The organism is Pseudonocardia yunnanensis, from assembly GCF_039534065.1.
Classification (GTDB): Bacteria; Actinomycetota; Actinomycetes; order Mycobacteriales; family Pseudonocardiaceae; genus Pseudonocardia; species Pseudonocardia yunnanensis.
On the sequence record NZ_BAAAUS010000002.1, the window covers coordinates 1 to 115,343 of the forward strand.

General features: G+C 69.2%; 101 protein-coding genes and 1 pseudogene. 35 read left to right on the forward strand and 67 right to left on the reverse strand.

What is annotated here, in order from left to right; translation table 11 throughout:
• Positions 1 to 152: 152 nt before the first annotated feature.
• Positions 153 to 1,022, reverse strand: a complete 870-nt coding sequence (locus ABD743_RS03590; protein WP_344718806.1) for an alpha/beta fold hydrolase — start codon at positions 1,020 to 1,022, stop codon at positions 153 to 155.
• A gap of 178 nt (positions 1,023 to 1,200) precedes the next feature.
• Between ABD743_RS03590 and ABD743_RS03595 the strand changes: the two genes are divergently transcribed.
• The 13 genes from ABD743_RS03595 to ABD743_RS03655 all read left to right on the forward strand — a co-directional run bounded on the left by ABD743_RS03595 (position 1,201) and on the right by ABD743_RS03655 (position 12,063).
• The gene (locus ABD743_RS03595) at positions 1,201 to 1,674 is read left to right on the forward strand and encodes a GNAT family N-acetyltransferase (RefSeq protein ID WP_344718808.1); all 474 of its coding nucleotides are present in this window, start codon (positions 1,201 to 1,203) and stop codon (positions 1,672 to 1,674) included.
• Between the two features lie 102 nt (positions 1,675 to 1,776).
• A complete protein-coding gene (locus ABD743_RS03600; protein ID WP_344718810.1) occupies positions 1,777 to 2,523 on the forward strand; it encodes a GntR family transcriptional regulator in 747 nt (248 codons plus the stop codon).
• Between the two features lie 129 nt (positions 2,524 to 2,652).
• Complete coding sequence (locus tag ABD743_RS03605) at positions 2,653 to 3,642, forward strand: phosphate/phosphite/phosphonate ABC transporter substrate-binding protein (RefSeq protein ID WP_344718812.1); 990 nt, start codon at positions 2,653 to 2,655, stop codon at positions 3,640 to 3,642.
• 86 nt (positions 3,643 to 3,728) lie between these two features.
• On the forward strand, positions 3,729 to 4,565 hold the full coding sequence (gene phnC, locus ABD743_RS03610; protein ID WP_344718814.1) for a phosphonate ABC transporter ATP-binding protein: 837 nt from the start codon (positions 3,729 to 3,731) through the stop codon (positions 4,563 to 4,565).
• Positions 4,562 to 5,380 (forward strand): phosphonate ABC transporter, permease protein PhnE, encoded by an 819-nt coding sequence (gene phnE, locus ABD743_RS03615; RefSeq protein ID WP_344718816.1) that lies wholly within the window; start codon positions 4,562 to 4,564, stop codon positions 5,378 to 5,380. The genes phnC and phnE overlap by 4 nt, the downstream gene beginning before the upstream one ends.
• Entirely contained in the window at positions 5,377 to 5,832 is a 456-nt protein-coding gene (locus ABD743_RS03620; protein WP_344718818.1) for a phosphonate C-P lyase system protein PhnG, read from the forward strand. Before phnE ends, ABD743_RS03620 begins: the two co-directional genes overlap by 4 nt.
• A complete protein-coding gene (gene phnH / locus ABD743_RS03625) occupies positions 5,829 to 6,518 on the forward strand; it encodes a phosphonate C-P lyase system protein PhnH (RefSeq protein WP_344718820.1) in 690 nt (229 codons plus the stop codon). Before ABD743_RS03620 ends, phnH begins: the two co-directional genes overlap by 4 nt.
• A gap of 1 nt (position 6,519) precedes the next feature.
• Positions 6,520 to 7,575: a carbon-phosphorus lyase complex subunit PhnI gene (locus tag ABD743_RS03630; RefSeq protein ID WP_344718822.1), complete on the forward strand. Its 1,056-nt coding sequence runs from the start codon at positions 6,520 to 6,522 to the stop codon at positions 7,573 to 7,575.
• Positions 7,572 to 8,471, forward strand: coding sequence for an alpha-D-ribose 1-methylphosphonate 5-phosphate C-P-lyase PhnJ (locus ABD743_RS03635; protein ID WP_344718824.1), 900 nt, complete (start codon positions 7,572 to 7,574; stop codon positions 8,469 to 8,471). Before ABD743_RS03630 ends, ABD743_RS03635 begins: the two co-directional genes overlap by 4 nt.
• A complete protein-coding gene (locus ABD743_RS03640; RefSeq protein WP_344718826.1) occupies positions 8,468 to 9,325 on the forward strand; it encodes an ATP-binding cassette domain-containing protein in 858 nt (285 codons plus the stop codon). Before ABD743_RS03635 ends, ABD743_RS03640 begins: the two co-directional genes overlap by 4 nt.
• Positions 9,326 to 9,336: 11 nt before the next feature.
• The gene (locus ABD743_RS03645) at positions 9,337 to 10,077 is read left to right on the forward strand and encodes an ATP-binding cassette domain-containing protein (protein WP_344718828.1); all 741 of its coding nucleotides are present in this window, start codon (positions 9,337 to 9,339) and stop codon (positions 10,075 to 10,077) included.
• 40 nt (positions 10,078 to 10,117) lie between these two features.
• A complete protein-coding gene (locus ABD743_RS03650; protein WP_344718830.1) occupies positions 10,118 to 11,314 on the forward strand; it encodes an alpha-D-ribose 1-methylphosphonate 5-triphosphate diphosphatase in 1,197 nt (398 codons plus the stop codon).
• A 272-nt stretch (positions 11,315 to 11,586) separates the two neighbouring features.
• Positions 11,587 to 12,063 (forward strand): NUDIX hydrolase, encoded by a 477-nt coding sequence (locus ABD743_RS03655; protein ID WP_344718832.1) that lies wholly within the window; start codon positions 11,587 to 11,589, stop codon positions 12,061 to 12,063.
• On the opposite strand, the gene ABD743_RS03660 is transcribed toward ABD743_RS03655, so the two are convergent.
• On the reverse strand, positions 12,060 to 12,932 hold the full coding sequence (locus ABD743_RS03660; RefSeq protein ID WP_344718833.1) for a helix-turn-helix transcriptional regulator: 873 nt from the start codon (positions 12,930 to 12,932) through the stop codon (positions 12,060 to 12,062). The two genes, ABD743_RS03655 and ABD743_RS03660, sit on opposite strands and share 4 nt — an antisense overlap.
• Before the next feature lie 122 nt (positions 12,933 to 13,054).
• Here ABD743_RS03660 and ABD743_RS03665 point away from each other — a divergent pair, with 122 nt between their 5' ends.
• Entirely contained in the window at positions 13,055 to 14,482 is a 1,428-nt protein-coding gene (locus ABD743_RS03665) for an MFS transporter (RefSeq protein ID WP_344718835.1), read from the forward strand.
• Here ABD743_RS03665 and ABD743_RS03670 read toward each other — a convergent pair.
• The gene (locus ABD743_RS03670; RefSeq protein WP_344718837.1) at positions 14,453 to 15,250 is read right to left on the reverse strand and encodes an AraC family transcriptional regulator; all 798 of its coding nucleotides are present in this window, start codon (positions 15,248 to 15,250) and stop codon (positions 14,453 to 14,455) included. The two genes, ABD743_RS03665 and ABD743_RS03670, sit on opposite strands and share 30 nt — an antisense overlap.
• Before the next feature lie 103 nt (positions 15,251 to 15,353).
• Here ABD743_RS03670 and ABD743_RS03675 point away from each other — a divergent pair, with 103 nt between their 5' ends.
• From ABD743_RS03675 to ABD743_RS03705, 7 genes are all read left to right on the forward strand, one after another.
• On the forward strand, positions 15,354 to 16,229 hold the full coding sequence (locus tag ABD743_RS03675) for a phytanoyl-CoA dioxygenase family protein (RefSeq protein ID WP_344718839.1): 876 nt from the start codon (positions 15,354 to 15,356) through the stop codon (positions 16,227 to 16,229).
• Complete coding sequence (locus ABD743_RS03680; RefSeq protein ID WP_344718840.1) at positions 16,226 to 16,531, forward strand: hypothetical protein; 306 nt, start codon at positions 16,226 to 16,228, stop codon at positions 16,529 to 16,531. The genes ABD743_RS03675 and ABD743_RS03680 overlap by 4 nt, the downstream gene beginning before the upstream one ends.
• A gap of 344 nt (positions 16,532 to 16,875) precedes the next feature.
• The gene (locus ABD743_RS03685; RefSeq protein ID WP_344718841.1) at positions 16,876 to 18,135 is read left to right on the forward strand and encodes an ABC transporter substrate-binding protein; all 1,260 of its coding nucleotides are present in this window, start codon (positions 16,876 to 16,878) and stop codon (positions 18,133 to 18,135) included.
• Between the two features lie 73 nt (positions 18,136 to 18,208).
• Positions 18,209 to 19,132 carry a carbohydrate ABC transporter permease gene (locus ABD743_RS03690; protein WP_344719218.1) on the forward strand — a complete coding sequence of 308 codons (924 nt, stop codon included), beginning with the start codon at positions 18,209 to 18,211 and terminating at the stop codon, positions 19,130 to 19,132.
• Positions 19,122 to 20,027 carry a carbohydrate ABC transporter permease gene (locus ABD743_RS03695; protein WP_344718842.1) on the forward strand — a complete coding sequence of 302 codons (906 nt, stop codon included), beginning with the start codon at positions 19,122 to 19,124 and terminating at the stop codon, positions 20,025 to 20,027. The genes ABD743_RS03690 and ABD743_RS03695 overlap by 11 nt, the downstream gene beginning before the upstream one ends.
• Before the next feature lie 26 nt (positions 20,028 to 20,053).
• Positions 20,054 to 21,415: an alpha-L-fucosidase gene (locus ABD743_RS03700; protein ID WP_344718845.1), complete on the forward strand. Its 1,362-nt coding sequence runs from the start codon at positions 20,054 to 20,056 to the stop codon at positions 21,413 to 21,415.
• A gap of 4 nt (positions 21,416 to 21,419) precedes the next feature.
• Complete coding sequence (locus tag ABD743_RS03705) at positions 21,420 to 22,097, forward strand: FadR/GntR family transcriptional regulator (RefSeq protein ID WP_344718847.1); 678 nt, start codon at positions 21,420 to 21,422, stop codon at positions 22,095 to 22,097.
• 104 nt (positions 22,098 to 22,201) lie between these two features.
• Here the strand turns inward: ABD743_RS03705 and katG are convergent, their stop codons facing one another.
• The 3 genes from katG to ABD743_RS03720 all read right to left on the reverse strand — a co-directional run bounded on the left by katG (position 22,202) and on the right by ABD743_RS03720 (position 26,498).
• Positions 22,202 to 24,424 carry a catalase/peroxidase HPI gene (gene katG, locus ABD743_RS03710; RefSeq protein ID WP_344718849.1) on the reverse strand — a complete coding sequence of 741 codons (2,223 nt, stop codon included), beginning with the start codon at positions 24,422 to 24,424 and terminating at the stop codon, positions 22,202 to 22,204.
• A 303-nt stretch (positions 24,425 to 24,727) separates the two neighbouring features.
• On the reverse strand, positions 24,728 to 25,735 hold the full coding sequence (locus tag ABD743_RS03715; protein WP_344718851.1) for an alcohol dehydrogenase catalytic domain-containing protein: 1,008 nt from the start codon (positions 25,733 to 25,735) through the stop codon (positions 24,728 to 24,730).
• A gap of 19 nt (positions 25,736 to 25,754) precedes the next feature.
• Positions 25,755 to 26,498 (reverse strand): SDR family NAD(P)-dependent oxidoreductase, encoded by a 744-nt coding sequence (locus ABD743_RS03720; RefSeq protein ID WP_344718853.1) that lies wholly within the window; start codon positions 26,496 to 26,498, stop codon positions 25,755 to 25,757.
• Here ABD743_RS03720 and ABD743_RS03725 point away from each other — a divergent pair.
• Positions 26,493 to 27,512, forward strand: a complete 1,020-nt coding sequence (locus ABD743_RS03725; protein ID WP_344718855.1) for a LysR family transcriptional regulator — start codon at positions 26,493 to 26,495, stop codon at positions 27,510 to 27,512. The genes ABD743_RS03720 and ABD743_RS03725 overlap by 6 nt on opposite strands.
• Before the next feature lie 10 nt (positions 27,513 to 27,522).
• Here the strand turns inward: ABD743_RS03725 and pqqE are convergent, their stop codons facing one another.
• The 12 genes from pqqE to ABD743_RS03785 all read right to left on the reverse strand — a co-directional run bounded on the left by pqqE (position 27,523) and on the right by ABD743_RS03785 (position 38,150).
• On the reverse strand, positions 27,523 to 28,638 hold the full coding sequence (gene pqqE, locus ABD743_RS03730) for a pyrroloquinoline quinone biosynthesis protein PqqE (RefSeq protein ID WP_344718857.1): 1,116 nt from the start codon (positions 28,636 to 28,638) through the stop codon (positions 27,523 to 27,525).
• On the reverse strand, positions 28,631 to 28,915 hold the full coding sequence (gene pqqD, locus ABD743_RS03735) for a pyrroloquinoline quinone biosynthesis peptide chaperone PqqD (RefSeq protein ID WP_344718859.1): 285 nt from the start codon (positions 28,913 to 28,915) through the stop codon (positions 28,631 to 28,633). Before pqqD ends, pqqE begins: the two co-directional genes overlap by 8 nt.
• A gap of 44 nt (positions 28,916 to 28,959) precedes the next feature.
• Positions 28,960 to 29,679 (reverse strand): pyrroloquinoline-quinone synthase PqqC, encoded by a 720-nt coding sequence (pqqC, locus tag ABD743_RS03740; protein ID WP_344718861.1) that lies wholly within the window; start codon positions 29,677 to 29,679, stop codon positions 28,960 to 28,962.
• A gap of 6 nt (positions 29,680 to 29,685) precedes the next feature.
• Positions 29,686 to 30,576: a pyrroloquinoline quinone biosynthesis protein PqqB gene (gene pqqB / locus ABD743_RS03745; RefSeq protein WP_344719220.1), complete on the reverse strand. Its 891-nt coding sequence runs from the start codon at positions 30,574 to 30,576 to the stop codon at positions 29,686 to 29,688.
• A 154-nt stretch (positions 30,577 to 30,730) separates the two neighbouring features.
• The gene (pqqA, locus tag ABD743_RS03750) at positions 30,731 to 30,826 is read right to left on the reverse strand and encodes a pyrroloquinoline quinone precursor peptide PqqA (protein ID WP_241034237.1); all 96 of its coding nucleotides are present in this window, start codon (positions 30,824 to 30,826) and stop codon (positions 30,731 to 30,733) included.
• Between the two features lie 53 nt (positions 30,827 to 30,879).
• The gene (locus ABD743_RS03755) at positions 30,880 to 32,580 is read right to left on the reverse strand and encodes a PQQ-dependent dehydrogenase, methanol/ethanol family (RefSeq protein ID WP_344718863.1); all 1,701 of its coding nucleotides are present in this window, start codon (positions 32,578 to 32,580) and stop codon (positions 30,880 to 30,882) included.
• A gap of 15 nt (positions 32,581 to 32,595) precedes the next feature.
• Complete coding sequence (locus ABD743_RS03760; RefSeq protein ID WP_344718865.1) at positions 32,596 to 33,060, reverse strand: MSMEG_3727 family PQQ-associated protein; 465 nt, start codon at positions 33,058 to 33,060, stop codon at positions 32,596 to 32,598.
• Positions 33,061 to 33,346: 286 nt separating this feature from the next.
• The gene (locus ABD743_RS03765) at positions 33,347 to 34,210 is read right to left on the reverse strand and encodes a hypothetical protein (RefSeq protein WP_344718867.1); all 864 of its coding nucleotides are present in this window, start codon (positions 34,208 to 34,210) and stop codon (positions 33,347 to 33,349) included.
• A gap of 195 nt (positions 34,211 to 34,405) precedes the next feature.
• On the reverse strand, positions 34,406 to 35,245 hold the full coding sequence (locus ABD743_RS03770) for an IniB N-terminal domain-containing protein (protein WP_344718870.1): 840 nt from the start codon (positions 35,243 to 35,245) through the stop codon (positions 34,406 to 34,408).
• Between the two features lie 494 nt (positions 35,246 to 35,739).
• The gene (gene nthA / locus ABD743_RS03775) at positions 35,740 to 36,348 is read right to left on the reverse strand and encodes a nitrile hydratase subunit alpha (RefSeq protein WP_344718872.1); all 609 of its coding nucleotides are present in this window, start codon (positions 36,346 to 36,348) and stop codon (positions 35,740 to 35,742) included.
• Positions 36,345 to 37,013, reverse strand: coding sequence for a nitrile hydratase subunit beta (gene nthB / locus ABD743_RS03780; protein WP_344718874.1), 669 nt, complete (start codon positions 37,011 to 37,013; stop codon positions 36,345 to 36,347). The genes nthA and nthB overlap by 4 nt, the downstream gene beginning before the upstream one ends.
• Before the next feature lie 42 nt (positions 37,014 to 37,055).
• A complete protein-coding gene (locus tag ABD743_RS03785; protein WP_344718876.1) occupies positions 37,056 to 38,150 on the reverse strand; it encodes an LLM class flavin-dependent oxidoreductase in 1,095 nt (364 codons plus the stop codon).
• A gap of 184 nt (positions 38,151 to 38,334) precedes the next feature.
• Here ABD743_RS03785 and ABD743_RS03790 point away from each other — a divergent pair, with 184 nt between their 5' ends.
• The gene (locus ABD743_RS03790; protein ID WP_344718878.1) at positions 38,335 to 39,318 is read left to right on the forward strand and encodes an LLM class flavin-dependent oxidoreductase; all 984 of its coding nucleotides are present in this window, start codon (positions 38,335 to 38,337) and stop codon (positions 39,316 to 39,318) included.
• Between the two features lie 12 nt (positions 39,319 to 39,330).
• On the opposite strand, the gene ABD743_RS03795 is transcribed toward ABD743_RS03790, so the two are convergent.
• The 6 genes from ABD743_RS03795 to ABD743_RS03820 form a co-directional block, all read right to left on the reverse strand.
• The gene (locus ABD743_RS03795) at positions 39,331 to 40,674 is read right to left on the reverse strand and encodes a multidrug effflux MFS transporter (protein WP_344718880.1); all 1,344 of its coding nucleotides are present in this window, start codon (positions 40,672 to 40,674) and stop codon (positions 39,331 to 39,333) included.
• Between the two features lie 282 nt (positions 40,675 to 40,956).
• Positions 40,957 to 41,748, reverse strand: coding sequence for a VWA domain-containing protein (locus ABD743_RS03800; protein ID WP_344718882.1), 792 nt, complete (start codon positions 41,746 to 41,748; stop codon positions 40,957 to 40,959).
• Positions 41,749 to 41,939: 191 nt separating this feature from the next.
• Positions 41,940 to 42,872, reverse strand: coding sequence for an AAA family ATPase (locus ABD743_RS03805; protein WP_344718884.1), 933 nt, complete (start codon positions 42,870 to 42,872; stop codon positions 41,940 to 41,942).
• Positions 42,869 to 43,678, reverse strand: a complete 810-nt coding sequence (locus ABD743_RS03810; RefSeq protein ID WP_344718886.1) for a mycofactocin-coupled SDR family oxidoreductase — start codon at positions 43,676 to 43,678, stop codon at positions 42,869 to 42,871. Before ABD743_RS03810 ends, ABD743_RS03805 begins: the two co-directional genes overlap by 4 nt.
• Before the next feature lie 31 nt (positions 43,679 to 43,709).
• A complete protein-coding gene (locus tag ABD743_RS03815; protein WP_344718888.1) occupies positions 43,710 to 44,546 on the reverse strand; it encodes a mycofactocin-coupled SDR family oxidoreductase in 837 nt (278 codons plus the stop codon).
• 41 nt (positions 44,547 to 44,587) lie between these two features.
• Positions 44,588 to 45,415 (reverse strand): mycofactocin-coupled SDR family oxidoreductase, encoded by an 828-nt coding sequence (locus ABD743_RS03820; RefSeq protein WP_344718890.1) that lies wholly within the window; start codon positions 45,413 to 45,415, stop codon positions 44,588 to 44,590.
• Between the two features lie 151 nt (positions 45,416 to 45,566).
• Between ABD743_RS03820 and ABD743_RS03825 the strand changes: the two genes are divergently transcribed.
• On the forward strand, positions 45,567 to 46,256 hold the full coding sequence (locus ABD743_RS03825) for a MerR family DNA-binding transcriptional regulator (RefSeq protein WP_344718892.1): 690 nt from the start codon (positions 45,567 to 45,569) through the stop codon (positions 46,254 to 46,256).
• Here ABD743_RS03825 and ABD743_RS03830 read toward each other — a convergent pair whose 3' ends face one another.
• The 22 genes and pseudogenes from ABD743_RS03830 to ABD743_RS03930 form a co-directional block, all read right to left on the reverse strand.
• The gene (locus ABD743_RS03830) at positions 46,257 to 48,974 is read right to left on the reverse strand and encodes an AAA family ATPase (RefSeq protein ID WP_344718894.1); all 2,718 of its coding nucleotides are present in this window, start codon (positions 48,972 to 48,974) and stop codon (positions 46,257 to 46,259) included.
• Between the two features lie 268 nt (positions 48,975 to 49,242).
• Positions 49,243 to 50,451 (reverse strand): FAD-dependent monooxygenase, encoded by a 1,209-nt coding sequence (locus ABD743_RS03835; RefSeq protein WP_344718896.1) that lies wholly within the window; start codon positions 50,449 to 50,451, stop codon positions 49,243 to 49,245.
• A gap of 849 nt (positions 50,452 to 51,300) precedes the next feature.
• Positions 51,301 to 52,455 carry a GlxA family transcriptional regulator gene (locus ABD743_RS03840; protein ID WP_344718898.1) on the reverse strand — a complete coding sequence of 385 codons (1,155 nt, stop codon included), beginning with the start codon at positions 52,453 to 52,455 and terminating at the stop codon, positions 51,301 to 51,303.
• Positions 52,452 to 53,978 carry a GMC family oxidoreductase gene (locus ABD743_RS03845; RefSeq protein ID WP_344718899.1) on the reverse strand — a complete coding sequence of 509 codons (1,527 nt, stop codon included), beginning with the start codon at positions 53,976 to 53,978 and terminating at the stop codon, positions 52,452 to 52,454. Before ABD743_RS03845 ends, ABD743_RS03840 begins: the two co-directional genes overlap by 4 nt.
• A 100-nt stretch (positions 53,979 to 54,078) precedes the next feature.
• Positions 54,079 to 54,657, reverse strand: coding sequence for an MmyB family transcriptional regulator (locus tag ABD743_RS03850; RefSeq protein WP_344718901.1), 579 nt, complete (start codon positions 54,655 to 54,657; stop codon positions 54,079 to 54,081).
• Between the two features lie 9 nt (positions 54,658 to 54,666).
• Positions 54,667 to 54,909 (reverse strand): annotated as a pseudogene (locus tag ABD743_RS44385) (helix-turn-helix domain-containing protein); the annotation flags it as partial.
• Positions 54,910 to 55,137: 228 nt separating this feature from the next.
• Entirely contained in the window at positions 55,138 to 55,701 is a 564-nt protein-coding gene (locus ABD743_RS03855; RefSeq protein WP_344718903.1) for a DUF2165 domain-containing protein, read from the reverse strand.
• Positions 55,698 to 58,259 (reverse strand): Pls/PosA family non-ribosomal peptide synthetase, encoded by a 2,562-nt coding sequence (locus ABD743_RS03860; RefSeq protein ID WP_344718905.1) that lies wholly within the window; start codon positions 58,257 to 58,259, stop codon positions 55,698 to 55,700. The genes ABD743_RS03855 and ABD743_RS03860 overlap by 4 nt, the downstream gene beginning before the upstream one ends.
• A gap of 871 nt (positions 58,260 to 59,130) precedes the next feature.
• Positions 59,131 to 59,619: an acetyl-CoA carboxylase biotin carboxyl carrier protein gene (locus ABD743_RS03865; RefSeq protein WP_344718907.1), complete on the reverse strand. Its 489-nt coding sequence runs from the start codon at positions 59,617 to 59,619 to the stop codon at positions 59,131 to 59,133.
• A 1-nt stretch (position 59,620) separates the two neighbouring features.
• Positions 59,621 to 61,156 (reverse strand): hypothetical protein, encoded by a 1,536-nt coding sequence (locus ABD743_RS03870; RefSeq protein WP_344718909.1) that lies wholly within the window; start codon positions 61,154 to 61,156, stop codon positions 59,621 to 59,623.
• Entirely contained in the window at positions 61,153 to 62,556 is a 1,404-nt protein-coding gene (locus tag ABD743_RS03875) for a 3-oxoacid CoA-transferase (RefSeq protein WP_344718911.1), read from the reverse strand. Before ABD743_RS03875 ends, ABD743_RS03870 begins: the two co-directional genes overlap by 4 nt.
• A gap of 193 nt (positions 62,557 to 62,749) precedes the next feature.
• Entirely contained in the window at positions 62,750 to 64,327 is a 1,578-nt protein-coding gene (locus tag ABD743_RS03880) for an ABC transporter substrate-binding protein (protein ID WP_344718913.1), read from the reverse strand.
• A 303-nt stretch (positions 64,328 to 64,630) separates the two neighbouring features.
• The gene (locus tag ABD743_RS03885) at positions 64,631 to 66,025 is read right to left on the reverse strand and encodes an FAD/NAD(P)-binding protein (protein ID WP_344718915.1); all 1,395 of its coding nucleotides are present in this window, start codon (positions 66,023 to 66,025) and stop codon (positions 64,631 to 64,633) included.
• Between the two features lie 372 nt (positions 66,026 to 66,397).
• A complete protein-coding gene (gene sbnA, locus ABD743_RS03890; RefSeq protein WP_344718917.1) occupies positions 66,398 to 67,381 on the reverse strand; it encodes a 2,3-diaminopropionate biosynthesis protein SbnA in 984 nt (327 codons plus the stop codon).
• A gap of 1,563 nt (positions 67,382 to 68,944) precedes the next feature.
• Positions 68,945 to 69,613, reverse strand: a complete 669-nt coding sequence (locus tag ABD743_RS03895; protein WP_344718919.1) for a class I SAM-dependent methyltransferase — start codon at positions 69,611 to 69,613, stop codon at positions 68,945 to 68,947.
• A 218-nt stretch (positions 69,614 to 69,831) separates the two neighbouring features.
• A complete protein-coding gene (locus tag ABD743_RS03900; protein ID WP_344718921.1) occupies positions 69,832 to 71,100 on the reverse strand; it encodes an MFS transporter in 1,269 nt (422 codons plus the stop codon).
• A gap of 96 nt (positions 71,101 to 71,196) precedes the next feature.
• Positions 71,197 to 71,637, reverse strand: coding sequence for a RidA family protein (locus tag ABD743_RS03905; RefSeq protein WP_344718923.1), 441 nt, complete (start codon positions 71,635 to 71,637; stop codon positions 71,197 to 71,199).
• A gap of 47 nt (positions 71,638 to 71,684) precedes the next feature.
• Positions 71,685 to 72,563 carry a fumarylacetoacetate hydrolase family protein gene (locus ABD743_RS03910; RefSeq protein WP_344718925.1) on the reverse strand — a complete coding sequence of 293 codons (879 nt, stop codon included), beginning with the start codon at positions 72,561 to 72,563 and terminating at the stop codon, positions 71,685 to 71,687.
• On the reverse strand, positions 72,560 to 73,219 hold the full coding sequence (locus tag ABD743_RS03915) for a cyclase family protein (RefSeq protein ID WP_344718927.1): 660 nt from the start codon (positions 73,217 to 73,219) through the stop codon (positions 72,560 to 72,562). The genes ABD743_RS03910 and ABD743_RS03915 overlap by 4 nt, the downstream gene beginning before the upstream one ends.
• Positions 73,220 to 73,319: 100 nt before the next feature.
• Positions 73,320 to 74,162, reverse strand: a complete 843-nt coding sequence (locus ABD743_RS03920) for a GntR family transcriptional regulator (protein ID WP_344718929.1) — start codon at positions 74,160 to 74,162, stop codon at positions 73,320 to 73,322.
• Positions 74,159 to 75,169, reverse strand: a complete 1,011-nt coding sequence (locus tag ABD743_RS03925) for an amidohydrolase family protein (RefSeq protein ID WP_344718930.1) — start codon at positions 75,167 to 75,169, stop codon at positions 74,159 to 74,161. Before ABD743_RS03925 ends, ABD743_RS03920 begins: the two co-directional genes overlap by 4 nt.
• 44 nt (positions 75,170 to 75,213) lie before the next feature.
• Positions 75,214 to 76,488, reverse strand: coding sequence for an MFS transporter (locus tag ABD743_RS03930; protein ID WP_344718932.1), 1,275 nt, complete (start codon positions 76,486 to 76,488; stop codon positions 75,214 to 75,216).
• A gap of 866 nt (positions 76,489 to 77,354) precedes the next feature.
• Between ABD743_RS03930 and ABD743_RS03935 the strand changes: the two genes are divergently transcribed.
• Positions 77,355 to 77,645, forward strand: coding sequence for a hypothetical protein (locus ABD743_RS03935; RefSeq protein ID WP_344718934.1), 291 nt, complete (start codon positions 77,355 to 77,357; stop codon positions 77,643 to 77,645).
• Between the two features lie 23 nt (positions 77,646 to 77,668).
• Here ABD743_RS03935 and ABD743_RS03940 read toward each other — a convergent pair whose 3' ends face one another.
• Both ABD743_RS03940 and ABD743_RS03945 read right to left on the reverse strand, forming a co-directional pair.
• Entirely contained in the window at positions 77,669 to 78,739 is a 1,071-nt protein-coding gene (locus ABD743_RS03940; RefSeq protein ID WP_344718936.1) for a 2,3-butanediol dehydrogenase, read from the reverse strand.
• 121 nt (positions 78,740 to 78,860) lie between these two features.
• Entirely contained in the window at positions 78,861 to 79,244 is a 384-nt protein-coding gene (locus ABD743_RS03945; RefSeq protein WP_344718938.1) for a DUF302 domain-containing protein, read from the reverse strand.
• A 147-nt stretch (positions 79,245 to 79,391) separates the two neighbouring features.
• Between ABD743_RS03945 and ABD743_RS03950 the strand changes: the two genes are divergently transcribed.
• The 3 genes from ABD743_RS03950 (at position 79,392) to ABD743_RS03960 (ending at position 81,909) form a co-directional block, all read left to right on the forward strand.
• On the forward strand, positions 79,392 to 79,598 hold the full coding sequence (locus ABD743_RS03950) for a hypothetical protein (protein ID WP_344718940.1): 207 nt from the start codon (positions 79,392 to 79,394) through the stop codon (positions 79,596 to 79,598).
• A 13-nt stretch (positions 79,599 to 79,611) separates the two neighbouring features.
• A complete protein-coding gene (locus tag ABD743_RS03955) occupies positions 79,612 to 81,162 on the forward strand; it encodes a helix-turn-helix domain-containing protein (protein WP_344718941.1) in 1,551 nt (516 codons plus the stop codon).
• Between the two features lie 105 nt (positions 81,163 to 81,267).
• Positions 81,268 to 81,909 (forward strand): DUF4331 family protein, encoded by a 642-nt coding sequence (locus tag ABD743_RS03960; RefSeq protein WP_344718943.1) that lies wholly within the window; start codon positions 81,268 to 81,270, stop codon positions 81,907 to 81,909.
• A gap of 123 nt (positions 81,910 to 82,032) precedes the next feature.
• On the opposite strand, the gene ABD743_RS03965 is transcribed toward ABD743_RS03960, so the two are convergent.
• The 3 genes from ABD743_RS03965 to ABD743_RS03975 all read right to left on the reverse strand — a co-directional run bounded on the left by ABD743_RS03965 (position 82,033) and on the right by ABD743_RS03975 (position 87,615).
• Positions 82,033 to 85,032 carry a Pls/PosA family non-ribosomal peptide synthetase gene (locus tag ABD743_RS03965; protein WP_344718945.1) on the reverse strand — a complete coding sequence of 1,000 codons (3,000 nt, stop codon included), beginning with the start codon at positions 85,030 to 85,032 and terminating at the stop codon, positions 82,033 to 82,035.
• Positions 85,033 to 86,061: 1,029 nt separating this feature from the next.
• The gene (locus tag ABD743_RS03970) at positions 86,062 to 86,502 is read right to left on the reverse strand and encodes a hypothetical protein (RefSeq protein ID WP_344718947.1); all 441 of its coding nucleotides are present in this window, start codon (positions 86,500 to 86,502) and stop codon (positions 86,062 to 86,064) included.
• 288 nt (positions 86,503 to 86,790) lie between these two features.
• The gene (locus tag ABD743_RS03975; RefSeq protein ID WP_344718949.1) at positions 86,791 to 87,615 is read right to left on the reverse strand and encodes an enoyl-CoA hydratase/isomerase family protein; all 825 of its coding nucleotides are present in this window, start codon (positions 87,613 to 87,615) and stop codon (positions 86,791 to 86,793) included.
• 115 nt (positions 87,616 to 87,730) lie between these two features.
• Between ABD743_RS03975 and ABD743_RS03980 the strand changes: the two genes are divergently transcribed.
• Positions 87,731 to 88,288, forward strand: coding sequence for a hypothetical protein (locus tag ABD743_RS03980; protein ID WP_344718951.1), 558 nt, complete (start codon positions 87,731 to 87,733; stop codon positions 88,286 to 88,288).
• A 12-nt stretch (positions 88,289 to 88,300) separates the two neighbouring features.
• On the opposite strand, the gene ABD743_RS03985 is transcribed toward ABD743_RS03980, so the two are convergent.
• From ABD743_RS03985 to ABD743_RS03995, 3 genes are all read right to left on the reverse strand, one after another.
• Positions 88,301 to 88,612 (reverse strand): PadR family transcriptional regulator, encoded by a 312-nt coding sequence (locus ABD743_RS03985; RefSeq protein WP_344718953.1) that lies wholly within the window; start codon positions 88,610 to 88,612, stop codon positions 88,301 to 88,303.
• A gap of 570 nt (positions 88,613 to 89,182) precedes the next feature.
• Complete coding sequence (locus ABD743_RS03990) at positions 89,183 to 90,610, reverse strand: MFS transporter (RefSeq protein ID WP_344718955.1); 1,428 nt, start codon at positions 90,608 to 90,610, stop codon at positions 89,183 to 89,185.
• A gap of 135 nt (positions 90,611 to 90,745) precedes the next feature.
• Entirely contained in the window at positions 90,746 to 91,231 is a 486-nt protein-coding gene (locus tag ABD743_RS03995; protein ID WP_344718957.1) for a hypothetical protein, read from the reverse strand.
• 222 nt (positions 91,232 to 91,453) lie between these two features.
• Here ABD743_RS03995 and ABD743_RS04000 point away from each other — a divergent pair, with 222 nt between their 5' ends.
• Positions 91,454 to 92,860, forward strand: a complete 1,407-nt coding sequence (locus ABD743_RS04000; RefSeq protein ID WP_344718960.1) for a hypothetical protein — start codon at positions 91,454 to 91,456, stop codon at positions 92,858 to 92,860.
• Between the two features lie 30 nt (positions 92,861 to 92,890).
• On the opposite strand, the gene nicT is transcribed toward ABD743_RS04000, so the two are convergent.
• Positions 92,891 to 94,003: a Nickel transporter NicT gene (nicT, locus tag ABD743_RS04005; RefSeq protein ID WP_465270059.1), complete on the reverse strand. Its 1,113-nt coding sequence runs from the start codon at positions 94,001 to 94,003 to the stop codon at positions 92,891 to 92,893.
• 132 nt (positions 94,004 to 94,135) lie between these two features.
• Positions 94,136 to 94,561 carry a MarR family winged helix-turn-helix transcriptional regulator gene (locus ABD743_RS04010; protein WP_344718965.1) on the reverse strand — a complete coding sequence of 142 codons (426 nt, stop codon included), beginning with the start codon at positions 94,559 to 94,561 and terminating at the stop codon, positions 94,136 to 94,138.
• Positions 94,562 to 94,640: 79 nt separating this feature from the next.
• Between ABD743_RS04010 and ABD743_RS04015 the strand changes: the two genes are divergently transcribed.
• Entirely contained in the window at positions 94,641 to 96,446 is a 1,806-nt protein-coding gene (locus ABD743_RS04015; protein ID WP_344718967.1) for an ABC transporter ATP-binding protein, read from the forward strand.
• Positions 96,447 to 96,508: 62 nt separating this feature from the next.
• Here ABD743_RS04015 and ABD743_RS04020 read toward each other — a convergent pair whose 3' ends face one another.
• Together ABD743_RS04020 and ABD743_RS04025 are read right to left on the reverse strand one after the other, a co-directional pair.
• The gene (locus tag ABD743_RS04020; RefSeq protein ID WP_344718969.1) at positions 96,509 to 96,706 is read right to left on the reverse strand and encodes a hypothetical protein; all 198 of its coding nucleotides are present in this window, start codon (positions 96,704 to 96,706) and stop codon (positions 96,509 to 96,511) included.
• A 759-nt stretch (positions 96,707 to 97,465) separates the two neighbouring features.
• On the reverse strand, positions 97,466 to 101,017 hold the full coding sequence (locus ABD743_RS04025) for an indolepyruvate ferredoxin oxidoreductase family protein (RefSeq protein WP_344718971.1): 3,552 nt from the start codon (positions 101,015 to 101,017) through the stop codon (positions 97,466 to 97,468).
• Between the two features lie 113 nt (positions 101,018 to 101,130).
• On the opposite strand from ABD743_RS04025, the gene ABD743_RS04030 reads away from it, so the two are divergent.
• On the forward strand, positions 101,131 to 102,363 hold the full coding sequence (locus tag ABD743_RS04030; protein ID WP_344718973.1) for a PucR family transcriptional regulator: 1,233 nt from the start codon (positions 101,131 to 101,133) through the stop codon (positions 102,361 to 102,363).
• 29 nt (positions 102,364 to 102,392) lie between these two features.
• On the opposite strand, the gene ABD743_RS04035 is transcribed toward ABD743_RS04030, so the two are convergent.
• From ABD743_RS04035 to ABD743_RS04065, 7 genes are all read right to left on the reverse strand, one after another.
• Positions 102,393 to 102,992, reverse strand: a complete 600-nt coding sequence (locus ABD743_RS04035; protein WP_344719222.1) for a methionine ABC transporter permease — start codon at positions 102,990 to 102,992, stop codon at positions 102,393 to 102,395.
• Positions 102,993 to 103,048: 56 nt separating this feature from the next.
• Positions 103,049 to 104,080: a methionine ABC transporter ATP-binding protein gene (locus tag ABD743_RS04040; RefSeq protein ID WP_344718975.1), complete on the reverse strand. Its 1,032-nt coding sequence runs from the start codon at positions 104,078 to 104,080 to the stop codon at positions 103,049 to 103,051.
• 11 nt (positions 104,081 to 104,091) lie between these two features.
• A complete protein-coding gene (locus ABD743_RS04045) occupies positions 104,092 to 105,000 on the reverse strand; it encodes a MetQ/NlpA family ABC transporter substrate-binding protein (protein ID WP_344718977.1) in 909 nt (302 codons plus the stop codon).
• Positions 105,001 to 105,288: 288 nt separating this feature from the next.
• Entirely contained in the window at positions 105,289 to 106,914 is a 1,626-nt protein-coding gene (locus ABD743_RS04050) for an ABC transporter substrate-binding protein (protein WP_344718979.1), read from the reverse strand.
• 472 nt (positions 106,915 to 107,386) lie between these two features.
• Entirely contained in the window at positions 107,387 to 108,904 is a 1,518-nt protein-coding gene (locus ABD743_RS04055; RefSeq protein ID WP_344718981.1) for a PEP-utilizing enzyme, read from the reverse strand.
• Between the two features lie 522 nt (positions 108,905 to 109,426).
• Positions 109,427 to 110,530 (reverse strand): TerC family protein, encoded by a 1,104-nt coding sequence (locus ABD743_RS04060; protein WP_344718983.1) that lies wholly within the window; start codon positions 110,528 to 110,530, stop codon positions 109,427 to 109,429.
• A gap of 318 nt (positions 110,531 to 110,848) precedes the next feature.
• Positions 110,849 to 111,712 carry an alpha/beta fold hydrolase gene (locus tag ABD743_RS04065; RefSeq protein ID WP_344718985.1) on the reverse strand — a complete coding sequence of 288 codons (864 nt, stop codon included), beginning with the start codon at positions 111,710 to 111,712 and terminating at the stop codon, positions 110,849 to 110,851.
• A 540-nt stretch (positions 111,713 to 112,252) separates the two neighbouring features.
• Between ABD743_RS04065 and ABD743_RS04070 the strand changes: the two genes are divergently transcribed.
• Both ABD743_RS04070 and ABD743_RS04075 read left to right on the forward strand, forming a co-directional pair.
• Positions 112,253 to 112,432, forward strand: a complete 180-nt coding sequence (locus ABD743_RS04070) for a hypothetical protein (protein WP_344718987.1) — start codon at positions 112,253 to 112,255, stop codon at positions 112,430 to 112,432.
• A gap of 127 nt (positions 112,433 to 112,559) precedes the next feature.
• Positions 112,560 to 113,909 (forward strand): MFS transporter, encoded by a 1,350-nt coding sequence (locus tag ABD743_RS04075; RefSeq protein WP_344718989.1) that lies wholly within the window; start codon positions 112,560 to 112,562, stop codon positions 113,907 to 113,909.
• A gap of 24 nt (positions 113,910 to 113,933) precedes the next feature.
• Here the strand turns inward: ABD743_RS04075 and ABD743_RS04080 are convergent, their stop codons facing one another.
• A complete protein-coding gene (locus ABD743_RS04080) occupies positions 113,934 to 114,353 on the reverse strand; it encodes a DUF5313 family protein (protein WP_344718991.1) in 420 nt (139 codons plus the stop codon).
• Positions 114,354 to 114,410: 57 nt separating this feature from the next.
• On the opposite strand from ABD743_RS04080, the gene ABD743_RS04085 reads away from it, so the two are divergent.
• Positions 114,411 to 114,890, forward strand: coding sequence for a MarR family winged helix-turn-helix transcriptional regulator (locus tag ABD743_RS04085; RefSeq protein WP_344718993.1), 480 nt, complete (start codon positions 114,411 to 114,413; stop codon positions 114,888 to 114,890).
• Between the two features lie 12 nt (positions 114,891 to 114,902).
• Here the strand turns inward: ABD743_RS04085 and ABD743_RS04090 are convergent, their stop codons facing one another.
• Positions 114,903 to 115,325: a DUF418 domain-containing protein gene (locus ABD743_RS04090; protein ID WP_344718995.1), complete on the reverse strand. Its 423-nt coding sequence runs from the start codon at positions 115,323 to 115,325 to the stop codon at positions 114,903 to 114,905.
• Positions 115,326 to 115,343 lie beyond the last annotated feature (18 nt).

Consider the following 115,343-nt stretch of genomic DNA (forward strand, 5'->3'; position numbering starts at 1 on the left):
CTACGTGCTCAGGCACGCCGAACGGGGACCCCGGACTTACACCACCAGCGGGGACGTGACCCGTGGGTGGCCGGGTCGGTAGCTGCCCGTGCTCTCCCTAGTTCTCCCCGGTGACCGGAACCTCCGGCCTGCACACCGCCCGTCTGGCGGCATCACGCGACGCGGCGCAGGAAGGAGCGGATCAGCTCGCTGATCTCGTCGCCGTGGGTCTCCAAGGCGAAATGGCCGGTATCCAGCAGATGGATCTCGGCGGCGGGCAGGTCGCGCAGATAGGCCTCCGCACCGGCGGCCCCGAAGATCTCGTCGTTCTTGCCCCATGCGATGAGCGTCGGCGGCCGGTGGGTGCGGAAGTACTCCTGGACGCCGGGGTAGATCTCGAGGTTGAACTGGTAGTCCCAGAACAGCTGGAGCTGAATCTCCGTGTTTCCCGGCCGGTCCATGCCGGCCTGGTCCAGCAGCCACGTCTCGGGGGCGATCCGGTCCATCCGGTCCGTGGGGACTCCGTGTGTGTACTGCCAGCGGGTGGCGTCGGGCGTCAGCAGCCCCCGCACCGCCTGCTCGTTCGCGGCCCGGTCGGTGGCGTGGGCGAACAGGACGTCCCAGAACGGGGTGAAGCCCTCGACGTAGGCGTTGCCGCTCTGCGTGATCAGGGCGGTGACGCTGTCGGGCCGACGGCAGGCGATCCGCAGGCCGATCGGGGCGCCGTAGTCGTGGATGTACAGGCTGAACCGCTCCACGCCCACCTGGTCGAGCAGACCCTCCGTGATCTCGGTGAGCTTGTCGAAGCTGTACTCGAACTCGGTGACAGCCGGCATGGCCGAGAGGCCGAAACCGATGTGGTCCGGCGCGATCAGGTGGTACTCGTCGGCCAGCGCGTCGATGAGATTGCGGAACATGTGCGAGCTGCTCGGGAAGCCGTGCAGCAGCACGAGCGTGGGCCGGTCGTGATCGCCCGCCTCGCGGTAGAAGACCTCCAACCCGTCCACTGTGGCGGTCCTGTAGCGGGTCCCGAACGTCGACATGTGTTCTCCCATTCAGGGTCGTGCGGGCGGATCCAGAGCCGGATGGCCGCAACACGGTCTCGCCGTGAGGACGCCCACGAACCAGTGGTGGACACTGGCAACGCCACGTGCGCAGGTCGCGGCGTGAGACCGTGTCTGGAGAGCGGGGTTTCCGCCGCCGGATACGGGAGGTCGCGGCATGACGTCTTCAGGCGTGCACCTTCGGGAGATCACCGACGACAACCGCGACGCCGTCTGTGCGCTGCGGGTCCGACGCGACCAGGAGCAGTTCGTCGCCTCGGTCGCCACCTCGCTCGACGACGCGGCCGATGAGCCCGAGGAGAATCCCTGGTACCGGGCCGTGTACAGCGGCGACGAGCCGGTCGGCTTCGTGATGCTCTCGTGGAACGTTCCCGACGAACGCTCCGGAGTCGGGAAGTACTACCTGTGGCGACTGCTCATCGACGAACACCACCAGGGGTCCGGGATCGGCCGGGAGGTGCTGACGCAGGTCGTCGACCTGGTTCGAGCCGACGGCGCCACGGAGCTGTACACCAGCTACGAGCCGGGCGAGGGCGAACCGGGGCCGTTCTACCTGCGGTTCGGCTTCGAGCCCACGGGCGAGATCGACGACGGCGAGATCGTCCTGCGCCTCACGCTGTCCGCTCGGTGAGCCCGCCGGGCTCCCGCGCCGCACCCGCCGGTGCAGGAGACCTCGGGGTCCCTGAGAAAAGTTGCAGAGTTCGTTGACCTCAGTCATCTAGAGTTCCGCCGCGTGAGCGAGGACAGTTCCGGCGTAGAGGTCGGCCAGCCGCGGTGGCACCAGGTGATGACGGAGCTCAGTTCGGCGATCGCCGCAGGTTCCTTCGCCCCGGGGGAACGGCTGCCGACAGAAGCCGAGCTCGCCGAGCGGTTCAAGGTCAACCGTCTGACGGTCCGCCAGGCACTGGCCGAGCTCGCGCGGGCGGGCACGATCAAGACGGTTCACGGGCGCGGCTCCTTCGTCGCCGAGCTCCCGTACCGCTTCCGGCTGCGCGCGACGACGCCGAGCATCGTCGCGCAGATGCGGGGCACCTCCACGGTGATCACGCAGGACCTGCTGCGGCACGCGGTGGTGCCGCGCTCCGACCTCCCGGATCCACCCGCTCTCCCCGATGACGAGCTGTTACGGCTGGACACGCTCATGTCGGTGGACGGCGAGGCGTGGTCGCGGGACACGACGTGGCTGTCGGCGAAGCGGTTCGGGGGAGTGCCTGCCGTCTGGACGCCCCAGACCTCGCTCACCGGCCTCCTGCTGGGCGCATACGGGATCGTGCTGCGCCGCTCGTGGCGTCGCCACTCGGCCGAGCCGGCGAGCCCGCAGGACGCGGCCGCCCTCGGTGTGCCGCTCGGCGCGCCGCTCCTGGTGCTGGTCGGCGCCAACACCGACCCCGCGGGCGTCCCGCTGAGCCAGGTGCACCGCCGCTCGCGGGGGGACCGCATCGAGTACGTGGTCGACTTCGATGCCGACGAAGACGTATAGATATCAATTGGTCGGTTGGCGTCGTTCATGAAGGAGTGAGCTAGCAGTCATGGTGTCGACCTAACGTCCGGGAGCGATCGTCCGCCTCGGCGTGCACCCGCGCGCCCGGCGATCACCCGGAGGACACCAATGCGCCCACGATCGCGCAACCGCTCCCGACTCCTGCTCGCGATGGCCACGGCCGCCGTGATCGCCGTACTCGCCGCATGCGGCGGCGCGGGTAGCTCCCCGGCTGCCCCCGGCGCCCTGCCCGACCGCGCTCCCAACGCGAAAAACGTGGTCCCGGGCCAGTTCTACCGCCCGACCACCCTGCACATCGCCACCATCTCGGGCGCCGACGAGGAAGCCACCACGGCCCGCTACACGGCACTCGTCGACTACCTCGGCAAGAAGCTCGGCATGAAGACCGAGTTCGTCCAGACCACCGACTACAGCTCGGTGATCGAGGCCATGCGGGCCGGCCGCGTCGACATCGCGCTCTACGGCCCCTTCTCCTACGTCATCGCCGCCAGCGAGGCCAACGCCGTGCCGCTGGTGGCCGTGCCGAACCAGGACACGGGCGAACTCGGCTACCACAGCCTGATCATCACCAACGTGAAGTCCGGGCTGAACACGCTGCAGGACCTCAAGGGCCACTCGATGGCGTTCGCCGACCCGGCCTCGACCTCGGGCTTCCTGTTCCCGAAGCTGATCCTCGCCAACGCGGGCATCACGGACCCCGACCACTACTTCTCGACGACGAGCTTCTCCGGTGGCCATGACGCGTCGCTGGTGGCCGTTGCGCACAACCAGGTCGACGCCGCGGGCGTGTGCGACAGCTGTATCGCGCGCTACTACGAGCAGGGCCTCGCCGACCCGTCGCAGATCAAGGTGATCGCCCAGTCGGACGAGATCCCGCCGAGCCCGGTGGCGGCGCGCGGTGACCTCGACCCGGCCCTGCGGCAGCAGATCATCGATCTCTACGTCGGCCTGCAGAAGGACGCCCCCGAGGTGATGATGCAGACCGAGGGTGAGAAGACGCAGCCCAAGTACCCCTACGCGCCGATCACGGACGACAAGTACCAGGTGATCCGTGACCTCGCGGACAAGCTGCACGTCGACCTCAAAGAACTGGGCTGAGAGATATATAGATGTCTCGCACGCCGTCGTCTCCTGTTCCCCTGAACGATCCCGCCACGACGTCTCCCATACCTAGCGTCGTCGCCATGAGCCAGGGAGGAACGCCCGTCAGTGTGCGGGCCCTCCGCAAGACCTACGGCAGCACCAAGGCCCTCGACGATGTCGGCTTCGAGTTGCCCGGGGGCGAGTTCGTCGCGGTTCTCGGCCCGTCCGGAGCCGGCAAGACGACCCTGCTGCGCTCTCTGACCGGGATGGTGCGCCCCGAATCCGGCAGCATCTTCATCGGCGACCAGGAACTGACTGCGCTGCGCGGCTCCGCCCGTCGGGCGGCGCAGAACAAGATCGGAATGGTCTACCAGCAGTTCAACCTGGTCGGGCGGCTGCGGGTGATCACCAACGTCCTGCTGGGCAGGCTCCCGCAGTTGCCCGCGTCGGCCTGGCTGACCGGACGGTTCCCCGCCGACGCCGTCGAGGCCGCCTACCGCTGCCTCGAGCGAGTGGACCTGCTCGACCGCGCCCACCAGCGCGCCGACACGCTCTCCGGCGGCCAGCAGCAGCGGGTCGCGCTCGCCAGGGCGATGTGCCAGGAGCCGCGCCTGCTGCTCGCCGACGAGCCCGTGGCCAGCGTCGACCCCAAGCTGGCCGAGCGGATCCTGAGCTACCTGCGCGAGGTGAACAAGGAGCAGGGCATCACGACGCTCGTGAACCTGCACACCGTGGCCATGGCCTCGCGGTTCGCCGACCGGGTCATCGGGATCAACGCCGGACGTGTCGTCGTGGACGGCCCGGCGTCACTCCTCGACGACCCCGCGACCCTGCAGCGGATCTACGCGGGCACGACCGACGAGGAGGAACTCGTCGTCGCGCTGCCGGACTGGATGGATGCCAAGAGGGCCAGGCCCGCCTTCGGGGGCGCGGTATGAGTGCGCCCCCCACCGTTCCGGCTGCGGCGGCGCCCCGCGCGCTGCCGCTCGCGCCCCGCCGGTTCACCGCGCTGCGCACCGTCTTCATCGTCTGCGGCGTGGCCGTGCTGGTCTGGGCCTTCACCGGCACCGGGTTCTCACCGGTCGAGCTGGCCGAGGGGTTGCCGAACCTCTTCGACCTGATCGGCCGGATGCTGCCGCCCGACATCACGATCTTCCCCAGCCTCATCGAGCCGGCGCTGGAGACCGTCCGGATGGCGATCGTCGGCACGGCGTGTGCCGCGGTCGTGTCGCTGCCGCTCGGATTTCTGGCCGCCCGGAACGTGACCCCGCACCCCGCGGTGCGAGCAGTCATCCGGCCGATTCTGAACGCTCTGCGCACGATTCCCGAGCTGATCTTCGCCCTGCTCTTCGTGGCGGCCGTCGGGCTCGGTCCGTTCGCCGGCGTGATGGCGCTGATCCTGGGCAACCTCGGATTCCTGGGCAAGATCTATTCCGAGACGCTCGAGAGCGTCGACCCCCGGCCGGTGGACGCACTCTCCGGTCTGGGCGCCACCCGCGCGCAGACCGCCTGGTACGCGGTGGTCCCGCAAGCCGTGCCGATCATGGCCAGCTTCGTGATCTACCTGCTGGAGATCAACTTCCGCGCCGCGACGATTCTCGGCGTCGTCGGCGCCGGTGGAATCGGGTTCGAGCTGACGGCCGCGATCCGGCTCTTCCAGTACCAGAACATGGCGATGATCCTCATCACGATCGGGGTCTGCGTCGCCTTCTTCGACTTCATATCCGCCTATCTGAGGAAAAGACTGCTGTGACGCCACCCCCAACCCTGATCTCGGAACCGCCGTCCACCGAGGAGCGCGCCTCACTCCTCGCTGACGCCGCACCCGCGGAGCTGGTCGCGCTCGCCGACCGCATCACCGCCGCGGCGGATGTCCGTGTGGAGGCCCAGCCGCAGGTCGGCATGGTTGTTCTGGAGGTCCGCGAGCCGGTCGCCGGCGAACGGTTCCACCTCACCGAAGTGCTGGTCACCGAGGCCCGTGTCACCGTCGACGGGGCCCCCGGCTGGTCGATGCGCACCGGTGACGACCGGCTCGCCGCACTCGCCGCCGCCGTCTGCGACGGCGCTGTCGAGGCCGGGCACGCGCTGGCCGACGACGTCGTGCGGCTGTGCACCACCACCGCCGCTGCGCAGGCCGCCGAGCAGGCCGCCGAACAGGCCAGGGTCGCCGCGACGGCAGTCACGTTCGAGGAGCTGGACCGATGAGCGCGCCGACTCCTGCCGGCCGCTCGGCGGCCCGGCTGCGGGCCCTCGACCACACCGACTCGCAGGCCACGTTCCGTGTGCTGCTCGACGCGCTCTCCCGGCCCGGCACCGTGCACCGCCTCCCCGAGGGCGTCATGGACGTCGACGTGCCCGCAGCCGTGCTCGTCCCGCTGGCGCTGGCCGACCTCGAAGTGGACCTCGCAGTGCTGGAGCCCGCCGGACCCGACTGGGCCGCCGCGCTGGCCGAGGCCACGGGGGCCCGGCCGGCCGCACCCGAGCGTGCCGACCTCGTGTTGGCCCTGCGCCCGCCGCGCCCCGACGAGATCCGTGGCCTGCGCCGCGGCACCCCCGACCGGCCGGACCTGGCCTGCCGCCTGGTGCTGGCCTGCGACCGCATCGACGCAGGGGACATCAACACAGGGGCCGCCGACGGTGCGGGTTCCGCAGCCCATCTCGATCTCAGCGGACCCGGTGTCGACGGCCACGCGGCCCTCGCCGTCTCCGGGGTGCCGCTGGAGACGCTCGAGGCGCTCATCGCGGTCAACCGCCGGTTCCCGCTCGGCGTGGACACCTACGTCGTCGACACCGAGGGCCGGGTCGCGGGCCTTCCCCGCAGCACCGCCGTCCGGATCACCTCCGGTGCGGGCACCTGGGCCGCCGCTCCGACCACAGCAGGGAGGGACTGACGTGGGGTACGCCGCCGTCAAGGGTGGACTGGACGCGATCCTGGCTGCCGAGGACCTGGTCGCCCGGATGCGGGTGGACGACGCGAGCCCGTGGGTGAGCGAGGAGCAGCTGATCGGCAGGCTCCGGCTCGCCGTCGACCGTGTGCAGGGCGAGGGCGGTCTCGCGTCCGCCGAGCTCGCGGCGCGGGCGATCAGGCAGGCCGAGGGTGACCTCATCGAGGCCTCGCTGCTGGTGCGCTCCTACCGCAGCACCCTGCCGCGGCTCGGCTACACCGTGCCGACCCCGACCTCGGAGATGGAGGCCGTGCGCCGGATCGTCCCGGCGTTCCGCGAACCTCCCGGCCGCCAACTGCTCGGCCGCACGCTCGACTACACCGAGCGCCTGGTCGACTTCCGGGACGAGGCCGCCGCCCGTGCCGCACTGGGCGAGCCCCCGGCGACCCCGCAGGAGATTCCGGCCGACAGCCGCCAGCCGCGGCTGGCCGAGCTCCTCGCCGCACGCGGGCTGCTCGCCGACCGCCGCGTGGAGGGCGACCCCGACCCGGTGGACGTCACCCGCGACCCGGTGACCACGCCTGCTCCGCGGTCGGCCCGGTTGTCGGTACTGGCCCGCGGCGAGACCGGCGCGCTGGTGAACCTCTGGTACCAGGGCGTGATGGGCGACCGGCGTGGCGCCGAGGACATCACGCTGGGCGAGGTTCGCGTCGGCAAGCTGCCCGTGACCGTCCGGCACCCGCGCACCGGTGGCCCCGTCCGCGTCGGGTCGGTGCAGGTCACCGAGGTCGAGGCGATGTCCAACCTCAACCGCCCCGACGAGAACACCGCCGTCTTCGACATCGGCTACGGCCTGGTGCTCGGCCACAACGAGCGCAAGGCGATCGCGATGGCGGTGCTCGACATCGCGATGTACCGCGACCGGGCCCGCACGGGCCTGGAGCAGAACGTCATCGCCACCTGCGACGGAACCGACGCCAGCGGGTTCCTCGAACACCTCAAGCTCCCCCACTACGTGACGTTCGGCTCGCAGCTCGAACGCAAGGAGGCGATGCGCCGGTGACCATCCAGGAGATGAGCACGGCCGTCCCCGCGGCCCGCTCCACGACCGATCTGCTGGACGAGGCCGACCGCTACAGCTTCGCCTTCCTCGACGAGCTGTCCAAGCGCGCCATCCGGCGGGCGATCCTGTCCGCCGTCGCCGTGCCCGGTTATCAGGTTCCGTTCGCCAGCCGGGACATGCCGGTGGCGCGCGGATGGGGCTCGGGCGGGCTGCAGATCACCCTCGGCATCGTCGGCCCCGACGACGTGGTGAAGGTGATCGACCAGGGCGACGACGCGGGCGTCAACGCCGCGAACCTGCGCCGGTTGATCCAGCGGACCACGGGCGTGACCACCACGCTGGACCGCCGCGAGGCCACGATCGTCCAGTCCCGCCACCGGATCCCCGAGGAGGGCATGCCCGACGGGCAGGTCCTCGTGCTGCAGGTGCCCGTGCCGGAAGCGCTGCGCGGAATCGAGCGCCGGCAGTCGGAGCTGCGGCGGATGCACGCCGAGGCCGACTACTCGCGGATGTGGGTGGCGCTCTACGAGGACTACGTGCGCCACGGGGCGATCACGAAGTCGACCGGCTACCCGGTGCTCGTGAACGGCCGGTACGTGATGCAGACCAGTCCGATCCCGCGCTGGGACGTGCCGCGGCTGCACCACCACGAAGGCCTGGCACTGTTCGGCGCCGGACGCGAGAAGCGGATCTACGCGGTGCCGCCGTTCACCGATGTGGTGCCACTGACCTTCGAGGACATCCCGTTCGAGGTCGAGCGCATCCCCGGCGCGGTGTGCGCGCGCTGCGGCAGCACCGAGAGCTACCTGAGCGAGATTCCCCAACAGGACGCGCCGTCGCGCTGGGTCTGCAGCGACACCGACTGGTGCGACCGTCGGACGGAGGGTCAGTCATGAGCCGGGCGCAGGAGGCGGCCCAGGAAGCGGCGCTGCGCGTGGAAGGGCTGGGGAAGATCTTCGGCCCCGGCTGCCCGGAGTGCGTCGCCGCCACCGGGCCGGAGCTGGCCCGCGAGCTGTGTGCGGTGTGCGGGTCGATCGTGGCCTGCTGGGACGTGAGCTTCGAGGTCGCCGCGGGCGAGTCCCTCGGCATCGTCGGCGAGTCGGGTTCCGGCAAGTCGACGGCGCTGCGCTGCCTCGCGGGGGACCAGGCGCCCACGGCGGGCCATGCCTACGTCCGCAGCGTCGAGGGCGGCACCGCCGACCTCTTCACGCTGCCCGCGGCTGACCGCAGGCGCGTCGGCGTCGAGGACGTCGGCATGGTCTACCAGGATCCGGCCGAGGGCCTGAGCCTCGACATCACCGCGGGCGGCAACGTCGTCGACCGGCTCGCCGCCGCGGGCTGGCGGCACTTCGGCCGGATGCGCGAGCGGCTCCTCGAGCTGCTCGCTCGCACCGAGGTGCCGACCGAGCGCGTCGACCACGTCGTGCGCACGTTCTCCGGCGGCATGCGCCAGCGCGTGCAGATCGCGAAGGTGCTCGCCAACCGGCCCGGCGTGCTCCTGCTCGACGAGCCCACCACCGGGCTCGACGCGTCGGTGGCGGCCGGGGTGCTCGACCTCATCCGCGACCTGCAGGAGGAGCTGGACCTCGCCGTGGTGGTCGTCAGCCACGACTTCCGCGTGATCGAGATGCTCACCCGGCGCGTGCTCGTGATGCAGCACGGCCGCGTGGTCGAGCAGGGCCTCACCGACCAGCTGCTCGAGGACCCCCAGCACCCCTACAGCCAGCGGCTCGTCGCCGCGGCCCGATGAAGGGAACCCAGGTGACCCCCGTTCTCGACGTCCGCGGCCTCGCCAAGTCCTTCACACTCCACGGCATCGGCGGCCGCGTCGTGCACGCCTTCTCCGGCGTCGACTTCACCGTCGCGTCCGGGGAGCTCGTGGCGCTGGCGGGCCGGTCCGGTGCCGGTAAGTCCTCGGTGATCAAGGCCGTGTACCGGACGTACCGGCCGACCGCAGGCACGGTCATGTTCGCCCCCTCGACGGGGGAGCCCGTCGACCTCGCCGCACTGCCCGACGCCGACGTCGCCGACCTGCGGGAACGCGAGATCGGCTACGTCTCGCAGTTCCTGCGCGCCGAGCCCCGCCGCGGTGTGCTCGACGTGGTGGCGCGCGCAGGCGTGCGCCGTGGCATGGAGGCGGGCCGGGCCCGCGAGGCGGCTGCCGACGTGCTGGCCGCGCTGCGCCTCGACCGCGAGCTGTGGCAGACCTATCCGACGTTGCTGTCGGGTGGCGAGCAGCAGCGCGTCAACCTTGCGTCGGCGCTGCTCGCCCCGCCGCGGTTGCTGCTCCTCGACGAGCCCGTCTCGGCGCTGGACCCGGCCAACCGGGAGGCCGTGCTGTCGATGATCGCCGCACTCGTCGCGGGCGGCACCGCCGTGCTCACGATCCTGCACGACCACGAGGCGATCCGACGGCTCGCCAACCAGGTGGTGTTGATGGCCGACGGTCGCGTCGTCGACGCAGGGGACCCGGCCGAGGTGCTCGCGGAGGTGGCGCCGTGATCGGGCGCCTCGCGTCCGCCGGGATCGACGGGGCCACACGATGAGCCTCGCGATGGACCGGATGAGCACCTCGGTCGGCACCTTCGCGGTCCACGACGTCCGCGCGGTGCTGCCCGACCGTGTGGTCGACGGGGCGGTGGTCGTCTGCGAGAACGGGATGATCACCGACGTCAAGGAGGGCGGGGCGGCTCCCGTCGGCGCCATCGACGGCAGGGGATCGCTGCTGATCCCCGGCATCGTCGACGTGCACTCGGACGCGCTCGAGGTGGAGGTCAACCCGCGACCTGGCACGTCGTTCCCGATCGACTTCGCCCTCGGGGCGTTCGAGGCGCGAGTGCGAGCGGCGGGCGTGACCACCGTCTTCCACGGCGTCGGCTTCTACGACACCGGGGGCGGCCGCCACACGGGCCGGACGCTCGAGCAGGCCCGCTCGGTGTGTGCGGTGCTGCGGATCCGGATGGAGTCCGGCCGCGCCGGTATCGCTCACCACGTGCTGCACCGGATGGACGTCCGCAGCCCGCTCGCTCTCGACGTGCTGCTCGAGTGCCTTCCCGTGCCGGCACCCGGGGTTCCTGCCCCGATGGTCTCGGTGGAGGACCACACGCCGGGCCAGGGCCAGTTCCGCGACATCGACCGCTTCGTCGCCGCCCGCGCGGCGGAGCAGCCGGGCAAGACGCGGGAGGAGATCGAAAAGCTCGTCCACGATCGCATCACCGGCCGCGACGCGCTGCTGGTGAACCGGGACCGCAACGTGGAGCGGCTCGGGGATCTGGCTGCCTCCGCCCGCATCCGGCTGCTGGCCCACGACGTGGTGTCGGCCGAGGAGATCGCGGACGTCCGCACGCGCGGTGCCCGCGTGGCCGAGTTCCCGACCACGATGGAGGCGGCGCGGGCCGCCCGTGAGGCCGGCATGCCCGTGGTGATGGGGGCGCCGAACGTCCTGCGCGGCGGCTCACACTCCGGCAACATCGGCGCGCGCGATGTTGCCGCCGCCGGTCTGGTCGACGCCCTGGCCAGCGACTATGCACCGCCCGCTCTGCTCGCCGCGGCGATTCGGCTCGCGGCCGACGGCGTCCTTCCGCTGACCGACGCCGTCGGGATCGTCACGTCGGGCCCCGCTCGCACGGCGGGCCTGCTCGACCGGGGGACGATCGCCCCCGGGCAGCGCGGCGACCTCGTGCTGGTCGACGACTCCGGACGCTGGCCGGAGGTGCTGCTCGTTCAGACGTCCGGCTGACGCCCTCCGAGGGCGTTTCGCTCCTCCTTTCGGGCTTCCCACTGGCTGACGGGTGGGCCTGATGCAGCGAACGGGTAAACCGTGACCTGCGAGCCGAGGAGGAGACGATGGGCGGAGCAGGTAAGGAGTCTGCGCAGCCGAACGGTCCGCCGGAATCCGAGCGTGACGGACGGATCTTCACCGGCGACGGGGCCGACACCCGGCCTTCGAACGGCGGGTGTCGGCGCCCGGCCCGACCCCGTGCGATGAGCGGCGCGGGGAGTCCGCACCGGGTGGGGACTCGGCTGGAGTACTTCCACGATCCCTCGGCGCCCCGGCCCACCGTCCTGGTGCCAGTGGCGTTCGCCGTCGTGCGGGACGACCGTGGCCGGGTCCTGCTGTGCCGCCGTGCGGACACCGGCAACTGGGAGATGCCCGGCGGCTCGGTGAACGCCGGCGAGTCGGCACTGGATGCGGTACAGCGCGAGGTCGAGGAGGAGACCGGGGTGCTGATCACCGTCACCGGCGCCTCAGGGATCTACACCGACCCGGGATACGTGATCGTCTACCCGACGGGAGAGGTGCGCCAGCAGTTCGCGGTGTGCTTCCACGCGCGGCCGACGGCCGGCGCCATCCGGCAGGACTGCCAGGAGACGGCGCAGGTGGGCTGGATACGCCCGGACCAGCTCGACCGCTTCCCGATCCACCCCGGCGTGCGGGTGCGGTTGGACGCGGCGCTCGCCGATCCCGACCACGTCCATCTGGCCTAGGTGGGCCACGCGTCGGACAGCCGGCTGAGAGCGCAGAAGTCGACGCTGCCCTTGGTGGCGCTGTAGACGACCAGTCGGTGGTGGCAGGTCGCCGGAATGTCGAGCACGCGGTAGTCGAGCTCGAGCCGACCGACACTCGGGTGCTCGAAAACCTTCCGCCCGCTGTGACACGGGCGCACGTTCCTGCGCTCCCAGCGTTGCGCGAAGTCCGGTGACTCCGCGCTGAGATCGGCGACGAGCGCACGCAACGCCGGGTCGTCGGGCCGGTATCCGACTGTTGCCCGCAGATGTGCGACCGCGTCGTCGGCGATCTCTCCCCAGTGCGGGAACAGCTGTTTCGCTGCCGGGTTCACGAAGGCATAGCGAACGTTGTTGGGACGAACGTTGTCAGGACCGTGCCCGGCAGCGCCGGAGTCTGCAAGGAAATGGCCGACGAACAGCGCCGCCGCGGCTGCGTTCCACGCGAGTACGTCCCCGACGCGGTCGATGACGTATGCCGCGGACGGCGGTGCGAGGAGGTCGAGCACGTCCTGCGCCTGCTGGAGGTGCTCGGCGGACACTGTGGTCGGGCGCCGGTTGCGGCTGGGATCGGCCAGGGCGTGCAGATGGGCCTGCTCGTCGTCGTCGAGACGCAGTGCCCGCGCGAGCGCGTTGAGCACGCCGGCCGATGGTGGACCGCCGCGGCCCTGTTCGAGGCGCACGTAATAGCCGAGGCTCACGCCGGCGGCGTCGGCGACCTCCTCGCGGCGCAAGCCTGACGTGCGTCGCGGGCCCGAACCGTCGATGCCCGCCTCGACCGGTTCGAGGCGGCCGCGGCGACCGCGCAGGAACGTGCCCAGCTCCCGTAGCCGGGCGTTCGGTGCCGTCATGACCTCACCTCCCATCGTTCGGGCGAACGGACCGGAGCGCCGCTGCATTTCCGATGAGGGTGACCATGTCCTGGTCACTCTGATCGCTGGCGACCGCCGTGACCGGTTCGCAGGCTGGCGTCATGACCGATGATCTCCACGACGCCACTGACGGCGATGCCGCACACCGCGGCTCGGCCGGCCCGACCCTGGCCGCCGCCGCACTGGGGTTCTTCGTCCTGACGCTCGACACCCAGGTCGTGACGGTCGCCATGCCCGTCATCGGGGCCGAGCTGGGCGGCGGCATCACCGCGCTGCAGTGGGTGGTCAGCGGCTACACGCTGATGCTGGCCGCGCTGCTGCTGTCGGCCGGGTCGCTGTCCGACCGGATCGGCGCCGGCAAGGCCTTCGCGGTCGGGCTGGCAGCGTTCACCGTGGCTTCTGCGGCGTGCAGTGTGGCGCCGGAGCTGGGAGTGCTGGTGGGGGCCCGGTTCCTGCAGGGCGCCGCCGGCGCTGTCGTGCTGCCTGCGTCGCTCGCACTGGTACGACAGGCATATCCGACGGCCGTGGCCAGAGCTCGGGCGGTGGCTGTGTGGACCGCCGTCGGCGGTGCGGCGATGGCCGCCGGCCCACTTGTCGGCGGGCTACTGACCAGCACACTCGGTTGGCGGTCGGTGTTCTACGTCAACCTCCCGATCGGGCTGGTGGCACTGATCGCGCTGATCCGGGGCCCCCGTTCGACATCTCGCCGGACGCCGTCCGACCTTCCCGGCCAGCTGGCCGCGACGCTGGCACTCGCCGCCATCACGTATGCGGTGATCGAGCGCAGCGTGGCTGCGCTGGTGGCGTTCTGCGTGGCCTCCGCCGTCTTCGTGATCGTCGAGCAGCGATCCGCGCATCCGATGGTCCCGCCGCGGTTGGTTCGTCGTCCCTCGGTGGCGGTTCCGACTGCGACGGGGCTGGCCCTCAACTTCGCGTTCTATGGCGCGGTCTTCCTGCTGGCCCTCTATTTCGAGCAGGTCCGCGGGTTGTCCGCGCTGGAGACCGGCCTGATGTTCCTACCGATGACGGCCCTGATCACCGTCATGAACCTGCTCGCAGGTCGTCTCACCACCCGCTACGGGCCGCGGCTTCCCATGGTTCTCGGTCAGGCGGTGCTCGTCGCCGGAGTATGCGGGTTGCTTGCACTCCAGCACGACACCCCGCTGGTCGTGCAGGCAGCTCTCCTGCTGCCCTTCGGCCTCGGTGGCGGACTCGCCGTGCCCGCGTTGACCGCGGCGCTGCTCGAATCCGTCGACGCGGACCGAGCCGGACTCGCGGCAGGACTGCTCAACGCAGGACGGCAGTTCGGCGGTGCGCTAGGCGTGGCCCTGTTCGGCAGCCTCGCCGGTGGGGCCGTCGTGACCGGGCTGCACATGGGCGCCCTGGTCGCCGCGGCAGTACTGGTGGCGACGACGATCGGAACCGTGGTTTTCGTCCGCCCTCGGATGACGGCTCACGGACAGCAGGATGAGCCCCTCGCCCGGAGCGGGGTCTCGGGGTCAGGCGCCCGCGCGGATCGCCCGGGGTGAGCGGCCGAGTTCGCGGCGGCACGCCTTGTTGAACGCCTGCAGGTCGGTGATGCCGATGGAGGCGGCGATGGCGGGGATGGACATCGTGGTGGCGGTCAGCAGGTGGCGTGCCCTGGCCATCCGCCGCTGCCGGATGTAGCTGACCACCGGAACACCGGTCTCGGCCCGGAAGAGCCTGGTCAGGTGGTTGTGCGACACACCGGCCACCCGGGCGATCTCGGGGACGGCCAGCGGCTGCGCGAGGTTCGCCTCGATGTGGGCGATCGCGGAGGCGACGGCCGGGTGTCTCGCACTGGCCGTATGTCTCGTGCTGTTCGTGGCCGGCTCCGGAAGCTGGGCGACGCGCCAGAGTGCCGTCCAGACCTCGGCCGCCACTCGAGGTGACGCGCCGGGCGACGCCTCGATCGCGGAACGGAGGAGCTCGGACAGGCCCGTGGCAGCCGGGCCGGCGTCCTGGACGACGGGCACGGACACGGCCTGGCCGCGCGAGGGAGTGCGGAAATGAGCGAAGAGGTGCTCCGACCGGCCCGTGTAGTCGAAGCGGACCTCGACTCCTGGCGGAACCAGGCTGACCGAGCCGGGACGGACGGGGTAGCCGCGCCCTCCGATGGTCAGCTTCGCCGAGTAGCCGTAGACGTGCAGTTGCCACAGGTCGGGCAGCCGGAAGACGTCGTGCAGGCTGCGGACACCGTGCACACCCACGCCGACGTTCACCGGCCCCGGCGGTTCGCCCAGGCGCAGCGGGACGCGCTCCACCCGGGCGATCATGGTGAAAAATTACCACCAGTGGCGAACCAGACCCACGCGCTGCGGCCTGATCCCTTCCTACGCTCGCCGAACGCAGACCAGTCGTCGGCGGCGAAGGAGAGACATGTCCCGTCCCCACCGCAAACACCTGCTCACGTCCGTACAGATGGCTCGGTTCGTCGCGCACGGCTCGTTGCGCATGGATGCCGTCGTGCCGGCGGAGATGAACGCCCAGGCCGTCGAGGTACTGCGGGAGGGAATCCCGGCAGCGCCGTACGGGGCGCCGCTCGCCGAGGCGTTCGAGGAAGGGTCGTTCGCCCGTCGGCTGGTCGGGTTGCCCGAGATCGCCGGGGCGATCTACAGCCTCGTCGGGCCGGACCCCACTGTGGACCACCACGCCGTGCACATCCGCAGGGCACGCGAGGGCACGGCGCAGAACCTGCACGGTGACGCGATCATCGACGTGCGGCCGGATGCCTTCGACGTGCAGCTCATGTACTACCCGCAGGAGGTCACGCTGGACATGGGCGGCACGCTGTCCGTGCCGGGCAGCCACCTTCGCCGCACCAACGAGTCGGACACCGGCCGCTACCAGAACCTGCGCGGCCAGAGTCGGCTCACCTGCCCGGCAGGCACCGTCGTCTTCCTCCACCACGGCATCTGGCACGGCGGTCGGCGCAACGACAGCGACGTCGACCGGTACATGTTCAAGATCCGCTTCAACCCCACGGTCCGGCAGCTGCGGCTGTGGAACACCGACGATCTGTACGACCCGGCGGTCGCCACCGAGCTCGGCAGGCAATTCCCCTGGTACGAGCACGCCACCGGGCGGTTGGAGATCTACAACAGGGTGAAGTTGTGGCAGGCCCTGGTGGGGGACGACAGCTACGACCCGGACTACTGGGTCACCCGGGTCACGAACCGGCCCACCCGAGTGGTGGCGCAGCGCAGTCTCAATCCGCACGCCCGTCAGCCCACCGCGGTGGGGGAGACGGCATGACCAGCACCCAGGGGACAGACCAGGACATGGCCGCGGAGTCCCTGCGTCAGCAAGTGCTGGTTCTCTACCTGTCGTCCTCGGCGCTGGACTCGACTGTCGTCGGCTGGTCGATCTACGACGGCACCGGTCGGACGAACCCGACCACGGGGGACAGCGACACGCCCCCCTACGAGAACGGGCTGGATGCGCTGCGGGACGGCTGGCGGTTGATCCAGGCCGCGCAACTCCTGCCGCCACAGCCGGGGCACGAGTACGACGTCTCCTTCCTGAAGCACGAGTTCTTCTTCGAGAAGCTGGCGTGACCTCAGCTGGAGGCGAGATGTCCCGAAGCCCTCCGGACTGAAACATCCTGCAACATCGGATGTATCGCCCATTCCGTGTTGGGCCACTTCGTGGCGCCGTGATCTCGGGAGATTCGCGAGCTCGGCCCACCGCTGCGAGCCGAGGCTCATGTGGTCCGATTGGCATGCCACGAATAATCCGAGGTAGATGGCTCCTCGGTAGTGATCCCGTCGGCGGCGGGTCCGCGTGTGAAGGCGCGCGGAGAGCGTGCACGGCGATTGTGTCTCGCCCTCTTGACGAGTGGGGCCGGCGACCGTCATTGTCCCCGGAACATCGGATGTCTCCATCAGCGTCGAGGAGCACCATGACGGTTCACACCACGTGGAAGCGGGCCGTTGGGGCCGCAGCTGCCGTGACTCTCGCCCTGGCCGTTGCCGCATGCGGCTCGAACGGCGGCGGTGGCAGTACCACCACCGCGGACGGCCGCAGCAGTCTCGTCTGGAACATGTGGAGCGGGTCCACCGCCGAGGTCGAAGCCTGGAACCACCTCGGTCAGATGGTGACCGCGGCCCATCCCGACATTCAGCTCGAGTTCCAGACGAGCAGCTTCAACGACTACTGGACCAAGCTGGCCGCACAGGCGAGCGGTGGAGACACCGGCTGCATCCTGGGCGTCCAGTCACTGCGGGCACGCAGCATCGCCCCGCTGCTGGTCCCGCTCGACGACATGCTCGCCGGCGCGGGCGTCAACCCGGCCGACTTCGACCAGTCGATCTGGAAGGGCCTGCAGGTGGACGGCGAGCAGCTCGCCATTCCCTATGACTTCGGGCCCCTGGTCATGTTCTACAACGTCGACCGCTTCCGTGAGCTCGGCGTGCCGGTGCCCTCGGTCGACTGGACCGTGCAGGACTTCCTGTCCGCCGCCCAGTCGCTGACCACGGGCGGCAAGTACGGGTTCGCGCTCTACCCCACGATCGACAGCGTCATCCCGTGGTCGCTCTCGCTGGAGGGCACCGACCCCGTCACGCCCGACGGGAAGATGGACCTCACGCAGCAGGGCTTCGTCGAAGCGGTGCAGTGGTACACCGACCTGGTCAACAAGCTGCACGTCGCGCCGCAGGTCGCGGCCACCAGCGACCCGACGCCCGCCCTCAGCAGCTTCATCGCCGGCGACGCCGCCATGGTCGTCGACGGTCCCTGGCAGCTCGTGAACGTCCAGAAGCAGGCGGCCTTCGAGGTCGGTGTGCTCCCGATCCCGGCGGGCGACAGCGGCTCGCACAGCCAGGTCGCAGGCTCGGGCTTCGGGATCTCGCAGACGTGTGCGGACCCGGAGAAGGCGCTGCAGGCCATCGCCGTGCTCACCGGGCCCGAGGCGCTGCAGTACCTCGCCGACCAGGGCCGGGCGTACCCGTCCCGCATCGCTCAGCAGGACGCGTGGTTCAAGCCGGAGCTGGCGGGCGCGAAGGAGGGCCTGAAGGCGGCGATCGACAACAGCGTGAGCTCTCCGGCGACGGAGAACTACACCCAGGTCTCGCAGCTCTTCACCCAGTACGGCGTGCAGGCGGTGAACGGCCAGCAGAGCGTGCCGGACTTCCTGAGCACGGTGCAGCAGCAGACCGGATGACACCACGACCGGAGCGGACGCGCCGCTGCCCGGTGGCGGCGGCGCGCCCGCGGGGAGGCGGTTGCACGTGACGATGTCGGTTCCGGCCCCACCGGCCGAGCTCCGGCGGGACGCCGGGCGCGGGGTGCGGCGAGGTGACGGCCGGGCAGCACTGGGATTCCTCGCCCCGAGCACCACGGGGTTCCTGCTGTTCACCCTGATCCCGCTGGTGGGATCGCTGGCGATCAGCTTCTTCGCCTGGCCGGTGCTCGGGAGGCGCCGGTTCGTCGGGCTGGACAATTTCACGGACCTGCTCGGCGACCCGATCTTCCACCAGATCATGCTGAACACGCTGATCTTCGTGGTGGTCTACGTCCCGCTGAACATCGTCGTCTCGCTCGGGCTGGCGCTGTGGATCTCGCCCCGCATCCGTGGGCGAGGGCTCTACCGGCTGCTCTTCTTCATCCCCACCGTCACGCCGATGATCGCCAACGCCCTGGTGTGGCGGCTGCTGTACCAACCGGGCGGCGTGATCGACCAGACCGTCCAGACCGTGTTCGGCGTCCCGGCGCCGAACTTCCTGGGCGACACCCGCTGGGCGATGGCTGCGGTGATCCTGATGTCGGTCTGGCAGGGCTTCGGCTACAACATGCTGGTCTTCTCGGCCGGACTCGATGCGATCCCGCAGAGCATCCGGGAGGCGGCCGAGATCGACGGGGCCGGACCGCTGCGCCGGTTCTGGAGCATCACGCTGCCGATGCTCTCGCCGTCGATGTTCTTCGCGATGATCATGACGCTGATCACCTCGTTCCAGGTGTTCGTGCAGCCCTACGTCCTGACCCGCGGCGGGCCCGGAGTGACCACGGAGACGATGGTCCTTCATCTCTACCGGCAGGGGTTCGAGCAGTTCGACCTCGGCACGGCGTCGACGATCGGCTGGTTCCTCTTCATGATCATCATGCTCGTGACCGCGCTGCAGTTCCTGGGTCAGAAGCGGTGGGTGCACTATGACGGCTGAGACGCTGCCGCCGGGCCCGGCCGGGCTCGCCGAGGTGGGCGGTGAGCAACGCCCGGCCCGTACGCGGCGCAGGCGCATGAGCCCACGGGCTGTGCTGTCGCAGGTGCTCCTGACCGCCGTTCTCGTGCTCTTCCTGATGCCGTTCGTCTGGATGATCGCGAGCGCGCTCAAGCCGCCGGCCGAGGTCTTCGGCAGCGGCGCGGGGCTCATCGGGTCGGAGATCCGGTGGTCCAACTTCGCCGAGGCGTGGAGCTACCTGCCGTTCGGCAGGTTCATGCTCAACGGGCTGTTCGTCGCGGTCACGGGCACGGTCGTCGTCTGCGTGACATCGGTGCTGTCGGCCTACGCGTTCGCCCGGCTGCGCTTCCGGTTCCGCGACCGCCTCTTCCTGGTCTACCTCGGCACGCTGATGGTGCCGCAGGAGGTCACCGTCGTCCCGATGTTCATCCTCATGCAGCAGTTCGGGTGGGTGGACGGTTACGCGGCACTGATCCTTCCGTGGGCCTTCACCGCGTTCGGCACGTTCCTGCTGCGGCAGTTCTTCCTCTCGATCCCGAGCGAGCTCGAGGAAGCCGCGACGATCGACGGCGCCGGGAAGCTGCGGATCCTCCTGCAGGTGGTCGTGCCGATCGCCAAGCCCGCCGTGGCCGTCCTGGCCGCATTCACATTCATCAACTATTGGAACAGCTTCCTCTGGCCGCTGATCGTCGTGAACAGCCGCGAGATGGCGACGGTGCCGCTGGGGCTGAACCTGTTCCTCAGCCAGAACGGCAACCAGTGGCACCTGCTGATGGCCGCCTCGGCCATCTCGATGCTGCCGACCGTCGTCATGGTCGTGTTGCTGCAGCGCCACCTCGTCCGGGGCATCGCCCTGTCCGGCCTCGGCGGCCGATGACCGACACCCGCACGCGAAGGAGTCCCATGGCCACGCCCGTCGAGACCGGTAGCCGGATCGAGACCGTCGAGTGGAGCCGGCTGGCACGTCCGCTGCCCGGCTGGTTCTCCGATGCCAAGCTCGGCATCTTCATCCACTGGGGCGCCTACTCCGTGCCGGCGTGGGCGGAACCGACCGGGGAGCTCGGAGCGGTCGACGAGGCGACGTGGTTCGCGCACAACGCCTACGCCGAGTGGTACTGGAACACCATCCGGTTCGACGACAGCCCGGCCCGCCGCCACCACCGGCAGACCTACGGAGACGCCCCGTACGACGAGTTTCTCGACGCCTGGCGCGCCGAGCAGTTCGATCCGCAGGACTGGTGCGCCCTCTTCGCGCGGGCGGGCGCCCGCTACGTCGTCCCCACGACGAAGCATCACGACGGCATCGCCCTGTGGGACGCGCCCGGCACCGGCTCGCGCAACACCGTCCACCGAGGTCCGCGTCGTGACCTGATCGCCGACCTGGAGACGGCCGTGCGGGGCGCGGGGATGCGGTTCGGCGTCTACTACTCGGGCGGTCTGGACTGGAGCACCAGCGATTTCCCGGTCATCGACACGGACGCGAACGTGCGGGCGCTGCGGCCGAACGACGCGGCCTACGCCGCGTACGCCCACCTGCACGTCCGCGACCTGATCGACCGATTCCGGCCCGACGTGCTCTGGAACGACATCGAGTGGCCCGACTTCGGCAAGCACGCCGGTCCGCTGGGCCTGTTCGAGCTGTTCCAGCACTACTACGCGACCGTTGCGGACGGCGTCGTCAACGACCGGTGGGGCGACACGCACCGCGACTACCGCACGAGCGAGTACCAGCACCACCTCGATGCAGAGGGCTCACCGGCCTGGCAGAACTGCCGGGGGATCGGGCTGTCGTTCGGCTACAACCAGGTCGAGGACGACCGGCACCTGATGAGCGGGCCGCAGCTGGTGCGCCACCTCGTCGACGTCGTCTCCCGGGGTGGCAACCTCCTGCTCAACGTCGGCCCGACGGCGAGCGGGCTCATCCCCGACGGCCAGCGCCGGACCCTGGAGGCGCTCGCCGACTGGATGGCCGTGAACTCGCGGGTGGTGCACGGCTCACGTCCCCTCGATGGCGAGATCGCGGATCCGTCCGGCACTCCATGGGTCCGCTGGACCCGTACGGACGCCACGGTGTGGGCGGTGGTCGACGCGCCCGGCGGCGCCGCCGTCACCCTGCCCGCCCGTCCCGGTCGCCTCGATCTCGCCTCCGCCGCCCTCGCCGACGGCACACCGGTACCGGCGAGGGCGGACAGCGGTGGCGTCACGGTGGACCTGCCCGTCCGCACGGCCGAGACACCCGTGGCGGTCGGGTTCGCCGCCTCCTGAGCGCGTGGCGGTCACCGACGAGGCGATCCTCAGAATCAAGGCGATGATCCGGTCCGGGGAGCTGCAGCCGGGGGACCGGCTGCCCCCGGAGAAGGAGCTGAGCGACGCGCTCGGGCTCTCCCGCAGCTCGCTGCGGGAGGCGGTCAAGGCACTCGAGGTCATCCGGGTGCTCGACGTGCGCCAGGGCGACGGCACCTACGTCACGAGCCTGACCCCGGATCTACTGCTCGACGCGATGTCGTTCCTGGTGGACATCCACCAGGACTCGTCGGCGCTGGAGCTGTTCGAGGTGCGCCGCATCCTGGAGCCCGCGGCCGTGGCGCTGGCAGCGCGCCGCGCGACACCGTCGGACGTCGAGCACCTGCTCGGCTTGCTCGCCCAGGTGCACGCCACGACGTCGGTGGACGACCTCGTGGCCCACGACCGTGTCTTCCACCGCCACATCGCGGAGCTGACCGGCAACGCCTACCTGGTCGGCCTCCTGGAGACGGTGTCGAGCAGCACGCTGCGGGCACGCGTGTGGCGCGGGCTCACTGAAGAGGGCGCAGTGGGACGCACGCTCACCGAGCACCACGCCATCGTCGAGGCGCTCGGCAAGGGCGACGCGGCCCTGGCGGCAGCGCAGGCGACCGTCCACATCGACGGCGTCGCCCGCTGGCTACGCAGGACGACCGGAGGCTGACCCCCACAGCAGGCAGGCGGCACACATCGGTTGGCCACGGCACACATGTCCGAACGTGTGCACGGTGGCCAGGAGATGTGTGCGGTTGAGGGGCTCGGTGTCGCTCAGGCGAGGTCGTACCGATCGAGGTTCATGACCTTGTCCCACGCGGCCACGAAGTCCGCCACGAACTTCTCCCGCGCGTCGTCACTCGCGTAGACCTCCGCGACGGCCCGTAGCTCGGAGTTCGAGCCGAAGACGAGGTCGACGCGGCTGCCGGTCCACCTGACCTCGCCGGTGGCGCGGTCGCAGCCCTCGAAGGTCTCCGCGGTCGTGGACGTCGGCTTCCATTCCGTGCCCATGTCGAGCAGGTTCACGAAGAAGTCGTTGGTCAGCGACCCGGGCGTCGAGGTGAAGACGCCCAGCGGGGACCGCCCGGAGTTCGCACCCAGCACACGCAGGCCACCCACGAGGACGCTCATCTCGGGCGCGCTCAGGTTCAGCAGGTTCGCGCGGTCGACGAGCAGGTGCTCCGACGGCACTCGGTGGCCCTTCCCCTGGTAGTTGCGGAACCCGTCGGCGGCCGGCTCGAGCGCCGCGAACCACTCGACGTCGGTCTGCTCCTGGGGGGCGTCCATGCGCCCCGGGGTGAACGGGACCCGGACGTCGTGGCCGGCGGCCCGGGCCGCCTGCTCGACGGCGGCGCACCCGCCGAGCACGATCAGGTCGGCCAGCGAGATCTTCTTGCCCCCGGTCTGCGAGCTGCCGAAGGACTCCTGGATCCCCTCCAGGGTGCGCAGCACCTGCGCGAGCTCGTCGGGGTCGTTGACCTGCCAGCCCCGCTGGGGTTCGAGGCGGATGCGCGCGCCGTTCGCCCCACCGCGCTTGTCGCTGATGCGGAACGTCGAGGCCGACGCCCACGCGGTGGAGACGAGCTGGGGGACCGTCAGCCCGGAGTCGAGGATCTGGGTCTTGAGGGCGGCGATGTCCTCGTCCCCGACCAGCTCGTGGTCCACGGCGGGGATCGGGTCCTGCCAGATCAGCCTCTCCTGGGGGACCAGCGGACCGAGGTAGCGCTGGATCGGGCCCATGTCGAGGTGCGTCAGCTTGAACCAGACCCGGGCGAAGGCGTCGGCCAGCTGGTCCGGGTTCTCCAGGAAGCGCCGCGCGATCGGTTCGTAGACCGGGTCGAACCGCAGTGCGAGATCCGTCGTCAGAATCGTCGGGGCGTGTGTCTTCGACGGGTCGTGGGGGTCCGGCACGGTGCCGGCCCCGCCGCCATCTCTCGGGATCCACTGCCACAGACCGGCGGGGCTCAGCTCGAGGTCCCACTCGTAGCGGAACAGGGTCTCGAAGTAGCTGTTGTCCCACGTCGTCGGGGTGGGTGTCCACGTGCCCTCGAGCCCGCTGGAGATGGTGTCGGCGCCGTTCCCGGTGCCGTAGCCGCTCTTCCAGCCCAGGCCCTGCTCCTCCAGGGGAGCGCCCTCGGGTTCGGGGCCGAGGTAGCGGTCGGGGTCTGCCGCGCCGTGGGTCTTGCCGAACGTGTGCCCGCCCGCGATCAGCGCGACGGTCTCCTCGTCGTTCGTCCCCATGCGCCGGAACGTCTCCCGGATGTCCCGGGCCGAGGCCTGCGGGTCCGGGACCGTGTTCGGGCCCTCCGGGTTGACGTAGATGAGGCCCATCTGGTCGGCGGCCAGCGGATGCGCGAGCTCGCGGATGCCGGTGTGGCGCTCGTCGCCGAGCCAGGTGCGCTCGGGGCCCCAGTAGACGTCCTCGTCCGGCTCCCAGACGTCCTCCCGGCCACCGGCGAAGCCGAACGTCCTGAAGCCCATCGTCTCGAGGGCACGGTTGCCCGCGAAGACCATCAGGTCGGCCCACGAGATCTTGCGGCCGTATTTCTTCTTGACCGGCCACAGCAGACGGCGCGCCTTGTCGAGGTTGCGGTTGTCCGGCCAGCTGTTCAGCGGGGCGAAGCGCTGCATGCCGGCGGCCGGGCCGCCTCGGCCGTCGTCGACGCGGTACGTCCCGGCGCAGTGCCACACCATGCGGATCACGAGCGGGCCGTAGTGGCCGAAGTCGGCGGGCCACCACTCCTGCGAGGTCGTCAGTACCTCGTCGACGTCCTTCGCCAGTGCGTCGAGGTCGACGGTCAGGAACTCGGCGGCGTAGTCGAAGGCCTCGCCCATGGGGTCGGCGACGGCGGGGTGCTTCCGGAGGATCGACAGATCGAGCCGGTTCGGCCACCAGTCGCGGTTGGTCGCGCTCCCGGTCGGGCGGGTGTCAGGACCGGCCGAGGCGTGGATGCCGAGGCCGAGGCTCTTGTCGTATGTCCGATATACGTCCGTCATGCTGGAGAACCGCCCTTGGTCCATCCCCGACGCCGACGGCATGCGCGCGGTCCGCGCCGGTCACCGCTCGTCGCGGGCGGGCCTACTGCGGACCGGGCACTGCGTGGCGTCTTTCCACTCGTTCCTGGCTGCGTTCACAGACCGGCTGCCTCCACCCTAGGTATCGTCGTCGGACTGCGTCACGTTGATCTCCGGACCGCATGGGGAAATGTCGCTCGCCGATCGGCCTCGGCCAGTGCCGATCGGGCAGGCCTCGGTCCCGCGGACGAGGATCGTTCCCTCGTCCGCGGGACCGGGTGGTGCTCAGGGAGTGACCAGGACCGTCCGGATGTTGGCCTTGCTCTGGTTCTGGAAGGCTTGTTCGGCCTCTTCCAGCGGGTAGGTCTCGATGATCGGTCGCACTCCCCTGAGGACCGCGAAGTTCAGGGTGTCCTCGCTGTCCTGGGCGACACCGCTGTACCAGCCGGAGACGTTCAGCCTGTCGGTCGCCAGCACGTGGCCGGTCACCTGTATCGGCTCCTGGCCCTCGAGCACGATCAGCCTGCCGTTCGGCCGGAGGCCGTTGACCAGGTCGGACTGCAGGTCGGCGTGATCAACCGTGCCCAGGATGACCTCCGCACCGCCGAGTTCACGCACCGCCGCGCCTGCGCTGCCCTCGGTGCTGTCGACGTACTCGTCCGCCCCGAGCTTGCGGGCCAGTTCCTCCTTGGCCCGGCCGCGGTTGATCGCGATGGTGCGCAAGCCCATCCTGTTGGCGAACTGGATGGCCAGGTGGCCGACGCCGCCGACGCCCTGGACGGCGATCGTGTCGCCCGGGCCCGCGTGTGAGTGCCGCAACGCGTTGAAGGCGGTGATACCGCCACACATGAGCGGTGCGGCCTCCTCGAACGACAGGCCCTCCGGGATACGGGCGACCGCGTCCTGCGGCGCCACCATGTACTCGGCGTATCCACCGTCGTACGAGGCGCCGACGATGGTCCGATTCACGCAGTTGGTGAAGTCTCCGCGCCGGCAGTACTCGCACGTGAAGTCGCTACCACCGGACCAGCCGACGCCGACCTTGTCGCCCACCTGCCACACCTGCACGCCGTCACCGACGGCGTCCACGACGCCCGCGATCTCGTGACCGGGAACCCGCGGCAACTGGGTCCCGAACAGACCCAGCCGCGGGATCGCGTCGCCGCCGCAGATCCCGCACGCGTGCACCTTCACGCGGACCTGCCCGGGTTTCGGCTCGGGCACCGGGATGTCGACCATCACGAATGGACTGCCGGCCACCTGTGCCTGCGCCGCGCGCATCATCGCTGTCATGTCTCGCCTTTTCTGTCTGTCAATGCATTCCGCCATCGGCGACGAGTTGCTGACCGGTGATCAGTGCGGCGTCATCGCTGGCCAGAAATGCCGTCACGCCCGCCACTTCCTGTGGCGTGCCCAATCGCCCGATAGGAACTGTGCTGATCAGGCTCTTCTTGTACTCGTCATTGGCCGGATCGGTGAAGATCCCGGCGCCGTCGATCGGGCCGGGCACCACGGTGTTGACGGTGATCCCACGAGGGCCGAGCTCCAGCGCCATCACCCTGGCGAGGTAGCCGGTGGCGACCTTGCTGGTGCCGTACAGGCCGACGCCCATCTGCGGGACCGTCGTCGTGTTGGACGAGATCGAGATGATCCGTCCGTTGTCGGCGAGCCGCCGGGCAGCTTCGCGCAGTACGAAGTAGGGCCCCTTGGTGTTCACCCGGAAGAGCAGGTCGAAGTCCTCCTCGGTGACCTCGGCCACCGGTACGTTCACCTTCTCCATGCCGGCGTTGGCCACCACGATGTCGATCCGGCCGAACTCGGTGATCGCCGCGTCGAAGAGCTGCTGAATACCCTCCACCCGGGACACGTCGGCCCGGACGACGAGAGTACGTACGCCCTGGGCCTCGGCGGCTTTCCGCACCTCGTCCGCCGAAGCCTCGTCCCGCGAGTAATTGATGATGACATCTGCGCCGGCTTCCGCCAGCCGCAGCACGATCGAGCGACCCAGACCTTTCGAGGATCCGGTGACAAGCGCGACCTTCCCGTCAAGTTGCATGTCATCTCCAACTGTGTCGATGTTGTCATCGTTCAGGTGACCGGTAAAAAAGGGAAACAGGGAGTCGTTGGGGCTGCCACAAGCAGACGTTGTGGCAGGATCGGCTCGGTGGACCTGAACGTCCGGCTGTTGGAAGCACTCACGGCGGTCGCCGAAGAAGGCAGCATGACCAGGGCGGCCAGGCGCCTCGCAATGACACAGCAGGCCGTCAGCGGGCAGATCCGGCAGCTCGAACGGATCGTGGGCACACCTCTGGTCCGCAGGCTGTCGTCGGGTGTCGAACTCACGTCGGCCGGTCAAGTGGTGCTGAAACAAGGTCGCACCGTGCTGACGGCCATGACCGAGATGATCAGTGAGGCGCGGCTGGTCGGCTCGGGCCGGTCCGGACGGCTGCGGATCGCGTTCAAAGCCCAGAGCACCGCGCATTTCATGCCCGAGGTCGAGGCAGCGCTGTGCCGCGCCGCGCCCGATCTGGTGGTCGAGCCGGTCGCCGTGAACACATTGCCGGACGAGCTCGACGCACTGGTCGCGGGCACGGTCGACGCCGCTTTCCTCTGGCTGCCGATCGGTGATGACCCACGGTTCGTCACGCACCCGTTGGTCGAAGAGCCACGCTGGGTCGCGCTACCGCCCGGGCATCGGCTCGCGTCGCGTCCTTCGCTGACGATCGCCGACCTCGCGGACGAGCCGATTGTCGGCCCGCGCGACGGCATGCCCGACGACGTGGTGCGATCCTGGTTCATCGACCCGCGTCCCGACGGCACGCGCGCGGTGTTCGGCCCCCAGGGCCGTACGCCCGAGGAGTGCCTCTACCTCGTCGCCGTCGGTCGTGGTTGCTGGATCGCACCGGCGTCGACTGCCGCGTACTTCTCTCACCCGCGGCTCGACTGGCTACACCTGGTGGACGCCGATCCGCTCCAGTTGGCGCTCGTCTGGCCGCGGCATACCGTGAACCCGCTGCTTGATCTGTTGTTGCGGGAGAGTCGGCGAGTCACACGGCCACAGCCGGCGTGAGGGCGAGCGGCTAGCCCCCACCACCCGGGAGGCGGGCCGGTCGGCGAACCCCGTGCGGGCGGGGGATCAGCGGAGGATCGCCGGCCCGCGATTCGGCGTTGGCCGCCTCGACCGCGCGGGCCACCAGGTCGTGGTCGGGCGACAGATGGCAGACCGGGTCGGTACGGGCGGCGTCGCCGGTGAGCTGGAAGGCCTGGCAGCGGCACCCGCCGAAGTCCAGTTCCCGCCGGTCACAGCTGCGGCAGGGATCCGGCATCCAGTCGGTTCCCCGGAACGCGGTCATCACGGGGGACTCGGCCCAGATCCGCTCCAGCGTGTCCTCGCGCACGCTCGCCCGCGGCAACGGCAAGGACTGGGCGGCCGGGCAGGGCAGGACGTCACCGTTCGGCGTCACGGTCAGCTGCCGGGAGGCCCAGCCACCCATGCAGGGCTTCGGGTAGCGGCTGTAGTAGTCGGGGATGACGTAGATGACGTCCATGCGGTCACGCAACCGCTCGCGGGCGGCCCGCACGACGACCTCGGCGGCCTCGAGCTGGACGCGGCTCGGAAGCAGCGCGTCACGGTTGCGCCAGGCCCAGCCGTAGTACTGGGTGTTGGCCAGCTCCACCCGGTCGGCGCCCACCTCCTCGGCCAGGTCGAGCACGTCGGCCACGCGATCGATGTTCTGCCGGTGCAGCACCACGTTCATGGTGAGCGGCCAGCCCAGTTCCTTGACCACGCCCATGGCCTCGATCTTGCGCTGGAAGGACGGGGTGCCGGCGATCCGGTCCGACACGGCCGGCTCGTCGGCCTGGATGCTGACCTGCACGTGGTCGAGGCCCACGGCCCGCAGCTGCTCGGCTTTCGCACGGGAGAGCCCGATGGCGCTGGTCACGAGGTTGGAGTACAGGCCAAGGTCGTGAGCGGCCGCCACGATCTCCACGAGGTCGCGCCGCAGCAGCGGCTCCCCACCGGACAGGTGGCACTGCAGCACCCCCAGGTCACGGGCCTGCGTCAGCACCCGCCGCCAATCGTCCGTGGTCAGCTCGTCGGCGTAGTCGGCCATGTTCAGCGGGTTGGAGCAGTACGCGCAGGCCAGCGGGCAGCGGTAGGTGAGCTCGGCCAGCAATCCGAAGGGGTTATCCATCGGATAGCTCCACGCAGCGCCGGGCGACGAGCTGGGTCAGATACCGCCGCACCTCCTCGTCAGGGACTGTCTGGTATCGCGCGCCCAGCTCGGCCACGATCTCGGCCACGGTGTGCCGCCCGTCGCACAGCTCCAGGATGTCGGCGCCGCTGCCGTTCAGCACCACCACCGTCTCGGGGAGCAGCAGGATGGGCTTCTTCCGGGTCGGGCAGAAGCCCAACCGGACATGGCGCGCCAACCGCGGCCGGTCCGAGCCCCTGACATCGGGTCGGGGCATGGTTCCGGTCCGTGCGGTTGCGGGCTGGGTCGGGTCCATGACGGTCACTCCGGATAGGCCTGGTCGATGGCGTCCATCAGGCTCCACAGGACGTCGCACTTGAACGACAGCGCGTCGACGGCGAGTGCCTGGGACTCGGCGGTCAGGCAGTGCGCGGTGACCACCTCGAGGGCGTGCTCGCAGTCGCGCGGGGCCTGCTCGAGGCGGGCGCGGAAGTAGGCGAGGCCATCGGAGTCGATCCACGGGTACCACCGCTCGAACGCGGCCAGCCGCTCCGCCATCAGGTCGGGAGCGAACAGCTCGGTGAGCGAGGACGCCACCGCCTCCACCCACGGACGGGTCCGCGTGAAGTTCACGTAGGCGTCGACCGCGAACCGCACCCCGGGGACGAGGTGCCGGTGGTCGCGGATCTCCTCGCGGGTCAACCCGGCGGCCTCGCCGAGGCGTAGCCACGCCTCGATACCGCCCTCGCCTGCGGCGGTGCCGTCGTGGTCGATGATGCGGCGGATCCAGCGGCGCCGGACCTCGACGTCGGGGCAGTTGGAGAGGATCGCCCCGTCCTTGCGGGGGATGTTCTCCTGGTAGTAGAAGCGGTTGGCCACCCAGCCCTGGAGCTGTCGGCGGCTCAACCGACCCGCGTTCATCCGGACGTGGAACGGGTGCTGGTCGTGGTAGCGCCGCGAGTGGGCCCGCAACGTCTCGACGAAGTCGTCGGCGTCGGTTCTCGTCGTCCCGGTTGTCGTCGTCCTGGTTGTTGTTCCCATGGGGCCCTATACCTCGACCTCTAGGCCGTCGATGGCCACCTGCATACCGCTGTCCTCCACAATGCGCCGCTCGGGCGCGTCTTCCAGCAGGATCGGGTTGGTGTTGTTCATGTGAACGAAGATCGTGCGCCCCACGCCCAGCGACCGGAGCTGCTCCAGGCTGCCGTCCGGGCCGTCGATGGGCAGGTGGCCCATCTTCCGGGACGTCTTGCCGGCCAGGCCGAGCCGTACCAGCTCGTCGTCGCGCCAGCAGGTGCCGTCGATCAGCAGGCAATCGCAGCCCTCGATCTCCGCGCGGAGCGCCGGCGTCAGCGACTGCACCCCCGGCAGGTACACGAGCGTGCCCCCGCTGTGCTCGTCGGTCAGCCGATAGCCGACGACGCGACCGTGGTCCCCTTCGGCTCCGAACCGGGCCCGCTTGGTGGTGGGCACGTCGAACGCCCGGCAGGACAGTCCGTCCGCCAGGGCGAAGTCGCTGCCTGGGATCACCGTCTGCCACTCGACCGGGCAGTAGCGCTCGAGCGTGCGCAGGATCCCCGAGCCGTCAGACAGTGTCTTGTGCACCGCCGGCGTGGCATGAAGCCGCAGGGCGCGGGCCTCGCGCAGCAGAAGCAGGCCCAACGTGTGGTCCAGCTCGGCGTCGGTGAGCAGCACCGCCTGCACCGGCGTCGTCCGGTCGTCGCGCGGGTGCAGGCCCGGGAAGGCCTCGATCTGGGCGCGGACGTCGGGCGAGGCGTTGATGAGGAACCAGCGCTCGTTGTCGCCGGCGCTCACCGCGACCGACGACTGGGTGCGCGGGGGAGCCGCCCCAGTGCGGACTGCGGCGCACACCGGGCAGCCACAGTTCCACTGCGGCGAGCCGCCCCCCGCCGCAGAGCCCAGCACCCGCAGCAACATCGTTGTCACTCCTCTTTCCACCGAGGAGCCGCCGCCTGAGGGCGTCGGCTCCTCGGACATGCGCAGGCCCTTCGGCCCGGCCGGCCATCTGTGGTCGCGCCGAGCCGTCGGAGGGCTCCGGACCCGGTCAGGTCCGGCGCCGCCCTACGTCCCCCTAGTCGTCCAACTGGGCGATGTACATCGTCACCTCGGGCGCGACGCCGATCTCCTCGAACTCCGGCGTCTCCCACACAGCAAGCTGAGACTCCACGGATTCACCTCCTCCCTCTCTGCCTGATTCCGACAGGTGTTTCCGTCACGGCATTACGGCTGATTCGGGAGTTCGAAGACGACCAGGGCGCTTCCGTGGCCGGCGCCGAGCATGCCGGGGAGGAATCCCTCGGCCCACCCGCCCCAGCCGACCGGCACGGCGACGTACTGCTTGCCGTCGACCATGTAGGTACTCGGGCTGCTGTGGTGGCCGCTTCCGCATTGGAACTGCCACAGCAGCTTGCCGTTGCGGGCGTCGATCGCGTTGAGCTCACCGGAGGGCTCACCGGCGAACACCAGGTCGCCGCCCGTGGCCAGCACGGAGGCGCACATCGGAAGCTCGTTGCGCCAGCGCCACTTCTCCTCACCGTTGGCGTCGAACGCGCTGATGGACCCCGCCATGTCCTCGATGTCCACCTGAACGCCCGCGCCCCAGTACGGGATGCTCTCCTTGAACTCCCGGCGCCGCCGGGTGGCCGTTGCGCCGGTGTCCTGGACCGGCACGTAGAAGAGCTCGGTCTTCGGGCTGTAGGCCGCGTGGGTCCATTCCTTCGCGCCGGCCGGACCGGGGTAGAAGTGGACCGGTTCCCCCTCCTTGTCGGGGTACACCCTGGCCGTCACCTTGCCGTCCCGCGTGATCGCGCCCCAGGTGATGCGGTCGACGAAGGGGGTGATCTGGACCAACTCGCCATTCGTCCGGTCAAGGACGAAGAAGTACCCGTTCTTGTCGAAGTGGCCGAGCAACTTGCGCCCGCCCGACTCGAACAGGATGCACTCCGAGATGCTGTCGTAGTCCCACACGTCGTGCGGGGTGCACTGGTAGTGCCACTGGATCTGGCCGCTGTCCGCGTCGACGGCGACGATGCTGTCCGTGAAGAGGTTGTCGCCCTCCCGGACCTCGCCGTCGAAGTCGGGCGCCGGGTTGCCGGTGCCGATGTACAGCAGGTTCGTCTCCGGGTCGAAGGTGCCGGTGACCCAGCAGTTCGCGCCACCACGCGCCCAGGCCTCGCCGTCGGCGGGCCAGGTCTCCGAGCCGGGCTCCCCGGGCTTCGGCACCATGTAGCAACGCCAGCGGTGTTCCCCGCTCTCGAGGTCGAACGCGTCGAGGTGACCGCGCACGCCGAACTCCCCGCCGGAACTCCCGACGATGACCATGTCCTTCACGACGAGCGGCGCGACCGTGGCGCTCTCCCCGGCCCGCACGTCTCCATAGGTCTTGTCCCAGACCCGGTTGCCGGTGGTGGCGTCGAGCGCGAGAACGTGAGCATTCGCCGTGACGAAGAAGACCTTTCCTTGAGCCACGGCGACCCCACGGTTCACGTTCCCGCAGCACAGGGAAACGTCGTAGGGAATTGCGTGCTTGTACCGCCAGATCTCCACGCCCGTCTTCGCGTCGAGAGCCCAGACCCAGCCGTCCCAGCCGGAGACGAACATGATCCCGTCGACGACGATCGGGGTGGCCTCGAACGAGTAGGTCGACGCGCCCGCGATCATGCCGCTCGCGCCGGCCTGGAAGATCCACGCGGGGCGGAGATCCTTGACGTTCTCCGTGTTGATCTGATCCAACGGGCTGTACCGCTGTCCGTTGTAGGCACCGTAGTACGTGAGCCAGTTCTCGGGCTCCGAGCGCGCGTTGCGAATGCGCTCGTAGTTGACGTCGGCGACCACGGGCGGCGCGATCTCGCCCCCAGCGACCTTGCCGCTCAGCAAACCTTGATCGATGGCTTCCCCTGCGTCTACGTATTCAACTGTCACCGAAACTGCTCCTTTCTACGGTCGCGGCTGTTCGGGGCGATCGAGGCGAGCCTCCGGCGGGACTTCCCCCAGCACGACGATGGCGCCGGTCAGTCCCCGTCCTTCGTCGTTGCCGGTGGGCGAGCTGTACCAGTAGTAGCCCGGGCCGTCGAGGTTGAGGCGCGCCCGTCCACGTGAATGGTTCACCAGCCAGATGAATTTCCGGTCGCCATTGCTCGGCAATAGCGCGCAGTGCGTGTTCAGGTCGTCGTTGATGAGCTCGAGTTCGAGGTCGCCGCCGTGGGGCATGACCAGGATCGACGGATCCCAGCACAGCTCATCGGGGTTGATTCGAATTGTGGCCTGCATGGTGCCGTCGGATCGCTCGGTGGCCTGTCCGATGTTTCCGGTGGCCAACAGTCGACCCAGAGTCGCTTTGTTCTGTCCATTCAATCCGAGCTTGTCGAGCAGGTCGGATCGATCCCCCGCAGTGGTCGTCATACCTCCACCTCCCGGCGCTCCAATTTAAATTGTGAACGCTATCACAGCACCATATAGCGGTCAACCCCCCCGAAGGTCTATCAATGTGATTAGGCGAATGATGTTTCCGATGTTCGGGTATCGGGTACAAGGTCGCGCGCAATGATCGACTGCTGGAGAGCGGCATGATCAATTAAATGATCACTCGGTGGTGTCCTGCGTAGAATTCGGTGGCCCACTCCGCCGGTTGTGGATGGTCACCCGATAGGTGAAGGAGTCGGCGATGTCGGGCGGCCGGTGAACGTGGTCAGGAGTCGATCCCCAGGTCGTTGTGGCTCTGGACGTCGGTGTGCGTGGTGTTGTGCGAGTCGATGTCGACGGCGGCGTCGGCCTCGTTGAACGACTCGTTCGCGCTGTCGTTGTCGGTGGTGAAGGAGCCGTCGAACTCGGTGGAGTTCCGGGTCGACGCGTCGACGTCGTTGAACGAGCCGTTCGCGTCGTAGTCGCCTGTGGCGGTGTCGCCGACGGAGAGGGCGCTGCCGTGGTCGACGCCGACGTCCCTCAGCGCGGACGTGTTGGCGTCGCCGTTGCCGAAGGCGAGGGTGTTGTCGTCGCCGCTGATGGCGTCGTTGCCGTCGCCGACGAGGTTGTCGTCGCCGCTGAGGTTGCCCTGGCCGACCTGGTTTCCGTCGCCGGTGACGATCTTGGAATCCTGGATGTCGCCGTCGGCGGCGACGGCGCCGTCGGCGGTGGCGGCGGTGGAATCGATGTCGATGTCCTGGTCGAAGTCGCCGCCACCGGTGTCGATCTGCTGGTTGACCGAGTTGTCGATGACGGTGTCGCGGTTGTCGACGTAGTTGTTGGTGACGTAGGTGTTGAGGTAGCGGACAGCGGCTTCGTGGTCGCTCTCGCCGCTGTACTTCTCGGGGGCGGGCGGCGGCGTGGCGATGTGGCCCTGGCCGCTCGTGTGGCTCGCGCCGGCGGTGTATTCGCGGTCGAGGTCGGCTTCCTGGTCGTCCTGGAGCAGAACGAGGGCGTCGCGGACGTCGTCGGCCGAGAGGACGCCGCAGGTGGCGAGGTAGCCGTGCGGGTCGTCGGTGAAGGCGGCCTTGGCCTCGGGGTCGCGGAAGAGGTTGAGCAGCACATCGAGCAGCGAGGTCGAGGTGGTCATCTCGGGTCATCTCCCAAGTGGTTCGGCGAGTGCCGGTCGTCCCGGCGTTGCGGAGAAAGTCAGGACTCGCGGCGCCCGGTCCCGAGGCCGGGCCTCTCCGCGTTGTCAGGAGACGGAACTCCCACCAGTGCCGGCGGCGGCCCGCCCCTGCACCGCAGGAACGGGCCGCCCTGGAAACGCGCACCCGCCGGGTCGTCAGCTGTCGATGTCGAGGTTGTTGTGGCTCTGGTTGTCGTTGTGCGTGTGGGTGTGCGAGTCGATCTCGTTGTCCGTGGAGTACTCGTTGAACGAGTCGTTCGCACTGTCATTGTCGGTGTTGAAGGAGCCGTCGAACTCGGTGGAGTTCCGGGTCGACGCGTCGACGTCGTTGAACGAGCCGTCCGCGTCGTAGGCACCGGTGGCCACGGCGCCGACGGAGAGGGCACCGCCGTGGCTGATGCCGACGTCCTCCAGGGCCGACGTGTTGGCTTCGCCGTCGCCGAACGCGATGGTGTTGCCGTCGCCGCCAACGGTGGCGTTGCCGTTCCCGACGACGTTGTTGTCGCCGCTGAGGTTGCCGGCACCGACCTGGTTCTCGTCCCCGCTGACCACGGCGGAGTCCGTGATTCCATCGTCGGCCACGACGGCGCCGTTGCCGGAGGCGCCGAGCGCGTCGACGTCGACGTCCTGGTCGAAGATGCCGCTGTTGCGGACGTTCTGATCGAGGAAGTTGTCCCCGTTGGAGTCACGGTCGGAGTCGTAGTCGTTGCTGACGTACCGGTTGATGTAATCGACCGCGGCCTCGTGCTCGCCGCCCGCGTGACTCATCGGCACGGGCGGCGGTGGCGCAAACTGCGCGTCGAAGTGGCCGGCGGTGTACTGCGCGGTCTCGTTGTCCTCGATCAGCACGAGGGCGTCATGGACGTCAGCGGGGCTGAGGTTGTCGAGCCCGTAGTGGCTCAGCGTCGCCTCGGGGTTCGCGGCGTACAGATCACGCGCCTGCTCGTTCGTCGTCAGCTCCCGCAGGAACTCGAGCAGCGTCATGGGCTGGGCCATTCTGATCATCTCCGATGTTCGTGACGGTGTGTTCGGACTGACCGGTGTTCAGGCGAAAGCTATGGGCAGTGCTCCGGCGAGCCATCGGGGATCCGCCTGGCTTTCCGTTGGGGGTCGGTGACGGGGCATGGGGGATTTCAGTAAATGTATAGGGGATTCGCCTTGTTTTGCAGTATGACCCGTTCGAGGGTTAACGGACCAGCAAATTACAGCGGGCGTGAACCGGCGGAACCCGTTTCAGCGAAAGGGCTCGAAATATCGGGTGACGTGAACACGAAGAGCTATCGCGCCGACATCGATCGGACGATGAGTGGTGTCACCTCGTCGTGAGGTGCGATGGCGGCGACTCCGACCGTGTGGGTCACGTCGATCGCCGTGGCCGGGCAGGAGCATCGGGGCGCAGACAGCCCGGTCTGCCGGGTGGTTCGGCGACCTCGTGGACGGCCGTCACCCGTTCCGGGGTCGCGCGAGCCGTCATACGTGGAGCGGAGCGCCTACCGCGTCGCCAGCTTGGCCACGCCGATCATCGCGTCCCGAGTGACCAGCTCCGTCAGCTGCTCCTCGGAGAGGTCCTCGGTGCCGGCAGGACGTTCGGGCAGCACCAGCCAGCGCACCTCGCTGCTGGAGTCGCGCACGACGATCTGCACGTCGTCGGCGAGCTCCAGGCCCATCTCCGACAGCACCGTGCGCGGCTCCCTCACCACCCGTGCACGGTAGGCAGGGTCCTTGTACCAGCTGGGCGGCAGCCCGAGCACCGCCCACGGGTAGCACGAGCACAGCGTGCAGACCACCACGTTGTGAACCGTCGGAGTGTTCTCCACGACGACGATGTGCTTGTCCTGCGTGCCTGACAGGCCCAGCTCCGCGATGGCGTCGGTGCCGTTGTCGAGCAGCCGCTGCCGGAACTTCGGATCAGTCCACGCCTTGGCGACCACTTTGGCGCCGTTGAGCGGGCCGATGTTGGTCTCGTAGTCGGTGATGATTTTGTCCAACGCGGCCGACTCGATCAGGCCGCGTTCGGTGAGCAACTGCTCGATAGCCTCGGCGCGCAGCGCAGCCGGAAAGCGCCCGGCGGTTCCAAAGGTGCTCGCAGGCTCGCTCATGCGATCTTCTCCAGGTAGCTCTCGTACAGCTCGATGGTGACGACGAAGGATTCGGCGTCGGCACCCCACAGCTCGTGCGAGTCGAACCGCACCGAATACACGTGTTGCGGGTTCTCGCCCTGGAAGTGCGCGTGCGTGTCCGGCAGCACGGCGGCGGGCTGGATGAGCTCGATCACTCCGATGCGCCCGCGCACGTAGCCCGCAAGCCTGGTGTGCCCGGCAGGCGCCATGTCCTTGGCACGCACCCGCTCACCGACGGCGAAGGCCGGCGCGGAGGCCACGGCACGCCGCCATCCCGCATCGGTCGGCGTGTAGTCGGGCAGGGCAGGCTCGGGGAACGGTGGTTCCTCGACCTGCTCGCCGTTCACGTTGCGGATACGGGCCTCGACGGCGCCCGGCGCCAGGATCGCGCACTCGGTGAGTATCAGCTCCGATGCGCTGAGCCAGCGACCGTAGTAGCCCTCCTCCAGATAGGCGGCCCGATCCAGACGCTCGATCGCATGCCGGAACGCGTCCAGGTTGTACCCGGTCATCCCGCTCCTGGACAGCAGCGCCATCGCGAACGTCCGACCGTGCCAGGGTTCTGCGAAGACCGGCTCGTCGTCGCGCGGCGGGTGCAGGGCGCCCCACCCCTGGGTGCCTCCCATGTCCGCGATCCCGTCCATGACTCCACCTCTCGTAGATCCACGACGACGGTCAGGCGCTCATCATCGTTGCCCGTCGCGGGCGCGACCGGAAACGTTGGGCAGCACCTCGTTCAGCATCAGGTGCGTCACGTCCGCCTGTTCCTCCTCGGTCGCGCCGCGGATCCGGGTGTTGAACACGATCCGGTGAAGGCCGAGCGACATCAACTCGCGCAATCGCTCGATGCAGTGCTCCGGCGGCCCCGCGATGCCGAAGCGGTCGACCAACTCGTCGTTCATGGACGCCGCGTGGCTGCTGTGGGTCTCCCCGTGCCGGGTCATGTCGTAGGAGGTCCTGGCCATGTCGAACTGCGCCCGCGTCTGTTCGTCCACCCCGGCGATCGGCTTGCGCGACTGCATCACCGACCAGCGCCCGGCCAGTGCCACACCTCCGGCCGCCAGCCGCCGTGCCACCGCGGCGTCCGGATGCGGCACCACGGTGACCATCGCGGAGCGGCTGAACGGCGTGCCGACGAGGCCGGCCTCGCCGCGAGCCTTGGCGACCATGTCCAGCATCGCGCGCAGCCGCCCGCTCTCCGCGCCGACGCCGAACGTGACACCGTCCGCGAGCTCCGCGGCCAGCCGGACGACCTTCGGGCCGGACCCTGCCACGTCGACCGGCACCTTCGGTTGCGTGCCCGGCAGCCAGCGGATCCGGCTGGACCGGGGCACTCGCTCGTAGCCCAGAGTGCCGAGCGGTGGCAGGTCGGTGAAGCCGTCGGTGTCGAAGGGAACGTCGTCGCCGCGCAGATAGCCCTGCAGCTGCTGCAGGTACCGGGCGAAGCGGGGGAGCGGTGCCGGCGCGTGGCCGAGGTAGGCGAGTGCGGAGTCGCCACGGCCGATGCCGAGCAGCACGCGCCCCTTCGAGACCTCCTGCAGGCTGGCAGCGGCGTCCGCGGTGACCGCGGCGTGGCGGGTGACCGGGTTCGTGACCGCCGTGCCCAGCTTCAGCCGCTCGGTCTCGGTGGCCGCCACCGTGAGCGCGACCCAGCACTCCATCCAGAGGTTCTGCGAGTCGGTGATGAACATGCCGTCGAAGCCCGCGTCCTCGGCCTGGTGCGCCTGCTGCGCGATCTCCTCCACACGGGCGTTCCAGGCCGACGTCCAGATCTCGGTCATCACTGCCCGCTCTCGTCGGCCCGGCGTGTGTCGTGGCCGATCTGCGCTCTGCAGGCTTGCGTAATACGCCCCCGCATCGACTCGCGACGGAATTGCATCGCCATATCGCAAATCGTGCATTCCTGGACGCTTTCGTTATTTCGAACTGCTTTTGTATACGGTTGCACCGTACGACCGGGCGAATATGCTGTCAAGGCTTCGAATCGCCGCTCCGGCGGCCACGCACGGGCCACGGCGACGTGGCACGCCGAAAGAGGAGGCCGGTCCCATATCCCCCACCAGCGCAGATCACGACAGCACGGCAGAGCGGCTCGGCATCGTCGTGCGCGACCAGCCGGGCGAACGGGTTGCAGAGATCGCACGGCTGGCCGAGTCGGCCGGCTTCACCGACCTGTTCCTCCCGGAGATGGGCTACGCGGCCACCGGGAGGGTCACCGGGCGCGACCCGTTCATCGCCTCCGCCACCGCCCTGGCCGCAACCACCCGGCTGCGGGTCGGCCCCGGTGTCGCGATCACCCCGGTTCGCGCTGCCCGGGCGATGGCGCTGCTCGCGGCGAACTGCCAAGAGGACTCCGGCGGCCGGTTCATGCTCGGCTGCGGCATTTCGCATCGAGGCGCGCTGGCCGCCATCGGCGTGCCGTTCCCGGACTCTCCGATGGCCCATATGACGGCCTACCTCGCCGAACTGCGCGAACTCTCGCAGAAGGACCTGTCCTTCGGTAACGGGTTCCCGGTGCTGCTCGGCGCTCTCGGCCCGCGAATGCTGCGGCTGGCCGCCACAGCCGCGGACGGTGCCGTCCTGAACTGGCTGACCCCTGAGCACGCCGAGACCACGAGCCGCGTGATGGCCGAAGCAGCCGCCGAGATCGGCAACGCCCGTCCTGAGACCGCGCTCTACATCAGGGTCGGCGAGCCGGACGCGGTGCTGGCCGAGGCGGACGCCTACCTCACGCGTTTCCCCAACTACCGCAGGCACCTCGACCGTCAGGGCCTCCGGACGGCCGAGGAGGTGGCTCGGCGCACCGCCGTCAGCGACCTCCGGCCGTCCGCCGTGCGGAGCACGATCGCCGAGTACCGGGAAGCGGGGATCTCCGTGCCGTGCCTGTCCCCGTCCGGGATGTCCGTCGACCAGATCCGTGATCTCCTCGAGAGTCTGGCCGTGCGCTGACCGCTGCGCCGGTTATGACGTGGGGTTCGCCTCGCTTCCCTTTGTACAGACGTGGCGGTCCACGAGCTGAACAGCGGGAGACACGCACGTTCTCTCCGCCATCAGGGAGGCGGATGGTTGCCGCCGGAGCTCACGACGGCCGGGGGAGTGGGCGAGAGCCGGAGCAGCGGCGCGGCGACCGACGAGTCGGGCCACGATCTGCGCCACCACCGCCCCGGCCATGCACACGACGATCACGGTGGCCATCGGGGGAGTGCCGGCGATCACCGGGATCGTGCCCACCAGCGGAGCGCTGAAGGCGGCGAAGCCGAACTGGGCCACCCCGAGGATCGCCGATGCCCGCCCGGCCGCGGCACGTTCCACGGACATGCCGACGGCGACGGCGTTCGGCATGACGAAGCCCCAGCAGCTGATGAACAGGAACAGCGCAGGGAGCACGGCGGGCAACGGCGCTTCGGCGCGCAGCAGCGCGGCGAACACCACCGCAAAGACGAGCATCACCGGCACCGACACCGACAGCACCTGGCGTGAGGACCAGCGGCGCAGGACGAACCGGTTGACGTTGTTCGCGATCACCAGCCCTGCGGCGTCCAGCGCGAACACCGCGCCGTAGGCGGCCGGGCTCAGCCCGCGCTCGTCCTGGAGGAAGAACGAGAGCCCGGCCAGGTGGGCGATCATGGCCGCACCGCACAGGCCGAGCACGAGCGCGCTGACGAAGACCTCGCGCCTGCGCAGCAGTACCCAGAGGCTCAGGTGGACGGTGGGCTCCGGCTCCGGGTGCCCGACTCCGGTCACGGCGCGGTCCACGCCGCCGATCCAGCGCGGATGCGTCTCGGGGAGGAGCAGGACGACCGCGGCGAGCCCGATGACCCCCAGGATCAAGGTGACCCCGAAGATCCAGCGCCACGACAGCCCCGACTCGAGCAGCCCCGCGCCGGCGATCGGCGCCACCATGGGCGCGATGGCCGTCGCGGCGGTGAGCAGGGAGTAGAACCGGGCGAGCTGAGTTCCGGAGTGCACGTCGCGAGCGATCGCCCGCGCGATCGCGATGCCCGTGGCGGCGGCGAAGCCCTGCACGAAGCGGGCGGCGATCAGCAGCTCGATCGTCCAGGCGCTCGCGCAGAGCACGGATCCGACCACGTACCCGGACAGGCCGACGAGGAGCGGGCGGCGCCGGCCGTATCTGTCGCTGATGGGGCCGACGAGGAGCTGGCCGAGTGCCAGGCCGACCAGCGTGGTGGCGAGCGTGGCCTGCACGGCCCCGGCCGAGGTCGCGAAGTCCTTCTGGATGGCGGGGAAGGCCGGGCTGTAGGCGTCCATCGAGAACGGTCCGAGCCAGGTGAGGAGGACTGCCACCGGCAGGATCCGGCGGAGCAGTCGGTGGGGCAGGACGGCCGACCCGGTTGTGGGGGTCGCCGAGTGATCGTGTCGACTCTGCGTGGTCAAGCACACACCCGATCTGCCGGCGCTCGATCGGATGTCGATCAAGCGGGATTCAGTTAGGGACAACAAGTAATAATCCGACCATCGGCCTGAAGGACCTATGGATGCGGTACAGGATTTCCATCACACGACGGATAAATACTGTTCATGGCGCGAGATAGATGCCGCGCATGACGCCGCCGGCGCGCGCCGTGCTCACCCCAACAGGCGGTTGACGGCGGGCGCCACGTCGCGGTGGGTCGCGACCGGGGCGAGACGACCACGTCCGAGACGGGCGATGTCGGCGCCGAGCGAGGTGTCGTGCTCGCCGTCGATCTCGAGCAGCACGTGCAGCTCGGGGAAGCGGCGTGCGATCAGCCGGGGGTCGGGTCCGGCGTTGTGCACGGCGTCGGTGAGCAGCACGGCGGTGCGCCTGCGCGCCGACGAGCGGTGCAGCTCCGCGTGTGCCACCGCCAGCGCGAACTGCACGTTGGTGAGCCCGCGCGCCGGAATGCGCAAGAGCTGGTCCAGCAGCCGCGAGGCTGGAATGTGCGCGCCGAGGGGCTTCAGCAGCGCGGCGTCGGACCAGAACGCCACGAGGGCGAGCCGGCTGCCGTGCGCCGACAGGTCCGCCGAGAGGGCCGCGACGGTCGCGGCGGCGATCCGGACCTTCTCGCCCCGCATGGAGCCGGACACGTCCACGACGAGCACGACGTCTCGCCGGGACTGCATCCGCTCACGCACGATGATGTCCGTGTCCTCGGGCACCGGACGCTCGGTGAGCACCTCGATGGTGCGGTCGAGGTCGATGTCGTCGGATCGGTACCGGTACGGCACGGACGCGAGCCGTCCGGAACCGCGCTCGGGGCGGTCGGCGCGCGGGCGCCTGCGGATCGCGAGCCTGCGCCCGATCCGCTGCGCCATCGCCGCGATCTCGGGGTCGGGAGCGAGGTCCTCGAGCAGCTCACCGACGTCACGCAGCTCCGCGCGCTGACCGGTGACCAGCACGCCCTGGCCACCCGCTGGACCGGTCGCCGCGCCGTTCCCCCGGCTGTCCCCGTCGTCGACGACGAACGGGGCGCCTGTCCCCGTCTGGAACAGGGCGGGTGCGGCCGTCAGCTGCTTCGGCTTCCTGCGCAGGGGTGCGAGGCCGCGTGAAGGGCCGTCGGATCCGGGCAGCCGGACGGCGTTGTCGACGTCTAACCGATGGGGACCCGGCGCTGCACGCCGGGACGCGAGAAAAAATGGTTCTCCCAGATCTGGGTGATCACCTGCTCCGGTGTGGCGTCGCTGGCCTCGTCGACGCCGATCCGCGCCGAGAGCGCGAGCAGTGCGGCGTCGAGCACGACACGCGGCCGATCGATCTCGTCGCCGGTGCCGTAGCTGCCGAGTGCTGCGAGCTCGACGGCGATCGCGACCAGGTCGATCGCGCCCCGCACGCTGGACCCGCGGCGCAGGTCCGGGTGGGCGCGCGTGGCGCGGGTGAGCGCGACGCCGTCGGCGATGAGCCGATCGTCGTCGCAGCCGGTGCGCACCGCGACGATGGTTCGTTCGTCGGGCTCGTCCTGGTACCCCACGGCGAGGCGGCACCAGCGGTCGTAGACGGAGTCGGAGATCCGGGCCGTTCCGATGTCGTCGAAGGGGTTCATCGACGCGAGCACCCGGAACGTGGGCAGGCCCTTGATCAGCCCCACCCGCGGAACGGTGACCTCGCGCTCGGCCATCGCGGCGAGCAACACGTTGAGCGTGTCCTCGGGGGCGCGGTTGAGCTCCTCGATGTAGAGGAACCCGCCGCGCTGCATCGCCTCGACGAGCGGGCCCGGCACGAAGTTCTCCGCCGAGTAGTCCTCCCGCAGCACGCGCGCGGGGTTGTGGTGGCCGACGAGCCGGGCGGGTGTCAGCTCGGCGTTGCCCTCCACCAGCACGAACGGCACGCCCCACTGGCCGGTGATCGCGCGCAGCAGCGTCGACTTCGACGTGCCCGGCGGGCCTTCCAGCAGGATGTCGCGCCCCGCCGTCACCGCGGCCAGCACGAGATCGAGTTCGCGTCGCCTGCCCACCACCCCGCGCGCGATCGCATCGCGTCGCGATCCGTTCGCGCTCGGGGTGGCAGGTGCTGCCGGAGTGGTCACCTCTGCAGGAACCCGGCGTCCACCGGCAGCGACACGCCCGTGACGTAGCGGGCCTCCTCGGAGGCGAGCCACACGATGGCGTTGGAGATGTCCACCGGCTCGACCATCTCCACCGGTAGCGCGTTCTGCAGGTTGATGCTGCCGTCAGAACTCGACAGCACCTCCGCCATGAAGTCGTTGACGATCATCGGGGTGTTCACTCCCGTCGGGTGCACGGTGTTGACCCGGATGGAATGCGGGGCCAGCTCGTTGGCGAGGCTGCGCATCAGACCGACGACGCCGTGCTTGGCCGACACGTAGTGGGCGGTGCCCGGCATCCCCTTGACCCCCGCGGTCGAGCTGGTGATGACGATCGAGCCGCCGTTGCCGGCCTCGATCATCGCGGGTGCCGCCGCCTTCACGGTCTTCCACACGCCGGTGAGGTTGACCGCGATCATCTCCTCCCACTGGTCCTCGGTCATCGTCCAGCTGTTCTCCGCGAACCCGGCGATGCCGGCGTTTGCGCAGACCACGTCGAGGCGGCCGAACTCGCTCACCCCTTCGTCGACGAGGGCCTGCACGGCTGCCGAGTCCCGCACGTCCGCCTCGCGCGCGATGATCCGGCGGTCGAGGTCCTCCACGAGCCTGACCGTCTGCTCGAGGTCATCCGAGACCGCCATCGGGTAGGGCACGGTGTCGAGCTGGCGGCAGATGTCGAAGGCGATGATGTCCGCGCCCTCCTGGGCCAGCCGCACCGCGTGCGACCGGCCCTGCCCCCGCGCCGCGCCCGAGACGAGAGCGACCTTGCCCTCGAGACGTCCTGCCATGTTTCGTGCTCCTCTTCGTCTTTGAGTCTGATCAGCCGGCGTTCGCGGCGTTCATGCCGGCGGCGACCGCGAGGGTCTCCCCGGTGATGTAGCGGGCCTCGTCCGAGCACAGGAAGGCCATCGCGTTGGAGATGTCGACCGTCTCGACCCACGGGATCGGGATCGAGTTCATGCTCTGGAAGGCCGGGGCGGCGTCCTCGCGGGAGGGGCCCGCCACGTCGGGGACGAACAGTTTGTAGGCCGCCTCGTTCTGGATCATCGTCGTGTCGACGCTGGTGGGGCAGACGGCGTTGACGGTGATGCCGTTCCCGGCGACCTCCTGAGACAGCGACTTGACGAGTCCGATCACCCCCCACTTCGTCGCGCAGTAGTGGGCGATGTTGGCCATTCCCGTCTTCCCGGCCATCGAGGACGTCGCGACGATCCGGCCGTAGCCCTGTTCGAGCATCGCCGGCAGCACCGCCCGCATGGCGTGGAAGACGCCGGTCAGGTTGGTGTCGATCATCTCCTGCCAGGTCCGATCGGTCATGTCCGCGACGGTGGAGAAGGAGAAGATCCCGGCGTTGGCCAGGAGGAAGTCGATGCGGCCGAGCTCGGTGCGGGTCTGCTCGGCGAACGAGTCGAGCTGCCCGCGGTCCCGCACGTCCGCGGTGACCCCCAGGCAGCGGCGGTCGAGGTCCTCGACGAGCCGCACGGTCTCCTGCAGGTCGTCGGGCTTCGACATCGGGTACGGCACGGAGTCGAGCTGCGAGGCGATGTCGCAGAACGCGACGTCGGCCCCTTCACGCGCGAACTTCAGCGCGTGCGAGCGCCCCTGTCCGCGCGCTCCTCCGGTGATCAGCACGACCTTGCCGTCGAACCTGCCCATCGCTCCTCCTTGAGCTCGTGGGTACAGCGGGTGGGAATCGGTCAGCGGGCGAGTGCGCCCCCGTCGACCGCGAGGCAGTGGCCCGTGACGTGGCGGGCGGAGTCGGAGAGCAGCCAGAGCAGTGCCCCGGTGACCTCGGCGGGCGCGATGACCTCGACCAGCAGTTGGTCGTGCAGCCAGCGCTTGTGCACGTCGTCGGGGGTAAGGCCGAGCTCGTCGGCGAGCCCGGCCAGCATCGGTGAGTCGACGGCGCCGGGCAGGATCGCGTTCACGGTGACGCGGTCGTTCGCCAGTTCGATCGCCATCGCCCGTGTGAGCCCGACGACGCCGTGCTTGGCGGCGACGTAGTGCGCGAACTCCGGCACCGCGCGCACCCCGCCGGTCGAGGCGATGTTGACGATGCGGCCGCGGGGCGAGCGCCGCAGGAGTTCCGCGGCCGCCTTCGTGGTGCGCCAGACTCCGGAGAGGTTTGTGTCGACGACGGCTGTCCACTGCTGCTCGGAGAGCTCCCAGAACGGCGCGCTCGTCAGGATCGCCGCGTTGTTGACCAGTACGTCCAGGCGTCCGAAGGTCTTCTCGACGGCGGCGACGGCCGCGGTGACCTCGCCCGGGTCGCGCACGTCCGCCACGAGCGCCAGGGCACGACCGCCGAGCCGCTCGACGTCCGCGACCACCTCGTCCAGCTCGGCCCGGGTGGAGAGCGGGTAGCTCGGGACGTCGAGGTCACGGCAGACGTCGAGGGCCGCGATCGTGGCTCCGGCCTCGGCCAGGGCGAGGCAGTGCGAGCGGCCCTGGCCACGGCCCGCCCCGGTGACGAGCGCGACCTGCCCGGTGAGATCCGGCAGGGATGCAGTTCGAGGGTCGCGCACCGACACCTCCCCCCGAACCGTCCGGAAACGTCCAGAAGTGACGGCTGCTCCGGCGGACGCCGACGTTGACCGTCCGTGGCTGGAGGTGTACCACTCGATCGATCAGCTCCTCAAATCATCTTCGTGCGATTCGGTCGGTTCGGGAGGATCGGTGACGATCGAACGCCGGCTCACGGTGAGCGAGGCGAGCCGCGCGTTGGGGATGAGTCGCACCACGCTCCTCGCGGCGGAGGACGCCGGCCTCCTGACGCCGCTGCGGACGCCGGGTGGCCACCGGCGCTACGACCCGGCCGAGCTGCGGCGCTACGCCGACAGGGCGGGTGCCGGACAGATCGGATGGGTCGACGCCGCGGTGCCGGAGCCACGCCGCCCCGACGAGACCGGGTCGGCCGACATCGCCGCCGCCGTCCGCGCCGCCGTCCGGCCGCTCGTGCAGGTGCTGGACGCCGACACCGCAGGCCTCTATCTCCTGCACGACGGCGAGTTGCGCTTCACCGCCGGGTTCGGCGTGCCGCGCTGGCTGGCCGAGCGGCTCACGTCCGGCCCACCGCCGGCACCCGTGGTGCAGGCCTTCCGGACGCGGCGGCCGTGCCTCTTCGACCCCGCGGCGATCCGGTTCCCCGAGCCACGGGCGGTCGGCCAGGGCATCACCGTGGCACTGCAGGGCGACGGGAGCGCCGTCGGAGCGTTGTTCGTCGTCACCCGGCACGACCTGCTGCCCGGTGAACTGCGCGTCGTCGATGCGTTTCGGGACGTGCTCGCCATGTTGGTGGAGGACCAGCGCCGCATCGTCGACCTCGAGCACCGGCTCGCCCGGATCGCCGCGATCATCGAGCGCTGATCAGCGACGGAGCTGTCTGCGCGAGGTGATGTCGAGCTTGCTGAAGATGTTGCCCAGGTGCCATTCGACGGTGCGTGGGCTGAGGAAGAGCCGCGTTCCGATCTCGGGGTTGGTGAGGCCTTCGCGGGCGAGCCGGGCGATCTGGTCCTCTTGTGCGGTGAGTGCGCCGGTGGGGGCGACGATGCGTTTGCGGGCGGTCTCGCCGGTGGCCTGTAACTCACGCGCTGTGCGCTGGGCGAACGCCTCCATGCCCATCGCGGTGAACATGTCGTGGGCGGTGCGCAGTTGGGCGCGGGAGTCCAGGCGCCGGCCCTCGCGCCGCAGCCATTCGCCGTAGAGGAGGTGTGCGCGAGCGAGCTCACCCCGGATCCGGGTGCGGCCGAGCCGCTCGATCGCCTCCTGGTAGGCGGTCTCGGCGGTCTGGTCGTGGCTCACCAATGCACGGCAGCGGGCCTCGATGCCGAGCGCCCACTCGGTGCCCGCGGTACGGGTTGTCGTCGTGAGCCGGGTCAGGGCGTCAGCGGCGGTCGTGGCCTCGCCCCTGCGGGCGGCAGCTTCGACGAGCTCAACCAGGGCTCCCCAGGCCGGAGCGCCCAGCCCCTCGGGGTGCTCACTGGCCTGTCGGGCGCTGTCGAACGCGTCCTCGTACCGGCCGAGACTGTTGTCGAGCAATGCTCTGGTCCACCTGGCGACGGTGAGCCCGATCCCTTCACCGCGGGTCAGCGCGTCCTCGATCGTTGCGTCGAGCAGGTCGAGAACGTCTTGTTCGCGGCCCTGCCAGGCGGCGAGCAGCAGAACGCCGTATGGCGCGGTATGGCTCCCGATCGCTTCGGTGACCGTCGCTATCTCCTCACTCAGCGACGCGGCTTCGGCCAGGTCGCCCACGTACACGTGTACGGCCACGCGCATGGCCAGGGCGATGGGAAGTGCGGTGAGCGCACCGGCGTCCCGAGCGCGCTGCAGCTGGTGGATGGCCAGGCTCTCGAAGGTTTCGTCGTCCCACAGGTCCCGCGCAGTGGGCCAGGCGAGCCAGAGCCAACGAAGCCCGTCCTCGTCCGGCAGCTTCGGGCTGCGAAAGGCGTCGAGCGCTCGCCGCAACATCGGCATCCCCGCGCCATAGCCTTCCGTGAATCGCACCGCCCAAGCGTCGAGGAGAAGATCGGCCACGCTCGGTGGCTGCGCTCCCGAGGGCGCGTCACGCGCGGCTCGCGCCGCCTCTCGCACAGCGTTGCCGGTTGCCAGCGGGCCGGCGAACATGGCTGCGTTGATCGCGTCCAGATAGGTCTCGCGGGCAAGCCTGCTGTCGAGCGGTTCGAGCTGTTTGGCGGCCCGCAGCAGCAGCGGGGGCGCGTCGCGTCCGGGGTTGAGGGTGAACGCGATCTGGGCGCGCAGCAGGTCGAGCCGGGCGCGTTGGAGCGCATCCAGTGGGCAGGCCTCGGCGCGGGAGAGCAACCTCAGGGCGGGGTCGGTGCCGCCGGCCTGGTAGGTGGCCTGCGCCGCGGCCAGGGTGCGCTCGGCCCGGGGTGCCGGCTCGGGCGTCAGCTCGGCGGCTCGTTCGAGGAATGCGGCGGCCGCAGCCAGCCCACCGCGCGCTCGTGCCCGGACCGCCGAGCTGTCGAGCTCCGCGGCGATGTCCTCGTCCGGTCCTGCTGAGGCCTGGGCGGCGTGCCAAGCGCGACGGTCGGGATCGACCCGGGGATCGGTGGCCGCGGCGAGCGCGCCGTGTGCACCCCGGCGTTCCTCTGGCGCGGCCGCTTGGTAGATCGCCGAGCGCACCAGCGGGTGCCGGAACCGCACCAAGGCGCCCACATCGAGCAGGTCGGCGGCTACCGCCGGGACAGCGGCCGTGGCGTCGATCCCGAGCCGCTCGGCGGCCCGCCACATCAGCACCGGATCGCCGGTCGGTTCCGCGGCCGCGACCAGGAGCAGCCGCCGAGTGCCCGGGGGCAGCGGAGCGAGTTGCCGTCGGAAGCTGTCCTCGATCTGAGTCGGGAGTGGTCGAGGGCCCGGCAACCTGAACCCGCCGGCCAGCTCTGCCGGCGTCAGCCCGTGCGGCCGCTCCAGCAGTGCCAGTGGGTTGCCCCGGGTCTCGGCAACGATCCGGTCGAGGACCCGTCCGTCCACCGGCTGGGGCACCACGGAGCCGAGCAGCGCCCGCGCCTCGTCATCGGGCAGCCCGGTGACCACCAGTTCCGGCAGTCCCATCCATTCCGGCGCCTTCTCGGGCGTCCGCGCGGCGACGACCACAGCCACGGATTCGGCGCCCAGCCGGCGTGCGGCGAAGGCCAGTGCCTGCGCGGACGCACGGTCGAGCCAATGGGCGTCGTCCACGACACAGACGAGTGGTTGCTCGGCGGCGACCTCAGCCAGCAGCCCGAGTACGGCCAGCGCGACCAGGAAACGATCAGGGGGCGGCCCGGGGCTCAGTCCGAAGGTCGTGCGGAGCGCATCGCACTGCGGGCCGGGTAGCCGCTCGATACCGTCCAGCATCGGCGCGCACAACTGATGCAGCCCGGCGAAGGCCAGCTCCATCTCCGACTGCACGCCCGCGACCCGGGCCACACGACACCGCGAAGCCTGCCCGACCAGGTACTCCAACAGCGCCGACTTGCCGATCCCCGGCTCGCCCCACAGCACCAGCGCTCGGCTCTCACCACTCCGTACTGCGTCGAGCAGCCGGTCGAGCGCCTCGCACTCGCTCCGCCTGCCCCGCAACACCAGGCAACACCGCCAGCCGCTCAGTAGCTCGTCTCGTCCACCCTGGGGGACGGAGCCCGGCAAAACCGGTCACCCAACATACCTCGCGACCCCTCACGCGAGCTCTGCCTCGAGACGAGCGACCAGGGGATTTGTCCTGGTCGGGACTGGCATCACCGGCTCTCCCAGGTGTCAACCCGCCCGGGACACCGGTCGTCGGTAGGGGGCGCCGCAATCGGTTCCGCAACGGGTCGCTTGCGGCGCGGAATCGGATGGGCTCACCCGTCGATCACGACGGTGCGGGAAGGCGTTCCCCGTGCGCGCTGGGCTGCTGGGCGTCGTGTTCGTGGATCCAGGCCACCTGTTTCTCGAGGTCGAGCAGGGCGGTGTTGCGGGCCGTGGCCTCGGGGCCGTCGGGCAGGTGCAGGAGTGCCGACTTGTCGAGGGAGCTGCGTTGGACGAGGCGCGTACGGGCCCGGCGCCGCAGTTCGTACCGGTGGAATGCGGTGGCGTGCTGCCCGCGCCTGATGGTTGCGAGGCAGTCGGCGAGCACCACCGCGTCCTCGATCGTCTGGTTGGCGCCCTGTCCGTGGTGGGGCAGCATCGCGTGCGCCGCGTCTCCGATGAGCACGGCGCGGTCCTGGCTCCACGTCTGTAGCGGCAGCTGGGTGAACAGCGCCCAGCGGTCGCTCTGCGGTACGGCGGTGAGCAGGGTGAGCAGGGCGGGGGACCACCCGGCGAAGTGGGCGGCGAGCTCGCCGGGGTCGGCCTGGGCGGTGCCGGTGGGTGACGGCCACGTGGTGGGTCCGTCGACGACCGCCAAGAAGTTGATCATGCCGTGGATCGGGTAGTGCAGGAGGTGCGCGCCCGGGCCCATCCAGAGTTGCAATGCATCGGGGTCGGGCAGCGACGGGACGGCGGAGATCGGCACGATCCCGCGGAACCCGCTGGTGCCGGAGTAGCGCGGCGGTTGCTCCTCGGTGACCCATGACCGTACGACGGAGTGCACCCCGTCGGCCCCGACCACCACATCGGCGTCGTGGTGGGAACCGTCGGCGAACTCCACGCACACCCCGTCGGCCCGCCCGACCAGGGCGACCGCTTCCCGGCCCAGGTGAAGGTGTTCTGTGCCCCACGCCCCGCTGAGAACCTGCTGCAAAGCGGCCCGGTGCAGCCCGAGCCACGGCGCGCCGAATCGGTGCCGGTAGGCGTCGCCCCGCCCGATCGGGTACGCGGCGATCCGTCCATCGTCCCGCCAACCCCGGTAGACGACCTCACTGGGTTCGACGGAAGCCTTCTCCAGGTCCCGACGCAGGCCGAGGCGGTCGAGCAGGCGTACCGAGTTCGCCGTCAGGGTGACGGCCGCGCCCACCTCGCCCAGCGCCGTCGTCCGCTCGAACACCTCGGCGGTGATGCCGTGCCGGCGCAGCGCCAGTCCCAGCGTCAGACCGCCGATCCCGCCACCGACCACCGCCACCCGCAGCTCGCCGTAGGTCATGTCGCGCTGCCCATTCAGATCGCGTCTCCTGGTATCGCTGCCGTTGCCCGGCAGTCCGGGGTGATTACTGCAATGTCAATCTCAACCAACTGGAGATGGATCCGCCATTTGTTCTCGGTCCGGCAGCCCGGGTATTCGGACGCCCGCCCGGTGATCGGGCGATGGTCCGAATCCGACGTGAACATGACCGGCAACGAATGGCGCAGCGATCCGCGGATGGCGGAGTTTGGTAGGAGTCATCACCACTGCGGCGAAGGATAATCCTGATATGAGCGACCTCGTGGATCTTGTGATCGAAGCCCACGGCGGGATGGACCGGTGGAATCAGCTGCACGAGGTCCGATCGCACCTGATCGTCGGCGGCATCACCTGGGCGGTGAAGCAGCAAGCCGGCCTCCTGGACGACACGAATGTCCGCATCGAGCTCCACGAACAGTTCGCAAGCCATTACCCGTTCGGCATGCCCGGGCTGCACAGCTCCGTCACCGCCGACCGCGTGGCCATCGAGAGGGACTCGGGGGAAGTGGTCGCGGAGCGACGTGATCCGCGTGCTGCGTTCGCCGGCCACGTCCTCGAGACGCCGTGGGACGAGCTGCACCTGGCCTACTTCGCCGGTTATGCGATGTGGACCTACCTGACCGCTCCGTTCTCGTTCGCCTCGCCCGGTTTCCGCACCGAGGAGCTGGAGCCGTGGGAGGAGGAGGGTCGATCGTGGCGCCGCCTCAAGGTCACTTTTCCTGCCCACATCGCCACGCACAGCGCCGAACAGGTCTTCTACGTCGGCCCGGACCGGTTGATCCGGCGGCACGACTACAACGCGGAAGTCGTCGGCGGAGGGCCGGCCGCGCACTATTCAGCGGACCACCGCGAGTTCGACGGCATCGTCGTTGCGACCACACGCCGGGTCCATCCGCTCGCAGCGGACGGCAGTGTGGCTCCTGAGCCGCTGCTCGTGTCGATCGACCTCGGTGACGTCCGGTTCCAGTGAGAACCGCGGGGCCGTCGGTCCCGTGCAGGCGCAGCGTCACGGGTCGACGGTTCCCCTGTGCCGTGAGCGGTGGTGCCACGTCGTCGGTAGGCGGTGGGTGAGACACCGAGGTGGTGCGCGAACGCCCGGCGGAGCCGATCCTCGCTCCCGAACCCGCTGCGCGCGGCGGCCGACTTGACCGTGTGGCCCGCGTCGATCAGCGCCTGCGCGGCCTCGACGCGGAGCCGCTCGACGTGACGTGCCGGAGTGGTGCCGAGCTGCTGCTGGAAGAGCCGGGTCAGATGCCGTGTGCTGATACCTGCCGCCGCGGCGAGCTCGGGCACCGAGTAGCTGCCTGCCGGATCCGCCGCCATGGTGTCCAGCAGGTCGCGCAGCATCCGGCTACGCGGCCGCGGCGTGCGCGAGGGCACCGAGAACTGTGAATGCCCGCCCGGCCGCTGCAGGAAAACCACCATCGACCGGGCGACCTGGCAGGCCACGCCGGGCCCGTGGTCGTCCTCCACCAGCGCGAGGGCCAGGTCGATGCCCGCGCTCACCCCGGCGGAGGTCGTGATCGTGCCGTCGGTGACGAAGATGGCGTCCGGCTCGACCATCACCTGGGGATGACGACGGGCGAGCGTGGCACCGTGGCGCCAATGCGTGGTGGCCCTGCGCCCGTCGAGCCGACCCGTGGCAGCCAGCAGAAACGCACCCGCACAGATCGAGGCGATCCGCCCCGCACCGCGGGTGAGCCCGATCGCGGCCGTCACCAGCGCGGGCTCGACGAAACCGGCGAGATCATCCGACCCGGGCAGCAGCACCGTGTCCGACCCGTCCGCGTCCGCGACCGCGGCGTCGGCGGCCACCGTGATCCCGGTCGAGGACCGCACCGCATGGCCGTCGAGCGAGTACGCCTTCACCTCGTACGTCGCTCCGTACCGGTTGGCCTCGGTGAACACCTCGGCAGGACCGGCGACGTCCAGCAACGTGACACCCGGGAAGACGAGGATGCCCACCTGGTGCGGCGTAGCGGTCACGACGATGCGCCGGCGATGAGATCGGCGGCGCGTTCAGCGATGCCGTAGACGGTCGCGTTGGTGTTGCCGGAGACGATGGTGGGCATCACCGATGCGTCGGCGATCCGGAGCCCGCCGATCCCGTGCACCCGAAGTTCGGTGTCGACCACCGCGTCGGTGTCGGTGCCGATGCGGCACGTGCCGACCGGGTGGAAGTAGGTCAGCAGGTTCGAACGGAGGTGGGCGCGCAGGTCGGCGTCGTCCTGCGCGGCTCTGCCGGGCATGGCTTCGAACCCGCGCCACGGGGTCAGGGCGGATGCCCGCCCGATCTCGCGGGCGATACGCAGCCCGGTGAGCATCACCTCGAGGTCGTGCGGGTCGCCGTAGTAGTTCGGGTCGATCGCGGGCGCCGCTCCCGGCTCGCCGCTCGTCAGGCGGACCGTGCCGCGGCTGCGCGGCGTCATGAGGGCGCATGCGATGGCGTATCCCTGTCCGGATCCGGCGGGCGCATGCGAATGCATCGACATGTCCACCGCGAGGAACTGCAGGTCAGGCCCATCCAGGGCGAGGTCGCTGCGGATCAGCCCGGTCACCTCGGCGTGGTTGTTCGCCGACGGCGGGACCGGTCGCGCGGGGCTGTAGACGACCGTGGTCTGAGGGTGGTCCTGCAGGTTGGCCCCGACGCCGGGCAGATGCAGGACGGTCTCGACGCCGACGTCGCGCAGGTGGCTCTGCGGCCCGATTCCGGACCGCAGCAGCAGCTGCGCGGACCCGACCGTCCCCGCCGTCAGAACGACCTCCCGCTCGCACCGCGCACGGAACTGCTCGGCTCCGACGCTGTACTCCACGCCTGTCGCTCGCCCGGCCTCTGTCGTCACCCGGTGGACCAGGGCGTTGGTGACCACGTCGAGGTCGGGGCGGCCCATGGCCGGTGCCAGGTAGGCGTCCGCGGCGCTGAACCGTCTGCCGTCGGCGATGCTCAGATCGTTCCAACCGAAGCCCTGCTCGAGCCCGCTGCTGATGTCGGTCGCCGTCGCGAACCCGGTTTCCACTGCTGCCGCCAGCACTGCCTCGGCCACCGGATGCCGCGGGTTCGACGGCCCGACCAGCAATGGGCCGTCGACGCCCCGCACGACGGGATCGCGTCCCACGGCGTTCTCGCTGCGGCACAGGTACGGAAGCAGGTCGTCGAACCCCCACCCCTTCGCGCCGGCGGCGACCCACGCGTCGTAGCTGGACCGGTGCCCGCGCACGAAGATCATGCCGTTGATGGCCGACGAGCCCCCCAGGCCGCGCCCGCGCGGAAACGGCATGGGTGTTCCGGTCGCCGCCTGAGCCACGGTGCTCTCACCCCAACTCGCCGGCGTCCCGAGCAGTTTCGGCCAGGCCGGAGGCACCGAGCCGAGTGGCTGAGGGTCGCGGCTCCCGGCCTCGAGCAGCAGCACGCGAGCGCCGTCATGCTCCGACAATTGGGCGGCGATCACGCAGCCTGCGGTCCCGGCGCCCACGATGACGTAGTCGTAGCTGGTCGATACCGATGCCATACCGACGATGAAACGCGTACTCGGGGGCATGAGAGTCGACACGTGATGGGTAGTCACGCGAGGTCCACCCAGCACTGACGTGCACCGTGTGACGGGCCGGTCAGGCTGCAGTGGCGAACTTGTGAAGCGCTGTCTCGAATCCGTGGGCGTCGTCGGGGATCAACAGGACGAGTGTGTTCTCCGGGGCCACGTGCAATATCAGCATCTCAACCGATATCGCCACCTTTCCGGCATCGGGGTGATTGAGCACCTTTCTGTCGCGCAGTCCGGCCGAAACGCGGTGCTCGGCCCATTGCCGACGGAACAGCGGGCTTCGCGCACCCAGTTCGGCCACCAGGTCCCGCATGCGGGGGTCGCGCGGATGGCGGGCCGCCTGAAGTCGCAACATGCCGATCATGTCGACGGTCACGCCTTCCCAGTCGGCACCGTAGAGTTCGCGGGTCTCGGGGGCCAGGAGGTGCCATTTGATCGCGTAGCGGTCACCCGCCGGCAGAGCGCTGAAATCGGTGAGGAGAAAGCTCGCGGCCGCGTTCGCCAGGAGGACGTCGGTGTACGGACCGCAGAGCATGGCCGGTGTGTCGCCGAAGACGTCGACGATGCGCCGGGCTCTGGGATCTGCGGCCCCCTCGGGCAGGCCGGCGACCGATGTCGTGTCCGCTGTACCGGCGAGGGTGTACAAGTGCCTCCGCTCGTCCGCCGTGAGACGGAGCGCCCGCGCCAGTGCGTCGAGAACCGAGGGTGATGCCGTGACCTGTCGGCCCTGTTCCAGACGTGCGTAGTAGCCGGCGCTCACACCCGCGACGGCCGCCAGCTCCTCCCTGCGAAGGCCCGGTACCCGGCGCCGCCCGGTGCTCGGTAGGCCGACGTCCGCCGGATCGAGCCGCGCGCGGCGGCTTCGCAGGAACGTTCCCAGATCGGCGTTTCGGTTCATACCCGCTCCCTGCGAACGATCGGTCGCCCTTCGTGCCCACGACGAGCGCTCGATGAGAGTTCCGCAACGTCCTCCGCAGCGTCGGTGCCGTGGGCTGTTGGGGCAACCAGTCTTGAGCTGGACCGTTCGCGTCGCCCCCGGGGGTGCCCCGGGTTTCTTCACCCGATCCCGGGGATTCGTGGAATGGAGAAGGGTGGACGCCGGGCGGCCTCGACCGGAGACCGTGACTCAGGCCGGGTCGCTTCCCCCGGCCTCCCAGTGCCGGGACGGCAGCTGAACCAGCACCAGCGCGAACGCTGCGAGGATCGTGTTCTGCAGAGCGGGCTGCAGCCCGTTCCATTCCGTGGATTGCCACATCGCGAACCACTCGCCGCCGATGGCGATGAACCCACCCGCGAACAGCACGACGATCATGAGCAAGCCGAGGGTCGCGACCCGCCGCGCGCGTTCGAAGCTGCTGTTGTGGCGGAACGCGGACCCCCACAGCACCACGGCGTACACCAGCACGGCCGTGGTCAGCGCCTCCCAGATGATCACGCAGACGTACACCGCGTCCTGCAGCGCCGGGTTCGTGATCGCCCGCCACGTGACGTGGGGATCGTGGAACGTCGTGTCCATTGCGAGAACGTGCTGGACGAACTCGCGGTTCGTGCCGAAGTCGGTGATATTGCCGAACAGGACCAGCAGCATGTACAGGGCGAGCACCGACGTCATCACGGTGGCCGCCACCGGCAGGGTGCCGAGCCCGGACAGTGGCGGCCGCCGCGTGGAGCGGGACGGAACCTCATTCACCAGCGCGCGTCGCCCAGCTTCACGAGGGGCCGCGTGTGGTCGTCGTTCAGCGCCGTGGCCGGGTTTCCTGCCCACCGGGCGTGGGGCGGGACTTCCTCGCCCTTCATGAGGAACGAACTGGTCTCGAGCACCGAGTCCTCGGCCATTGTCACGCCGTAGTGGACGAACGCGCCGACCCCGAGAGTGCACCGGGCGCCGAGCGTGATGTGGTCGGACTTGAAGGTGCCGTCCTCCTGGGAGTGGCACTGGAGGGTGGTCGAGGCGTTGAGCGTGCAGTCGTCCCCGATATGGGTGAGCGTCCGCTCCGTCAGCATGGCCCCGTCGTCGAAGACCCGCCGTCCGATCTTCACGCCGAGCAGCCGCCAGGCCACGTTCTTGAACGGGGTGCCGTTCAGGATCACGAGATAGGCCTGCGCCGGGATCTTCCAGTACCGCTCGTGGCGCCAGAACGCGCGGTCGTGGATCGAGCAGTACAACGGCTCCAGGTCCTGGAAACGCTTGACGAGCCGCTCGGCCAGCGTCCAGTACACGATGCTGAACAGGACGGAGACGACGCTCGCCAGCGCGATCGCAATGTCGTCCCACCCGTAGTAGAGCACCGCAGCGAACGAGTCGAGCATCAGGACCCCGAAGAAGAAGGCCCAGCGCGACAGCAGGTACAGCCCCATCGTGACGAGGTTGTGCCTGTTCTTTGCTTTGAGGCGGCGGCGCAGCTGGACCCGGGTGATGTCGTGCAGTCGGGTGTCTCGCTCCACCGATCGCGGGATCTCGAAGCTGGGCGCGCCCAGCAGCCCGGTCCCTTCCCGGACCTTGCCGCCGACGGGGACCATGACCTTCGTCGCGAGAAGGCAGTTGTCGCCTGTGGTGCTCTGTGCGGGGTAGGCGATCTGGTTCCCGAGGAAACTGTGCCCGGGAACCGTTGCCCGGGACAATTTGAAGGACGTGCTCGAGAAGTCGGCATTGATGATCGAAAGTCCGTCGGCGACCATCGTTCCACTGCCGATCGTGGTCAGGTATGGGTTCTCGTGCCGCACGTCCGTGCCGAAGTTCGAGCCACTCTGCACCACGGTGGAAAGGTCGTACCCGACCCACTGCAGATAGTTGACGATGTAGGAGCTGTCGCCGAAGAGCCACACCAGGAACCGCACGTTGGTCATGCGCGCGATCGCCTTGTGGATTCCGTAGTGGAAGCCGTACAGCGGATACACCGTGTCGGGCTTGATCGCGCGGTTCAGCAGACGGGGGACGGTGCCGACGAAGAGCAGGCCGACCACCACGTACGCAGCGAAGAGAACCGCGGATACCAGCAGCACGTCCCCGTAGAACCACCAGGTGGTGAGGGCGAGGGGTCCCGGGTTCACGAGTTGGTTGAGCTGCGGGATCCCGGCGAGCACCAGCACTATGCCGCCGACCAGCACCGGCACGACCAGCACGAGCACGGTCAGCAGTTGCGTGATGCCGAACATCGCGGCCCGCAGGGCGGCTCCCGGGGCCGCGTCGACCACGCGGTAGTCCACCTCGGCGCGTTGCGCGGGCGACCCGTGCCAGCTCTCGCCCGCGGGCACGGCCTGCCCACGATGCAGGGAGGAGGCATGACCGAGCTGGGACCCGTCGCCCATCGAGGTGTCGATGTCGATCACGGTCATCTCGCCGACGAACACGTCCTTCCCGAGGGTGACCGCGCCCGTCTGAATCATCCCGTCGTGGGCCCGGTAGCAGGAGATGAAGGAGTCCTTGCGGATGACCGTGCCTGCGCCGATGGTGAGCAGATCGGTGCACACCGGGAAGTTCCGGGAGAAGATCGTGACTCCGGGCCCGATCTTCGCGCCGAGTGCCCTCAGATAGAAGTTGAGGATCGGCGACGCCGTGCTCGACCGCGCTCGGCCGCCGATCAGCAGGAGCAGCGGGTTCGACCGCACCAGCGTCTTGACGACCCAGAAGCGGACGTAGCCGAGGCTCCAGACGCGGAACTCCTGAGGCTTCCACCGTCCGATGAGCACCCATTTCGCCACGATGGGAAGCACGCACAGAGCGACCACGCTCGCGTCACCGAACATGATCGACCGCAGGTAGACATCGCCCACACCGGAGCCCGCGGAGATCCAGTCGTAGCCGAAGTTCGCGATGTATCCGGCCAGGTAGGAGTAGGCGAGGAAGATCAAGAGCTGCAACGCCCCGCAGAGGACGTACTGCCGAGTGCCGGCTCGTGGCGGGGCAGGTGTCGGCGTCGTCTCCTCGGCCGGTGCCGTCTCCTCGGCCGGCGCGGGCCGAGGAGACGGCACCGCGGCTCGGGCGGGGGCTGGAGCGGGAGTGGTCTCCGTGAACGCCGTGGCGAGGCTTCTGACCGTGGGGTGCCGGTAGATGTCCTTCATGGACACCGCCGGCAGATCCGGTCGTTTCCTGATCCGGGCACAGAACCGGGCCATCACCATCGAGTCGGCGCCCAGGTCGTCGAAGAAGTTGCTGTCGACGGGCACCTGCTCGACGTCTGCGATGTCGGCCAGCAGTTCGGCGAACTTCCGTTCGGTGTCGAACGCCGGCCGTGGCGAAATGGTCATCAGGGGTGCTGTGACGGCCGCCCAATCCTGAGCCGAATCTCCCACGAACGTGAGCTCCTTAACATCAATGCCGTAATTCAATGGCGCACTACAGGCTCGGGAGAGGCCCGCGCCGAAACTGCATGACGGTACGTCCGCGCGCCGGGTGTAAAGCGGTGCGCGGCTGGGAAAACTGGCCGGCATGATGAGGAGTGGCCGGCGGAGAGCGAAGGCGGGAAAGAAGGCCGGTCGGACGTCCGTGCTGTGACTGCGGGGCACGGGGGCTCGGGGCCGGCGATGCGTGAAGTCAGTGCATGCTGTACCGATCAGGCCGACGACAGAGTGAAATCAGTGGGTCGTCCTACGTGGATTACCCGCAGATCTCCCGTCGTGGCCGTGGTGGCCGGGGTGCATGTACGCATGGCGGGGGACGGTGCCGGGGATCAGATGTCCATGCAAACAACGCTCCACCACGATAAGTTGAAGTGCCAAGTGTCGGGTCCGTCTCTGGCTCCGGCTCGTTATGTCGCGGGCGAAGCCTAGCTCGCCCCGTGGCAAAGCGCTATAACAGTGTGTGAATTGTCGGAAATTAAATGTACGTCCAGTTGTGCTGTGAATATGGGGACGTTTACCGACGAATCCGGCAGGGTGACCTCGCGTCGAGGCGGGCCGTGCGGAAACCGATACTACGGTGCGAAACCGTGAATACGGAGCGCTTCGGTGAAGTCCGGTCCCGGATTGTCACGAACAGCGTGAATGTCCTGGTTGATCTCGCTGCCCCGCCCCAGGTCGAGCACGGCGGGTGATCGTGGTCCGCCAACCGCTGTTTAACGGGCGGCAACCGGGCCCGGCAGATGATCGGGCATCCTGCCCGTGGAGAGATGCGACACGTTCATCGCAGCGCCGGCTCGACGCGGTACATCACCTGGCCGAACTCCACGAGCTGAGCATCCTGCACACAGACCTCGACGACCGTGCCACGCACGCCGGCCGACACGGCGTGAAAGGTCTTCATCACCTCGACGAGCGCGACGGTGGTGTCCTCCTCGACCAGCGCGCCGACCGTCACGAACGGTGGCTTCCCCGGCTCGGACTGCGCGTAGAAAATGCCCATGGTCGGGGCGGTGATCTCCACCGAGTCGGCGGAGGGCGCGACCGCCGGAGCCGCTGCCGCGACGGGCGCCGGCGCGACCGCGGCCGGGAGCACCTGGGGCACGGGTGTCGTGACGGGGGCGCTGCCGACCGACGGTGGCTCGCCCTTGCCGATCGTGACCTTCAGGTCGCCGACCTGCAGCTCCAGATAGTCGAACGACGAGCCGTCCAGCGTCTCGATCAAGCGGACGACCTGCTCGACATCCGCATCGCTCAGAGAATCGGTCATCTCAGCTCCCCTGCGTGGTGGCGGCAGCGCCTGCCCGGTTCTGGACGGTGATCGCGTCGCTGCCGCGCTGGACGCGTACGTACCGGATCCCACTGCTCTGTGCGAGCCGCTCCACGAGCGTGAGCAGCGGCATCCCGGTGGAGGAGTAGCGCCGCGGCGCCCCCGCGGCGCGCATGGCGTCGATCTCGGAGGTGCCCTGCATGATCACGCGCAGCAGCAGTTCGTCGTCGGACAGACCGGGGGCGCCGATGCTCTGCCGCACGTCGTGAAGGGACACGTCCTCGATGGGCCGTTCGTCGAGGATCGCCAGCTCCTGAGCCCTGGGCATGGCGAGGAAGCGGTCCTTGAGGTTCTGGTCCATCCAGGTGTAGCCGGAGTCCTCGCCGTAGCGGCCCGCGGCGAACCGCACCAGCTCGTCGATGACGACGCCGTAACGCTCGCCGGAGGCGACGTTGATCGCCGCCTGCGTGGCGACGTACTGCGAGAACGGCGTGATCATGATGGGGAATCCGAGGTCCTCGCGGACCTGGACGCATTCCTCGAGCACCTCGTCGAGCCGGTGGTCCATCCGGATCTCGGAGAGCTGGAACCGCAGGTTGGATATCACGCCGCCGGGGATCTGGTGGCGGTAGTGGTTGAGGTCGTGGGTCAGGGGTGCGCCGATGGGCAGCGCGTCCTGCTTCGCGAACTCCAGCAGCCGTCCCGAGATCGAGGCGAGCAGTTCCTCGTCGACCGTCGGGGTGAAGCCCATGAGCCGCGCGTTGCGGGCGACGTCGAGCACCGACGGCTGCGCCGAGCCGTTGGCAAGCGGCGGGATGCCGCAGTGCAGCGTGCGCACGCCGAGCTTGAGCGCCTCCAGATACACCAGCGGCGCGAGTCCGGTGGTGCAGTGGGAGTGCAGTTCGACGGGGATGTCGCCCGCCTCCCTGAGCAGCACCGGGAGCAGCGTCCGAATCCGGTCGACGGTGAGCAGGCCACCGGCGTCCTTGAGATAGATGACGTCGGGGCGGTACGCCGCGGCGCGGCGGGCGGTGTCGGCGAAGTGTTCGTCGGTGTGCCGCGGCGAGATCGTGTAGCAGACGGCGATCGCGACCTGGAGTCCCAGTTCACGTGCCAGCGGCATCATCCTGGGGAACTGCCGTGAGAGCTGGTCGGCGGTGTTGGCCATGAACTGGCCGCGGTTGAGCACCCCGATCTCGGCGAGCCTGCGGGAGAAGAGCTCGCCGAGCACCGGGGGAGTGGGCGTGCCGAAGCCGTTGAGGCTGCCGCCCGCACCCCCCATGCACGACTTGGGTGTCCGGGAGATCCTGCGCGCGAGCATGCGCATGGTCTCCCAGGGGTCCTCCTTGAGATCGCGCACCATCTTCTTGAAGAAGATCGCGTTGGCGGGCACCTCGATCACGTCGAACCCGGCGTTGTCGAGATCGCCGGCGAGGGCCTCCATCATCCCGTGGCGGATCCCCATCGCCCACAGGCTCTGCGAGCCGTCACGAAACGTGGTGTCGAGGAATCGGACCTCCTGCGCGGGTGCGCTCACCAGGCGTCCTGCATGACACCGACGGAGTCGGCGACATCGACCCGCATGTCGGTCAGTCCGAGCACCTCGTCGACCGTGAAGCCCCTGGCCACCTCGTCGAGCCGGAAGCGCCCGCCCGGCATGCGGGTGAACAGCGCGAGATCGGTGGCGACGACGTCGACGCAGCCCGGTGCGGTGACGGGGTACGAGCACTCCTCGACGAGCTTCGGCCGGCCCTTGCTGTCGAGGTGTTCGAGAGTGGCGATCACCCTCTTGGCACCGACCGCGAGGTCCATCGCCCCGCCGATCCCCCCGCCCGGCCGGCCCGGCACCGCCCAGTTCGCCAGGTCGCCCTGCCCACCGACCTGGTACGCGCCGAGCACCACAGCGTCCAGCCTGCCGGACCGGGCGATCTCGAACGAGGTGACGCTGTCGAAGAACGACGCTCCCGGCTCCAGCGTGATGAAGTTGCCGCCGGCGTCGTGATGATCGGGATCCCGCTCGCCGTTCGTGACGAACCCGCCGTACTTCAGCACGCCGTTCTCGCCGTGCAGGACGACGTTGCGTCCGCCCAGGAAGTTGGCCACCAGGTTGGGCAGCCCCGCACCCAGGTTGATGATGCTCCCGGGTTCCACGAGCATCGCGACGCGGTGGCCGATCTCCTCGCGGGTCAGGCCCGGCTTGTCCGCGTACAGCCGCCCGCTCTGAGCCGAGCGGGCCGCGCGGCGCGGGAGGTTGCCGACGTCGATGTGGACGGTTCCGACGACCACCCTCGCGACGAACACCCCGGGCAGGTCGATGTCCTGCGGGGCGATCTCGCCGACTTCCACGATCTCGTCGACCTCGATGATCGCCACCCGGGCGGCCTTGGCGAAGCTGTCGTTGAAGTTGCGGCTCGCCCCGCGGAACTGCACGTTGCCCATGCGGTCGGCGCGCCAGGCGCGCAGCAGCGCGTAGTCGGTGCGGATGCCGTGTTCGAGCAGGTGTGGACGCCCGTCGAAGTCACGCACCTCCTTCCCCTCGCCGACGAGGGTGCCGGCTCCGGCGGGGGTGAAGAAGGCCGCGATGCCCGCGCCTCCCGCCCGCATCCGCTCCACGAGGGTGCCCTGGGGGACGATCTCGAACTCGAGCTCGCCGGCCAGAATCTGCTGCTCCGCGATGGTGACCGGGCCGGGGCGGGACGAGAACGAGGCCACCAGCTTGGCCAGCTGCCCGTTCTCGGCCAGCAGCTGCGCGGTCGGCTGCCCGGGCACGCCGAGCCCGTTGCAGTAGACGGTCAGCCGCCTGGCGCCCTGGTCCCGCAATGCGGTGATCAGGCTCGACGGGAAACGATGGGTGACCCCGAACCCCGCGATGGCGACGCTGGACCCGTCGGCGATGTCGGCGACGGCAGCGGCCGGTGAATCGAAAACCTTGTCCACACTTCTCTCCTGGAATGTCGTTCGGGGCCCTAGTGCCGAGGAAACGAGGTCGTCTTACCCGCCTCCGGCGCCCAGGCGGCGCCTCGCGGCGTTGTCGTCGGCGCCGATACAACAGCGGTATCGGCGCCTCCTCCGCCTTGCGATCCATCCGCCTGGACACCGGATCCGGGCAAGGAACCCCGTTTCCGCGACACTAGGAGGACTTCCAGGTGCCTCCCCAGAACAGCTCGCTGGACAGGTACCGGGAAACGCCCTTCACGTTCGGTCTGGCGATCGCGGCCTTCGCCGCTCTGGCCATCCAGGCCACGGCCAGGTCGTCGTTGAGCAGCTCCTGCGCCTTCTGGTAAGCCGCTATCCGCTCTGCCGGATCAGTGGTGCTCGTGGCCTCGTCGAGCGCGGCGTCGACCTGGGGGTTCGAGTACTTGCCGTAGTTGTTGATCCCGCCCGTGTGGAACTGGTTGTACATGAACGGGTAGGGGTTCTCGTACGGCCCGCTGATCCAGTGCAGCATCTGGAAGTTGCCGCCCTGCACCACCGTCGTGATCACGGTGGCGATGTCGTCGAGCTGCAGCTTCACGTTCAGCCCGACCGCGGCCCACTGCGCCTGCAGGAATGTCGCGAACTGGACGTTGTTGGGCGAGGTGGCGTCCTGGAACGTGAAGTCCGGGTTGCCGCCGGAGGCGCGGTAGTCGGCGATCAGCTGCTTCGCCTTCTCCGGGTCGTAGGTCGGGTAGGAGTCGGCTGCCTTTCGGCTGAAATACTGGTCGCCCTCGGCGAAGGCGGTGGTCGCCAGGTCGCCGGCGTCGCGGTACTGGGTGGCGTTGAGCGCCTTCGGGTCGATCGCCCGGATCACGGCCTCACGCATACGGGGATCGTCGAAAGGCTTCTTGGAGAAGTTGAAGTACAGGAACTCGCCGTCGCCGCCCGGGCCGTAGTACGTCTCGAGGTTCTGGTCGAGCGACGAGCGCTGGGCCTCGGTGAAGAAGCCACCGATGTTGAGGTCGATGTCGCCGTTGGCGACCGACGCGTAGCGCGTCTCGGTGTCGGGGAGCGGCCGGAACTCGATGCCGTCGAGGTAGGGCTTGCCCTTGTCCCAGTAGCCGTCGAACTTCGTGACGACGATCTTGTTGTTCGGGATCCACTCGACGAAGCTGAACGGCCCGGCGCCCACGGGGTGGCGCCCGTAGTCCTCGCCCCACTTCTGCACGGCGGTCGGCGAGGCGATCGTGCCGAGGTTGCCCGAGGAGAACGGCAGCGCGAACGACACGGGGAAGGAGCCGGTGGGCCGCTTGAGCACGAACTCGACGGTCAGCGGATCGACAGCCGTCATCGAGTCGATGGGTTCGGTGTAGAGGTGTCCGAGCGCCGTGGCCTTGTCGCGCTGGCGGGCGACGTTGAAGATCACCGCGTCGGCGTCCAGCGGCGTGCCGTCCTGGAAGGTCACTCCCTCGCGCAGGCCGAGCAACCAGGTCTTGCCGTTGTCCGGCGTGGTCATCGACTTGGCCAGGTACGGCTGCGGGTCGCCCTTGCTGTCCATCTTGAGCAGCGAGTCGTAGACCGCCGACGCGATGAGGTTGGACCCGACCGTGGGGTCGAAGGACCGGGCCTCGGTGTACATCCCGACGACGAGGGTTCCCCCGCTGGTCGGGGTGCCTTCTGCGGCTGGGTCACCCCCGAACGGCTGGGAGGCATCCAGCCCGGCGGTGACGGTGTCGGGCCGGTCGCCGGCCTCGCCACAGGCAGTGCCTATCAGAGAGAGAGCCAGAAGCACTGCCAGACCGTGCAGTGCACGAACGCGCCTCGTTTGCGATCTCACGGACCACATCACCCCGCTCGAGCTGTCCCATTACAACGGCGTACTGGACCAACCCCGACGAACTCGGCAGCTGCAGCCAGACGGGTGCCCGTGGCCCGGGCAATCAGCTGGGGGAGCTACGACTTCGACGCGTTTACCGGCTCGATGAACCGATCGTGACCATAACAGGCAGCGAGATTGTTCACAATCATGTTGCCAATGCATACTCGCGCCGGCCCGAGTCCGATGATCAACCCGGGCCGGCGCAGTACGTGGTCGTCAGGCAGCCCGCGCCGAGACGAGGTGCTGGGCGAGCAGGGCGGCCTGATCCCGGATCTCCGGGACGGCGAGCGACTCCCACACCGCGCCCTTTCTGGGCGGGCCGACGGCGTACATCGCGAGGGCGATGGCGCCGGTGCTGTCGAGGAGCCGGCCGTCGGGTGTGCAGGCCAGACCGATGCCGAGTGGGTCGGGGGCGACGGTGCCGCGGTCGACCAGGCTGCGCAGGAGGGGGTCGACGGTCTGTGTGACGTCGTTCAGCGGACCGGTGCAGTTGACGAGTGCGTCGGCGTCGAGGGCGACACCATCCAGCTCGACCCGGCAACGGGACCCGAGATCCTCCACCCCTTGGAGGCCACCGCCGTGCACGGAGAGCCGGCCTGAGGCACGGTAGGCGCGGATCCGGGCCGCCGGCGCAGGAGCCATCCGGTGCCGGCGCACGTCCCAGTCGCGGGAGTGGGCGGTGAGAAACCGGCGGCGCTCGTCGAGGTCGAGGCGAGCCCAGATCGACGGAGTGGCGGCCCGCAGGCCGTCGATGACCGCGCGCCAGTTCACGCCCTGGCGTGCGGCGACCTCGATCTGGGTGCGGATCAGTTCGGCGAGCCCGTCCGCCGTCAGCGGTCCCAACGGTGGGATGGGGGAGACCCAGTCGGTGAGGGCCTGCGCAAGGTGCGTGCGCGGCAGTTCACCGTGGCGGCTGACCATCACCACTCGTCGCCGAGGAGCATCCTCCAGGAGCGTGATCGCGGCATCGACCGCGGTCAGCCCGCTGCCGACGAGCACGACCGTGGCGTCATCGGGCAACGCGGTGAGGGCGTCGAGGTCCCACGGGTTGCGCACGTGCCACGCGGCGTCCGGAAGCGGCCCGGCCGCGGTGGCCAGCTGCCGGGGTGCGGGGTTGCCGTAGGCGAACACCACCGCGCCGGCGCGCGTGGAGGTGTCCCCGGCGGTGAGCGTGAAGCCGCCCCCGTCGGCGACGACATCCTCCACGCGCTCCGTGACCACCCTCAGCCGACCGTCACCGAACTGTGAGACCAGGCTCCGCAGGTACTGCCCGAACACCATCCGCGGCACGAAATCCGTCGGCTCCACCGCATAGCCGGCCTGCCGGGCCCACTCCACGAAATGCCCCGGCTCCTCGGGGAACGCACTCATCACCTGGGCCCGCACGTTGAGCAGATGCCGCGGATCCGTGGTGCTGTACGCCGCCCCGAGATGGCGCCGGCTCGCCTCGGACTCGAACACCACCACCCGCAGATCGCTCGCGCCGGCTCGCAACAGGTGCACCGCGGTCAACGTGCCGCTCGCACCTCCACCGATGACAGCGATGTCTGTCCGGAAATCACCCCGAACGCCGGATTCTGCGCCTCCGACGATCCCCACCGTTCGACTCATGTCGCACCCCTCGGAATCCCGCAACGGCTAATGACCGTACATTACGTCGGGCGCTCCCAATATGTGAACGAGAGGCTGGTCACGGCCTTGTGCTAGCTCCCGCAACGGGGTGTTTGACCGTCTGCGGCTCGACCGGACAGACGTGGTCGATGGGCCGGATCGTCGGACCTCGGCCGGCGGCAAACCGCAGGTGGCCGGGTACTTCATCAGTGTGCGTGCCACCGGAGAACTCGTGTAGCACTCCGAGCGTCGTGGCCTGGGTCTCGTCTTGCCGCCCCGAGAGCGGCCGGACCCGGAAAGAGCAGAAACTGCGCAACGGGGATCAATTCCTCATTGCGCAGTAGCGGCCCGAGCTTGCCGAGAACGTGCTGGTCAGGCTGCCGGCGGAACGGTGGCCAGCTCGTCGGAGAGCACGTCCTCGCCGTAGAGGTCGTGCACCCAGTTGGTCTGGTAGACGGTATCGAGGTAGCGCTCGCCCAGGTCGGGCGCGAGGGTCACCGAGGTCAGGTCGGGCGAGCCGTGCTGCTCCAGCCAGCGCACCGCGCCGCTGACGGCCGTACCGGTGGAGCCGCCGAACAGGAACCCGCGCCGGGCCAGCTTGTGGCACGTCCGGATCGTGTCGGCCTCCTCGACGTGCACGACCTCGTCAACGTACGAGTCGTCGAGCAGCGGGGGACGAACACTCGTGCCCAGACCGGGGATCATGCGGCGCGCAGCGGGGGTACCGAAGGTCACCGAGCCGACGCTGTCCACGGCCACGATCCGGACCGACGGGTGCCGCTCCTTGAAGAAGCGCGAGCAGCCCATGAGGGTGCCGGTGGTTCCGGCCCCGACGAACAGCACGTCCAGGTTCGGGAACTGGCGAGCGATCGCCGGCCCCGTCCTGCGGTAATGCGACTGCGCGTTGCCCGGGTTGGTGTACTGGTTGAGCCACACGTATCGATCGTCGGACGCGCACATCGCGCGGACGTAGTCGATTCGCGCACCCAGCAAACCGCCGGAGGGCGACGGCTCGGTAACGATGTGCACCCGGCTGCCCAGCGCCTCCATCAGGCGCCTGGTGGCCAAGTTGCAGCGAGAGTCGGTGACACACAGGAATCCGTAGCCCTTGCTCGCCGCGATCATGCTGAGCGCCACGCCCAGGTTCCCCGACGACGACTCGATCAGCACGGAACCGGGCCTGAGCAGGCCTTTCCGCTCGGCGGCCTCGACCATCTCGGTCGCGGCCTTGAGTTTGATCGAGCCGGCGAAGTTGAAGCCCTCGCACTTCAGGAACAACGACTGCCCGAACATCGAACGGAGATCGATGTAGAGCTCGTCCTCGTTGAATTCGTGAGGTGCAGAAATGATCGGCATAACGTCCTCCGCGACGCAGAAGCACTGGCGGGGGCCTGTGCGGTCATGGTCTTCATTTGGTTCGGGATCGTGGTCCCGCTGGCTTTCTTGCTCGTTCGAAGACTGCCGTCCGCCTTGCACCGGAGCCATCGGGGCGCCCCCCGTCCTGGGAGGAAGACCCCCCAAACCCACCTGGGGTAGACCCCCGCTCCGGGACCGGCCGTGAGGCTGGCTAACTCCTGGTCAACGGGCTTGGGGGAGTGCGGTCTGCAGCGTGAGCTGGGCTCCGCGGGGTCTGCCGCCCGGCGGCGGTCGACCGGGCCTCGCTGCTTGGGTCCGGCGTGCCAGAAGTGCGGCTCGGGACACCGGCCAGTGCGGCTGCAGCCATGCGTAGGGCGGTCACCGGTGTGGAACCGATAGCGGTGCCTGACACGGCCGACCGCCCCCACAACCGGCAGGCGTCTCGGCCATCCAGGGCACCGGCCGAGCTGCGGATGCCGTAACGGGTCAGGACCAGCCCGCACCTCGACGCCGCCCGCCGCCCCAGCGGACTGATCAGCATCCCGAGGCGGCAGCCAACCCGACCTTGATCACCAATCCGGCCCCCTCAGCTGCACCAAACCCGGCCGCCCGTCCCCGTTCGGCGATCAAGCCGCGGCAACCGAGGGTGGCCAGCCCGGCGACGAGGCCGGGCCGGCCTTGATCATCGTTTCGGCACCGAGAGCCGTGCGTGACCCGGCTGCTGGCCCCCATCCTGGTGATCAAGCATTCGCAGGCGGGGGGTGGCCGCCCCGGAGGAGCCGGTCGGTGCCAGCCGAGACTTGATCATCGGTTTGGGCCTCCGAGCCGTGCCCGACACGCCTGCTCGTCCCGGTTCGACGATCAAGACCGGGCGGCCGAGGGGCGGCCACCCGGCGCGGGGCTCGGCCGCTGGGCTGTCCGGCGCTTGGTCACCGGTCCGGGCACGTGAGCGTGCCTGACACGGCTACCGGCCCCGATTTTGTGATCAAGGTGCGGTATTCGAGGGGTGGCCGCCCGGCGCGGGGCTGGTTGGTGCCGGCCCGGTCTTGATCATCGGTTTGGGCCGCTAAGCAGTACTGGACCCGGCCGCCCGTCCCCATTCGGCGATCAAGGGGCTTGATCATCGGTTCGGGCCCTTGAGCCGTGCCTGACACGGTTGCCGGTCCCCATTTGGTGATCAAGGCGCGGTATCCGAGGGGTGGCCGCCCGGCGCGGGCGCCGATCGGCGTCAGCCCGGCCTTGATCATCGGTTTGGGCCCTCTGGCCGTGCCTGACCCGCCTGCCGGTCCTCATTTGGTGATCAAGGTCAGGTGGCCGAGGCCGGCGGCCGGGGCCAGGTCGCCGGGGCTGTCTGGGTCTTGATCACCGGGTCGGTCCCTTCAGCTACACCGGGCACGATTACCCCCTCCCCATTCGGTGATCAAGCCGCGGCGGCCGGGGTCGCCGCCTGGCGCGGGGCTGGTCGGTGCCAGCCCGGCCTTGATCATCGGTTCGGGCCATCGGGCCGCGCCGGACACGGCTGTTCGTCCCCGTTCGGTGATCAAGGTCCGGCGCCGAGGTCGACTATGCCGTGGCCATCTGGGCCGTACCCAGCACGTGTGGGGTGGAGGGCTGGGTGAATCGGATGTCCGGGAACCGGAGTCTGCGCAGCTCGGTGACCTCGAACCCGGCTGTGGAGATCGTTCCGACCGGGTCGGTGGCGGTGTGGCAACCTCCCGCGATCCGTGGCCAGAAAGTGGCGTCGACGATTTTCTGCACGGCCCGTAGACCGGGCGTGGGGGCGATGGTGTGCTCGAGGAACCGCAAGCTCCCGTTCGGGCGCAGCACCCGGCGGACCTCGGCCATTGCGGCGGCACGGTCGGGCAGCGAGCACATCACCAGGCACAGCACCACGGCGTCCACGCTGTCGTCCGCCAGCGGTACCTTCTCGGCACGCCCGGGCGTGACGGTCACCGGCACCGGTGCCGTGGCGGCGGCGCCTTCGGCGTGGGTGCGCAGGTAGGGCTCCGGTTCGACCGCGACGACCTCGCTGACGGTGCGCGGGTAGTGAGCGAAGTTCAGTCCGTTGCCGGCGCCCAGCTCCACCACGCGTCCGGACAGGCCTGCGAGCAGCTCGGTACGCAGGCCGGACATGCCCCCGGCCTCCATCCGCCGGCTCATCCGTGCGTAGATCCAGCTGAACATGGGGTGGCGCAGGTCGGAAGGAGTGGGCGAGGAGTTCGCAGCGGTCATGGCATGGGTGTCCTCTCGCGCAGCAGGCCCCGCCGCCGCTGCGCGGGTGTGTCCGGGCAGCAGCGGCTGATGACGAACCGGACCAAGAAGAACGATCTCCCTTTCGGTACGGCGATGGCAAGACGTCGTCGACAACGTTCTCCGACGATCCCTCCGCCGAGACTCCCGGCACCTTCGCCGCTCGGCCCCGCCGAAGCTGCTTCGGCGTGGTCCCGGAATCATGCGCCCGCAGCCACCGACGTCTGCGCAGGCAGCACCGTGCTGAATCGCGACGGTTGCAGCAGCAGCGCCAGCACGGTCGCGACGGCGGATCCGAGCACGATCTGGATGAGGGCGGCGGCACCCCAGGACCAGGACTGGGCGAGCGAGCTGAAGAGAAGGCCCGCGAACGCGGCCGGGATGTAGATGCTGGTGACGAAGATCCCCGCTGTGAGGCCCGCGCGGCGGCCCTCGACCGACTTCACCAGGAATCCCGCGAGGAGGACGAACGCGCCGGCGCTGAAGGCGATCCCGAACATCAAGGCGAAGACGATCTGCCACACCATGTTGCCGGGGCCGAGGAACACGGCTGCGCCGGCGACGCCCGTGAACGCGAAGGATGCGGGCAGCACGATCCGTGGGGAGAGTCGGTCGCCGAGGTGTCCGCCGTAGAAGGACAGGAGCGCGCCGGCACCGGAAATCCCCGCCACCAGACCGGCTTGCGCGGCCGAGTAATGCAGGGCGGTCTGCATGAACGTCCCGTACATGCCCAGGAAGCCGAAGTCGACCAGGCCACCGATCACGGTCATGACGACCAACAGGACGGTGTTGCGGTTGAGCAGCGTGTCGGCGCCTCCGACGACTCGGTGGCTGGTCTGGGCCTGTGCCCGTCGTTCCGTCAGCCACGGCCGCGCGAACACGGCGATCGCCACGGCCACGATGCCGCCGAGCACCGCGAAGACGATCTCCGGCAGGCGCCATTGGCCGGTGCGGGTGAGCAGTGCTCCGCCGAGCGTCGGTCCGATCAGCGCGCCGAGGGCGAAACAGATGTTGATCGTGCCGATCGCCATCCCCCGCCGCGCCGGGAACGCCGTGGCCGCGATCGCGATCAGAGCGGTGAACTGCATGGATTCGCCGACGCCCGACAGCACCCGCCACAGGGTCATGTCCCAGAGCCCGAACGAGAGCGTGGTCAGCCCGGTGGCGGCGGAGAAGATCACGGTTCCGGCGAAGACCGTCCACTTACGGCTCACGCGGTCGATGAGGTATCCGGACGGAAGGCCCAGCACACCGATACCCAAGGCGAAGATGGTGGACTGCAGCCCGGCCTCCGTCGTGCTGAATCCGTAGTCGTTGCGCACCGCGACCAGGAGCACCGGGAAGACCTGCCGGTCCATGGCGTTCACCAGGTACGCAAGCAGGAGGAGAACGAATATCGCGCCGGCCGCGTAGCTGCGCTCCGTGCCGCCCCGGCCGCTCGTCGTGTCGGATTCGATGGTGTTGCTCACCTGAAACACCTCCTTCGATCTCCCTGCGCGGTCGACGAGGCATGCCGACGACGGGGGTCGGCGCGGGGAAATGTGGGCGCGTGCTGGTTGCGGTGACTAGAAGTGGTCGCGTGTTTCGACTGGTCCGTCGCCGACCACGGCCGTTGCTTCGATCTCGATGAGCAGGCCCGTGCCCACCAGCGCGTTCACTCCGACATGTGTCCGGGCCGGCCGATGGTCGCCGAAGAACTCCGTGTAGGCCCGGTTGACCTCGTCCTGCTGGTCCATTCGCGTGTTGTAGATGACGACCTTCACGATGTCGGTGACGGCAGCGCCCGCGGCATCGAAGGCGGTACGGAGGTTGCGCAACGCGCGAACGGTCTGGTCGTAGAGCCCGGCCGGTACCCGGAGCTCGTCCTCGTCGTGCGGGTGCTTGTGGACGAGGGGAAAGGCGGTCGCTCCGGAAATCTGCACGGTGCGCGGATTCGCGCCGGTGCTGACGGCGATGCTGAACGGCATCTCGTTCGGGTCGGCACCGCCGGTGATGATGGTCGTCAACGCACTCTCCACGGATCGAGGTGGACGGGAGGAGCCGCCGCCCTGCGTCAGGGAGCCGGGACCACGGTGTTGGTGAGCGTTCCGATGCCCTCGACCTCGACCTCGACGACGTCACCCGCAGTCAGGTAGCGAGGGGTGTCCATGCCCCACGCGACGCCGGACGGCGTACCGGTCGCGATGATGTCTCCTGGCTGCAACGTGAGAGCCTGGCTGATGTTGCTGACCAGCGTGGGGATCCCGAAGAGCAGGTTGCGCGTGTTGTCGTGCTGGCGCACCTCGCCGTTGACCCGGGTGGTGAGGTCGAGGGCCTCCGGCTCCTTGATCTCGTCGGCGGTGACGATCCACGGCCCGCACGGCGCGTAGCTGTCGGCCGACTTGCCTCGGAACCACTGCAGGTGAGCCTGTTGGACATCGCGTGCGGTGACGTCGTTGACGATCGTGTAGCCGAAGATGTGGTCGAAGACGGCGTCCGCCGGGATCGACTTGCCGCCACGGCCGATGACGATCGCGAGCTCGCCCTCGTAGTCGAGTGCCTTGGTGAACTCGGGATCCTGGATGATGCTGCCGCCGTCGCCCACGAGAGCGCTGGCAGGCTTGGTGAACCACACCGGCCGCTCCGGCACGGAGAAGTCGGTGCGTCCTTCGGCTCGCGCGCCCTCGGCAACGTGCTCACGGTAGTTCTTGCCGACACACAGCACGTTCTTCGGTGGGTGGGGTATCGGGGCGCGCAACGTCGCCGACGCTCGCGGCACCAAGTCGCCTCGCTCGAGCGCGACGAGCTCGTCGGAGGTGAGCGGGGTGCCGATGACACCGACCGCGTCGACCGCCGATTCGCGGCCCGGCAGCGCCCGGACGGGAGCCAGACCGCTCTCGAACACCACAGCGGCCGAGGTGGTGCCCGACCAGTCGATGGTCGCGATTCTCATGCGTCCTCCAAGATGGCGAACAGCCGGGCAGGGGACCCATCGCAGTCGGCGAGCTTGTAGAACGCGGCGTAGATGGTGGCGCTCGTGTTCCTGAGCAGGTGGAGCTGGGTGGCGTGCTCGACGAGGTACACGCCGCCGCCGAGCAGGATCCGGTGCACGACGAACTCCTCCGAGGTGAAGTCCGTCTTCCTGGCGCACTCCTCCTCGAAGAAGTCGAAGACGACCGCGGTGGGCTTCTTCGTCAGCAACCACTGCGCGCCGCTCTCGGCGAGGTAGGGCGACTCGGTGTAGTACCGGGGGAAGGTGCCCCACATCCGGTCGGTCCAGCCGGTGGCCAGCACGGCGACATCGCCCTCCCGGATACCGGGGTCGGCCGTCTCGAGGTCGTCCCAGGTGACCGGCTCGCTCGGCTTCTTGTCGAGCTCGAAGAGCGCGACCGGTCCGGACAGGTCCTGCAGAGAGGCGTCGCTCGTCGTCGACCCGTCCTCGTAGCAGTGCAGGGGAGTGTCGATGTGTGTGCCGGTGTGAACGCTCGCGTGAATGGAGCTCACCTGCCAGAAACCCGGCCCTCGGTGGAAGCGTTCGATCCCCACTTTGACGTTGGTGGAGGGGGGTCCGACTGTTTCGGTCGAGACCTCGACGCTGAGATCGATCATTTTCCCAGGCATATGCCATCCTTTGCTGGCGGATTTGGTATACCAAGTGTATCAATAATTTATGAGTTGAGGCCCGGAATGGGGGCAATGCCACACTATTTCAAGCGATCGGGCTCGGCATTGCGTCGTGATGGGCCACGTAGACCTCGCAGGCTCGCTCGATGTGGCGCCGGGCGATCGCCGCTGCACCGGCCGCGTCGCCCTCGGTGATCAGCCGTACGAGCTCGTCGTGGTGCAGATGAATCTCCGCCACCCACTCGTCGTCGTCGACGATGTTGCTCAGGGCTGAGATGGCGATGCGGCTCCACAGTCGATCCAGTGAGTCCTGGAGGAACGGATTCGCCGCCAGGACGCCGATGTACTCGTGGAACCGGTGGTTCACCTCCGAAACCCCCGCCAGATCCCGCTCGGCGGCGCGGTCCTTGATCGCATCTGCGCGTCGACGGAGTTCGGTCAGCTGGGAACGGGTCAGCTCGCCCTCGGCGCAACGAGTGGCCGCCAGCTCCGCGGCGAGCGCCTCGAGCACGGCCCGCACCCGATAGACGTTGCCCACTTCGGCGGATGAGATCGTGGCGGCCGCAAGACCGCCGTGCGCGGAGACCGGCACCAGAAGGCCTTCGTTCTGCAGCCGCTTGAGCGCTTCCCGAACCGGCGTTCTACCCATTCCCAGCTGGTCGCCGAGCTGGCGCTCGAACCATACGGCGTCATTGTTGGCGCGGTTGCGCAGGACCAGGCCGTAGATCGCCCGGTAAGCAATATCCGCCTGACTCTCGACCCCTTGGCCGGCCGCCGATCTCGGGCTCATGACGGGAAGTATACCCAGTGCACCGCAAATATCTTCGAACTGCTTTTGGTGTCGAGCAACGAAGAATGGGGCAGCGATCTCGCGGACAAAGCTCGGCTCGGGCGAACCGCCGGTGGGCAGCAGGATGTTCGGACTCATCGGTGCGACTCCACGGGTTCGAGCCGGCAGCTGAGGCTGCGTGCAGTCCCGTCGATCGCCGCCAATGCGTCCTCACCGAGGGTCTCGGCGACCATCGAACAGACGGCAGGGGGCTCCATGTCGAACGGGTAGTCGGTGCCGAGCACGAGCCGGTCCACTCCGACGATCGACGCGAGCGCGCTGAGCACGGCGGGGCTGTAGACGACGGTGTCGAAGAAGAACCTGTCGAGGTACTCCTCGGGCCGGCGGAGCAGGTCCGGCGCTACGCCACGTGCCTCCCGACCGTGCGACAGCCGCCCGACGGCATAGGGCAGGTATCCGCCGCCGTGCACCAACACGAAACGGAGTGCGGGGTGGCGGTCGAGTACGCCCCCGAAGATGAGCGAGCCGGCCGCGATCGTGGTGTCGAACGGGTTGCCGAGGAAGTTTCCGAACTCGTGGGTGCGCAGCCGATCGGCTGCCGCGACATTGACCGGATGCAGCTCGACGGGCGCGTCCAACCGCTCGCAGGCCCGCCAGAACGGCGTCAACCGCTCGTCGTCCAGGTACCGGCCGTCGATGTTGGTGCCGATCATGCTGCCCACCGCGCCCAGCCTCGTCACGGCGTCCTCCAGCACGTCCGCCGCGGCGTCGCCCCAGGGGAGCGGCACGCTGGCGAAGAAGCTGAAACGGTCGGGCCGGGACGAGACGGCCTCTGCCAGACCCTCGTTGATGCTCCTGTGGAAATCGACCGCCAACTCCTCCGGCAGGTCGTAGCCGAACATGTCGATCCATGTCGAGAGCACCTGGACGTCGATCCCGCACTCGTCGAGATGGCGGAGCCGGTCGTCGAGATCCGCCATTGCCGGCTGCATCGTGCGCGTGGTGCCGGTCGGGAAGGTGAACCGCAGCCCGCTCCCCTCCCCGGCGACCGCCACCGCCGGCGCGAACTCGCCCGCCCGGATGCGCGCGATGGTGGCCGGCGCCAGATAGTGCGCGTGAAGATCGCGGAATTCGATGGTTTCCATGTTCTGCCCTCCTGGGGTGTGGTCCGTCAACCCGTGGTCGCTGTTCATGTCGCCAGGTGTGTCCGGACCGCAGGCTCGGGGAGCCGGGCGAAGGCCATCAGGATGGCTCCGATCAACGGGAACAGCATGAGCTGAACGATCGTGGCGCCTGTCCACCCGGTGCTCTTCACCAGCTCCGCGAACAGATAACCGGCGAACGCGGAGGGCAGGAAGAAGCAGGTCACGAAGGCGCCGGACGCACGCCCGACCAGCGAAGGGCGAACCGAGCGTTGCAACGCCGCGTAGAGGTTGACGTAGACGAAACCGCTGCCGAACGCTCCCTCGAGGAACGACAGGGTCGTCTGTTCCGCCACGGTGTTTGCACCCATGAACATCAGCGCTCCCACGATGATCGCGCACAGAAAGGAGAGCTGGATGATGATGCGGTTTCCGTAGCGGTCGCCGAGATAGCCGGCCGGGATGCTCGCGACGAGCGAGCCGATGCCGAACATCGACGCCGCGAGGCCGGCGTCGTTCACGCTGAGACCGAGCTCGCTCTGCAGGAACGTCGGGTACAACCCGAGATAGGAGTACAGCGAGAGCCCTGCCGCAGCACACGTGAGGCAGAGGACGACGCTGCTGCGGTTGCGCAGCGTCGCAGGCAGCGGCGAACTCTCGGCACCGGTGGCCGGCGGCGCGCGCCCGGTGTCCTTGGCCTCGGTGAAGCCCTTGTCGACCACCAGCAGGATGCCGAGGACGAAGAGGAAGCCGACGACACCGAAGACGTAGAGCGGCAGACTCCAACTCCCGCTGGCGGTGAACAGCCGCGCACCGATCAGCGGTCCGAGGGCACCGCCGATCCCGTAGGAGACGTTCAGTGCGCCGAGTGCGAGTGACCTGCGGGTGTAGAAGTAGGCGCCGACCGCGGAGAAGAGCGCGGCGTTCTGCAGGGACTCGCCCACTCCGGACAGCGTGCGGTAGGCCGCCATATCGGCGAACCCGAAGGCCAGCGGGGTGAGGATCGTGAAGGCCGAGTAGATCGCGATCCCGAACACCATCATGCTCCTGCGGCTCAGACGATCCGCGAGCCGACCCGCGGGGATGCCGCCCAGGCCGATGCCGAGGGTGAAGATCGTGGCGAGGAATCCGCCCTCGGTGAGGGAGAAACCGTAGTGCTTGGTGATCGAGCTGAGCAGGACCGGGAACACCTGCCGGTCGGCGGCATTGATCGCGTACGAGGCGGCGAGGAGCGCGAGCACCACGATCGCGGTGACGGTGAGGCGCTGAGATCGGTGCCCTCGACTCGATGTCCCCACGGTCTCCGGTGAAGCCTGGCTCATGTCCACTCCTCGGCACTGTGGGCGGAACCCGGGTCGTCCGGTCGTCTGACCGGGCGCCCGCGACGTCTGGCGGGCGGTGGGGCCGATCGCATCGGCGAACGCACTGGAAAGCGACGGTATACCGAGTACTCCAGTCGGTACAACGACTGGTTGACAGTTTTACTAGCTGGAAATTTATGTCATATGCATTTCGGGCGATGTCTGAATCAGGCGCTGCCGTACGGTCTGGGGCGGTTCAACCAGGAATGCGGTTTCACCCGTTCCGTTGGGAACCCAGGAGCGATCATCGGTCGGTCCTGTATCCGAAATTTGTCTGGTTTGTCCGCACCTGGCCGCCACATTCGAGTGTCTCTTCAGCGTGCTCACAGGTGCGACGTTCCACACTTCCTACAGCCCCGGTCCGATCGCTTCGGGTCGGCCCGGGACCAGCGGAAGCGCGGTCCGTGACCGGCGGTCGTGGCCGTCGGCGCGACGCGATGGTGAGGAGGTGAGGCACGTGCCGATGCAGCAGCACCGCATCCGTCGCCCGATGGACAGTTGGGCGACCGACGTGCGTCACCGGGCGGCGTCTGGTCAGTGGCTCAATCTGACGGCGGCGCACCGCGCATACAGTGACAACTGACGGGAATGACACGATGGATATTCGTTTTGACGTGTTCAATCTCATCTTCCGGGATGCGCTGCTGAGGGCACTCCTCGTGAACCACGCAAACCGGATCGACAGCGGACATGCCTTGGAGCGGGCTGGTGCCGGAATGTGCTTCGTCGCATTGAGGTGGGCTGACAACGATGGTGCGCGCGGGGCCGCAGGCTCTCAGCTGCTGACGGCGCAGGCGCACATGCCCCGTCACAGGTCGGATGACCACGTGTATCTCGATGTCGTCCTGGAGCGGCTGCGGGCGGCGTTGCCGGTCGGTGCGGCGAGCGACTCGTTCACGATCCGGTGCCGTGAGTCCTCCCCGGAGGTCATGGACAGCGGCGCCGGCACGATCTTCAAGACCACTACGTTCGAGATCGCTCCCGCGTCCCCCGAGCGCGTGGGCAGGACCCTGCTCGACCTTCCGTCCTGGACCGGCCGCGTCGAGGCCCTTGCTGCCGGTGTCACCACCCCCGGTGGCCTCGTCGCGGCGAGTGCCGGGTCACCCGGCCTGAACTGATCACCCGCCCCCAACAGCCCCCGCTACGCCGGCATCCCCGTGGGGGAGACGAGGATCTTCACGTTCTCCTCCTTGTTGTCGATCAGCTGACGGAACCCGCCGGCAACCAGGTCGTCCAACCCGATCCGGCCGGTGATGAACTGCTCGGCATCGACCTTCCCGTCGCGGAGAAGGGCGATGACGTCGGAGTGATCGCCGCAGTAGGCCAGCGAGCCGAGGAGCCGCACCTCGCTCATGACCAAGGCGTTCATGGCCACGCGCGGCACGTGGCCCCAGATCGCGACATTCACGACCGTTCCCCCCGGCCGGACCGAGCCGATCGCGGACGCGAGTACGGCGTCGATCCCGGCGCACTCGAACGCGACGTCGACGCCCGTTCCCCCGGTGAGGTCTCGGATCGCCGCAGCAGCGTCGTCGGTGGTCGGGTCGATGACGACGTGAGCGCCTGCGCCGGGAGCCTTCGCCTTCCGGGCGGCCGCGGGTTCGACGACGATCACGGTGGCGGCCCCTGCGGCGCGCAGGGCCGCTGCCGTGACGAGCCCGATCGGCCCGGCTCCGAACACTGCGGCGGTGCCGCCCTCGCGCAGGCCGGAGAGCCGCACAGCGTGGTAGCCGACGGCCAGCGGCTCGACGAGCGCCCCGACGTCGGTCGGCAGGTGACCGAGGGGGTGGATCCACCGGGCGTCGACGACACATCGCTCGGCGAACCCACCCTGGTCACCGGACAGCCCGACGAAGCCCAGGCTGCGACAGATGTTGTAGCGCCCGGCCTCGCAGGCCGCGCACGTGCCGCACACCCAGTAGGGCTCGACGGCGACCCGGTCACCCTCGGAGATGCCTGTGACGCCCGGCCCGACGGCCGAGACCACGCCGGCGAACTCGTGGCCCATGACGACGGGAATCTCCGCGCCCGTGATCGGATGTGGTGCACCCTTTCTCGGGATGAAGATCGGACCTTCGAGGAACTCGTGAAGGTCGCTGCCGCAGATTCCGCACCAGTCGACCGACACCTCCACCTGGCCGGGCAGGACCTGCGGGTCCGGTACGTCGTCGATGCGGATGTCGCCTGGACCGTGGAACCGTGCAGCGCGCACGTGACCTCCTTGTGCAGCGGGCGCGAGCAAACCGGCCGGCGTGACGCCGGCCTCCGATCGAGTCAACCCACCCGGGAGGCACGAGGCAATCGTGCAACGGGTTGCACCGGCGGCCTGCCCGTCACGGAGCGACGACGGCCGCGACGATCGCTGCCACGGTCTCGGCAAGGGGCGCGGCCGCGGCTGCGGGCAGTCCCTGCTGCTCGACCGTCGCGGCCGGATCGGTGTAGACGAGCTCGACGCGGCCGGCTCGCTCGCGCACGAGCAGGCGCAGCGGCAGGTCCAGAGCCAGGTCGGGTGCCTCCAGCATCAGGGGTGTGCCCGCACGAGGACTGCCGAACAGCACCACCAGCGTGGGGGGCATCTGCAGACCCACCGACCGGGCGCCGGCCGCGTGGTCGATGCGTGCGAAGGGCCCCAGCCCGCGCTGGGCCAGTTCTGCGTCCAGACGCGCCACGGTGTGCTCGTAGTCGTGTCCGCTCGTCGTCGTTCGTCGTTCAGTCATGCGGACAGCATCGTCGCCTGCCGCATCGGCCGCCGAATTGGTCACCGCTCTGGAAGAAGTGCACCTCTCCCCGCCGTTCTGGTTCGCGCATATCATTGATCTCTCGGCCCCGCCGAGTACACGGGAGAATGTGACATTGGAGATCGAATGGGTGGCAAGCGCAAGGACGGGCGATTCCCGGCCGGTTCTTCGCTGATCTTGAAAACGGTCGGCGCGGCGGTTGCTCCGGATCGAGCCGGTAGCGCTCCCCACGACGAACCAGCCGCGCTGTCCTTCGTCGATCGCGGCGGCGCTGCCGCGCGGAGGAAGATCCACCCGATTTCCCTGGCGATCCGCCCGGGACCGCCCCGCTGAGAATGGTGTGGGAATGCAGAGACCGCCCCGTGCGGAGTTGGAGCCAGGGTCCGCCGCGTCCTCCCCGGAGCGGGATCCACAGCGTGCGTCGGACGTGCAGGCGATGCATCACCTGTGTCGGCGCGCCGACGGTGGCGCGGCTCTGGTGCGCTGGCTGGCGCAACGCACGGGGTGCTGGGCCGGGCTGCTGGACCGGTCGGGCGCGGTGCTCGTCGGCGCACTGCCTGCCCTCGAACCCGCGGCCGCCTCGCTCGTCGCCGATGCCCTCGACGACATGTTCGGCCGTGGTCTGCGAACCTTCGTCGCCGACGGTGAGACGCACGCCGCGATACTCCTGGCCGTTGACGTGCCGGCCGGTGTGCAGGGCCCGGTGCTCGTGTTCGTCGGTGCGGATTCCGTGCCGCGGTCCTTGGCGGCCGACGCGGCGGTGCTGCTCGGTACGTGCTGGTGGGCGGGGGAGACCCAGCGCCTCCGCACACAGGTTGACGACGCCGACTCACGTTGCCGCGAGGCCGTCCTGCATCTGGTGATGTCACGCCACATCTCGACGGCCGTGCAGATCGCATCGGCGTTGCGTCCACCGCTCCCCGACCCGTTGCGGGTCTACGTCTTCGAGTGCGGCGCCGAGGAGCGCGACGAGGTGGTGCGCCGCTGCACCGAACTGGCCGGGAGAAGTGCGTTCATCGTGCGCTGCCCCGTCTACCGACGCCACGTGATCGTCCTGGCTGCCGTGCGCAACAGCCGTCGGCCGCCCGGGAACCGGCCGATAGAGGTCGCGGTCGCGGAGGACATCGTCGGCTGCATTGCGGGAGCGGGTGACGTGGTGGCGCTGCGCGACACCGCGGTCGGCTACGAGCAGGCGATCCATGCGCTCTCCGTCGCCCGCGGGCGCGCGGAGCGCTGGGCCCGGTTCGACGCGAAACTGGATCTCCCCACGATCGTTGGTCGCGAGGGCCTGCGATGGGCGAGCGCGCTGCTGAACCCCCTGATCACCTATGTTCCTGCCCGTTCGACGGACCCGGACGCCCAGGAGCTGACGGCCACCGCCCAATCGTGGTTGTTGTTCTCGATGGCGGCCACGCGGCACCTGAAGATCCACCGAAACACGTTGTCGGCTCGGCTGCAGCGGATCGAGGAGCTACTCAGGCTCGACCTCGCCCGCGCGGATCATCAGGCCTCGCTGGACCTCGCGCTGCGGATCAGGGCGACGCCGTGCTCCGCCGACACGCTCCGTCCGGCCGGCCCGGACACCGCCGTCCCACTCGACGAGCTGATGCGGGCCCCCGCTGTCCAGCAGTGGGCACAGACCACACTCCGTCCGGTTCGTGCGGCCGCGGACTCGTCTCCTCTCGAGTCGACCCTTCGAGCGTGGCTGAGCAGCAACTCGCGGCTGAGCGTCACCGCGGAGGCGCTCGGAATCTCGGTGTCCGGTGCGCGCAAGCGCGTCAGCCGGCTGGAGCAGGTGCTACGACGGTCCCTGCTGCACGGCCCCAGCGCGCGGCACGACCTGTGGCTGGCGATGCATGCAGCTGATCTCGGATCGCCGGTGGGAGCTCGCGCCTGACGATTGGTTCCGTTACCAGTGTGCGCCGTCGATGTGCAAACTGATCCTCGCCGGTCAGGGTGACCCGCACCTAGCGTTGCGGCACGGGCAGTGTGAGGAGGCCGCATGTCGCAGCAGCTCGACTGGGAACTCGCCTGGCAGGACCCGCGCCTGGACATCTGCGATGTCTATCTGTTCCGGGGCACCGTGGGCACGGTTCTCGTCATGGACGTCGACCCGTTGTCCGGTTACCACGGTTTCCATCCCCAAGGGCTGTATGAGTTCAAGCTCGATCTCGACGACGACGGGGTCGAGGACGTCACGTTCTCGTTCACCTTCGACGAGGTGGACAACGAACGCCGGCAGCGTTGGGTCCTTCGCCGGTTCAATCGGGCCGAAGCGCTGGGCGTCGTGCTCCTCACAGGAGTCACGGGGGAGGTCTGCGCCGACGGCGGCGCTGTGCGAGCCCTCGCCGGACCGGCGGCGGATCCGTCCTCCGTGATGGACGCCGGCATCGCCGCGGCGCGGACGACGAACTCGGGTCTCGGGCGCGTCGCAGTAGAGGATTTCGTCCTCGACGAGGCTGCGGCCCTGCCCGGCGGCACCGACGTCGGAGCCATCGTGATCGAGCTCGCCGACGAGATCCTGGCGACCCGCACCATCGGCTTCTGGGGCGCGACCCTGATCGACACCGACTCCGGTCCGTTCGTCATGTCGATGAGCGCCGCCCTCCAGCGTGGGAGTGAATGCGGGCTCGGCGCCCGATAGCCGTCAACCGCGAGCGCCCCGCCATCAGGGGTCCAGGAGATCCTGGTCCCTGATCGCGGGGCACTTTCGACTGCGCAGACACTCACCTTGGGCCAGACGGTTCGGCCGCCGTTGATCACGTCGTCATGCAGCCTGCGCGAGGCCCTCCCGAAGCTCGATGGCTGGGTTTCCGCCCCATCGCGAATGCGGCGCGACGTCCTCGCCCTTCATGAGGTACGAGTCGGGCTCGAGCTCGGCACCATCTCCCAGCGTCGCGCCGTACATGACGAACGCACCGACACCGAGGGTGGAGCCGGTGCCGATCGTGATGCGGTCGGACTTGAATGTGCCGTCCTCCTGGGAGTGGCATTGGATCTTCGAGTGCACGTTGAGGGTGACGTCGTCGCCGATGGTCACCAGCGTCCTCTCCGGCATCCCGCAGCCGTCGTCGAACAGACGCTTGCCGACCCGCACGCCCAGAAGCCGCCAGAGCATGCTCTTGAACGGGGTGCCGTCGAAAGCCCGGAGGAAGTAGCCCATCGCAGGCACCTTCCAGAAGCGCTCGTGCCACCAGAAGTGCGGGTCGTAGATCGAGCAGTACCGGGGCTGCAGCCTGCGGAACCCGGTGACGACACGTTCGACGAGAACGAAGTAGAGAACGCTCAACAGGAACAGGAAGTCGGCCGGCAGGTCCACCCAGGTGCCGAACGTGCGATCGAGCTCGTCGGCGGCCAGGAACAGCACGACGGCGCCGAAGAAGTAGCCCCACCGCGCGAGCAGGTACAACCCCATGGTCCGGAGGTTGTGCTTGTTCTTGGCGGCGAGGCGGCGGCGCAGCGTGCGTCCCCTCCGCAGGTGGTCGAACCTGGTGTCGCGGTGGACCGATCGCGGGATCTCGAAGCTGGGCGAGCCCAGCAGCCCGACGTTCTCCCGGAGTGGTCCGTCGATGGGCACCATCGCCTTCGACGCCACGAGGCAGTTCTCGCCCAGGCGGCTCTGCGCGGGGTAGTAGACGTTGTTGCCGAGGAAGGTGTGCGCACCGATCGTCGCCCGGGAGACCCGGAAGGACGTGCTCGTGTAGTCGGCATTGATGACCGAGAGCCCGTCGGCCACCATCGCTGCAGGACCGACGGTGAGCATGTACGGGGTTTCGTGCTTCACCTCCAGGCCGAAGTTCGACCCGGTCTGCTCCTTCCGGGACACGTCCCCCCCGAGCCGGTTCAGGTAGTTGACGATGTAGGAGCTGTCACCGAACAGGTACGTGAAGAAGCGCAGGTTGGTCAGCCGCGTGATCACCCGGTGCAGCGAGTGATGGAAACCGTGCAGGGGATAGACCTTGTCCGGCTTGATGAAGAGGCCGAGCAGGCGCGGGACGGTGGTTATGACGAGTAACCCCGCGAGCACCAGGCCGAAGAAGATGATGAAGGACGCGGCCAGGGCGTAGAGGTAGAACTGCCAGTCCGTCAGGTCCAGCGCGTTTGCGCCCAGCGCCATGGCCAGCCGTGGGATGGCGATGAGCACGAGCGCGACGCCGCCGATCGTCACCGGCAGGACGACGAACAGAAGGCTCAGCACCTGTAGGACCATGGAGACGGCCTTTCGTAGCCCGCCGACCCTGACCTGCTGCTCGATCGTCTGGTAATTCACCTCTGTGCGCCGTCCGGGAGAGCCGTGCCAGTGTTCGCCGTCCGGTACGGACTGGCCCGTGTGCAGCGAGGAGGAATGGCCGAGCTGGGTGTCGTCGCCCATCGCCGTGCCGATGTCGATCACCGTGGCTTCGCCGACGTACACGTTCTTGCCGAGGGTGACACGATCGGTCTCGATGAGTCCGGCGCGGCCGCGATAGCAGCTGAAGAACGAGTCCTTGCGGATCACGGTGTTGTCGCCGATGGTGAGCAGGTCGGTGCAGACGGGTATGTCACGGGAGAGGATCAACACCCGTCTCCCGATGTGCGCGCCCAGCGCCCTCAAATACACCAGGTAGAGCGGCGATCCGACGAACATCATCATCGGGCTCACGCGGACGAGCATCTTCACGGTCCAGAAGCGGACGTAGCCCAGGCTCCAGATGCGGATCTTCCGGGGCTTCCACCGGCCGACGAGAATCCATTTCGCCAGGATCGGAAGGATGGAAAGACCGAGGAAGATCGCCGCGCCGAACACGAGCGATCTCAGGTAGACGTGGGACAGGCCGGAGGCCTCGGATACCCAGTCGTAGCCCCACAGAAAAACGATCGCGACGAGGAAGGCGTACCCCACGTAGACCAGGAACTGCAGTGTTCCGCAGACGATGTACTCCAGCCGGCTCGCCGGCGCTGCCACCCCCGGTGACGTCGTGACCGGCGACTCCGCAGGCGTGGGTGCGGGTTTTGCGAGGGTGGCTGCGAGACTCCTGACGGTCGGGTGCGCGTAGACGTCCTGGATCGACACGTTCGGCAGGTCGGGCCGCTTCCTGACTCGTGCGCAGAAGCGGGCCATGAGTAGTGAGTCGGCGCCGAGGTCGTCGAAGAAGTTGCTGTCGGCGGAGACATGTTCGGTGCCGACGATCTCGGCCAGGACGTCCGCGAGGGCTTTCTCGGTACCGGGGTCGCCGGGAGCCTGCACGGGTTTGGTGAGCGTTGTCGCGAGGCTTCTGAGGGTGGGGTGCGCGTAGACGTCCTGGATCGACACGTTCGGCAGGTCGGGCCGCTTCCTGACTCGTGCGCAGAAGCGGGCCATGAGTAGTGAGTCGGCGCCGAGGTCGTCGAAGAAGTTGCTGTCGGCGGAGACGTGTTCGGTGCCGACGATCTCGGCCAGGATCTCCGCGAGGGCTTTCTCGGTACCGAGATCGCCGGGAGCCGGCACCGGTTCCCCGAGTGCCGTTGCCAGGCCGCTGATCGTCGGGTGCCGGTAGACGTCCTTCATCGACACCGTCGGCAGATCCGGCCGCTTCCTGACCCGTGCGCAGAACTGGGCCATGAGCAGCGAGTCCGCGCCGAGGTCGTCGAAGAAGTTGCTATGGGCGGACACCCGCTCGGTGCCGACGATCTCGGCCAGTACCTCCGCGAGCTTCTGCTCGGTGCTCGTGGCCGGACGAACGTGGTCGATCTGTGTGGTTGAGAGATCAACTACATGGGCGCTGGAACTCTCGACAAGTTCTCCCACGAATGTGAGCTCCTTCAATCGAGGTGGTCGTGGTCATGCGCGTGCGAGGCCGCCCGGCGGCGTGTGCTCAATCGCATGAGGAGAATCTGCGGAGCCTTTGCGACTACGGAGATCGGGGACTGTGGCCAGCTTGGATCGACGAGTGGCCGATCCCCGGACAGGTGGCGAACCGGCGCCGGGAAACCGGCCTGGCTAGGTCGTCGAGCGAAGGCATCGCTGGTCTTGCTCCTCACGTCGCGGCACGCTGCGGGGCGCCCAGAGACCCGATGGCGTGCGTGAGGCGGCGTTGGCGCTGCACGGGGTACTGCTGGTTGGGACGATTCCAGAGTAGCCGCGCTTGGCGTGACGATGTCAAGCGAGTGACGATGCTTTCAGAACATAAGTAGCGTGCCGGGATCGACCGCGATCATCGGGTGGTGACGGTATGGGGAAGCCTTTGTGGGAGCGCCGGGAGATGCTCTCTGGTCAAGCGGCGGACGGCCGTCACAGGCCATGTACCAGGCAGAACGTGGCGCACGGTGGTGACGGACGGAGTGAGCGAAGCCGATCCTGAGAACTGTCACAAGAATACTGAGCTGCTGTCGGAGCGGTGCGTCGCAGAAGAACTGATCAACGCCGATGGCCGCCTCGGCCGTTGACCCGATGCCGTTGTCGGATTGTCTGACGGCAGGCTGGTCGGGAATGCTTGCGGGGAAGCGAATGTTCAGCGGAATCCTTTGTCTCGGCCCGAAAAGTAATCCGAAGGCAATGCCTGGGTGCTGGATTTTACTCGGGCTTGAGAAAAGAGGCATACGCCGTGCGCATGAGTGCCGCGAGTTCGAGCACGTATGGCGTAGCAAACGAAGCATACTGAAGATCGTCCATCCCGACTGCACTTTGCGGGCGTCATCACGGTCTCCCTCGTCACGCGAGACGTGGACCGCAGTGGCGAAATGATGATCAGTGCCTGCGGTCGATCTCACTGCGCCCATGTGTGCGCGACGTGCGCTCGCCCTCGAGATGTCAGGGGATGGCGGTCGGCCTACCGGATCAGCGCCGCGTGCACATTGTGAAGGGACGCCGGCTCGAGGTGATCCGGATTCGCCGTGCGGACGCCGGCCCGGCCTCGGTCCATGGCACGCGCAGTCGATTCAGGACGACGCCCGCGTCGGCAGCGGCGGCCGCGAACACCTCCGCGAACTGGTCGCGGGCGGCGACGAGGATGACCGGACGACCAGGGTGAACGAGGGCGGCGTAGCCGGGCAGCAGGCCGTCCTGAACGGCAGTGATCACCTTGTCCAGCACCGGGGCGCGACCGGCCGCCGGGTGTCCTTCTGCCGCGCGGATCCGCCCGTCGTGCCCCCGGTCGAGAACCGCGATGTGGCGCAATTGGGGCAGCGCCGCTGCGGCTGCTCCGGCCGTGGCTATCTGCGCATCCTCGGGAAAGCTGAGGAAGAGCACGTTCTCCCCCGTGTGGCACATACTGATCACCGATCATCGTATGGACGGTGCAGCCGACGGCAGCGTGGTGAATGCCGGGCTCTGCATTTCACGATCATGCAAGAGATGCCGCCGGTAACCGGCACCTCACGTTTCCACAGTGCTGCGTGCAGGCGCCGGAAGGAAAGGCAGGCGTGGCCAATCACACATCAGAGGGCCAAATTGGCACGCGCGACGATTCGTGCGAGCACCGCGCAACGCGTGGAGCGCCCTCGCAGCGCGCCGGCGTGCTGCGAAGGTGCCCGACGGGCTGCGACCTCGCTGGTTGCAGGTGAGACCTCAGGCCGGGTGGGTCCGGGCGAGCTCCGTGCCGAAGTTCAGTTCGAACTCGCTGCGTTGTTGCATGCCGCGGGCGAGCAGGTCGGCCACCCGTGCCCGGCCGGCGGGTGAGACGGCGAGACGTCGGAACTCGCGGGCCGATTCGTTGATGTCCTCTGCCGACACGGGCTCGGCGCGTTGGTTGATGATTCTCTTTGCGGTGCTGAGGGCGTCGCGATCAAATCCGGCTATACGGGTGGCAATGGTGTCGACCACGTCGTAGAGATCGACGTCCGCGACGGCGCGGTTGATCCATCCGTACCGCTCGGCGGTGGCGGCGTCGAAGTCGTCGGCGGCCAGGACGATCTCCAGAGCCCGGGAGCGGCCGACGAGGCGGGGGAGCGCCTCCAGGGCGCCCCCGCCGGGGACCAGGGCGGCCCCGACCTCGGGCTGGCCGAGGATCCCTCGCTCGCGGCTGGCGAAGCGCAGGTCGCAGGCCAGCACGAACTCGCTGCCCACGCCGCGGGTGCGGCCGCGGATCGCGGCGATGCTGACGAAGGGCGCGCGGGCCAGGCGGACCACGATGTCGGTCCAGGCCGGCAGCCCCGTAGGCCCCGGGCCGGGCATCTCCGCCGCACGGACGACGTCGAAGTGGGAGATGAAGTAGTCCTCGTCGGCGCTGTTGAACACCACGACCTTGACGGCCTCGTCCGCCTCGAGGGCGGCCAGCAGATCCCGCAGGGCCAGTACGACCTCGGGATCGAGGAGGTTCAGCGGCGGGTTGTCGAACGTGACGGTCCAGTACTCGGCGGACTTGCGCTCGATCTGCAGGGGTGTCTCATTCATGATCGTCCCATCGTCGAGTGTTCTGCATATAAAATATAAATCCAGCATCGCTCAGCTTACCGGCGTACCCGGGGAGTGCAGGAGTAGCCGGGACGGGAACGGGAAGTCTCCGATTATGAGACGCACCTTGCTGGCCGGGCTGGCTGCGGGCGCTGCCGGAACCACCGCACTGGACGCGGTCAGCTACCTCGACATGCTGCAGCGCGCCCGACCGGCGAGCACCACGCCGGAGGAGACCGCGCGCCGCGCGGAGGACGCCCTGCACCTGAGCCTGTCCGCGGAGGGCCCCGACAGCGACGCGGCGGCCAACCGTCGCACGGCTCTCGGAGCTTTGCTCGGCATCGCGGCAGGCCTCGCCACCGGCGTCGCGTACGGGCTCGTGCGCCCGCACCTGGGTCGCGTGCCGCTGGCTGCGCTGATGGCCGGTGCGGGGCTCGTCGCCAACGTCGGCACCACCGGACCGATGGTGCTGCTCGGCGTCACCGATCCGCGTACCTGGTCGACGAGTTCGTGGCTCTCGGACTTCTTCCCGCACCTGGCCTACGGCGTGGCGACGGCAGGATCGTTCGAGCTGATGTGGCGCCCGCCGGCCCGTCGGCGCGCGGGGTTCACGCCGAGGTCAGGCGCACGAGCTGTGGCACGCGCGTGTCGGAGCGTTGTGCGTACAGCGTGATGTCACCATTCGTCAGGCCACAGGCCTGCGAACCACGCCCTGCACTCCCTTCACGAACGACTCCCACGCCTTGCGCTTGGTGGCCAGTGAGCGGCGCCCGGAGTCGGTGAGCTCGTAGCGGCGTCGGGCCGGGTCGGCCAGCTGGACGAGCCGGTTGCGCTCGAGGTGGTGCAGGGCCGCGTACACCAGCTGGGAAGAGGGGGTGAACCTCCCGCCGGATCGTTCGCGCAGTTCGCGCATCACCGCCGTGGCATTGCCCGGCTCGTCGCGGATCACGGCGAGCAACAGCAGGTCCAGGTGGGCCCGTACGTATGACTCATGCATCTCGACCTCCCCGTCCGAACTTCCCTGCGCGGGACGAATGTGAACATGGGAAGAAGGCGGGCTTACCCCACTCGGTGCACGGGGGTCAGCGGGCATGATCATGGTCGCTCGCCTGCTCAGCGTCGCTTCCATGCCTTTTCCCATTTGCTCCCCGTGTTCCGAAACCTGCGCGGCGCCGCCGCGTCACCCTCGCCGCGGGCCTCGCCGCTGCCGTGTTCGTGGCCGGTGCCCTCGGGACGGGCGCCGCCGCGGCGTCCGCATCACCCGGGGACCGCCACGACCGCGCCCGTCCGACGAGTTCGCCTCGGCCCTGCGCACAGCCGACGGTCTCTGCACCGGCTGGGCCCCGGACGTGTCGCTGCGCCTGTATGCGATGCCCGGCGACGACGAGGCCGCGACGGCCAAACACCGACCGCTGTGCTGCTGCGTTCCGGTCGGGCGGAGCGCGACCCGAGGTCGTTGCGGTCCCGCGGTCGGCTTACCAGGGATCCGCGCACCTCGCTTCCAATGTGCACGCCACCGCCGAGCTCGCCAGGTGGTTCAGCACGTTTCCGGAGTAGGTCACGCGCATCACGCTCCACGGATACCGGGACCACGTGCTGGCTGCTCGATGAGGGGCAGGGCCGGGCGGTCGGCCGTCGCGCGTGCTGTGTTCCGGCCGACGCCGAGGCCCGCGATCGCCGCGCCTACGGCGAAGACTGCGCCGACGGCCCACCCGACGAGGTAGCCGTGCACGTTGTCGGCCACCGGGCCCAGCAGCGTCACGAGGACGGCGATGCCGAGCGCCGACCCCACCTGACGGCCGGAGTTGAGGAACGCGGAGCCGGTGCCCGAGCGTCCCTCGGGAAGTGCGGTGACACCGGCCGCGATGAGCGTGCCGAGTGCCAGCCCGACGCCGACGCCGCTGGCGAGCATGCTCGGCAGCAGGTCGTGCAGGTATGACGGCTCCGGACCGGCCAGGAGGACGCGCCACAGCTGCGACGCTGCGAGGAAGAGACTGCCCAGTGCCGCTACCGGGGCAGGCCCGAGCCGGTGGACGAGCCGCGTGGTCAGGGCTGTAGCGATCGGCACCATCGCGGGGCCGGGGGCCATCGCGAGACCGGTCTGTAGCGGGCTGTAGTGCCAGACGTCCTGGCACCACAGCGAGTTGGACAGCAGCATGATCCCGAACGAGACGCTGAACAAGACCATCGCCACGTTGGCCGTCGCGAAGCGGCGTATCCGCAGCAGAGGCAACTCCAGCAGCGGCGCCGGATGGCGACGGCACCGCAGCACGAACATGACGGTCCCGGCAACCGCGACGACCAGCACCCCGACGGTGCGCGGATCCGTCCAGCCCCACGTGGGGGCCTGCACCAGCGCGCCGGTCAGCGCTCCCACGCCGACCACGAGCAGCACGCTTCCGAGCAGGTCGGGCACGGGCTCGTCGGCGCGGCCGCGGTCGTGCGCCAGCGCTCGGCGCCCGAGCACCCATGCCAACACCCCGACGGGAAGGTTCACCACGAACACCCACCGCCAGTTCAGGTCGACCAGCAGCCCACCCAGGAGCGGGCCGGCCACTGCGGCGAGCCCTCCGGCTGCTGACCAGCCTCGGGTTGCCGACATTCGGCGTCCGGCGTCGACCGCACCGAGCAGCAGTGCGAGGGAGGTCGGCAGCAGCGCGGCGGCTCCGGCCGCCTGCACGACACGCGCCACCACCAGCACCGGGACGCTCGGCGCCACGGCGCAGATGAGCGACGCGATCGTGAAGACCGCGATGCCGCCGAGGAACACCCGCCGATGCCCGAAGCGGTCGCCGAGCCGTCCGGCGGGGATCAGCAGTGCCGCGAGAGTGACCGCGTAGGCGTTCAGCACCCAGGACAGGTCCGCGAGCGACCCGCCGAGCGAGCGCTGCATACCGACGAGCGCCACGTTGACGATCCACAGGTCCAGGTTCGCCATGAAGACCGCGGAGATCGCCACCACGACGACGCTGATGAGCTGTGCGCGCCTACCCACGAGGCGATCCGGCTCGCCGGTGACATGCATATCGAAAGCCAGGCATGATTAGAACGATAGCAACTGAGTTGCTTTATGCAACGTAGCTGAAGGCGGGTGTGTGCAGCCACACTCCGGTCGAAACGGAGGCTCGGCTCAGGTTGCGGTGCGGTAGTGAAAACCGCACATCTGAAGCGTGGCCATGCCGAACACTCCTGCCCAGCCTGTGTCTGCGACCGCGCGGCCCACGGCGACGACGTCATCTCCGCTCATCGCGCAGACGTAGGCCCCTGGCGGTTCCACGCGGGCGAGCATGTCCCATTCGGCCTGGTAGTCGCCGTGGCCGGACGCGGCGCGCCAGACCTCGAACCATGCGCGCGTCGGGCTGTCGTCCAACCGAACCCGCAGCGAACCCGTCGGCACCTGTTCCAGGACCCGCGCGGTCGACGCCACCTGCAACGACACCGGGCTCTGACGGCGGTAGCCCCGCTCTGCCAGCACGGCATCGAGCCCTTCCGGACATGCATGGCGCAGCCACCACCCGTCGACATCCTCGACCTGCTCTGCCGGTAGAGCCCGGGCTGCTCGCTCCTGCAGGCCCCGCAACGTTTCCGGGCTGCTCACCGCAGACGGCACCGACACGCACTCCCCCTCCACGAACACGGCACGCCTTCTAGCCGGCGCACGGCAGCTCCTGGCGTCTGCGGCTCGGGAGCGGGCTGGTGCCTACCGCGCGGGACGGGAATCCGCCCGGTCGCCGTGTTCTGCCTGTTCGGCCGGCCCATCATGCCCTCGCGTACCTGGCCTCAACAGCCAACTGCTGCGTAAGGATGAGGGCTTCAACCCTGCGGGGAGGACTGTCTCATGATCGCCAGAGGAAACGCCGGACAGGCCGTGACTGTGACCGAGAAAGGTCGTGTACCGGACGCCACACGCACGGCTGCATCGGCGAAACCGGGCGGCCCGACGTCGACGCAGCCACTCCTCGCACTGCAGCGCACCGTCGGCAACACCGCCGTCATCCAGATGCTCCGCCGGCCCCAGGTCCAGCGCGCCGCCGGCCACGACGTGCTCCGCTCAGGGGCTCGGCTGAAGGTCTCCGAACCGGCCGGCCGGTTCGAGCGCAAGCCGGAGGCCAACGCAAGGCGCGCCATGCGGGCTCCGGTGCAGCAGGCCCGCGGTGGTGGTCCGTTGCCGGGGTCCCTCGCGTCCGGGGTGGCGCGGCGCGGCCTCGCTCCCGTTCAGCGCGCGCCCGCTCCGGCCCCGGCAGAGCCGGCGGAGAGATCCGGCGCGGCGCAGCAGACCGGCCACGGCAGCAGCGCCGAGGCCGGTGCCGCTGGCTTCGACAAGGTTTCCGCTCTCCGCAATATCGCCGTCCGCGGGCGGTATGAGGCGTACGCGGCTCCGGGGTTGTTCGCCGACGCGGTCGCCCGTCTCGGGAGTGTAGGAGCTGCCATCACTCTGGAGCAGGGTGGACCCGTCACCGTGAACGACCGGGAACTGCGCCGGGTGCTGCCCGTCTACACCCAGGTATCCGTCGTGCCGAATGGCTTCAACCGCGCCCACGAGCCCGTCGCGGGCGAGACTCCACAGGAGCGCGCGAGCAAGCTCGACGCCTACCAGAGCTCGCTCCAGCTCCCGCCGAAAGCCGTCGAAATCTCCCGCTTCCTGGCCGACGTGACGAAGGCCTACACCACCAGGAAGCGGGGTGATGTCCAGGAGTGGCGCAACCGTGCCATGAAATACGGACAGGAGGTCATGGGCGCTGCCCGAGCCCTCGGTCATCCGCTCTTCCAGAAGATGGCGAACGGCTTCGAGCTGAAGGCCATCTATGAGTTCATGAGTTTCCTGACCCGCTGGTACGGGCAGCAGCTGGCCGAAATACAGGCGCAGGAAGGGAAGCCCGACCAGCTGCTGCTGACCCTTCCGAACGACTGCCAGGCCGCCGCAGCCCAGCTGCTCGCCGCGCAGGGCAACACGCTGGGCCAGGTCCGGGAGCGCCCCGAAGTCGGCGAGAACTACTACATCGCCTTCGATCGCAAAGCCGACTACGGCTGGAACAACCACTTCGCCGCAGTGATCATGCGGGACGGCGAGGACACCCTGACCTACGAGACGGCAGCGAACTCCCTCGCCGTGACCGAGCGTGGCAAGTCGCTCGGCTACTTCGCCATGTACGGCGGCTCGGGCACTGACCGGTCGTTTGCGGAGGTCATCACCAAGGAGAACGAGAAGTACGCCGCCGAACAGCAGCGCAACGGCCGCTCCTGACGGTGCTCCCGGCCCTCCGGAAACGGCACTCTAGGCGGTCTCGTCGCTGGGGTGCGCCGCAGCGCTCTCCCAGCGTTCCTCGATCTTCCCGTACCGCCAGATGGCCACGGCGATCGCCCAGACGACGACGAAGCCGCCGACGATGACGAATCCGGCGGTGTTGAGATCGAAGTCGCTGGTGAAGTCCCAGATGCCGCCGGTCAGGTCGAACTCCTGGCCCAGCAGTCCCAGTAGTTCGATGCTGCCGATGAAGAATGCGAGCGCCACCGACAGGGCCGTGATCACGATGTTGTAGAAGACCTTGCGGACCGGCCGGGCGAAGGCCCAACCGTAGGCGACCTGCATGAAGGCGCCGTCGACCGAGTCGAGGAGGGTCATCCCGGCGGTGAACAGGATCGGCAGGCACAGAACGGCGTACCAGGGCAGCCCGACGGTCGCTGCGCCCGCGGTGGCGGAGAGCAGCGCAACCTCCGTGGCGGTGTCGAATCCGAGCCCGAAGACGATCCCGACGGGGTACATCTTCCATTCCTTGTCGATCGTGCGCATCCAGCGGCCGAAGAACCGGTACATGAGTCCCCGGTTCTCGAGCTGGGCCTCCAGTTCCTCCTCGCTGTAGGTGCCCCGGCGCATCGCGAAGAAGAGCTTGAGGATCCCGACGAGGATCACGATGTTGAGGATGGCGATCAGGTAGAGGAAGCCGCCGCCCAGGATCGTCCCGATCAGCCCGCCGAAGGAGTGCAGGCCACCGTGCTCGTCGGTGACGGCCTTGAACACCGTCTTCGCCGCGAAGGTGAGTCCCACGCCGATGACGCAGACGATGGTGGAGTGGCCGAGGGCGAACCAGAATCCGACCGATACGGGGCGCCTGCCCTCGTTCATCAGCTTTCGGGTCGTGTTGTCGATCGCTGATATGTGGTCGGCGTCGAAAGCGTGGCGCATTCCGAGGGTGTAGGCCGTGACGGCCGCGCCGATGCCGAGAAGCGGGAGATGCTGGGGCGCCACCAGGAGGGCGAACATGCCCCAGCCGACGACGTGCAGGGCCACGATGACGATTCCCATCGCGGAAAGGCTGCGTCGCTGCGCGTCGGTTGTGCGTGAGAGGAGCTGTCCGATTCCCGTTGTCCGGCTCGACAGATCGGCCACGTGGATACCTCCGGTCGCTTCGACTGCTCGATCGAAACTACCGCCACATCTGATGATCTGTACAGATGAACGTACAACGCTACCGACGCAATACGTACAAAGGGAAGAAAACTCCGAACGGAGTGCCTGTCGTCAGTTCCTGAGGTTGCGCAGGATTCGGGTGAGGGACGCGCGGTCGGCGTCGTCGAGCCGCGCGAAGAACTCCTCGGCCTCGGCGGCACGCGCAGCGCGGACACCGGCGGCCACCTGCGCACCTCGGTCGGTGAGCGTGACGAGGGTGGCGCGGCGGTCGCAGGGGTCGGGGCGGCGCTCGACCAGGCCGTCCTCCTCCAGTGCATCGACCACCTCGGTCGCGGAGCGCGCGGCGATGCGCAGGTGCTCGGAGAGGGCGCCGAGCCGCACCGGCCCGTGCCTGGTGAGGACGCCGAGCGCTCGAGCCTGTGACGGTGAGACGTCCCACGGAGCCAGTGCGCGCTGGGCCTGGTGTCGCAACTGCCGGGCCACCCCGCGGAAGGCCTCGGCGAGCGTCTCCTCGGGTTCGTCGGGCTCCTCGGGCATCGGAATACCCTAGCAACCTGTATGGTTGTTCCCTCATGTTGAGGTAACCTCAGCAACATCGACGAAGGGAACACCCGACTTGGGGACCGACATCTCGACGGACAAGCTGCTCCGAACCGGCCGACGCACGGCCACCGCCGCGGAGAAGGCGCAGGCACAGGACGTGTCCCTGCGAAGGATCGCGCGGCTCTTCATCCCGCACCGCTGGGCCATCGCCACCGTCACCGCCATCATCGTGGTCTCGTCCGTGGTCGCGATGGCAACGCCCTTCCTGCTGCGTGCCGTCATCGACGATGCCCTGCCACAGCGGAACCTGAACCTCCTCGTCTGGCTCGTCGTCGGCATGGTCGCCGTAGCCGCGGTGACCGCGGCATTCGGCGTGGTGCAGACGTGGATCTCCACCGCTGTCGGGCAGAAGGTCATGCACCGGCTGCGCACGGACGTCTTCTCGCACCTGCAACGCCAGTCGCTGGCCTTCTTCACCCGCACCCGCACCGGCGAGGTCCAGTCGCGGATCACCAACGACATCGGCGGCATGCAGACCGTCGTCACCTCGACGGCCACCTCGCTCGCCTCGAACCTCACGACCGTCGTGGCGACCCTGGTCGCCATGCTCGCCCTGAGCTGGCAGCTCACACTCGTCTCGCTGCTGGTGCTGCCGCCGTCGATCTGGCTGACCAGGCGGGTGGCGAGGATGCGCCGCGTTCTCACCGCGGCCCAGCAACGCGAGCTCGCCGACCTGAACGTCATCATCGAGGAGGGGCTGTCGATCAGCGCGGTGCAGCTCACGAAGACGATGGGCACCGGGCCCGCGCTCGTGGAGCGGTTCACCACCTCGTCCGAACGACTGGTCGATCTCGAACTGCGCGCCCAGCTGGCCGGTCGCTGGCGGATGGCCGCCACCACCGTCGTCTTCGCCGCGATCCCCGCGATCATCTACCTCAGCGCCGGTCTGCCGTTCACTGCCGGAGCGATGACGATCGGCACACTCGTCGCCTTCACCGCGCTGCAAGCCGGGCTCTTCCGGCCGATCCTCGGCCTGCTGAACGTCGGCGTCTCGTTGATCACCTCGTTGGCGCTGTTCGCCCGGATCTTCGAATACCTCGACCTGCTGGTCGAGGTCGACGACCCCGACTCGCCGGTCGACATCGAACCGGCCCGGGTCGAGGGTCACGTCCGCGCCGAGGACGTCACCTTCACCTACCCCGGCAGCGAGGTCGCCGCCGTCGCGGGGATCTCGCTGGACGTCCCGGCCGGCTCCACCATCGCCCTCGTGGGGGAGACCGGATCGGGCAAGAGCACGTTCGCCGCCCTGGTCGCCCGGCTCTACGACCCCGACGCCGGCCGTATCACGATCGACGGCGTCGACCTGCGGGACATGCGCCTCGCCGATCTCGCACGGATCGTCGGGGTGGTCAGCCAGGAGACATACCTGCTGCACACCACCGTCCGGGAGAACCTGCGCTATGCCCGCCCGGATGCCACGGACGCCGAGATCGAGGCGGCGGCTCGCGCGGCGCAGATCCACGACCTGATCGCGGGCCTGCCCGAGGGGTACGACACCGTTGTGGGGTCGCGCGGCCATCGTTTCTCCGGCGGGGAGAAGCAACGCATCGCGATCGCGCGCACCCTGCTGCGCGACCCGCGGGTACTGGTGCTCGACGAGGCGACCAGCGCCCTCGACACCGAGACCGAACGCGCCGTGCAGCGCGCCCTCGACGAGCTCAGCCGCGGCCGCACGACGATCACCATCGCCCACCGGCTCTCCACGGTGCGCGGGGCCGATCAGATCGTGGTGATCGACCATGGCCGGATGATCGAGTCGGGCACCCACGACAGCCTCGTCGCCCGCCGCGGCCGCTATGCCAGCCTCGCGGCTGCCTGACCAGCGTGAATCCGGCTCGTCCTAGGTAGCGCGGAGGAGCCGGTCGGCGCCACGTACCCCGATCAAGGACGGTGCGTGCGTGTTGGCGCGGGGAGGTCCGGCATGACCGACGGGTCCACGATCGCACCGGCATCCGTCCCCGACCGGCGCGCCGACGGGGTCAGGATGGCACGGTCGAGGAGGGTCTCCAGGTGGCGCGGATCGAGCACCGGCTTCGCGCCGGGGTCGCGAGAACCCGGCCGGGCAACCGGAGAATCCACGTTTCATCTCCTCGCATCTCTTCGAACGGGGGAGTCGTCGCTGGGGGCACAACCACCATCGACCCGGCAGCGCGGCGAGTGGGACCCCCGGGATCCCCTGACACCCCCGGGCCGGACCAGCCGCCATTCCCGGACGCCGGGCGCCGGGGTCATTTCCGGCAGAACTCTGCTCGGGGTTTGTGGAAGTTGTCCTGCGGGAGAGTCTCCTGATCAAGGGCAGCGGAATCCAGTCCGTTCGCCCTCGCGCCGTATACCTGCCGACAGTCGGCCGGCAGATGGCGGCGCTCGGCTGACCCGCACCGCCCGGCCGACTACCGCTGCCTCGGGCACGAGCCCACCCGTGTCCGGCGGGTGGGAAACCAGCCCCACCCGCCCCGACGATGATCAACGTTTGGGGCCGCGCAGCCGTCTATGACCCGGTTGTCGGTCCCAATTTGCCGATCAACCGGCGTGGCCGTGACCTCGTCGAGCACGCCGCGGACGGGATCATCCCGGTCGGTCTGCCGGGGCGGGGCACCAACCGCTGCGAACCCCACGGGTACGAGCCGAACGACCGGCACATCGGTCCACTAGATCTGGACGGGAGTGCCGCTCGTTCGCTGCGGACGTTCCCTGGCGCGGCGCCGGGAGCCGAACGATCGGCGCGCTGGTCCAGTAGGTCTGGACGGGAGTGCCGCTCGTTGCTGCGCATGGCCCGGGGGGTGGAGCGCCGGTTTGCGTGCCGGTCCGTCAAGTCCGCGCCGCCTTGGGCGATGGTCGTCATGTGCCGCCGCGCAGTCGTATGCCGCTCGGTTGCCCGTCCTGATCTGCCGGCTCGCGCTGCAGTTGTTCCTGCAGCGACCCGAGCCGCTCCCGGTAGCGGGCCACGTTGCGCAGCTTGACGTCCTCGTAGCCGCGCACCTCGTCGGGCAGGTTCGCGATCTCCACGGCCAACGGGAGGGTGTCGGGTCCGACCACGTCGAGCAGGCGCTCGACCACGCGGCGGTACTCGACGATCAGCTCCCGCTCGACGCGGCGCACCGCGGCCCGCCCGAAGACGTCCAGCCGTGTGCCCCGCACCCGGCGCAGCGCCACCAGCAGCCGGAACACCGGTGTGAACCAGGGGCCGAGGCTGATCTTCTTGCGCATCCCCATGGCGCGCAGCACCGGTGGGTGCAGCCGGTAGGACTTCTTCGCCCCGGCGCCGAACCGGGCGGCGACCGCCGCGTCGACCGCGGGGTCGAGCGAGAGCCGGGCGACCTCGTACTCGTCCTTGTAGGCCATCAGCTTGTACAGCTGGCGTGCGACGGCCTCGGTGAGCGCGGTGGATCCGGGCACCCGCCGGGTCTCGACATCGAGCGTTCGGGCGATGAACGAGGTGTAGGCCGCGGCGTACCCCGCATTCTGGTAGTCGATGAGGTCGGGCACCCGGATCTCCAGCAGCCGGGCGAGCTCCGAACCCTCGGGCGCGGCCACGGAGGAGATCAGCTCGCGCGCGCGGCCGGAGGTCGGCGCCGTCGTCGGCGGCTCCCCGCGCAGCCCGGCGACCGTCGCCCCGAACGCAGCCGGATCGGCCACGAACTGCCTTCCGCGGCGGAACGCCTGCATGTTCTGTCGCGTGCGCACCCCGTTGACGCCGATCGCCTCCTCGACTGCCTCCGCCGGCAGCGGCAGCGCGCCCGCCTGGAGGGCTGCCCCGACGAGCAGCATGGTGGCGAACTGGTCGTCACCGAAGAGCGTCTCGGCCAGCCCGCGGGCGTCGAGGAACACCGCCTCCTCGCCGCGGGTGGCCCGCCGGATCCGATCATTGACGTCCGCGATGTCGGGGAAGGCCACCGCCGTGTCGGTGACCATCGGGCCCGTGGGCACCTGTGCGGTCGATACGACGGCCACGGTGCGCGACGGGCACGCAGCGGCCAGGTTCTTCGGGTCGGCCGCGACGAGCAGGTCGGCGGCCAGGTAGAGGTCGACCTCGCCCCTGGCGGCCTTGCTCGCCCCGTCCACGGCATCGTCGCTGATCTTGATGTCGCCGATGACCGCGCCCCCCTTCTGCGCCAGCCCGGTCTGGTCGAGGGAACTGACCTGACGCCCGGCGATGGTGGCCGCGACCCCCAGGATCTGCGACGTCGTCACCACTCCGGAACCACCGACGCCGAGAATCCGCGTGGTGTGCCGGTCGGCCGGAACGACCAGACGCGGCGCGGGCAACGCACCGGCGTCGAGGTCCGGCGCGGTGATGCTCGTGCGCCCGCCGGGCGGGGGCACGATCGTCAGGAACGACGGGCAGTCGCCGTCGAGGCACGAGTAGTCCTTGTTGCAGGACGACTGGTCGATGCGGGTCTTGCGGCCGAACTCCGTCCGCACCGGCTGCACCGACAGGCAGTTCGACGCCACTCCGCAGTCGCCGCACCCCTCGCAGACCCGCTCGTTGATCATCACGCGCTGCACCGGGTCGGGGGCGAGCCCGCGCTTGCGCTTGCGGCGCAGCTCGGTGGCGCATTCCTGGTCGTGCACGAGCACGGTGACGCCCTCGACCCTGGCGAGGGTCTCCTGGGCCTCCAGCAGCCGGTCGCGGTGCCAGACGTCGACGCCCGGCGGCAACCCCGTGCGCCGGTAGTCCTCGGGCCGCTCGGTCGTGATGATCATCTTCCGCACACCCTCGGCCGCGAGGGCGCGCGTGATCTCGGGAACGCTCATCACCCCCACGGCCTGCTGGCCGCCGGTCATCGCGACCGCGGAGTTGTAGAGCAGCTTGTAGGTGATGTTGACGCCGGCAGCGATCGCGGCGCGGACGGCCAGGCTGCCCGAGTGGTGGAACGTGCCGTCGCCGATGTTCTGCAGCAGGTGGGTGCGCGTGAGGAAGGGGGCCATGCCGATCCACTGGGCGCCCTCGCCGCCCATCTGCGTCAGACCCGCGACGTCGCCGACCTGCCCCGGCGGCATCAGCAGCACCATCGCGTGGCAGCCGATGCCCGCGCCGACCAGCGAGCCCTCCGGCACCTTCGTGGAGCTGTTGTGCGGGCATCCCGAGCAGAAGTACGGCGTGCGCGGGACCAGCGGGAGCTCGATCACGTTCCGCGCCGGCTGCTGCGCGGCGCGCCACGTGGTGACCGTGGGGAAGTCGCCGTGCTCGTCGAACCGCTCGGCCAGCGCGGAGGCCACGGTGTCGGCGTCGAGCTCACCCTCGCTGGGCAGCAGGGGAACGCCGGCGCTCGCGTACTTGCCGGTCACGGCGGGAGCGTCCGCGCGTCCGTAGAGGAGGTCCTTGATCGCGGCCTCGATGAACGAGCGCTTCTCCTCGACCACGACGATCTCGCGCAGGTCCCGCGCGAACTCGGTGACGACGGTCGGCTCCAGCGGGTGGACCATCCCGAGCTGCAGCAGCCGCACGCCCCGCAGTTCCAGCTCCGCGTCGTCCAGGCCCAGGATGTGCAGCGCCTGGCGCAGGTCGAGGAACGTCTTGCCCGGTGCGACGATCCCGATGCGGTCGGCCGGGCCCGACCGCACGATCCGGTTGAGGCCGTTGAGGGCGGCGTAGCGGCGCGCGATCTCCAGCCGGATGCCGTTGCGGCTGCGTTCGAGCGGTGTGAGCGCGGGCTGTATCAGCCGCGTGGTCACCTCGTGGACGAACGGGCGTCCGTCCACCTCGACCTCGGGGAGCAGCGGCACGACACGGTCCGGGTGCACCTGCACGGTCGCGGCGCCGTCGGCGATGTTGGTGGCGATCTTGAAGCCGACCCACAGCCCCGACGCCCGCGACATCGCGACGGCGTGCAGGCCGAGGTCGAGGACCTGCTGCGGGTCCGCGGGGTACAGCGTGGGCATGCCGAGGTCGGCGAGCAGCTGCTCCGAGGCGCCGGGGACGGTGGAGGACTTCGCGCTGGGGTCGTCGCCGACGAACGCGACCGCCCCGCCCAGGTGATGGGTGCCGGCCAGGTTCGCGTGACGCAGCGCGTCGGTGGCCCTGTCCAGGCCGGGCGACTTGCCGTACCAGAAGCCCGTGACACCGTCGACGCGCCGGTCGGGCGACCCCGCGGCGAGCTGTGTGCCCTGCACGGCGGTGGCCGCCAGCTCCTCGTTCACCGCCGGCCGGAACACGACGTCGTGCGCGTCGAGCAGCTCGCGGTGCCGGTTCAGCTCCAGGTCGTAGCCGCCGAGCGGGGATCCCTCGTAACCGGAGATGAACACCGCGGTACGGCGACCCGCCCGCTGGTCCGCACGGCGCACGTCCAGAGGTAGGCGCGCCAGAGCGTGGATACCGGTCAAGTGGATCAGGCCGTCGTCCAGCTCGTAGCGATCGTCCAGCAGCGAGCGCGTGGTGGGTGCTGCCACAGCTGCGTCTCCTTGAGTTATTCGGGCTTGTCACGATGGTGACGGGGCGCTGGCCCCAGGGACATGGGGCAGATCCAGAAACTTGCGTTCGAATCCCGTGCTATCCACGAAGCATGGGGATGGACGGGCGAGCGGCGACCACCGAGGCGCACTTGCGCGCACTGGCCGAGCGGCTCGACGAGCTGGCGCCGATGATCACCGAACGGATACGCGCCGAGGTGCCCGACTACGCGGCCCTGCCTGCGGACGAACACGCCCATGACGTGGACTCGCAGATCAGGGGCGCCGTCGCCGGGCTGCTCGCCAGGCAGCCTCCTCCGGCCGAGGCGATCGAGCACGCACGGAAGGTGGGTCGGCGCCGGGCCGCGCGCAACCTGCCGCTGCCCAGCGTCGTGGAGGCCTACCACATCGCCTACCGCGAACTGTGGAACGAGCTCCTCGGGCTCGCACAGGCGGAGGGCCCGGAGCAGGCCGGCGCCCTCGTCGGCGAGGTTGCCCTGTTGTGGAACTGGTTCCATCGGCTCAGCGCCACCGTGGCCGAGTCCCACGCTGAGGAGACCCGGCTGCGGGCAACCACACGAGCGGCACTGCGGCGCCGGTTCGTCGGGATGCTGCGTGGATCGTCGCGCGGGGCGGAGGAGCAGGACGCGCTCGCGCGACAGCTCGGATTCGACCCCGACGACGAGTTCGTCCTCGCCCGCGCCGACGAGGTCCCCGAGACCCGGATCGAGGAGCTCGACAACCGGCTGGCGGAGATGGCCGGCACCGTGCAGTGCTCATGGGATGCGGGCTCCGTGGTCGTCATGGCCCAGGGCTGCCGTGACGCCGACCTGCTCGACGCCGTGCACGCCGTGGTCGCGGATGCCCGCGTCGCAGTGGGTCTGCCGCGCCGCGGCGTCGACGGTGCGCGCCTCAGCCTCCTCGACGCGGACGACGCGTTGCTGCGTTCCCGGGCGGTCGGTGCCGACGTGCGCTTCGCCGACGACTGGCTGCTCGCGACGCTCGGGGCGAGCAGCCATCGTCTGGAAGCCCTGCTGTCGCGGGGCGCAGGCGTCGCCCGCACCAACCCGGCCCTCGCCGCTACCGTGCGGGCTTTTGCCGATGGCCGCAGCTCGGTCACGGCGTGCGCACGGATCCTGCAGATCCATCCCAACAGCGCCAAGTACCGCCTGGACCGCTGGCAGGCACTCACCGGGTGGGACCTGCAGACGTTCCCGGGCCTCGTGTCGTCACTGGTGTGCCTGGGTCTGTTCGCCCCGTCCGAGGCGCGCGCCCCTGCCGGCTCGCACGCGGCGGGGAACTGCGCACCGGCTCGTCGGACGAACGGCACGTCGGTCCACACCTAGTGGGCGAGAGTGCCGCTCGTCCGGCGAGCTCACCGGTGCAGAGCGCGGCGCGCCAGCCAGTTGCCGAGCAGCTGTGCCACCTGCACGATCACGATGATGATCACCACCGTGACCAGGGTGACCGGCCAGTTGAACTGCTGGTAGCCGTAGCTGATGGCGAAGTTGCCCAACCCGCCCCCGCCGACGTAGCCGGCCATCGCCGACATGTCGACCACCGCCACGAAGATGAACGTGTAGCCCAGGATCAGCGGGCCCAGCGCCTCGGGCACCAGCACGCTCCAGATGATCCGCAACCGGCTCGCGCCCATGGAGCGGGCCGCTTCGATCACTCCCGGGTCGACCGAGACGAGGTTCTGCTCGACGATCCGGCCGATGAAGAACGTGGCCATCGCCGACATCGGGAACAGCACCGAGCGGGTGCCGATCGTGGTGCCCATGACGAGCAGGGTCAGCGGCCCGACCGCGGTGATGAAGATGATGAACGGGATCGGCCGGATGATGTTGACCAGCACGTTGAGCACGTGGAATGCAGGCGCGTTCTGCAGCAGCCTGCCGCGGCGGGTGGCGTAGAGGGCCACACCGAGCGCGAGCCCGAGCAGCCCGGCGATGAGCATCGTCCAGAAGACCATGTAGACGGTCTGTTGGAACGAGAGCCAGAGGATGGGGGTGAGCTGGCCCCAGTCGGTCACCGGGCCACCCCCGCCCCGATCTCCTCGACGCGGGTGTGCGCGGCGAGGTCGGCGACCAGCGCGTCGATTGCGTCGTTGTCGCCTGTGAGTTCGAAGGTGATGCTCCCGAACGGCTTCTCGGCCAGCTCGCGGATTCCGCCGTAGACGATCGTGCTGTGTACGTCGCTCGCGGCGAGCGCGCTGGACAACGCAGCACGCGCACCGGGATCGTCGCGGACCCATACCGTGACCATCCGGCCCTCGAAGTGCTCCCGCAGCCGGGCGAGGGTCTCCTCGGACGGGCGGTCGTGCAGCACGCTGTGCACGAACCGCCGCGTGGCCTCCTGCCGCGGGTCGGCGAACACGTCGTAGACCGGGCCGTGTTCGATCACCTGGCCCTGCTCCATCACCGCGACCTTGTCGCAGATGGAGCTGACCACCTCCATCTCGTGGGTGATCACCACGATGGTCGTGCCGAGCTCCCGGTTGATCCGCTTGAGCAGGGCGAGGACGTCGAGGGTCGTCTCGGGGTCCAGCGCGCTGGTGGCCTCGTCGGCGAGCAGGATCCGCGGCGAGGTGGCCAGCGCCCGCGCGATGCCGACCCGCTGTTTCTGCCCGCCGGAGAGCTGGTGGGGGAACTGGCGGGCCTTGTCGGAGATCCCCACGAACTCCAGCAGCTCGGCCACGCGCTGCCGGCGCCGCTCGCGAGGCCACCCGGCGATCCGCAGCGGATAGCCGACATTGCCCACGACAGTGCGTGAGGAGAACAGGTTGAACTGCTGGAAGATCATTCCGACCTCGCTGCGCAGCTCTCGCAGCCCGCGCTCTGCGAGCTCGCCGGTCACGCGTCCGCCCACGCTGACGGTGCCCGCGGTCGGTAGCTCGAGGGCGTTGATCATCCGGACCAGCGTGCTCTTGCCCGCTCCCGAGTAGCCGATGACACCGGTGATCTCGCCGTCCTCGATGTCGAGGTCGACATGATCCACGGCAAGCACGCCTGATCCCCGCGGCCCCGGGAACTCCTTCACGGCGCCCCGGAAGCTGATCACTGGAGCCACGATCAGCTGCCGATCTTGCGGATGTCGTCCTCGATCCGGACCGTCTCGGACTGCAGGTCCGCGGCGTCGTTGTTCTTGAAGATCGTGTCCTCGCCCAGATCTGCGCGAATCGCTGCCTCCACCTCGGGGCTGTGGTAGATCGCCACGAGCTGCTGGTAGGTGGGGTTGTCCTTGTCGGCCGCGCGGGCGACGAAGGTGTTGATGTAGGGCTTGGACGCGTCGGAGTTCGGGTCGTCGGCGAAGATCCGCTTGTCCTTGCCCAGCTTCGCGGCGGTGGCGTAGTTGTTGTTGACGATCGCGCCGTCCACGCTGGCCAGGTTTGCGGCGGTCTGCGCGGCGTCCACCGGCAGGACGGTGACCTTCGAGGTCGCGGTGTCGATGTCGTTCGTCGTGGACAGCGAGTTCCCGCCACCGCGCAGCGTGATGAGCTTGGCCGCCTGCAGCACCAGCAGCGATCGGGCCTCGTTGGTGGGGTCGTTGGGGATCGCGATCTGGCCGCCCTGCGGGATCTGGTCAACCGAGGTGTGCTTGAGGGAGTACAGCGGCAGCGGATAGACGGCGGTGGCGCCGATCGGCACCAGGGTGTCGTTGTTCTTGACGTTGTAGTTCGCCAGGTACTGCAGGTGCTGGAACTGGTTGAGCTGCAGCTGGTTCTGCGACAGCGCGGGGTTGGGCTGGTTGTAGTCGGTGAAGTTCACCAACTGCACCGTGATGCCCGCGCCCGCGGCCTTCTCCGTGAAGACGTTCCAGTAGTTCTCGCTGGCGTCGGCCACCCCGATGGTGACGACCGGGGTGCCGCCGGATCCTGCGGCCGGAGTCGAGCCGGGTGCGGCGCAGGCAGCGCCCAGGAGCAGTACAGGCAGGACCAAGGCGGACAGGAGCAGGAGCAGTGCTCGTCGAGCACGTGGCATGTCGGGGAATCCTTTCGGCGCGCGGACCGCTCAGTCGCGGGCCGCGCGGAAGTACCGGTGATCCGGACGGTGACGCCCGGAGAGACGTGAAGGTGGGCGGGCTCTCGGCCCCGACCGTCCGGCGCGGGAGGCACCGGACCCGTGGTCAGCGGGAGCGAGAGCCCCGGCGACAGCCGTGGCCGCGACAGGGCGGACGAACGGCCGCGACGCAGGCGGCACGCCGCGCGCCGACCAGGGCATCACGCCCTCCGCCCGCTTCCCCCACGAGGGTGAATTTATCAGGACGGGCTACAGGGTCTTCCAGGCGTCGTAGAGCTGGATACGCGAGGAGGCGTCGAAGCGGACACCGTGGACGTCGGCGGCGACGCCCAGCACGGTGGTGAGCTCGACGACCGGCACGGTGTAGTAGTTCTGCAGGAGCAGCTCCTGGGCCTGGCCGACCACGCTGGTCCGCTTCGCCGGGTCGGCCTCGGCGGCCTGGGCGGCGAGCAGCTCGTCGAGTGGGCCGGGTGAGAGCCGGTAGAAGTTGTTGCCGGTCGTCGCGAACTGGGAGCGCAGGATGTCCGGGTCGGCGCGGGTGAGGTTCCCCCAGGTCGCGACGAAGTTCCCGCTCTGCTGCACGGGCGTCGCGTCGGTGATCGGTCGCTCGCCGAGCTGCAGGTCGATGCCGACCGCCTTGAGCTGCTGCTGGATGAGCTCCAGCGCCGGCCGGTTGGTGCCGGCGTTGGCGAACCAGGTCAGCGGGATCGTCAACGCCTGGCCGGCCTTGGCGCGGATGCCGTCCGGGCCGGGAGCCCACCCGTCGGCGTCGAGGACGGCGGCGGCCTTGGCGGGGTCGAAGCCCAGCAGCGCGGACTCGTCCTGGTAGGAGGGTGTGCTCGAGGCGAGCACGCTGGTGGCCGGCTTGGTCTCGGACGTGTACACGGCGGCGACGAGCTCGGGCCGGTTGATCGCCAGCGAGATCGCCTGACGCACGGCGGGGTCGGAGACGATCGGCTTGCTCAGGTTGAAGCTGATCCCGAACGGGATGCCGGGGTTGGCCCGGGCCGGCAGTTGGACGCCCACGGCGGTCAGCGGGGCTTCGTCCTGCTGCCCGATGCTGCCGACGGCGTCGACCTCACCCGACTGCAGGCTGCCGGTCCGCACACCCGACTCGGGGACCACGCGGAACTCGAGCCCGTCGAGGTACGCATCGCCGGTGTGCGCCGACAGCGCCGAGCCCCAGTCGTAGCCCGTGCGCTTGGTGAGGACGGTCGACTGGTTGAGCGTGTAGCTCTGCACGACGAAGGGGCCAGACCCGATCACGGCGGCGCAGCGCTCGTCGTCCGTCTTCGCCACGGTGGCGGGGGAGAGGATGCCGAGGCTGTGGGTGGAGCTGCCCTGCAGGAACTGCACGTTCGGCGCGCTGAAGGTCACCGTGAACCTGGTCGGGCTCTCGACGGTGGTGCCCTGGTAGTTCGCCAGGTAGCCCTTCGGGAGGCTGCCGCGGGCGCCGAGCTGGGGCACCTTGTCGAAGTTCGCCTTGACGGCGGCGGCATCCAGCGGCGTGCCGTCGCTGAAGGTCACGCCGGGCCGCAGGTCGAACGTGTACGAGGTGGCGTCGGCGTTGATCTGCCAGCCGGTGGCGAGCCAGGGCACGATCTCGCCGGTGTCGGGGTTCTGGTCGGTGAGCGAGTCGACGATCTGGCGCAGAGAGTAGATCGAGTCGTTGCTGGTCACCTGCTGGGGATCGAGGCACCCCTGGTCGCTGCTGACCGCGAAGGTGAGCGTGCCGCCTGGCTGCGGGGGTCCGGCGTCCGCGCCCGGCTGGGCGGACGTGCCCCCGGAACCGCACGCGGCCAGGCCGAGGACCACGACGGTGCCGAGCACGGCCGCGGGTAGCCGCCATCGGAAGGGGACAGGGAGCGATCTCATGGACGTGTCCTTCGGGGGAGGCTGAGGGTGCGCCGGCCTCACGGCGCACGGGTTGGTGCAGAAAGGCCCACGAACGTCGGGGTACGCCTCGCGCCGGGGCGTGGTTCGCGGACCTGCATTGGCGGCGGGTCGGGAATGCGGCGGTCCTTGGGCGTCACTGCCTGGTCAGGCCTCGCCGACGCTGATCGCGGGGCCGTCCGTCGTCAGCAGCAGGACGGCGGACGGCGCGGGGCGCGCTGCGCTGTGGGTTCCGGCGTCACTGCTCGTCGTAGGCATGCCCGCGGCGCGAGGGCCAGAAGACCTCGAGGTCCGGCCGCAGGCTCCCAGACATCGACACCTCGTCCGCGGAGCGGAGGGACCGAGGCCCCGGCACTGCCGATGTCATGCGTGCATGCTGCGTTCCGAGGCCCCCGAGAAACAACCCGGTGTCCGGGTAGTGGAAAGGAAGGTCGAATGTCCGGACTCCGGTCCGTCAGTGTGAAACGTGGATCCGGGCGGAGCCCGAGGGGGGCGTTCCCAGCGACTCGGGCCGCACGCCCAGCGCCTCGAACAGATCCTTCTCGTCCAGCGGCGCGCATTCGGTAACCGGGATTCCGCAGGTCGCGAGGAACTGCTCCACCGCCTCCGGCTTTTCGCCCGTCAGACCGAGGCTCGCCTGAGCGGCACCGGGCCAGAAGGTGAACTGGAGCCGCACGTCGTCCACGTCCGCGGTTTCGATCCGCCGTTGCCGGGCCGACTGCTCGGTGTGGTGCAGGCCGCGCAGCAGGTTCACCCCGATTCCTGCCGTGTCCACGTCCACGCGGACGTCCTCGTCGAAGCGGAACGGGCGGTCGGGCAGCAGGTTGGTGCGCGTGAACTGGACCCGGGAGCCGGCTCCCGTGGTCTGCACCAACGTGCCGATGCGGCACCCCGAGGGGTCGGCGTCGTCGAAGGGAAGGATCTCCTGCACCCGATCCCGGATCTCGACGCCCCGGGCACGCAGATGTGACCGTACGACGTCCTGGAACACCGGATCGACGAGCACCGTCTTGTACAGGCCCTTGTAATGAAATCCCGAAGCACCACGGATGCCGGCGTGCCGCACCCCGGCGAAGATCGCTTTCTTCCGCTCGACCAGAGGAAGGGCGAGCAAAGGGGTGACGCTCCCGTCCACCGCGTCCACCAGTAGGGGCATGCCGTCGAGTTCACGGCCCGGGGTCGCGACATTCGCGACCACGGCGGGAATCCCGAGCTCGCGCGTCAGCCGGGCCGAGTGGGAGAGGGCGTTTCCCGTACGAACGATGAGTGCTGCCGCATCACTGAGCCGTGCCAGCTCACTGTCGGTCGGCATCGTGTCCAGCACGACGACCCGGCCGCGGACGGGCATTCCATCGCCTGCCACGGTCGCCGGACCGATCCCGTAGCCGGGAGAGACCACGACGTCGACGGGCCGGGCACCGGACGTATCGGGGCGTGCCGCGGCGAGGGGCCGGGTCACGGGCGGAGTGACGATGTCGCGGGACTGGAACACGTACAGCCGCCCGTCGTGAACACCCCACTCCACCTCCTGCGGACCGCCGAACTCCCCTTCGAGCAGGTGCCCGAGAGCTTTCAGGGCCGCCGGAAGGTCCTCATCCGTCACCGCCCAGTTCGCCGGGGCGGGCGCCGGGGCGCCGGCCCGGGGGAGCGTGTAGCGCTCGTTCGCGCCCAGCCCCGCGACGACTCGCGAGTCGGGCCCGTCGGCGAACTCCACCAGCATGGTGGCGCTCTCGGCGATCGGGTTCCTCGTGGACAGCACGCCCGAGACCGCACAGGGCACCATGCGCTGGACGACCACGTGCATCGGTGCGCGGGTGGTGGCGCCATGCAGGGCCTGATAGGCGATCGCCGACAGGACCTCGTCGGCGGTGTGGAGATCGGCGTACGACCCGTGCGTGCCGGCGGGGAGAATGTCCTTGTCGGCGGACGAGCTGTGCACCATGACCGGCACCCCGGAAAAAACGGTGTCCATCAGCTCGCGCACATCTGCGGCGACGATCTCGGAATAGGTTGTAGCGTAGTGTTCGTCATTGAGAACGTAGGCTTCGGGAACCGGGAGACCGGCGTTGAGCATCGTGCGTAATCGCTCCCCCTTGATGCCGACGTCCAGCGGGCATGCCTGTAACGCAAGCAGCAACTCCACGATTGACAGCCTCTCTTGCAGGGCCTGGGTGCCGGATTGGCGCTGCGCCGCGCCGCTATCCGAGGAAACGGAATTCCTGCAGAGACTGTTCACGCGTATGACCCGCGACATAGGGGAGACCCCGGTGCGTTGATCACTGTTCACATTACCCGGCGATCACCTCAGGCATCGCCGGGAGCCTGAAAAACGGCACGGGGATTGATCTTCCGCGTTCCGCCCCGCGGGGGCTCGAGGTGCCCAGCCCCGCACGCGCCAGCCCGGGGCGCCGGAGCCCTGGAACGAGAACATCCCCCGATGCTCGTTGCGGGGACGAGCATCGGGGGATGGGGCAGGCTCCCGTCGGGGCGGGCCTTAGTCGCCGGCGACGCTACGTCCGCTCTTGGGCGTGTGCGCCTGGTCGTGGTCGGAACGTTCGTCGTCGGACTGGCCGTGGTCGGAGTGGCTGTGGTCCGAGTGGTCGTTCCCGGCCGCTGTCGGCGGCGCGTGGACGACCGATGGGTCGCGCTTGGCCTTCACCAGGCTCGCCACGGTGGTGATGGCGAGGACGCCGATGATCACGCTGAGCGAGAGCTCGATGCCGACGGTGGGGACCGGCACGGGCTCGCCACCGTTGATGAACGGCAGGTTGTTCTCGTGCAGGGCCTCGAGCACCAGCTTCACGCCGATGAAGGCGAGGATCACCGAGAGTCCGTAGGACAGGTAGACCAGTCGGCTGAGCAGTCCGCCGAGCAGGAAGAACAGCTGCCGCAGGCCCATCAGCGCGAACGCGTTGGCCGTGAAGACGAGGTAGGGCTCCTGCGTGAGGCCGAAGATCGCGGGGATCGAGTCGAGGGCGAACAGGAGGTCGGTGAAGCCGATCGCCAGCATCACCATGAGCATCGGCGTGAGCAGGCGCTTGCCGTCGATCCTCGCGAACAGCTTGGTGCCGTGGAACTCCTCGGTGACCGGCAGGTACTTGCGCAGCAGCCGCACAGGGGCAGGTTCGCCCTCGTCGTGTTCGGTGCCCTGGCGCGCGAGGTTGACCGCCGTGACCACGAGGATGACCGCGAAGAGGTAGAAGACCCAGCTGAAGGCTGCGATGGCGGCAGCACCGATGGCGATGAAGATGCCGCGCATGATCAGCGCGATCACGATCCCCACCAGCAGCACCCGGTGTTGGTGCTCCGACGGCACGCTGAACGCCGCCATGATGACCACGAACACGAACAGGTTGTCGACCGAGAGTGAGTACTCGGTGATGTAGCCGGCGAAGAACTCACCGGCGAAGGCGCCGCCGGCGAAGAACCAGATGCCGATGCCGAAGAGCACGGCGAGCGTCACGTAGAAGAGCACCCAGCGGGTGGCCTCCTTGATCGTGACCGTGTGGGGTTTGTGGTCGACCAGGAACAGGTCGGCGAGGATGATCGCGACCAAGCCGCCGATGGTGGCGAACCACAGCCAGGTAGGCACGTTCACTGAGGGGACCTCCGGGGGTCGCTCGGGCAACGCAGAACGGCCCGAGGTCTCTCCCATCGGCCCTGGGCAAGGTGGTGCGGGCCGATCGATGGCGCCGGGTCCCGATGGCGGTGGGCTCCGTGCTGACGACGCCACCGCGAGCGGGATACTCCCCTACGGTGCTTCAGACATTCCATCATGATCCGAACCAGTCGGCACAGCCGGAGTGACGTTGGACACGTCACATTTGGGCAAGTTGCCCGGATCGAGGGTATGGCTGTGGGCACGAAGTCGCAGCGGCAGACGTTCCCCCGCCTGCGGCTCGCTCGGGCGTAGAGCTCAGCCCAGGAAGGTGTTGACCTCCGCGGCGAACTCGGTGGGGTACTGGAAGAGGAACCCGTGGCCCGCGTTCGGGTAGATCGATAGCTGGGCGTTCTGCAGGTTCGATGCCAGCAGCCTGCTGTTCCTCGTCGGTATGAGGATGTCGCAGTCGCCGTTCGCCACCAGCGTGGGCTGCTCGATCCCGGCGAGCCGGTGCAGGCGGGTCGGGTCCGGGATCCCCCAGGTGGTGATGGCGTCGAGCTGGGCGTCCCGGGTCTGGAGGCTGGTCGGCGCGTCGCGGTCCTGCGTCCGGCTGCAGATGCGGTCGACCGCGTCCCAGCCCTTGCCGACGCTCGTCGGAGTCCGCTCGAAGAAGAGGTAGACGAAGTCCTCGCCCGTGGGCTCGTCGGGTGTGGCCGCGTCCAGGACGTCCGAGGTGAAGCCGTGCATCTGCTCGCCCCCCTGCGGGCCGGTGCCGGCCAGCACGAGCCTGCGCACGAGTTGCGGCCTGATGAGCGTGAGCTTCTGGGCGACGAACCCGCCTAGGCAGAAGCCGAGGATGTCGAGTGTGCGCAGGCCGAGAGTGTCGACGAAGGCGAGTGCGTCGTGCGCCATCGCTGTGACGCTGTTCGGTGTTCGTCCCGAGGATCCGCCCACCCCGGTGTTGTCGAGCAGGATCACTTCACGTTCGGCCGCGATGGCGTCGATGAGCAGTGGATCCCAGTTGTCGAGGTTGCCGCGGAAGTGCTGCAGGAACAGCAGCGGTGTCGTTTCCGGTCCGGTGCTGCCGAAGCGGCGGTAGGCATAGGTGATCCCGTTGCCGGCCTCGATGTAGAGGTTGGGGGCGGTGAGCTGTCTCGGAGTGGTCGTGGGTGTGGACATCGCGCGGGCCGTCACGCCGCCGGCACGGCTGCGACGTAGGGATCGATCCGGTCGTCGCGTCGGTACGGACCGGCTTTCGGATGGTGCGCCACGGTCAGGGGTGCTCCTTCGGGGAACGGGCTGACGTGAGGTCAGCCGTCAACGGGCCTCTCACCCCTACTGTCGTGCCGCACGACCCGGGACGACACCCGGGAACGCCCGTGACAAATCCCTGGCGGGTGTGGTCTCGACCTCTACCGGGCGGCGTTCTCGGCGCTGGGCTCCGTCGCTGCGTCCGGGATACCGGATTTGCGGACATCCGGGCTGCCCTGAGGTGAAGGGGGTGGCCGCGTCGTGCTGAGCCGGTGTTCCAGTAGGGGCTGCTTCGGCGCGACGACGCGGATTCCACCCGTGTCCTGATGGCGCTCCCCCGGGACACGACCCAGGGGTCTCACGGGTGCGGGTCCCGGGGGCGGTGCGTGACAGTTGTCCTCGATGTCAGAGAACGGAGGGTGCGCTTTCCGGCCCCGTGGCCGGTGCACTCACCCATGGGAGGCAGTCATGCCAGTAGACGAGACCTGGACCGGAGGATGGATCGTCGTGGACCAGGACGGCCGCGAGCTCACTCGTGACCCCCTGTCCGGGGAACGGTTCACCGAGGCGACCGCGAACCAGGAAGCCGCCGCATCACGCTTCGGCGGGGTCGACGCGCGCGCTGTCTTCCGGCAAGCGGCCGCCTGAGAGCCCCGGCCGGCTGGTCGCCGGCCCCCCGGGCACGTTTCGCGCTGACGGCGACCGCCGCGTATGCGGGTTAGCATCCCGCGAGGTCCGGGCACGAGGCCGGGCGTTGACGGCGGGGGAGACTGCGATGGCGCAGGACACGGTCGCGGATGCGATCGACGACGGCTCCGGCAACCTGGTCGACAAGCGAAACCTTCGTACGGCCGCCTGGGGCGGACTCATCGGAACTGCCCTCGAGCAGTACGACTTCGTCATCTACGGCACCGCCACCGCGATCATCTTCAACCGCATCTTCTTTCCCGACGCCGATCCCGCCATCGCCGTGATCGCCGGGTTCGCCACCTACGCGGTCGGGTTTCTCGCCCGCCCGCTCGGCGGCCTCTTCTTCTCCCGCTACGGCGACCGACTGGGCCGGAAGTTCGTGCTCGTCGCCACCTTGTTCCTCATGGGCATCTCGACGTTCCTCATCGGTGCCCTGCCGAGCTACGAACAAGCCGGTCTGCTCGCCCCCGCCCTGCTGGTCGTGCTGCGGCTGCTCCAGGGGTTCGGGGCCGGCGCCGAGCAGGCGGGCGGGGTGGTGCTGCTCACCGAGGTCGCCCCGCGTGAGCGGCGTGGCCGCTACGCGTCGCTCGTGTTCGTCGGTGCGTCCGCGGGCACAGCGCTCGGTGCCGTCGTCTGGATCCTCGCGCAGCTCCTCCCCGACGAGCAGCTGCTCGCATGGGGGTGGCGGCTCGTGTTCTTCTCGAGCGCGTTCGTGACTCTCGCCGCGTACATCCTGCGCAGGCGGCTGCGTGATGCTCCGGTCTTCGAGCAGGCGAAACAGGTGCGGGAGCAGGAACGCACCGTCGCCGAGTCGCCGATCAAGAGCGTGTTCACGGTGGGCCGACGGCCGTTCTTCCGCACGTTCGCCCTCAACATCGGCGGCAACACCCAGTCGTACGTGTTCCAGGTCTTCATGGGCAGCTATCTGATCCAGACCGTCGGCGTCGACGAGCGGCTGGTGCCGCAGGCCTTGCTCGTCGGCGCGCTCTTCGGGTGCGTCTCCGCGTTCGTGACGGGGGTGCTCACCGACCGGTACGGGCGCAAGCCGGTGATCATCGCAGTGGCCGCGTTCCTCGTGCTGTTCCCGGCGCCCGCGTTCCTGCTGCTGGACACCGGCAACACTGCGCTCGTCGTGCTCGTGATCGTGCTCGGGTTCATCTTCGCCGCGTACGGCACGGTCGGCTCGCAGGCCGCCGCCTTCGCCGAGCTCTCGGGCTCGCGGTACCGCTACGCGGGCGTCGCGCTCGGGCGGGAGTTCTCCGCGGTGCTCGGGGGCGGCATCGCGCCGCTCCTGTCGGGAGTGCTCGTCCAGCTGTTCGCCGGCTGGATCGGCGTGGTGGTGTACATGACCGCGATCATGCTCGTCACCCTGGTCACAGCCGTCCGGATGCCGGAGACGCGCGGCCGTGACCTGAGGCTCGAGGCGGACGCCTGACTCTGCGCAGCCCGCAGTGTCCGGTCAGCCGCCGCTGCTGTTCTGGCCCGAGCGCCAGCGCTGCTCGTAGCGGCGCTCCTGCTCCTCGCGCTCGGCGGCCCCGTGCCTGCCCCGGATCTGGCCCGCGGTGCCCCGCGGGTAGCCGGCCTTGACGGCGCGGTGCTCAGTGGTCTCGTAGACGTACGCCCCGGAGTAGAAGTACCCCAGCAGGAGCCCGGCCAGAACGGCGCACCCTCTCACCCAGGCCGGGCCCGGGATCAGCAGGTAGAGAAGTACGGCGATCGGGAGCAACTGCACCGTTGCGCGGATCATGTGTCGCAGCACCCATGTGCGCGCGGTCACGTCGTGGAGGACCCACTCCCGGTACTCGGGCGGCAGACTGCGCCCGAAGGCGTACAGCAGCCACCGCACCGGCCCTGGGCGACGCGGTGAGGTCTCGCTCATTTGCGCCCCAATGCTTTGTGTCCAAACCGAACCTGTTTCCGACGGTACCCTGGGCGCGTGCCCGGAGGATCCACAGGTGACGCATCAGACGTCGTCGAGCTCGTCGACCCCCTGCAACTCGACCGCCAGGTCTGCTTCGCCCTATCGGTGGCCGCTCGCACTGTGGTGTCGCTCTACCGCCCGCTGCTCGAACCGATGGGCCTGACCCATCCCCAGTACCTGGTGATGCTCGCTCTCTGGGAGCGCTCGCCCCGGTCGGTCAAGGACCTCAGCTCGGCGCTCGCCCTCGACCCGGGGACCTTGTCGCCGCTGCTGAAACGGCTGGAGGCTGCGGGCCTCGTGATGCGCGGTCGCGCGCCGGCCGACGAGCGGACCCTCGCCGTGACCCTGACGGATGCCGGGCGTCGGCTGCGGGCCGACGCGGAGCGCGTTCCGCCCGCGATCGTGGCGAGGCTCGGGATGGAGATCTCGGAGCTTGAAGATCTCCACGGCGTCCTCACCCGGGTGATCGCGGCGGCGCGCGAAACGCAGGAGTAGCCATTCGATCGGTCACCGACGTTCTTCCCGGCTCGCCATCAGCCTGTGCCGTGCCTTGCACGAGCACTGCGCGACCAGCCATTCCAGCGGGCCCTCAGTGAGGTGCCGGCGCCACAGCAGCGCGAACAGCAGCGCACTGATGAGCACCACCGCGTACTGTTCCGCCGGGCTGATCGTGAGCATGCCGGAGGCGAGTACCAGGACGTACCCGCTGTAGAGCGTGAGCACCATCGTCCCGGCATCCGTGAACGGCCGTAGCAGGCGCTCCATCAGTGGCATGCGGACCAGAAGAAACGCGGCCATGACCACCACGACTGCGAAGCCGAGGCTGCTGATGCTGCGGACGGTTTCGACCCAGGCGTGCGAACGAGATGCCGGCCCGACGAGCCACCACATCATCCAGGAAACGCCCATGGTCACGGCTCCGCCGGCCATCAGCTTGCAGCTGAGCCG

Bases quoted from the DNA above. Each gene is read 5' to 3' on its own strand.
- ABD743_RS03760 (WP_344718865.1), bottom strand. From the start codon at position 33,060: ATGACGACCACTGCGGGGGATCGATCCGACCTGCTCGACAAGCTCGGA.
- ABD743_RS03690 (WP_344719218.1), top strand. From the start codon at position 18,209: ATGTCGGTTCCGGCCCCACCGGCCGAGCTCCGGCGGGACGCCGGGCGC.
- ABD743_RS04080 (WP_344718991.1), bottom strand. From the start codon at position 114,353: ATGAGCGAGACCTCACCGCGTCGCCCAGGGCCGGTGCGGTGGCTGCTG.
- ABD743_RS04065 (WP_344718985.1), bottom strand. From the start codon at position 111,712: ATGTCCACACCCACGACCACTCCGAGACAGCTCACCGCCCCCAACCTC.
- phnE (WP_344718816.1), top strand. From the start codon at position 4,562: ATGAGTGCGCCCCCCACCGTTCCGGCTGCGGCGGCGCCCCGCGCGCTG.
- pqqB (WP_344719220.1), bottom strand. From the start codon at position 30,576: ATGTTGCTGCGGGTGCTGGGCTCTGCGGCGGGGGGCGGCTCGCCGCAG.
- pqqE (WP_344718857.1), bottom strand. From the start codon at position 28,638: ATGGATAACCCCTTCGGATTGCTGGCCGAGCTCACCTACCGCTGCCCG.
- nthA (WP_344718872.1), bottom strand. From the start codon at position 36,348: ATGAGCGAGCCTGCGAGCACCTTTGGAACCGCCGGGCGCTTTCCGGCT.
- ABD743_RS03675 (WP_344718839.1), top strand. From the start codon at position 15,354: ATGTCCCGTCCCCACCGCAAACACCTGCTCACGTCCGTACAGATGGCT.
- ABD743_RS03605 (WP_344718812.1), top strand. From the start codon at position 2,653: ATGCGCCCACGATCGCGCAACCGCTCCCGACTCCTGCTCGCGATGGCC.
- ABD743_RS03955 (WP_344718941.1), top strand. From the start codon at position 79,612: ATGCAGAGACCGCCCCGTGCGGAGTTGGAGCCAGGGTCCGCCGCGTCC.
- ABD743_RS03885 (WP_344718915.1), bottom strand. From the start codon at position 66,025: ATGAGTCGAACGGTGGGGATCGTCGGAGGCGCAGAATCCGGCGTTCGG.
- nthB (WP_344718874.1), bottom strand. From the start codon at position 37,013: ATGGACGGGATCGCGGACATGGGAGGCACCCAGGGGTGGGGCGCCCTG.
- ABD743_RS03980 (WP_344718951.1), top strand. From the start codon at position 87,731: ATGAGACGCACCTTGCTGGCCGGGCTGGCTGCGGGCGCTGCCGGAACC.
- ABD743_RS04000 (WP_344718960.1), top strand. From the start codon at position 91,454: ATGATCGCCAGAGGAAACGCCGGACAGGCCGTGACTGTGACCGAGAAA.
- ABD743_RS03700 (WP_344718845.1), top strand. From the start codon at position 20,054: ATGGCCACGCCCGTCGAGACCGGTAGCCGGATCGAGACCGTCGAGTGG.
- ABD743_RS03695 (WP_344718842.1), top strand. From the start codon at position 19,122: ATGACGGCTGAGACGCTGCCGCCGGGCCCGGCCGGGCTCGCCGAGGTG.
- phnC (WP_344718814.1), top strand. From the start codon at position 3,729: ATGAGCCAGGGAGGAACGCCCGTCAGTGTGCGGGCCCTCCGCAAGACC.
- ABD743_RS04075 (WP_344718989.1), top strand. From the start codon at position 112,560: ATGGCGCAGGACACGGTCGCGGATGCGATCGACGACGGCTCCGGCAAC.
- ABD743_RS04070 (WP_344718987.1), top strand. From the start codon at position 112,253: ATGCCAGTAGACGAGACCTGGACCGGAGGATGGATCGTCGTGGACCAG.
- ABD743_RS03860 (WP_344718905.1), bottom strand. From the start codon at position 58,259: ATGACCATTTCGCCACGGCCGGCGTTCGACACCGAACGGAAGTTCGCC.
- ABD743_RS04090 (WP_344718995.1), bottom strand. From the start codon at position 115,325: ATGGCCGGCGGAGCCGTGACCATGGGCGTTTCCTGGATGATGTGGTGG.
- ABD743_RS03785 (WP_344718876.1), bottom strand. From the start codon at position 38,150: ATGACCGAGATCTGGACGTCGGCCTGGAACGCCCGTGTGGAGGAGATC.
- ABD743_RS03770 (WP_344718870.1), bottom strand. From the start codon at position 35,245: ATGGCCCAGCCCATGACGCTGCTCGAGTTCCTGCGGGAGCTGACGACG.
- ABD743_RS04050 (WP_344718979.1), bottom strand. From the start codon at position 106,914: ATGAGATCGCTCCCTGTCCCCTTCCGATGGCGGCTACCCGCGGCCGTG.
- ABD743_RS03765 (WP_344718867.1), bottom strand. From the start codon at position 34,210: ATGACCACCTCGACCTCGCTGCTCGATGTGCTGCTCAACCTCTTCCGC.
- ABD743_RS03915 (WP_344718927.1), bottom strand. From the start codon at position 73,219: ATGATCGATCTCAGCGTCGAGGTCTCGACCGAAACAGTCGGACCCCCC.
- ABD743_RS03660 (WP_344718833.1), bottom strand. From the start codon at position 12,932: ATGACGGCACCGAACGCCCGGCTACGGGAGCTGGGCACGTTCCTGCGC.
- ABD743_RS03640 (WP_344718826.1), top strand. From the start codon at position 8,468: ATGAGCCGGGCGCAGGAGGCGGCCCAGGAAGCGGCGCTGCGCGTGGAA.
- ABD743_RS03590 (WP_344718806.1), bottom strand. From the start codon at position 1,022: ATGTCGACGTTCGGGACCCGCTACAGGACCGCCACAGTGGACGGGTTG.
- ABD743_RS03910 (WP_344718925.1), bottom strand. From the start codon at position 72,563: ATGAGAATCGCGACCATCGACTGGTCGGGCACCACCTCGGCCGCTGTG.
- ABD743_RS03665 (WP_344718835.1), top strand. From the start codon at position 13,055: ATGACCGATGATCTCCACGACGCCACTGACGGCGATGCCGCACACCGC.
- ABD743_RS03595 (WP_344718808.1), top strand. From the start codon at position 1,201: ATGACGTCTTCAGGCGTGCACCTTCGGGAGATCACCGACGACAACCGC.
- ABD743_RS04045 (WP_344718977.1), bottom strand. From the start codon at position 105,000: ATGCCACGTGCTCGACGAGCACTGCTCCTGCTCCTGTCCGCCTTGGTC.
- ABD743_RS03650 (WP_344718830.1), top strand. From the start codon at position 10,118: ATGAGCCTCGCGATGGACCGGATGAGCACCTCGGTCGGCACCTTCGCG.
- ABD743_RS03895 (WP_344718919.1), bottom strand. From the start codon at position 69,613: ATGACCGCTGCGAACTCCTCGCCCACTCCTTCCGACCTGCGCCACCCC.
- ABD743_RS03945 (WP_344718938.1), bottom strand. From the start codon at position 79,244: ATGACTGAACGACGAACGACGACGAGCGGACACGACTACGAGCACACC.
- pqqD (WP_344718859.1), bottom strand. From the start codon at position 28,915: ATGCCCCGACCCGATGTCAGGGGCTCGGACCGGCCGCGGTTGGCGCGC.
- ABD743_RS03930 (WP_344718932.1), bottom strand. From the start codon at position 76,488: ATGAGCCAGGCTTCACCGGAGACCGTGGGGACATCGAGTCGAGGGCAC.
- ABD743_RS03960 (WP_344718943.1), top strand. From the start codon at position 81,268: ATGTCGCAGCAGCTCGACTGGGAACTCGCCTGGCAGGACCCGCGCCTG.
- ABD743_RS03835 (WP_344718896.1), bottom strand. From the start codon at position 50,451: ATGACCTACGGCGAGCTGCGGGTGGCGGTGGTCGGTGGCGGGATCGGC.
- ABD743_RS03865 (WP_344718907.1), bottom strand. From the start codon at position 59,619: ATGACCGATTCTCTGAGCGATGCGGATGTCGAGCAGGTCGTCCGCTTG.
- ABD743_RS04030 (WP_344718973.1), top strand. From the start codon at position 101,131: ATGGGGATGGACGGGCGAGCGGCGACCACCGAGGCGCACTTGCGCGCA.
- katG (WP_344718849.1), bottom strand. From the start codon at position 24,424: ATGACGGACGTATATCGGACATACGACAAGAGCCTCGGCCTCGGCATC.
- ABD743_RS03670 (WP_344718837.1), bottom strand. From the start codon at position 15,250: ATGATCGCCCGGGTGGAGCGCGTCCCGCTGCGCCTGGGCGAACCGCCG.
- ABD743_RS03685 (WP_344718841.1), top strand. From the start codon at position 16,876: ATGACGGTTCACACCACGTGGAAGCGGGCCGTTGGGGCCGCAGCTGCC.
- ABD743_RS03845 (WP_344718899.1), bottom strand. From the start codon at position 53,978: ATGGCATCGGTATCGACCAGCTACGACTACGTCATCGTGGGCGCCGGG.
- ABD743_RS03720 (WP_344718853.1), bottom strand. From the start codon at position 26,498: ATGCAACTTGACGGGAAGGTCGCGCTTGTCACCGGATCCTCGAAAGGT.
- ABD743_RS03815 (WP_344718888.1), bottom strand. From the start codon at position 44,546: ATGGGCAGGTTCGACGGCAAGGTCGTGCTGATCACCGGAGGAGCGCGC.
- ABD743_RS03680 (WP_344718840.1), top strand. From the start codon at position 16,226: ATGACCAGCACCCAGGGGACAGACCAGGACATGGCCGCGGAGTCCCTG.
- ABD743_RS04055 (WP_344718981.1), bottom strand. From the start codon at position 108,904: ATGGACACCGTTTTTTCCGGGGTGCCGGTCATGGTGCACAGCTCGTCC.
- ABD743_RS03790 (WP_344718878.1), top strand. From the start codon at position 38,335: ATGCTGTCAAGGCTTCGAATCGCCGCTCCGGCGGCCACGCACGGGCCA.
- ABD743_RS03810 (WP_344718886.1), bottom strand. From the start codon at position 43,678: ATGGCAGGACGTCTCGAGGGCAAGGTCGCTCTCGTCTCGGGCGCGGCG.
- ABD743_RS03985 (WP_344718953.1), bottom strand. From the start codon at position 88,612: ATGCATGAGTCATACGTACGGGCCCACCTGGACCTGCTGTTGCTCGCC.
- ABD743_RS04010 (WP_344718965.1), bottom strand. From the start codon at position 94,561: ATGCCCGAGGAGCCCGACGAACCCGAGGAGACGCTCGCCGAGGCCTTC.
- ABD743_RS04035 (WP_344719222.1), bottom strand. From the start codon at position 102,992: ATGGTCTTCTGGACGATGCTCATCGCCGGGCTGCTCGGGCTCGCGCTC.
- pqqC (WP_344718861.1), bottom strand. From the start codon at position 29,679: ATGGGAACAACAACCAGGACGACGACAACCGGGACGACGAGAACCGAC.
- ABD743_RS03920 (WP_344718929.1), bottom strand. From the start codon at position 74,162: ATGAGTCCGAACATCCTGCTGCCCACCGGCGGTTCGCCCGAGCCGAGC.
- ABD743_RS03715 (WP_344718851.1), bottom strand. From the start codon at position 25,735: ATGACAGCGATGATGCGCGCGGCGCAGGCACAGGTGGCCGGCAGTCCA.
- sbnA (WP_344718917.1), bottom strand. From the start codon at position 67,381: ATGCCGATCATTTCTGCACCTCACGAATTCAACGAGGACGAGCTCTAC.
- phnH (WP_344718820.1), top strand. From the start codon at position 5,829: ATGAGCGCGCCGACTCCTGCCGGCCGCTCGGCGGCCCGGCTGCGGGCC.
- ABD743_RS03925 (WP_344718930.1), bottom strand. From the start codon at position 75,169: ATGGAAACCATCGAATTCCGCGATCTTCACGCGCACTATCTGGCGCCG.
- ABD743_RS03975 (WP_344718949.1), bottom strand. From the start codon at position 87,615: ATGAATGAGACACCCCTGCAGATCGAGCGCAAGTCCGCCGAGTACTGG.
- ABD743_RS03950 (WP_344718940.1), top strand. From the start codon at position 79,392: ATGGGTGGCAAGCGCAAGGACGGGCGATTCCCGGCCGGTTCTTCGCTG.